Source organism: Mycobacterium sp. IEC1808, from assembly GCF_002101935.1.
Lineage (GTDB): Bacteria > Actinomycetota > Actinomycetes > Mycobacteriales > Mycobacteriaceae > Mycobacterium.
The window spans coordinates 1-115,064 of record NZ_LQPV01000033.1 but is presented as its reverse complement, the minus strand read 5'-3'; the positions used below and the strand labels follow the sequence as shown (position 1 = coordinate 115,064).

General features: G+C 68.2%; 105 protein-coding genes, 1 tRNA gene and 2 pseudogenes (1 of these 108 running past the window's edge). 60 read left to right on the top strand and 48 right to left on the bottom strand.

From position 1 onward, the window contains the following. Positions 1–742, top strand: partial view of a sensor histidine kinase KdpD gene (locus AWB92_RS19515; RefSeq protein ID WP_085188576.1) — the 3' end only. It extends 1,826 nt beyond the left edge of the window; 742 of the gene's 2,568 nt are visible here — the last part of the coding sequence; its start codon lies beyond the left edge, outside the window; its stop codon occupies positions 740–742. 73 nt (positions 743–815) lie between these two features. After that, positions 816–1,496 carry a response regulator gene (locus AWB92_RS19510; RefSeq protein WP_085188574.1) on the top strand — a complete coding sequence of 227 codons (681 nt, stop codon included), beginning with the start codon at positions 816–818 and terminating at the stop codon, positions 1,494–1,496. A 105-nt stretch (positions 1,497–1,601) separates the two neighbouring features. Here AWB92_RS19510 and AWB92_RS30635 read toward each other — a convergent pair whose 3' ends face one another. From AWB92_RS30635 to mfd, 8 genes are all read right to left on the bottom strand, one after another. Continuing rightward, positions 1,602–1,940 carry a hypothetical protein gene (locus tag AWB92_RS30635; protein ID WP_085188572.1) on the bottom strand — a complete coding sequence of 113 codons (339 nt, stop codon included), beginning with the start codon at positions 1,938–1,940 and terminating at the stop codon, positions 1,602–1,604. A gap of 179 nt (positions 1,941–2,119) precedes the next feature. Next, complete coding sequence (locus AWB92_RS19500) at positions 2,120–3,082, bottom strand: Ppx/GppA phosphatase family protein (RefSeq protein WP_142282184.1); 963 nt, start codon at positions 3,080–3,082, stop codon at positions 2,120–2,122. Next, on the bottom strand, positions 3,076–3,564 hold the full coding sequence (locus AWB92_RS19495; protein ID WP_085188569.1) for a DUF501 domain-containing protein: 489 nt from the start codon (positions 3,562–3,564) through the stop codon (positions 3,076–3,078). Before AWB92_RS19495 ends, AWB92_RS19500 begins: the two co-directional genes overlap by 7 nt. Continuing rightward, a complete protein-coding gene (locus AWB92_RS19490) occupies positions 3,557–4,177 on the bottom strand; it encodes a septum formation initiator family protein (protein WP_085188567.1) in 621 nt (206 codons plus the stop codon). Before AWB92_RS19490 ends, AWB92_RS19495 begins: the two co-directional genes overlap by 8 nt. A gap of 11 nt (positions 4,178–4,188) precedes the next feature. Next, complete coding sequence (gene eno, locus AWB92_RS19485) at positions 4,189–5,478, bottom strand: phosphopyruvate hydratase (protein ID WP_085188565.1); 1,290 nt, start codon at positions 5,476–5,478, stop codon at positions 4,189–4,191. 44 nt (positions 5,479–5,522) lie between these two features. After that, positions 5,523–6,251 carry a lytic transglycosylase domain-containing protein gene (locus tag AWB92_RS19480; protein WP_142282192.1) on the bottom strand — a complete coding sequence of 243 codons (729 nt, stop codon included), beginning with the start codon at positions 6,249–6,251 and terminating at the stop codon, positions 5,523–5,525. Between the two features lie 184 nt (positions 6,252–6,435). Further along, complete coding sequence (locus AWB92_RS19475; RefSeq protein WP_085188563.1) at positions 6,436–7,482, bottom strand: nucleoside triphosphate pyrophosphohydrolase; 1,047 nt, start codon at positions 7,480–7,482, stop codon at positions 6,436–6,438. Continuing rightward, a complete protein-coding gene (mfd, locus tag AWB92_RS19470) occupies positions 7,479–11,141 on the bottom strand; it encodes a transcription-repair coupling factor (RefSeq protein ID WP_085188561.1) in 3,663 nt (1,220 codons plus the stop codon). Before mfd ends, AWB92_RS19475 begins: the two co-directional genes overlap by 4 nt. A 107-nt stretch (positions 11,142–11,248) precedes the next feature. On the opposite strand from mfd, the gene lysA reads away from it, so the two are divergent. Then, the gene (gene lysA, locus AWB92_RS19465) at positions 11,249–12,589 is read left to right on the top strand and encodes a diaminopimelate decarboxylase (protein WP_085188559.1); all 1,341 of its coding nucleotides are present in this window, start codon (positions 11,249–11,251) and stop codon (positions 12,587–12,589) included. A 6-nt stretch (positions 12,590–12,595) separates the two neighbouring features. On the opposite strand, the gene AWB92_RS19460 is transcribed toward lysA, so the two are convergent. Together AWB92_RS19460 and AWB92_RS19455 are read right to left on the bottom strand one after the other, a co-directional pair. Next, on the bottom strand, positions 12,596–13,756 hold the full coding sequence (locus AWB92_RS19460; RefSeq protein ID WP_085188557.1) for a hypothetical protein: 1,161 nt from the start codon (positions 13,754–13,756) through the stop codon (positions 12,596–12,598). Then, a complete protein-coding gene (locus AWB92_RS19455; RefSeq protein WP_085188555.1) occupies positions 13,753–15,006 on the bottom strand; it encodes a sulfotransferase in 1,254 nt (417 codons plus the stop codon). Before AWB92_RS19455 ends, AWB92_RS19460 begins: the two co-directional genes overlap by 4 nt. A gap of 46 nt (positions 15,007–15,052) precedes the next feature. Between AWB92_RS19455 and AWB92_RS19450 the strand changes: the two genes are divergently transcribed. Genes AWB92_RS19450 through AWB92_RS19440 form a run of 3 tightly spaced genes read left to right on the top strand, consistent with a single transcriptional unit; the run spans position 15,053 to position 17,663 of the window. Further along, positions 15,053–15,712, top strand: coding sequence for a TetR/AcrR family transcriptional regulator (locus tag AWB92_RS19450; RefSeq protein ID WP_241523520.1), 660 nt, complete (start codon positions 15,053–15,055; stop codon positions 15,710–15,712). A gap of 14 nt (positions 15,713–15,726) precedes the next feature. Next, positions 15,727–16,767 (top strand): TIGR03617 family F420-dependent LLM class oxidoreductase, encoded by a 1,041-nt coding sequence (locus AWB92_RS19445; RefSeq protein WP_085188553.1) that lies wholly within the window; start codon positions 15,727–15,729, stop codon positions 16,765–16,767. A gap of 2 nt (positions 16,768–16,769) precedes the next feature. Continuing rightward, positions 16,770–17,663 carry an SDR family NAD(P)-dependent oxidoreductase gene (locus AWB92_RS19440; protein ID WP_158090390.1) on the top strand — a complete coding sequence of 298 codons (894 nt, stop codon included), beginning with the start codon at positions 16,770–16,772 and terminating at the stop codon, positions 17,661–17,663. Between the two features lie 6 nt (positions 17,664–17,669). On the opposite strand, the gene AWB92_RS19435 is transcribed toward AWB92_RS19440, so the two are convergent. Further along, on the bottom strand, positions 17,670–18,263 hold the full coding sequence (locus AWB92_RS19435; protein WP_142282191.1) for a TetR/AcrR family transcriptional regulator: 594 nt from the start codon (positions 18,261–18,263) through the stop codon (positions 17,670–17,672). A gap of 144 nt (positions 18,264–18,407) precedes the next feature. Between AWB92_RS19435 and AWB92_RS19430 the strand changes: the two genes are divergently transcribed. From AWB92_RS19430 to pth, 8 genes are all read left to right on the top strand, one after another. Beyond that, positions 18,408–18,479: transfer RNA gene (locus AWB92_RS19430), tRNA-Gln, on the top strand. Between the two features lie 101 nt (positions 18,480–18,580). Then, complete coding sequence (glmU, locus tag AWB92_RS19425) at positions 18,581–20,059, top strand: bifunctional UDP-N-acetylglucosamine diphosphorylase/glucosamine-1-phosphate N-acetyltransferase GlmU (RefSeq protein WP_085188549.1); 1,479 nt, start codon at positions 18,581–18,583, stop codon at positions 20,057–20,059. A gap of 97 nt (positions 20,060–20,156) precedes the next feature. Beyond that, positions 20,157–21,137 (top strand): ribose-phosphate diphosphokinase, encoded by a 981-nt coding sequence (locus tag AWB92_RS19420; RefSeq protein WP_085188547.1) that lies wholly within the window; start codon positions 20,157–20,159, stop codon positions 21,135–21,137. Further along, entirely contained in the window at positions 21,138–21,482 is a 345-nt protein-coding gene (arsC, locus tag AWB92_RS19415; RefSeq protein WP_085188545.1) for an arsenate reductase (glutaredoxin), read from the top strand. A gap of 75 nt (positions 21,483–21,557) precedes the next feature. Continuing rightward, positions 21,558–22,169: an LpqN/LpqT family lipoprotein gene (locus tag AWB92_RS19410; protein ID WP_085188604.1), complete on the top strand. Its 612-nt coding sequence runs from the start codon at positions 21,558–21,560 to the stop codon at positions 22,167–22,169. A gap of 28 nt (positions 22,170–22,197) precedes the next feature. Continuing rightward, the gene (locus tag AWB92_RS19405; RefSeq protein ID WP_085188543.1) at positions 22,198–23,079 is read left to right on the top strand and encodes an oxidoreductase; all 882 of its coding nucleotides are present in this window, start codon (positions 22,198–22,200) and stop codon (positions 23,077–23,079) included. 412 nt (positions 23,080–23,491) lie between these two features. Further along, a complete protein-coding gene (locus AWB92_RS19400) occupies positions 23,492–24,151 on the top strand; it encodes a 50S ribosomal protein L25/general stress protein Ctc (RefSeq protein ID WP_068188268.1) in 660 nt (219 codons plus the stop codon). 12 nt (positions 24,152–24,163) lie between these two features. Continuing rightward, a complete protein-coding gene (gene pth, locus AWB92_RS19395; RefSeq protein ID WP_068100102.1) occupies positions 24,164–24,739 on the top strand; it encodes an aminoacyl-tRNA hydrolase in 576 nt (191 codons plus the stop codon). 19 nt (positions 24,740–24,758) lie between these two features. Here the strand turns inward: pth and AWB92_RS19390 are convergent, their stop codons facing one another. The 3 genes from AWB92_RS19390 to AWB92_RS19380 are packed head-to-tail and all read right to left on the bottom strand — an operon-like array spanning position 24,759 to position 27,558. Next, a complete protein-coding gene (locus tag AWB92_RS19390) occupies positions 24,759–25,670 on the bottom strand; it encodes an SDR family NAD(P)-dependent oxidoreductase (protein ID WP_158090389.1) in 912 nt (303 codons plus the stop codon). Then, positions 25,667–25,996, bottom strand: a complete 330-nt coding sequence (fdxA, locus tag AWB92_RS19385) for a ferredoxin (protein WP_085188539.1) — start codon at positions 25,994–25,996, stop codon at positions 25,667–25,669. Before fdxA ends, AWB92_RS19390 begins: the two co-directional genes overlap by 4 nt. Next, positions 25,993–27,558: an NAD(P)/FAD-dependent oxidoreductase gene (locus AWB92_RS19380; RefSeq protein ID WP_085188537.1), complete on the bottom strand. Its 1,566-nt coding sequence runs from the start codon at positions 27,556–27,558 to the stop codon at positions 25,993–25,995. Before AWB92_RS19380 ends, fdxA begins: the two co-directional genes overlap by 4 nt. A 140-nt stretch (positions 27,559–27,698) precedes the next feature. Between AWB92_RS19380 and AWB92_RS19375 the strand changes: the two genes are divergently transcribed. After that, a complete protein-coding gene (locus tag AWB92_RS19375) occupies positions 27,699–28,298 on the top strand; it encodes a TetR/AcrR family transcriptional regulator (protein WP_085188535.1) in 600 nt (199 codons plus the stop codon). A 45-nt stretch (positions 28,299–28,343) separates the two neighbouring features. Beyond that, a pseudogene (locus tag AWB92_RS19370) lies at positions 28,344–28,596 on the top strand (IS30 family transposase); the annotation flags it as partial. A 72-nt stretch (positions 28,597–28,668) separates the two neighbouring features. Here the strand turns inward: AWB92_RS19370 and AWB92_RS19365 are convergent. The 5 genes from AWB92_RS19365 to AWB92_RS19340 form a co-directional block, all read right to left on the bottom strand. Then, positions 28,669–30,303: a fatty acyl-AMP ligase gene (locus tag AWB92_RS19365; protein ID WP_068188247.1), complete on the bottom strand. Its 1,635-nt coding sequence runs from the start codon at positions 30,301–30,303 to the stop codon at positions 28,669–28,671. A gap of 256 nt (positions 30,304–30,559) precedes the next feature. Next, positions 30,560–31,510 carry a 4-(cytidine 5'-diphospho)-2-C-methyl-D-erythritol kinase gene (locus AWB92_RS19355; RefSeq protein ID WP_068188244.1) on the bottom strand — a complete coding sequence of 317 codons (951 nt, stop codon included), beginning with the start codon at positions 31,508–31,510 and terminating at the stop codon, positions 30,560–30,562. A 60-nt stretch (positions 31,511–31,570) separates the two neighbouring features. Then, positions 31,571–32,515, bottom strand: a complete 945-nt coding sequence (gene rsmA / locus AWB92_RS19350; protein ID WP_085188533.1) for a 16S rRNA (adenine(1518)-N(6)/adenine(1519)-N(6))-dimethyltransferase RsmA — start codon at positions 32,513–32,515, stop codon at positions 31,571–31,573. Then, positions 32,479–33,606, bottom strand: coding sequence for a resuscitation-promoting factor (locus AWB92_RS19345; RefSeq protein WP_206601303.1), 1,128 nt, complete (start codon positions 33,604–33,606; stop codon positions 32,479–32,481). Before AWB92_RS19345 ends, rsmA begins: the two co-directional genes overlap by 37 nt. 169 nt (positions 33,607–33,775) lie before the next feature. Then, the gene (locus tag AWB92_RS19340; RefSeq protein ID WP_085188529.1) at positions 33,776–34,639 is read right to left on the bottom strand and encodes a TatD family hydrolase; all 864 of its coding nucleotides are present in this window, start codon (positions 34,637–34,639) and stop codon (positions 33,776–33,778) included. Between the two features lie 18 nt (positions 34,640–34,657). Here AWB92_RS19340 and metG point away from each other — a divergent pair, with 18 nt between their 5' ends. Together metG and AWB92_RS19330 are read left to right on the top strand one after the other, a co-directional pair. Next, entirely contained in the window at positions 34,658–36,199 is a 1,542-nt protein-coding gene (gene metG, locus AWB92_RS19335) for a methionine--tRNA ligase (protein WP_085188527.1), read from the top strand. 227 nt (positions 36,200–36,426) lie between these two features. Then, entirely contained in the window at positions 36,427–36,789 is a 363-nt protein-coding gene (locus tag AWB92_RS19330; RefSeq protein WP_068100125.1) for a PAS domain-containing protein, read from the top strand. A gap of 88 nt (positions 36,790–36,877) precedes the next feature. Here the strand turns inward: AWB92_RS19330 and AWB92_RS19325 are convergent, their stop codons facing one another. Together AWB92_RS19325 and AWB92_RS19320 are read right to left on the bottom strand one after the other, a co-directional pair. Further along, a complete protein-coding gene (locus AWB92_RS19325; protein ID WP_068188230.1) occupies positions 36,878–37,606 on the bottom strand; it encodes a TetR/AcrR family transcriptional regulator in 729 nt (242 codons plus the stop codon). Between the two features lie 132 nt (positions 37,607–37,738). Next, a complete protein-coding gene (locus AWB92_RS19320) occupies positions 37,739–38,416 on the bottom strand; it encodes a TetR/AcrR family transcriptional regulator (protein WP_068188229.1) in 678 nt (225 codons plus the stop codon). A gap of 524 nt (positions 38,417–38,940) precedes the next feature. On the opposite strand from AWB92_RS19320, the gene AWB92_RS19315 reads away from it, so the two are divergent. From AWB92_RS19315 to AWB92_RS19240, 16 genes are all read left to right on the top strand, one after another. Next, the gene (locus AWB92_RS19315) at positions 38,941–40,170 is read left to right on the top strand and encodes a PPE family protein (RefSeq protein WP_085188525.1); all 1,230 of its coding nucleotides are present in this window, start codon (positions 38,941–38,943) and stop codon (positions 40,168–40,170) included. Positions 40,171–40,255: 85 nt separating this feature from the next. After that, positions 40,256–41,050 carry a glucose-1-phosphate cytidylyltransferase gene (locus AWB92_RS19310; RefSeq protein ID WP_085188602.1) on the top strand — a complete coding sequence of 265 codons (795 nt, stop codon included), beginning with the start codon at positions 40,256–40,258 and terminating at the stop codon, positions 41,048–41,050. Next, positions 41,047–41,709 (top strand): PIG-L family deacetylase, encoded by a 663-nt coding sequence (locus tag AWB92_RS19305; protein ID WP_085188523.1) that lies wholly within the window; start codon positions 41,047–41,049, stop codon positions 41,707–41,709. Before AWB92_RS19310 ends, AWB92_RS19305 begins: the two co-directional genes overlap by 4 nt. A gap of 24 nt (positions 41,710–41,733) precedes the next feature. Then, the gene (locus AWB92_RS19300; protein WP_085188521.1) at positions 41,734–42,780 is read left to right on the top strand and encodes an SDR family oxidoreductase; all 1,047 of its coding nucleotides are present in this window, start codon (positions 41,734–41,736) and stop codon (positions 42,778–42,780) included. Next, positions 42,777–43,334 carry a dTDP-4-dehydrorhamnose 3,5-epimerase gene (gene rfbC / locus AWB92_RS19295; protein WP_085188518.1) on the top strand — a complete coding sequence of 186 codons (558 nt, stop codon included), beginning with the start codon at positions 42,777–42,779 and terminating at the stop codon, positions 43,332–43,334. The genes AWB92_RS19300 and rfbC overlap by 4 nt, the downstream gene beginning before the upstream one ends. A 42-nt stretch (positions 43,335–43,376) precedes the next feature. Then, positions 43,377–44,249 (top strand): WecB/TagA/CpsF family glycosyltransferase, encoded by an 873-nt coding sequence (locus AWB92_RS19290; RefSeq protein ID WP_085188516.1) that lies wholly within the window; start codon positions 43,377–43,379, stop codon positions 44,247–44,249. Positions 44,250–44,266: 17 nt separating this feature from the next. Then, complete coding sequence (locus tag AWB92_RS19285) at positions 44,267–45,772, top strand: sugar transferase (RefSeq protein ID WP_085188514.1); 1,506 nt, start codon at positions 44,267–44,269, stop codon at positions 45,770–45,772. Then, positions 45,772–47,238, top strand: a complete 1,467-nt coding sequence (locus AWB92_RS19280) for a flippase (RefSeq protein WP_085188512.1) — start codon at positions 45,772–45,774, stop codon at positions 47,236–47,238. Before AWB92_RS19285 ends, AWB92_RS19280 begins: the two co-directional genes overlap by 1 nt. Continuing rightward, entirely contained in the window at positions 47,235–49,253 is a 2,019-nt protein-coding gene (locus AWB92_RS19275; protein WP_085188510.1) for a glycosyltransferase, read from the top strand. Before AWB92_RS19280 ends, AWB92_RS19275 begins: the two co-directional genes overlap by 4 nt. Then, complete coding sequence (locus AWB92_RS19270) at positions 49,250–50,701, top strand: hypothetical protein (RefSeq protein ID WP_085188508.1); 1,452 nt, start codon at positions 49,250–49,252, stop codon at positions 50,699–50,701. Before AWB92_RS19275 ends, AWB92_RS19270 begins: the two co-directional genes overlap by 4 nt. Further along, on the top strand, positions 50,682–51,923 hold the full coding sequence (locus AWB92_RS19265; protein WP_085188506.1) for a class I SAM-dependent methyltransferase: 1,242 nt from the start codon (positions 50,682–50,684) through the stop codon (positions 51,921–51,923). Before AWB92_RS19270 ends, AWB92_RS19265 begins: the two co-directional genes overlap by 20 nt. Continuing rightward, complete coding sequence (locus tag AWB92_RS19260; RefSeq protein ID WP_085188504.1) at positions 51,920–53,017, top strand: class I SAM-dependent methyltransferase; 1,098 nt, start codon at positions 51,920–51,922, stop codon at positions 53,015–53,017. The genes AWB92_RS19265 and AWB92_RS19260 overlap by 4 nt, the downstream gene beginning before the upstream one ends. Further along, a complete protein-coding gene (locus tag AWB92_RS19255) occupies positions 53,014–54,129 on the top strand; it encodes a glycosyltransferase family 4 protein (protein WP_085188502.1) in 1,116 nt (371 codons plus the stop codon). The genes AWB92_RS19260 and AWB92_RS19255 overlap by 4 nt, the downstream gene beginning before the upstream one ends. A 3-nt stretch (positions 54,130–54,132) precedes the next feature. Further along, a complete protein-coding gene (locus AWB92_RS19250) occupies positions 54,133–55,680 on the top strand; it encodes a polysaccharide biosynthesis tyrosine autokinase (RefSeq protein ID WP_085188500.1) in 1,548 nt (515 codons plus the stop codon). Further along, a complete protein-coding gene (locus AWB92_RS19245) occupies positions 55,677–57,155 on the top strand; it encodes an O-antigen ligase family protein (RefSeq protein WP_085188498.1) in 1,479 nt (492 codons plus the stop codon). The genes AWB92_RS19250 and AWB92_RS19245 overlap by 4 nt, the downstream gene beginning before the upstream one ends. Then, on the top strand, positions 57,152–58,264 hold the full coding sequence (locus tag AWB92_RS19240; RefSeq protein ID WP_241523519.1) for a glycosyltransferase family 4 protein: 1,113 nt from the start codon (positions 57,152–57,154) through the stop codon (positions 58,262–58,264). The genes AWB92_RS19245 and AWB92_RS19240 overlap by 4 nt, the downstream gene beginning before the upstream one ends. On the opposite strand, the gene AWB92_RS19235 is transcribed toward AWB92_RS19240, so the two are convergent. After that, positions 58,247–59,923 carry a hypothetical protein gene (locus AWB92_RS19235; protein WP_085188600.1) on the bottom strand — a complete coding sequence of 559 codons (1,677 nt, stop codon included), beginning with the start codon at positions 59,921–59,923 and terminating at the stop codon, positions 58,247–58,249. The two genes, AWB92_RS19240 and AWB92_RS19235, sit on opposite strands and share 18 nt — an antisense overlap. Positions 59,924–59,935: 12 nt before the next feature. After that, complete coding sequence (locus tag AWB92_RS19230; protein WP_085188497.1) at positions 59,936–61,801, bottom strand: EAL domain-containing protein; 1,866 nt, start codon at positions 61,799–61,801, stop codon at positions 59,936–59,938. 252 nt (positions 61,802–62,053) lie between these two features. Between AWB92_RS19230 and AWB92_RS19225 the strand changes: the two genes are divergently transcribed. The 5 genes from AWB92_RS19225 (at position 62,054) to AWB92_RS29485 (ending at position 67,308) form a co-directional block, all read left to right on the top strand. Next, positions 62,054–62,848 (top strand): FkbM family methyltransferase, encoded by a 795-nt coding sequence (locus tag AWB92_RS19225; protein WP_085188495.1) that lies wholly within the window; start codon positions 62,054–62,056, stop codon positions 62,846–62,848. Positions 62,849–62,935: 87 nt separating this feature from the next. Further along, positions 62,936–64,123 (top strand): FAD-dependent oxidoreductase, encoded by a 1,188-nt coding sequence (locus AWB92_RS19220; RefSeq protein ID WP_085188493.1) that lies wholly within the window; start codon positions 62,936–62,938, stop codon positions 64,121–64,123. Next, entirely contained in the window at positions 64,120–65,022 is a 903-nt protein-coding gene (locus AWB92_RS19215) for an RNA polymerase sigma-70 factor (RefSeq protein ID WP_085188491.1), read from the top strand. Before AWB92_RS19220 ends, AWB92_RS19215 begins: the two co-directional genes overlap by 4 nt. A 16-nt stretch (positions 65,023–65,038) precedes the next feature. Further along, entirely contained in the window at positions 65,039–66,292 is a 1,254-nt protein-coding gene (locus AWB92_RS19210; protein ID WP_085188489.1) for an aminodeoxychorismate synthase component I, read from the top strand. Between the two features lie 131 nt (positions 66,293–66,423). After that, entirely contained in the window at positions 66,424–67,308 is an 885-nt protein-coding gene (locus AWB92_RS29485) for a hypothetical protein (protein ID WP_142282182.1), read from the top strand. A gap of 5 nt (positions 67,309–67,313) precedes the next feature. Here the strand turns inward: AWB92_RS29485 and rsmI are convergent, their stop codons facing one another. Continuing rightward, positions 67,314–68,150, bottom strand: a complete 837-nt coding sequence (rsmI, locus tag AWB92_RS19200; protein WP_085188485.1) for a 16S rRNA (cytidine(1402)-2'-O)-methyltransferase — start codon at positions 68,148–68,150, stop codon at positions 67,314–67,316. Between the two features lie 24 nt (positions 68,151–68,174). On the opposite strand from rsmI, the gene AWB92_RS19195 reads away from it, so the two are divergent. Next, positions 68,175–69,731, top strand: a complete 1,557-nt coding sequence (locus AWB92_RS19195; RefSeq protein WP_068137794.1) for a dolichyl-phosphate-mannose--protein mannosyltransferase — start codon at positions 68,175–68,177, stop codon at positions 69,729–69,731. Positions 69,732–69,813: 82 nt separating this feature from the next. Here AWB92_RS19195 and arcA read toward each other — a convergent pair whose 3' ends face one another. Continuing rightward, positions 69,814–71,025 (bottom strand): arginine deiminase, encoded by a 1,212-nt coding sequence (arcA, locus tag AWB92_RS19190; RefSeq protein WP_085188483.1) that lies wholly within the window; start codon positions 71,023–71,025, stop codon positions 69,814–69,816. Between the two features lie 70 nt (positions 71,026–71,095). Between arcA and AWB92_RS19185 the strand changes: the two genes are divergently transcribed. After that, positions 71,096–71,692: an alpha-ketoglutarate-dependent dioxygenase AlkB gene (locus AWB92_RS19185; RefSeq protein ID WP_193791412.1), complete on the top strand. Its 597-nt coding sequence runs from the start codon at positions 71,096–71,098 to the stop codon at positions 71,690–71,692. A gap of 70 nt (positions 71,693–71,762) precedes the next feature. Here the strand turns inward: AWB92_RS19185 and AWB92_RS19180 are convergent, their stop codons facing one another. The 4 genes from AWB92_RS19180 to AWB92_RS19165 are packed head-to-tail and all read right to left on the bottom strand — an operon-like array spanning position 71,763 to position 74,807. Then, positions 71,763–72,419: a DUF5642 family protein gene (locus AWB92_RS19180; RefSeq protein WP_085188479.1), complete on the bottom strand. Its 657-nt coding sequence runs from the start codon at positions 72,417–72,419 to the stop codon at positions 71,763–71,765. 27 nt (positions 72,420–72,446) lie between these two features. Continuing rightward, positions 72,447–73,121, bottom strand: a complete 675-nt coding sequence (locus AWB92_RS19175) for a DUF5642 family protein (RefSeq protein ID WP_085188477.1) — start codon at positions 73,119–73,121, stop codon at positions 72,447–72,449. 6 nt (positions 73,122–73,127) lie between these two features. Next, positions 73,128–74,123, bottom strand: a complete 996-nt coding sequence (locus tag AWB92_RS19170) for a GNAT family N-acetyltransferase (protein WP_142282188.1) — start codon at positions 74,121–74,123, stop codon at positions 73,128–73,130. A gap of 60 nt (positions 74,124–74,183) precedes the next feature. Further along, the gene (locus AWB92_RS19165) at positions 74,184–74,807 is read right to left on the bottom strand and encodes a hypothetical protein (RefSeq protein ID WP_142282181.1); all 624 of its coding nucleotides are present in this window, start codon (positions 74,805–74,807) and stop codon (positions 74,184–74,186) included. A 137-nt stretch (positions 74,808–74,944) separates the two neighbouring features. On the opposite strand from AWB92_RS19165, the gene eccE reads away from it, so the two are divergent. Further along, complete coding sequence (gene eccE, locus AWB92_RS19160) at positions 74,945–76,150, top strand: type VII secretion protein EccE (protein ID WP_085188473.1); 1,206 nt, start codon at positions 74,945–74,947, stop codon at positions 76,148–76,150. 12 nt (positions 76,151–76,162) lie between these two features. On the opposite strand, the gene AWB92_RS19155 is transcribed toward eccE, so the two are convergent. Then, positions 76,163–77,059, bottom strand: a complete 897-nt coding sequence (locus AWB92_RS19155) for an NAD-dependent epimerase/dehydratase family protein (protein WP_158090388.1) — start codon at positions 77,057–77,059, stop codon at positions 76,163–76,165. Between the two features lie 11 nt (positions 77,060–77,070). After that, positions 77,071–78,666 (bottom strand): GMC oxidoreductase, encoded by a 1,596-nt coding sequence (locus AWB92_RS19150; RefSeq protein ID WP_085188469.1) that lies wholly within the window; start codon positions 78,664–78,666, stop codon positions 77,071–77,073. Positions 78,667–78,894: 228 nt separating this feature from the next. On the opposite strand from AWB92_RS19150, the gene AWB92_RS19145 reads away from it, so the two are divergent. From AWB92_RS19145 to AWB92_RS19135, 3 genes are all read left to right on the top strand, one after another. Next, positions 78,895–79,854 (top strand): FkbM family methyltransferase, encoded by a 960-nt coding sequence (locus AWB92_RS19145; RefSeq protein WP_085188467.1) that lies wholly within the window; start codon positions 78,895–78,897, stop codon positions 79,852–79,854. Positions 79,855–79,955: 101 nt separating this feature from the next. After that, positions 79,956–80,930 carry an SGNH hydrolase domain-containing protein gene (locus AWB92_RS19140; protein WP_085188464.1) on the top strand — a complete coding sequence of 325 codons (975 nt, stop codon included), beginning with the start codon at positions 79,956–79,958 and terminating at the stop codon, positions 80,928–80,930. Between the two features lie 9 nt (positions 80,931–80,939). Next, the gene (locus AWB92_RS19135; RefSeq protein WP_085188463.1) at positions 80,940–81,995 is read left to right on the top strand and encodes a glycosyltransferase family A protein; all 1,056 of its coding nucleotides are present in this window, start codon (positions 80,940–80,942) and stop codon (positions 81,993–81,995) included. On the opposite strand, the gene AWB92_RS19130 is transcribed toward AWB92_RS19135, so the two are convergent. Genes AWB92_RS19130 through AWB92_RS19115 form a run of 4 tightly spaced genes read right to left on the bottom strand, consistent with a single transcriptional unit; the run spans position 81,996 to position 85,619 of the window. Then, positions 81,996–82,607, bottom strand: a complete 612-nt coding sequence (locus AWB92_RS19130) for an HAD-IIIA family hydrolase (protein WP_085188460.1) — start codon at positions 82,605–82,607, stop codon at positions 81,996–81,998. A 35-nt stretch (positions 82,608–82,642) separates the two neighbouring features. Continuing rightward, positions 82,643–83,890: a glycosyltransferase family 4 protein gene (locus AWB92_RS19125; RefSeq protein ID WP_142282180.1), complete on the bottom strand. Its 1,248-nt coding sequence runs from the start codon at positions 83,888–83,890 to the stop codon at positions 82,643–82,645. Then, on the bottom strand, positions 83,887–84,525 hold the full coding sequence (locus tag AWB92_RS19120) for an SIS domain-containing protein (RefSeq protein WP_239645728.1): 639 nt from the start codon (positions 84,523–84,525) through the stop codon (positions 83,887–83,889). The genes AWB92_RS19125 and AWB92_RS19120 overlap by 4 nt, the downstream gene beginning before the upstream one ends. Next, positions 84,510–85,619 carry a hypothetical protein gene (locus AWB92_RS19115; RefSeq protein ID WP_085188456.1) on the bottom strand — a complete coding sequence of 370 codons (1,110 nt, stop codon included), beginning with the start codon at positions 85,617–85,619 and terminating at the stop codon, positions 84,510–84,512. The genes AWB92_RS19120 and AWB92_RS19115 overlap by 16 nt, the downstream gene beginning before the upstream one ends. Before the next feature lie 288 nt (positions 85,620–85,907). On the opposite strand from AWB92_RS19115, the gene AWB92_RS19110 reads away from it, so the two are divergent. The 6 genes from AWB92_RS19110 to AWB92_RS19085 all read left to right on the top strand — a co-directional run bounded on the left by AWB92_RS19110 (position 85,908) and on the right by AWB92_RS19085 (position 93,515). Next, a complete protein-coding gene (locus AWB92_RS19110; protein WP_085188454.1) occupies positions 85,908–86,864 on the top strand; it encodes an SGNH hydrolase domain-containing protein in 957 nt (318 codons plus the stop codon). 42 nt (positions 86,865–86,906) lie between these two features. Continuing rightward, a complete protein-coding gene (locus tag AWB92_RS19105; protein ID WP_085188452.1) occupies positions 86,907–87,932 on the top strand; it encodes a cellulase family glycosylhydrolase in 1,026 nt (341 codons plus the stop codon). Positions 87,933–88,100: 168 nt separating this feature from the next. Then, complete coding sequence (locus AWB92_RS19100) at positions 88,101–88,790, top strand: DUF1361 domain-containing protein (protein WP_085188450.1); 690 nt, start codon at positions 88,101–88,103, stop codon at positions 88,788–88,790. A 339-nt stretch (positions 88,791–89,129) separates the two neighbouring features. Then, positions 89,130–91,298, top strand: coding sequence for an acyltransferase family protein (locus AWB92_RS19095; RefSeq protein WP_085188448.1), 2,169 nt, complete (start codon positions 89,130–89,132; stop codon positions 91,296–91,298). Positions 91,299–91,319: 21 nt separating this feature from the next. Further along, a complete protein-coding gene (locus AWB92_RS19090; protein WP_085188446.1) occupies positions 91,320–92,594 on the top strand; it encodes a glycosyltransferase family 4 protein in 1,275 nt (424 codons plus the stop codon). Between the two features lie 69 nt (positions 92,595–92,663). Then, positions 92,664–93,515 carry a methyltransferase domain-containing protein gene (locus AWB92_RS19085; RefSeq protein WP_085188444.1) on the top strand — a complete coding sequence of 284 codons (852 nt, stop codon included), beginning with the start codon at positions 92,664–92,666 and terminating at the stop codon, positions 93,513–93,515. Between the two features lie 27 nt (positions 93,516–93,542). On the opposite strand, the gene AWB92_RS19080 is transcribed toward AWB92_RS19085, so the two are convergent. Genes AWB92_RS19080 through AWB92_RS19070 form a run of 3 tightly spaced genes read right to left on the bottom strand, consistent with a single transcriptional unit; the run spans position 93,543 to position 97,722 of the window. Continuing rightward, positions 93,543–94,148 carry a DUF1616 domain-containing protein gene (locus tag AWB92_RS19080; RefSeq protein WP_085188442.1) on the bottom strand — a complete coding sequence of 202 codons (606 nt, stop codon included), beginning with the start codon at positions 94,146–94,148 and terminating at the stop codon, positions 93,543–93,545. Further along, positions 94,145–96,304, bottom strand: coding sequence for a hypothetical protein (locus AWB92_RS19075; protein WP_085188440.1), 2,160 nt, complete (start codon positions 96,302–96,304; stop codon positions 94,145–94,147). The genes AWB92_RS19080 and AWB92_RS19075 overlap by 4 nt, the downstream gene beginning before the upstream one ends. Then, positions 96,301–97,722 (bottom strand): hypothetical protein, encoded by a 1,422-nt coding sequence (locus tag AWB92_RS19070; RefSeq protein ID WP_142282177.1) that lies wholly within the window; start codon positions 97,720–97,722, stop codon positions 96,301–96,303. Before AWB92_RS19070 ends, AWB92_RS19075 begins: the two co-directional genes overlap by 4 nt. Before the next feature lie 189 nt (positions 97,723–97,911). On the opposite strand from AWB92_RS19070, the gene AWB92_RS19065 reads away from it, so the two are divergent. Genes AWB92_RS19065 through AWB92_RS19050 form a run of 4 tightly spaced genes read left to right on the top strand, consistent with a single transcriptional unit; the run spans position 97,912 to position 101,957 of the window. Then, positions 97,912–99,135, top strand: coding sequence for a molybdopterin-dependent oxidoreductase (locus AWB92_RS19065; protein ID WP_085188436.1), 1,224 nt, complete (start codon positions 97,912–97,914; stop codon positions 99,133–99,135). A 1-nt stretch (position 99,136) separates the two neighbouring features. Beyond that, entirely contained in the window at positions 99,137–99,652 is a 516-nt protein-coding gene (locus tag AWB92_RS19060) for a hypothetical protein (RefSeq protein WP_085188434.1), read from the top strand. A 27-nt stretch (positions 99,653–99,679) separates the two neighbouring features. Continuing rightward, positions 99,680–101,515, top strand: coding sequence for a hypothetical protein (locus AWB92_RS19055; RefSeq protein WP_142282176.1), 1,836 nt, complete (start codon positions 99,680–99,682; stop codon positions 101,513–101,515). Between the two features lie 25 nt (positions 101,516–101,540). Further along, positions 101,541–101,957: a hypothetical protein gene (locus AWB92_RS19050; RefSeq protein WP_085188430.1), complete on the top strand. Its 417-nt coding sequence runs from the start codon at positions 101,541–101,543 to the stop codon at positions 101,955–101,957. 40 nt (positions 101,958–101,997) lie between these two features. Here AWB92_RS19050 and AWB92_RS19045 read toward each other — a convergent pair whose 3' ends face one another. Both AWB92_RS19045 and AWB92_RS19040 read right to left on the bottom strand, forming a co-directional pair. Further along, a complete protein-coding gene (locus AWB92_RS19045; RefSeq protein ID WP_085188428.1) occupies positions 101,998–102,414 on the bottom strand; it encodes a holo-ACP synthase in 417 nt (138 codons plus the stop codon). Positions 102,415–102,426: 12 nt separating this feature from the next. After that, a complete protein-coding gene (locus AWB92_RS19040; RefSeq protein WP_068110477.1) occupies positions 102,427–102,672 on the bottom strand; it encodes an acyl carrier protein in 246 nt (81 codons plus the stop codon). 221 nt (positions 102,673–102,893) lie between these two features. Here AWB92_RS19040 and AWB92_RS30630 point away from each other — a divergent pair, with 221 nt between their 5' ends. Genes AWB92_RS30630 through AWB92_RS19030 form a run of 3 tightly spaced genes read left to right on the top strand, consistent with a single transcriptional unit; the run spans position 102,894 to position 104,296 of the window. Then, on the top strand, positions 102,894–103,268 hold the full coding sequence (locus AWB92_RS30630) for an FMN-binding negative transcriptional regulator (RefSeq protein WP_241523517.1): 375 nt from the start codon (positions 102,894–102,896) through the stop codon (positions 103,266–103,268). After that, positions 103,256–103,513: an FMN-binding negative transcriptional regulator gene (locus AWB92_RS30625; protein ID WP_241523516.1), complete on the top strand. Its 258-nt coding sequence runs from the start codon at positions 103,256–103,258 to the stop codon at positions 103,511–103,513. The genes AWB92_RS30630 and AWB92_RS30625 overlap by 13 nt, the downstream gene beginning before the upstream one ends. 27 nt (positions 103,514–103,540) lie before the next feature. Further along, positions 103,541–104,296 carry a GNAT family N-acetyltransferase gene (locus AWB92_RS19030; protein ID WP_085188426.1) on the top strand — a complete coding sequence of 252 codons (756 nt, stop codon included), beginning with the start codon at positions 103,541–103,543 and terminating at the stop codon, positions 104,294–104,296. A gap of 16 nt (positions 104,297–104,312) precedes the next feature. On the opposite strand, the gene AWB92_RS19025 is transcribed toward AWB92_RS19030, so the two are convergent. After that, positions 104,313–104,993, bottom strand: a complete 681-nt coding sequence (locus tag AWB92_RS19025) for a cutinase family protein (protein ID WP_193791411.1) — start codon at positions 104,991–104,993, stop codon at positions 104,313–104,315. Between the two features lie 107 nt (positions 104,994–105,100). Between AWB92_RS19025 and AWB92_RS19020 the strand changes: the two genes are divergently transcribed. Next, a complete protein-coding gene (locus AWB92_RS19020) occupies positions 105,101–106,645 on the top strand; it encodes an amino acid adenylation domain-containing protein (protein WP_158090387.1) in 1,545 nt (514 codons plus the stop codon). A gap of 77 nt (positions 106,646–106,722) precedes the next feature. Further along, on the top strand, positions 106,723–108,114 hold the full coding sequence (locus AWB92_RS19015) for a phenylacetate--CoA ligase family protein (RefSeq protein WP_085188422.1): 1,392 nt from the start codon (positions 106,723–106,725) through the stop codon (positions 108,112–108,114). Here the strand turns inward: AWB92_RS19015 and AWB92_RS19010 are convergent. The 7 genes and pseudogenes from AWB92_RS19010 to AWB92_RS18980 all read right to left on the bottom strand — a co-directional run. After that, positions 108,111–109,388 carry an O-acetylhomoserine aminocarboxypropyltransferase/cysteine synthase family protein gene (locus tag AWB92_RS19010; RefSeq protein ID WP_085188420.1) on the bottom strand — a complete coding sequence of 426 codons (1,278 nt, stop codon included), beginning with the start codon at positions 109,386–109,388 and terminating at the stop codon, positions 108,111–108,113. The genes AWB92_RS19015 and AWB92_RS19010 overlap by 4 nt on opposite strands. Positions 109,389–109,407: 19 nt before the next feature. Then, a complete protein-coding gene (locus AWB92_RS19005; protein WP_085188418.1) occupies positions 109,408–110,355 on the bottom strand; it encodes a homoserine O-succinyltransferase in 948 nt (315 codons plus the stop codon). 5 nt (positions 110,356–110,360) lie between these two features. After that, positions 110,361–111,635, bottom strand: coding sequence for a hypothetical protein (locus tag AWB92_RS19000; RefSeq protein WP_085188416.1), 1,275 nt, complete (start codon positions 111,633–111,635; stop codon positions 110,361–110,363). Between the two features lie 4 nt (positions 111,636–111,639). Then, positions 111,640–113,457, bottom strand: a complete 1,818-nt coding sequence (locus AWB92_RS18995) for an FAD/NAD(P)-binding protein (RefSeq protein ID WP_085188414.1) — start codon at positions 113,455–113,457, stop codon at positions 111,640–111,642. Further along, positions 113,454–114,587 carry a beta-eliminating lyase-related protein gene (locus AWB92_RS18990; RefSeq protein WP_085188412.1) on the bottom strand — a complete coding sequence of 378 codons (1,134 nt, stop codon included), beginning with the start codon at positions 114,585–114,587 and terminating at the stop codon, positions 113,454–113,456. The genes AWB92_RS18995 and AWB92_RS18990 overlap by 4 nt, the downstream gene beginning before the upstream one ends. A gap of 46 nt (positions 114,588–114,633) precedes the next feature. Next, a complete protein-coding gene (locus AWB92_RS18985; protein WP_085188591.1) occupies positions 114,634–114,918 on the bottom strand; it encodes a WXG100 family type VII secretion target in 285 nt (94 codons plus the stop codon). 47 nt (positions 114,919–114,965) lie between these two features. Then, positions 114,966–115,064 (bottom strand): annotated as a pseudogene (locus AWB92_RS18980) (WXG100 family type VII secretion target); the annotation flags it as partial.

Below are 115,064 nucleotides of genomic sequence, written 5' to 3'. Positions count from 1 at the left end.
GGCCGAGGAAGCGAGCCAGACGGAGGCGATCGTGCGGGCCGACGAGCTGCGGCGCTCCCTGCTGTCGGCTGTCAGCCACGACCTGCGCACGCCGCTGGCGGCGGCCAAGGTCGCCGTGTCCAGCCTGCGCGCCGAGGACGTCGCCTTCTCCCCCGAAGACACGGCGGAATTGCTGGCCACCATCGAGGAGTCCATAGACCAACTGACCGCGTTGGTGGGAAACCTGCTCGATTCCTCGCGTCTGGCCGCCGGGGTAATCCACCCGGACCTACGCCGGGTGTATCTGGAGGAAGCGGTGCAACGCGCGCTGGTCAGTATCGGCAAGGGCGCCACCGGGTTTTACCGATCGGCGATCGATCGCGTCAAGGTCGACGTGGGCGATGCCGTGGTGATGGCCGACGCCGGGCTGCTGGAACGGGTGCTTGCGAACCTGATCGACAACGCGTTGCGCTATGCGCCCAACTGCGTGGTTCGGGTCAACGCTGGCCGAGTCGGTGATCGCGTCCTGATCAACGTCATCGACGAAGGCCCCGGAATCCCGAAGGGCACCGAGGACCAAATCTTCGAAGCCTTCCAGCGGCTGGGTGATCACGACAACACCACCGGCGTCGGACTCGGAATGTCGGTGGCCCGCGGCTTCGTGGAGGCGATGGGCGGCACGATCTCGGCCGGTGATACCCCGGGCGGGGGGCTCACCGTCGTGGTGGATCTGGCTGCGCCGCAGGATTTCGGTGCGCTATGACCCGCGCCAGCGACGATGCAGAGCGAAGCGATGAGGCGGGGGCACCTCCCGCTTGCGGGGGAGAGCGGCGCCGATGACCCGGGTGTTGGTGATCGACGACGAGCCGCAGATCCTGCGTGCGTTGCGCATCAACCTGTCCGTGCGGGGTTACGAGGTGATCACCGCGTCGACCGGCGCCGGGGCGCTGCGCGCGGCCGCCGAGCACAAACCCGATGTCGTGATTTTGGACCTCGGCCTGCCCGACATCTCCGGCATCGAGGTGCTGGGGGGCCTGCGCGGCTGGCTCTCGGCGCCGGTGATCGTGTTGTCGGCGCGCACCGATTCGTCGGACAAGGTCGAGGCCCTCGACGCCGGCGCCGACGACTACGTGACGAAACCCTTTGGGATGGATGAGTTCCTGGCGCGGTTGCGCGCCGCGGTCCGTCGCAACGCGGCGGCGTCGGAGACCGACGAGCCCGTCATCGAAACCGACGCGTTCACCGTCGATCTGGCCGCCAAGAAGGTCACCAAGGACGGCGCCGAGGTGCATCTCACGCCGACCGAATGGGGCATGCTCGAGGTGCTGGTGCGCAATCGCGGCAAGCTGGTGGGCCGCGAGGAGTTGCTGAAGGAGGTGTGGGGCCCGGCGTATGCCACCGAGACCCATTACCTGCGCGTGTATCTGGCGCAGCTACGGCGCAAACTCGAGGACGACCCGTCGCATCCCAAGCACCTGCTGACCGAATCGGGAATGGGCTACCGTTTCGAGGCGTGAGTGTGCAGCCACGGCGTCGCGTGTGTATCGGTGGCGGAAATTTCGCGATTTCGCCGCCCTGCGCGCACACCGAAAGCCCTCAAGTCACAACGATTCCCGGCTAGGTCACATACGCCACACTGGCATCTGGTCGGGGGCGGCACCCTTTGTGCCCGCCTCAGAGCGACACTTGGCCGCCGCACGCAACGCGAGCACCCGTTGATGTATTCGGTGTTCGGTCGAGCGCGGGATATAACCCGGCCCGTACAACCCGCGCCGAAGCCGGCGCACCCTGTCCCGCTCCGTCTCCCAACGCAGAGCATCCGAAATGACTTTCGATGCCCTCCCGGGGACGCAAAAGCCTTGCGCTTCAAGCGCATGGAGCATTTCGGCGACCGTTGCCCGCCCATTATGAGCGAGATGCATCGCGAGCACGTAGCGCAGTTCGATTCCTCGAAGGTTCATTGCCCCAGGGTCGCATACCCGTACGACAACGGCTCAAGTTGTCGCTTTGAGGCGGGCACAAAGGGTGCCCCCTCCGCGCGGGTACTAATGGGGCGGATGTGACTCACCCGGCGATCGATCGCGACGGCAGAATTTGTCGCTATGAGGCGGGCACAAAGGGTGCCGCCTCCGCGCGGGTACTAATGGGGCCCATGTGACTCAGCGGCGATCGACAGCACGATGCCGTCCAGGATGTCGTGTTCGCTCACGATCAACTCGTCGATGCCGGCGCGGGCGCGCAGCTCGCGCGCCAACTCCTCTACCACGATCGCACCGCCGCCGATCACATCGGCCCTACCCTCGTGCATCGGCGGCAGCGCGGCGCGCTGGGAGCGCGTCATCCCGATCAGCCGCTCGCACACCGCCAGCAGATCACTGCCCGGCACGCGTGAAAGATGAATGGCCGCAGAGTCATACGCCGTCATGTTGTGCGCCAACGCGGACAGCGTCGTCATCGTGCCGGCCAGCCCGACCCACGTCCGCGCCCCTTCGACATCCACCACGCCCAACGCGACGTCCAGCCGCTCGCGCACCACCTCTCGGGCGGTCGCTACCTCGTCGGACGTGGGCGGGTCGGAGTGCAGGCAGCGCTCGGTCAGCCGGACGCATCCGATGTCGGCCGAGTGGGCGGCCACCACCCGCTCGCTGCCGAACACGATCTCGGTGGAGCCGCCGCCCAGGTCGACGACGACGAAAGGCGCGGCAGCGCTGTCCAATTCGCCGACAGCACCGTGGAAGGAAAGCGACGCCTCCTCCGCGCCGCTAATCACCTCGGCCACCGCGCCGGGCAACACCGCACCCAGCACCTCGGCCGTCATCGCAAAGAACACATCGCGATTGGCGACATCGCGGGCCGCCGACGTCGCCACCATCCGCACTCGCTCGACGCCGTGCGCCTTCAGTAGCGACGCATAGTCGGTCAGGGCGGCGCGGGTGCGTGCGATCGCGTCGGGGGCGAACTCCCCCGTCGCGTCGACGCCCTGCCCCAGCCGCACGATTCGCGTCTCGCGATGCACGTCGTCCAGCCGGCCGTCGCGCGCATCGGCGATCAGCAACCGGATCGAGTTGGTCCCGCAATCGATCGCGGCGAGCCGGCTCACCACTGCCCCGCTACCAAGACGCCGTCCATCGCCGGGTCGTCGGCCAGCACCGACAACGCCTCGTCCCCAAGCGGATTCACTCCGGGGCCCTTGGCCAGCGAGTGCGCGATCAGCACGTGCAGGCACTTGACCCGATCCGGCATCCCGCCGCCGGAAAACGTCGTGCCCAGCGGTTCGATCGCGTCACGCTCGGCCAGATACGATTCGTGGGCCCGCCGATACGCGGCCGCCAGCTCAGCATCGGTCCGCAACCGCTCGGTCATCTCGCGCATCAATCCCGTCGTCTCGAGTCGGCTCGCCGCCGCGGTCAGCACCGGGTGGGTCAGGTAGTACAACGTCGGAAAGGGCGTGCCGTCAGGCAGTTTCGGTGCGGTCTTCACCACGCCGGGTTCGCCGTTGGGACAACGGTAGGCGATCTCGAGCACCCCGCGCGGCTCGCGGCCGAGCTGGCGCGCCACCGCCTCCAGATCGGCACGATCAACCACCGGGAGCGATGGGGTTCGGCGGGGCCTCCGGTGGCGGCGGGGCGGCCGGCGGCAGGTGGGGCGCGTCGGCGATGGTGTGCCACAGCGAGGTGTACCACGGGTTGTTGTTCGCCGGTTTCGCCGCGTCGGCGCCGGGCTGCGGGGACGCCGCCGCCGTCGGCGGAAGCTGAACCTGGAACGGAATGTCGCCGGGCATCACGAAACCGAGGCGCTCGCGCGCCTGCGCCGCAATGTATGCCGGGTCGCCGAGCTTGACCTTCTTCTGCTCGAGGTCGGCGATCTGGCGGCGCAGCGCGGCTTCGCTCGCGGCCAGCTGATTCATCTCGGTGCGCTGCGCGAAGTAGGTGCGCACCGGGCCGGCGATGGTCAGCGTCAGCACGCAGATCACCGCGGCCAGCACCGCCGCCCGTCGAGCGGTGAACCCGAGCCGCTGCTCGGAGCGTTGTTCGACGGACTCGGCTGCCTGGCGCTTGATGGGCTCGACGACACGCTCCTGCACCGTCCTCTGCGGCGGCGCGGAGGGCTTGGCGGCTCGACGGCGCCGAACCGAATCGCCGGCCTTCCCCGGGCGCGATGCCGGGGAGCGACGTTTCGGATCGGGCTTGGGCGTCAAGCTATTTCAACCTACTTCTGCTCCAGGGCGAACCGCGGGAAGGCCAGATCACCGGCGTAGCGTGCCGCGTCGCCGAGGGCTTCCTCGATCCGCAACAGTTGATTGTATTTGGCCACGCGCTCGCTGCGGGCGGGCGCGCCGGTCTTGATCTGGCCGCTGCCGACGGCCACCGCCAGGTCGGCGATGGTGGTGTCCTCCGTTTCGCCGCTGCGGTGGCTCATCATCGTGCGGTAGCCGCTGTGGTGGGCCAGCGCGACCGCGTCGAGCGTCTCGGTGAGCGTGCCGATCTGATTCACCTTGACCAGCAACGCGTTTGCCACGCCCTTTTCGATGCCCTCTTCGAGGCGCTCGGGGTTGGTGACGAAGATGTCGTCGCCGACGATCTGCACCCGGTCCCCGATCGACGCGGTCAGGGCCGCCCAACCATCCCAATCGTCTTCGGAGAGCGGGTCTTCGATGGACACCAGCGGATAGGAGCCGAGCAGGCCGGCGTAGAACTCGGCCATCTGTTCGGCGGTGCGCGCGCTGCCCTCGAAGGTGTAGCCGGTGCCGTCGGCGTAGAACTCGGTGGCCGCCGCGTCGAGGGCCAGCGCGACGTCGGTCCCGAGTTTGAAACCTGCCGACTCGATGGCGCGGCCGATCAGATCCAGCGCCGCGGTGGTGCCCGCGACGTCGGGGGCGAACCCGCCCTCGTCGCCGAGTCCGGTGGAGAGCCCCTCCTTCTTCAACACCGACTTGAGCGAGTGGTAGACCTCGGCGCCCCATCGCAGCGCCTCCGCGAAGCTGGGCGCGCCCAGGGGCGCGACCATGAACTCCTGGATGTCGACGCCGGTGTCGGCGTGGGCGCCGCCGTTGAGGATGTTCATCATCGGCACGGGCAAAATGTGCGCGTTCGGGCCGCCGATGTAGCGGAACAGCGGCAACTCGGCGGAATCGGCGGCCGCCTTGGCGACCGCCAGCGAGACGCCCAGGATCGCGTTGCCGCCCAGCCGCGACTTGTCGGGGGTGCCGTCGAGGTCCACCAGAGCCTGGTCGACCAGCCGCTGGTCGTCGGCGGCCAGGCCGATCACGGCGGGACCGATCTCGTCAAGCACGGCCTGCACGGCCTTTCGCACGCCCTTGCCGCCGTAACGCTCACCGCCGTCACGCAACTCGACGGCCTCGTGTTCGCCGGTCGACGCGCCGGACGGCACCGCCGCGCGGGCGAACGTCCCGTCCATCAGAGCTATCTCGACCTCGACCGTCGGGTTGCCGCGGGAATCGAGGATCTCGCGGGCCCCCACCTGCTCGATAATCGGCACTGGGTTCTCCTTGTCGTCGCTGGCGCCGTCAGCGATACATCCTGCTACAGCGGGTGATGCGCCGCATAAGCGGTCGCCCAGTCCCGCACCGCCCGCGCATAGACACCGGAGTTGTTGTAGGCCCGCAGCGCGGTGATCCACCCCCGCGGTGTGGCGAGATCTTTTCCACGCCAACACAGGTAACCCGCCGCCGCGAGCGCCGCGTCGTCGATGTTGTCGGGGCTGACGACGCCGTCGTTGTGCGCGTCCACCCCGTACAGCCGCCACGTCTCCGGGATGAACTGCATCGGCCCCATGGCGCGCACCACCCCGGCCTCGCCCTCCGCGCCGTCCTCGCTGTCGACGATGCGCAGCGTGCCCCCGGTGCCGTCCAGGCGAACGCCCCGAATGGGGGGGCTCACGTCACCATTCGGCGACAGCGTCGCGCCCCGGTAGGTGCCGTGGTGGCTTTCGACCTGCCCGATGCCGGCCAGCGTGGTCCATGCGATGTGGCACTTGGGGTTCTCCACCTCGGCGACGCGCGCGGCGTACGCGTAGGCCTCCAGCGCGACGACGGGAATCTCCAACGCCGCCGACCGTTGCTCGGCCCACTGGCGCAACTGATCCGCGGGCCGCCCGCTCAGGTGAGTGTCGACCGGCGGCACCGGATCCCCCGCCGGCGGCGGCACCCCTTCCGGGATGAACAAGCTCAACTGCCAGGTGCAGCTGGAGGCGAGGATCATGGCGGTCGCACCGATCACGGCGACCGCCCGCAACCAACGCCTCGGCGACACCATGCCCCTCTGAAACTCCCCTGGACTTTCCCTACACAAACTCGACCACGACCATCGTCCCACGCGATTCGGCCGTACCCCGTCGATTACGGCCCCGCGCCCCCCGATGCGGCGTCGATCGTCAGGCAATTTGGCGTTTGCTACCAGCAACTACGGCCGGGTGACGGCGACACACGGGACCGACCTACTTCCGGCCCCGACGCTTCTTGGAGCCACCCTCCGACGTCTTCGGCCGGGCACCGTCGTCCACCTCCGGCTCGGCGACCGCCTCGCCCAACGGCTCGCCGTCGACGGCCAGCGAGGCGGACGGCCAGTGCGCACGCCACTCCTCCTCGGTCACTTCGCCCAGCGGCGCCACATCCAGCTCGACCGGCACGCTGTCGCCGCGGCGGCTGGCGACGATCGACCTCTCCACACCGCGGACGGTGTCGACGAACTCCAAAACGGCCGTGCGAAGCGCGCTTTCCGCGTCGACATCGGCCGACACGGAGACCGAGGTGATTTCGGCCGGGATCAGGTCGGCGGGCAGCCCCGCCTTCTCGGCGCGTTGAATCACCTTCTGCGCCAACGCCAATGCCGGTTGACCGGTGTGAACGTCGTCCATCACTGAATTCCGGGACTTCTCGGCGGCCTTGCGCTCCTCCCACTGCGCCAACTGCTCTTCAAGCGAAATCGACTGTCCCGCAAGCACTCCCGGGACCCGATTGCCGAGCTTGCGCATCAGGGTGACGGCGACATCGTCGATCGTGAACGGCAGCTGCGGCGCGTCCTCGGCGATGCGAGCGTGAAAGAGCACCTGCAGCAACACGTCGCCGAGTTCCTCGCGCAGCAGGTCGGCGTTGCCGCTGCCCACCGCGTCCAGCAGCTCGTAGGTCTCCTCGAGCAGGAACCTGCGCAGCGAGTCGTGAGTTTGCTCACTCTCCCAGGGCCCCGCGGTGCGCAGCTTGTCCATCATCGCGACGGCGTCGACCAGGCGCTCGCCGCGCGGCGTGTCCGGCGCCGAGATCAGGCGGGCCCCGGCGGCCAACCGGGCGACGACGGCGGGGTGGTCGGGATCGGATGACAGCAGCACCGGCGCGTCATCCCCGGAGTGCACGGGCCGCGCGGCGGGCAGCGACCAGGGCACCGCGACCGGCATCTCCTCGGTGTACTGCACCTCGCCGGCGAGGTGCTCGATTGCCTCGACCGGCACCAGCGACGGACGGCGGGGGTCGAACAAGACGACGATCATCTCGCCTGTCGCTCCTCCCCGGACACCGGTGCTGGCTGTGACCCCGTTATACCAACCTCCACCTGTGGCTTTCCCTGCAGCGCCGTCACGAGGTTGGCCACCATCTGCAGCAACTCGACGTCGCGGAGGCGGGGCGCGCCGACACCGCCGGCCCGCGGAATGGGCACCTGGACGGTGGACGTCGTGGCGCGGTAGTGCGCCGCCGGATACATCCGCTTGAGCCGCACCTGCGCCGAATCCAGCAGCGTCACCGGCGACAGCCGCACGGTCGACGCCGACGGGGCCGACACCTCGGTGATGCCGGCGGCGCGGCACAGCAGCCGCAACCGCGCGACGGCCACCAGCCGCTCGGCGGGCTCGGGCAGCGCGCCGTAGCGGTCGATGAGCTCCTCGACCACGGCGCTGACGGCGGCGTCGTCAGCAGCGGCGGCGAGCCGCCGGTAGCCCTCGAGGCGCAGCCGATCGCTGGCGATGTAGTCCGGCGGCAGGTGCGCGTCCACCGGCAGGTCGATCCGGACGTCCTTGGGCTCCTCGGGCGTGGTGACCGTTTCGCCGTCGGCGGCGGCCCGGTACGCCTCCACCGCCTCGCCGACGAGCCGCACGTACAGGTCGAAGCCGACCCCGGCGACGTGGCCGGACTGCTCGACGCCCAGGACGTTGCCGGCGCCGCGGATTTCGAGGTCCTTCAGCGCGACGGCCATACCGGCACCCAGCTCGTTGTTCTGCGCGATGGTCGCCAACCGGTCGTACGCCGTCTCGGTCAGCGGCGCGTGCGGCGGATAGAGGAAGTAGGCGTAACCGCGCTCGCGGCTGCGCCCGACCCGGCCGCGCAGCTGGTGCAGCTGGGACAGCCCGAAGGTGTCGGCACGCTCGACGATCAGCGTGTTGGCGTTGGAGATGTCCAGCCCGGTCTCCACGATCGTGGTGCACACCAGGATGTCGTATTCGCGGTTCCAGAAGCCCTGCACGGTGCGTTCCAGCCGCTCCTCGGGCATCTGCCCGTGCGCGACGACGACGCGCGCCTCGGGCACCAGCTCGCGCACGCGGGCCGCGGCCCGGTCGATGGAGCTCACCCGGTTGTGCACGTAGAACGCCTGGCCGTCGCGCAGCAGCTCGCGCCGCAGGGCGGCCGCGACCTGCTTGTCGTCCTGCGGGCCGACGTAGGTCAGCACCGGGTAGCGCTCCTCGGGCGGGGTCAGGATCGTCGACATTTCCCGGATCCCGGCCAGGCTCATCTCCAGCGTGCGCGGGATCGGGGTGGCGCTCATGGTCAGCACGTCGACGTGGGTGCGCAGCGACTTGATGTGCTCCTTGTGCTCGACGCCGAACCGCTGCTCCTCGTCGACGACGACCAGGCCCAGGTCCTTCCAGCGCACCCCGGTCTGCAGCAGCCGGTGCGTGCCGATCACGATGTCGACCGTCCCGTCGGCCAGGCCCTCGATGACGGCGCGGGACTCGGCGGCGTCGGTGAACCGGGACAGCCCCTTGACGGTCACCGGGAAGTCGGCCATCCGGTCGGTGAACGTCTGCAGGTGCTGGTCGGCGAGCAGCGTGGTGGGGACCAGCACGGCGACCTGCTTGCCGTCCTGAACCGCCTTGAACGCCGCCCGCACCGCGATCTCGGTCTTCCCGTAGCCGACGTCGCCACAGATCACCCGGTCCATCGGGATCGGCTTCTCCATGTCGGCCTTGACCTCGGTGATCGCGGTGAGCTGGTCGACGGTCTCGGTGAACCCGAACGCGTCCTCCATCTCGGCCTGCCAGGGGGTGTCCGGCCCGAACGCGTGTCCGGCGCTGGCCTGCCGTTTGGCGTAGAGGGCCACCAGCTCGCCGGCGATCTCGCGCACCGCGCGGCGCGCCTTGGTCTTGGTGTTTGCCCAGTCGCTGCCGCCGAGCCGGCTCAGCGCAGGTGCCTGCCCGCCGACGTAGCGTGACAGCTGGTCCAGCGAGTCCATCGGGACGTACAACTTGTCGGAACCACCGCCCCGCTTGCTCGACGCGTATTCGAGCACCAGGTATTCGCGCCGCGCGCCGCCGACGGTCCGCTCGACCATCTCCACGAACCGCCCGATGCCGTGCTGGTCGTGCACCACCAGGTCCCCCGCCGTCAGCGCCAGCGGGTCGACGGTGTTGCGCCGCTTGGCCGCCAGCCGCTTGCCCTCGGCGGCCGTGGCCCGGTTGCCGGTCAGGTCCGTCTCGGTGATGACGACCAGGTTGGGGGGATCGCCCGGGATTATCAGGCCGTCATGCAGCGGACCCTTGAGCACGCCGACCACACCGGCTTTGGGGGCGGCGCCCGGCTCCAGCATGGCGGCGGGGGTGTCGGACTCGGCAAGCCGCTCCACCACCCGGTGGGCGGTCCCGGTGCCGGGCGCGACCACCGCGGCGTGCCCGCCGGTGCTGACGTGGGCGCGCAGCATCGCAAAGATGCCGTCGATGTCGTGTTGGTGGCCGCGGGCCGACGGCGCCGTCCGGACGTCGAGCTCCACGGCCGACTCGTCCGAGAGTTGACTCAGCGTCCACCAGGGGTGACCCGACCGGGCCGCCGCGGCGCGCACGTCGTCCAGTTCGGTGAAGCCCGACCCGCCGAACTGCTCCAGGTCGACGGGCGCGTCCGTCCCCAGCGCCGCCACCGACCAGGACGCCTCGAGGAATTCGCTGCCCGTCTTGATCAGGTCGGCGGCCCGGGTGCGCACCTTCTCCGGGTCACACACCAGCACCGGCGTGCCCTCGGCCAGCTGGTCGGTCAGCAGCACGTGTTCGCCGGGACGCAGCACCGGCAGCAGCGCCTCCATCCCGTCGACCGTGATGCCCTCGCCCAGCTTGGCCAGCATGTCGGTGACGCTGCCGGTGATCGCGGGCTCGGCGCCGGAGTGGCGGGCGGCGAGCGCGGCGGCCCGCTCCCGCACGCCATCGGTGAGCAGCAGCTCGCGACAGGCCACCGCGATGACCGTGTCGACCTCGATCTCGGGGATCGAGCGCTGGTCGGCGACGGCGAACATCCGCATCTCGCTGACCTCGTCGCCCCAGAACTCGACGCGCACCGGATGTTCGGCGGTCGGCGGGAAGACGTCGAGGATCCCGCCGCGCACGGCGAACTCGCCGCGCCGACCGACCATGTCCACCCGGGTGTAGGCCAGCTCCACCAGCCGGGCGATGACGTCCTCGAAGGCGACCTCCAGACCGACGCTGAGCGTGACCGGCTCCACCGCGCCCAGCCGTGGCGTCATCGGCTGCAGCACCGAGCGCACCGCCGTCACCACCACCTGCAAGGGCGGCCCCAGCCGCGGGTCGGCGGGGTGAGACAGCCGGCGCAGCACCATCATTCGGGCGCCGACGGTCTCGACGCCCGGCGAGAGCCGTTCGTGCGGCAGCGTTTCCCACGACGGGAAGACCGCCACCGCGTCGCCGAGGACGCCGCGCAGTTCGGCGGTCAGGTCGTCGGCCTCCCGCCCGGTCGCGGTGACGACCAGCAGCGGCCCCAGCCGCGCCAGCGCGGTGGCGACGAATAGGCGGGCGCTGGCGGGTCCGACCAGGCTCAACTCGGCCGGGCGGCCGGCCGCGCTGTCGATCAACTGCTGGAACGTCGGCGCCGTCAGCGCCAGATCCACGAGCCCCGCGATCGGGGTTTCTGGGCGAGCAGGCCCCGGTCCGGTCATGATGAATCCATTCTAGGGGCGCATAAAGACGTCAATATTGGCCCCGGCGGCGTCAAGGGATCGTAAGAAAAGCGGCACCGGCCACCGGCCGGGCGCACGTTGAAGTCATGACATTGCTGGACATCCTGCCGTCCCTTGGAAAGGCGGCCCCCCGACGGTTCGATTCGACGATCTGGCCCGTCAACACACACTCCGACGAGGAGGGCCGGCTGTGCGTGGGCGGCGTGCCGCTCGTCGACATTGCCGACGAGTTCGGCACCCCGGCCTACGTGATCGACGAGGCGGACTTCCGCCTGCGCGCCCGCCGCTACCGCAAGGCGCTGCGCGACATCCGGGTGGTGTACGCGGGGAAATCGCTGCTGACCACCGCGGTGGCGCGATGGGCGCGCGAGGAGGGGCTCGGTGTCGACGTCTGCTCGGCCGGCGAGCTGGCCACCGCCCTGGCCGGCGGCGTGGATCCCGCACGGATAGTCATGCACGGCAACGCGAAATCGCCGGCCGAACTGCGCGAGGCGGTGCGCGTCGGCGTCGGGCGCATCGTGGTCGATTCGTGCATCGAAATCGCCTACCTCGCCGGCCTGGCGCGGCGGCGGCAGCCGGTGCTCATCCGGGTGACCCCCGACATCGACATCCACGGCGACCGCGCCGTCACCACCGGCATCAGCGACCAGAAGTTCGGGTTCACCCTCGCCGGTGACCAGGCCTCGGACGCCGCGAAGCGGGTGCTGGCACATCCCATCCTCGACCTGGTCGGCCTACACTGCCACATCGGATCGCAGGTCACCGACCCCGCCCTCTACGGCGAGGCGATTCGCCGGCTCATCGCGGCGATGGCCGACATCCGCGCGCAGCACGGGGTCGTGCTCACCGAGCTCAACATCGGCGGCGGCCACGCGATCCCCTACATTCCGGGCGACCGGGAGCTCGACCTCGACGAGCTTTCCCGGGTCGTCGAGGATGCGCTGGACGAGGCCTGCGCGGCCGAGCACTTCCCGCGGCCGAGGATCGTGGTGGAGCCCGGTCGCGCCATCAGCGGCCGGGCCGGGGTGACGCTCTACCGGGTGTGCTCGGTGAAGACGCAACCGGGCGCGCGCACCTTCGTCGCCGTCGACGGCGGGATGAGCGACAACCCGCGGGTGTCGCTGTACGGCGCGCAATACACCGTCACGCTGGCCAACCGACACCCCCTGGGTGCCAGGCTGCGCGTCACGGTCGCCGGACGGCACTGCGAGGCGGGCGACGAGATCGCCCGAGACATCGAGCTGCCGGCCGACGTGCACCCCGGCGACCTGCTGGCGGTGGCCTGCACCGGCGCCTACCACCACAGCATGGCGTCGAACTACAACCTGGTCGGCCGCCCGCCGCTGGTGGCGGTCAACGAGGGCCGGGCCCGCGCCCTGGTCCGCCGCGAAACGGTCGCCGATCTGCTCGCTCGCGACTGTGGCTAGTCCGATTCACGGCGTGTCCCGCTCGGCGAAGTGGCGTTGCCGCGCCAAGAGCGCCGCCGCCCGCTGCTCGGCGGTGACGCGCCGCGACGGGCCGAAGTAGTCGTCGACGCGGTCGACGTCGATCACGGTCGCGGTGGGCGTGGCGGGTTGCTCGGCCGCGGTGGCGCGCCAGGTGACGACCCCGCTTCGATACCCGCGCGCGTCGAGCCAGTTGTCGACGCCGACATCCTCGGTGGACAGCAACACCCGGACCCGGTCGCCGTCGGCGTGCGACTGGCCGAGATTCAGACTCGTCTGACGGGTGGCGATGTCGATCATCTCGCTCCACCGATTCGTCAGGCAAATGCCGACATACGGGCTGCCGCTGGGGATTTGGTAGTCGATCACCAAGGCCTGGCCCTCGTTCAGTTCCCAGGAGATGGGGACGAACCACGCGCCGGCCATCGCCGACGGCGGCTGCATCGGCGGGATGGCGAAATTCTTCGGCAGGGCCCCGAAGACCCGCGCGGGAATGTCCTTGACCCACATGGTGAACAGGTCCCGCGACGCGGCGAGGTGCTCGTCGAACGCTGCGACGCTCTGCGCCACCGACGCGGGCCCCGCCGGTCCGTCCGGATTGAGGCATTCGATGCGGATGGTGCCCTTGGATTGGTGTTGCCAGTCGCCGTAGGTCTGGTAGCAGCAGAACGACTCGGCCCCCGGCGGAAGCTGAAACCAGTTGGCATCGCCCGTTTTTTGCCGGGTGAAGTAGACCTCGAAGGAGCCCTCCGCCGCGATTTCCAGGTCTTCGGACTGGGTCTTGACCGCTTGGGCTTGATCGTCCTTTCCGGCGTAGACGCCGAAGGTGGTCTGTGCGACCGAGCCCAGCGTTCCGTAAACGCGGTAGTCGTGCGCGTCGTCGATGCGCGCCGACAGGTACAGGGTGTCGGGGTTGGAGTGGCCCCAGTTCCACGGCGCGTACTGGGCGTTGATCAGCGCGGGGCGGGCCGGGTCGCTGCGCAATTGCAGGCCCATGTACTGAATGTGGCCGATCAAACGCCCGAGAAGTGTACTGGCAGAAGCTTCGTCGAGGTCGCCTTGCGCCAGCGCGACGCCGAGCAGCTCGTCGTGCAGCTCGCCGAACCGTCGCCACGCCGCCCGCAGCGCATCCGTTGACTGATCGGTCATCGCTTGTCCTCGATTCCGTAGAAGTCGCGGTAGTACTGCAGTTCCGGCCAGAGCGCCGCGATGTCGAGCCCGTAATCCTCGGCGCGGTAGATGTTGGGCTTGCGGGTGGACGCGCCCCGCTTGTCCATGAACCGGCCCATCTTGCGGTGCACCTCGGGGGTGAGCTCGATGCCGAAGTGGTCGTAGATCGCCTTGACGCAGGCCATCGGGTCGCGAACCATGCGTTCCATCGGAAAGTCGATGAATTGCTCTGAGCGGTCGGCGAATTGACGCCGCAATTCGACGTTGCGGGCGAGCATTCCGCCGGTGCGCCAGCGCATGTAGCGGCCGTGGTCGTGCCAGTCGACCCCGTCCTGCACCATCGCGAAGACGGTGCCGGACAACTTACAGCTGGAGGCGATGACCTCGGTGGGTTCGCGGTAGGTGGTGACGAAGCGGGCGTCGGGGAAGACGTCGAGGATCTTGTCGATGTTGGCCATGTGCGGCGGGGTCTTCAGCAGCCAGCTCTCGCGCGGGCGCAGTCCCCCGCTTTGCATGTACTGCAGGAGCAGCTTCTCCTCCTGGTAGACCCAGGCGCGGTCCTGATCGGCCAACCACCGGTCATAGCCCTGGCAGTTGAACATGACGAGGAACGTCTCGCTGTGGAAGGCGTAGGCGTGCAGCAGCGCGCATTCCTGGGCCTCCCACGCGCCGAGCGGGTGCGCGGCGTCGAGATCGGGGGCCAGCGACAGGGTTCGGCGGATCTGCTTCTCGCTGCGCGCGATTCGCGGGTCGGTGCGCATGGTGCCCGGATCCAGCGGGGGGTGCAGCTCGTCGCACTCCCAGGTGAGCGGGAAGCGGAACCGGTCGTCCTGACTGAGCAGGTGATGGGTGATCGTGGTACCCGTGCGCGGCGCGCCGACGAGGAAGACCGGTTTGACGATGACCTCGTCGCGGATCGACGGATTCCGGCGGATGTGCTCCACGACCAGCAAGCGCTGGCGCAGCAGGTTGGTGATGTGCGTCGCGGCCAGGATCCGGCCGAAGCCGTTGAGCTTGTCTTCGGAATTGATCGAGTCGATGAGCCGGTCCAGTCCCGCTTCGAAGCGGGGATCACCGAAGTCGGTCAGGCCGCCCGCGCGCCGGCTGGCCCGGTCCATGAGCGCGTACTTGCGCAGCGGCACGGGATGGGCGCCGACGCGTCGGGCGGCGCGATAGGCGCCGTTGAGGATGCGAAACGGCAGCGGTCTGGGTGGCGTCTCGATGGCCATGACGGGCGTTCCTCACCGTTGAGGGGATAAGAATCGATGCGTCCCGGTGGTCAAGCGGACCGTTGTGCTCGATCCTGCAAAACATTACGATCTGAACGTAATGAAATCAACATCTTCCGCGCGCGATAATCGCGAGGCGAAGTCGCAGGGGCGGCCCCGCGATGCGCGCATCGACGATGCGGTACTGCAAGCCACCAACGAGCTGCTGGAAGAGATCGGCTATGCGCGGCTGAGCATTCCGTTGGTGGCAGCGCGGGCCGGCGCGACGCCGCCGGCGGTGTACCGGCGCTTCCCCACCAAGATCGAGCTCGTCTTCGCCGCGGTGTTTCCCCCGACGCCGCGCGCGGAGTTGCCTTTGACCGGCGACCTGCGGACGGTCGTGCGCAGCCTGCTCGAGGGATCCATCCACCTGTTCAGCCGGCCGGCGGTGCACAGCGCGGTATCGGGCCTGACGGCCGAACTGCCCTCCGAGCCGGGCTTGTCGGCGCGGCTGCTGGACCGGCTGCAGGGCGGCACCTACGAACGCCTGCAGCGCTACCTCGACCACGCCGCCGCCAACGGAGTGGCGGTCGACGGCATCGACGCGCGTCTGCTGATGGACATGATCGGCGGCACGGTGATGATGTCGATGGCCACCGAACGCACGCTCGACGACGGCTGGCTCGAGCACAACACCGCGCTGATCGTCCGGGGGCTGAGCCGATGACCGCCGGGCGGCCCATGGAAGTCGTCGCCTCCGCACCGGCCCAGCTGGGCCTGGGCGAAATCGGTCCGTGGGCCGCGCGCATGGAGCGCATCGGCTTCGGGGTCGTCCACGTGTCCGAGACCATCCACGATGTATTCACAATCGCGGCAATGGCATTGGCGCAAACGACGCGGCTGATCGTGCGAACGAGCATGGCGCTGGCGTTTCCGCGCAGCCCGATGATCACCGCCTATGCGGCCTGGGACCTCGCCCGCTACTCCGACGGTCGCTTCCAGCTCGGCCTGGCCTCCCAGGTGCGCGGGAACATCGTCGGACGATTCTCGGTCCCGTGGTCGCAACCGGCGCTGCGGATGCGGGAGTACATCGAATCGGTGCTGTCGATCTTCCACTCCTTCCAGACCGGTGAGCCCCTCGACTACAACGGGCGGTTCTACCGATTCGACCGCCTGCAGCCGTATTTCAACCCCGGCCCGAATCGGTGCGGACCCCCGCAGATCTGGACCGGCGGGGTCAATAGAAAGATGTGCGTGCTGGCCGGTGAGCTCTCCGACGGCTTCGTCTGCCACCCGACCAACTCGCATCCTTCGATCCTCGCGACGCAGACGCTGCCGGCCCTCGCCGAAGGCGCCGCGAAGGGTCGCCGCGGCCGAACTCCGCTCGCGGTGGTGGCCAATCCGCAACCCTTGATGGCCGCCACCGGTGACGAGCTGGCGCGGCTGCGCGAACACCGCCGCTCGGAGCTGGCCTTCCTCTACAGCACCCCCGCCTACCGCCGGCAGCTCGAATTCTTCGGTTTCGAGGACGTCGGCGAAGCGCTCAGCGCCATGGCGCGCCGGAACGAATGGACCGACCTGCCCGAGCACCTGACCGATGAGGTGATGGATCGGGTTGTGCCGCAAGGCACCTACGACGAAATTCCCGCCGTGCTCGCGCGTTGGTACTCCGGGGTGTGCACCGGCCTGAGCCTGCCGATCGGCGACGACATCCCCGACGACGTTCTCACGACGCTCATCGATCGCCTCAAGGCCATTCCGATCCTCACCGAAGGAAGATAATGATGAAAACACCACGATCGCCCCTGGCGCTGAAATCCCTTGTGGCCCAGCAATGGCGCGCGCACAGCCCACTGGCCCGGCGGCCACCGAAGAACTTCGCCGGGCAATACGGGCCGTGGGCACTCGTCTCCGGCGCCAGCGAGGGCATCGGCGGCGCCTGGGCGGATTACGCTGCGTCCCAAGGCTTGTCGGTCTCGATCGTCGCGCGTGACCCCGACAAGCTCGAGAAGAAACGGCAAGAACTGGTGTCGAGGTTCGGCGTCGACGTGCTTGCCATCTCCCAGGACCTCGGGGCGACCGACGCGGTGGAAAACATCGTCGCCGCCGTCGGCGACCGCGAAATCGGTCTGCTGGTGTCCAACGCCGCGCTGGCCACGGTCGGCGGATTCTGGGCCGATAACCTCGAATTCGAGCGGAAGCGGATAAACATCAACTGCTGCAGCCCGTTTGGGCTGACCTACCACTACGGGGCCCTCATGAAGGCGCGCCGTCGTGGCGGCATCGTCCTCATGAGTAGCGGCACGGGGCTGATCGGCAGCCCGTACTACACGCACTACGGCGCGACGAGGGCGTACAACATCATTCTCGCCGAAGGGCTCTGGTACGAACTGAAACCCGACAACGTGCACGTGTTGGCGTGCATGGCCGGGCTGACGAGTTCGCCGGGGGCCGCCGAGGCGCTCGAGGTCGCGCGGGCCAGGGGCAGCCTCATCAACACTCCCGAGGAGAACGTCGAGGAGGCTTTGCTGTATCTCGGCAAGCGGCCCAGCATGCAGGTGGGAGCGCCGAACCGGCGCATGATGTTCGTCGTCACCCGCCTGCTTCCGCGCCCCCTGGGCATCCGCGAGATCGGCAAACACGCCTTGAACAACTTCCTCGACGGGGTGCGGCCCTAGGAGGCGTTACTCGTCCTGAAGCTTGGGGTCCGCTTCCAGGTGGGTGAGGCCGTTCCACATCAGGTTGACCAGGTGCGCGGCCACCACTTCTTTTTTCGGCTCCCGGGTGTCGAGCCACCATTGCGCCGTCATCGACACCGAGCCCACCAGCGCCTGGGCGTACAGCGGCGCCAGGTCCGCGTCCAGCCCCCGGCGCGCGAAGTCGCCGGCCAGGATCGAGCTGACCTGGCTGACCGCGTCGTTGAGCAGGCTGGAGTAGGTGCCCGAGCTGATCGCGGCCGGCGAGTCGCGGATCATGATCCGGAAGCCGTCGGTGCGCTCCTCGACGTAGGTGAGCAGCGCCAGGGCGACCCGCTCCACCCGCACCCGGGACCGGTTGTTGGTCAGCGACGAGGTGATCATGTCCAGCAGCGCCGACATCTCGCGGTCGACGACGACCGCGTACAGCCCCTCCTTGCCGCCGAAGTGTTCGTAGACGACGGGCTTGGACACGTTGGCGCGCAGGGCGATCTCCTCGATCGAGGTGCCCTCGTAACCGCGCTCGGCGAACAGCGAGCGGGCGATGCCGATGAGTTGTTGCCGGCGATCGCTGCCCGTCATGCGGGCGCGCGCCGGCCGCGCTTCCTTGTCGGGCTCTTTATCGAGAACGGCCACGTCAGTCAGCGTATCGGGTCGGCACAACCGCACCGCCGGGCCGCGCACCGTCTAAAGTCTCTTGGTGGCGCGGGCCTATGGGGCTTGCAGTCCGTCGTGGTGTAATCGGCAGCACATCAGATTTTGGTTCTGAGAGTTCAGGTTCGAGTCCTGGCGACGGAGCAGCGTGGCTCTTTGCGGCGAGCGTGCAGGAAATGCAACGCTTGAGGGCGTGTCGGCGTACCAACACGCACGCCCGCGCGAAGGGTCCAATAGGAGAGTTCATGTCGTTTCGTGGTGACACCGCGGTCCTGGTCCTCGCGGCCGGACCGGGCACCCGGATGCGGTCCGACACCCCGAAGGTGCTGCACACGATCGCCGGCCGCAGCATGCTGTCGCATTCCCTGCACGCAATCGCCAAGGTCGCGCCCCAGCACCTGGTCGTGGTCCTGGGCCACGACCACGAGCGCGTCGCGCCGCTGGTCGGTGAGCTTGCCGAGACGCTGGGCCGCTCGATCGACGTGGCGTTGCAGGAACGGCCGCTGGGCACCGGCCACGCCGTCCTGTGCGGGCTGTCCGCCCTGCCCGACGACTACGCCGGCATCGTCGTCGTCACCTCGGGGGATACCCCGCTGCTCGACTCCGACACCGTGGCCGGCCTGATCGCCGCCCACACCGCCGAGTCGGCCGCGGTCACGGTGCTCACCACGACGCTCGACGACCCGGTCGGCTACGGCCGCATCCTGCGCACGCAGGACAACGAGGTGATGGCGATCGTCGAGCACACCGACGCGACGCCCTCGCAGCGCCAGATCCGTGAGGTCAACGCCGGCGTCTACGCCTTCGACGTCGCGGCGCTGCGGTCGGCGCTGAGCCGGCTGAGCTCGAACAACGCCCAGCGGGAGCTGTATCTGACCGACGCCGTCGCGATCCTGCGTGGCGACGGCCGGGCCGTGCGCGCCCAGCACGTCGCCGACAGCGCGCTGGTGGCCGGAGTCAACAACCGCGTCCAGCTGGCCGAGCTCGGCGCCGAGCTGAACCGCCGGATCGTCGCCGCCCACCAGATGTCCGGCGTGACCGTCGTCGATCCGGGCACCACCTGGATCGACGTCGACGTGACAATCGGTCGCGACACCGTCATCCACCCCGGCACCCAGCTGCTGGGCCGCACCCGGGTGGGCGGCCACTGCGTCGTCGGCCCCGACACCACCCTGACCGACGTCAGCGTCGGCGACGGCGCGTCGGTGGTGCGCACCCACGGCTCGTCCTCGTCGATCGGGGACGGCGCCACCGTCGGCCCGTTCACCTACCTGCGACCGGGGACCGTGCTGGGGGCCGACGGCAAGCTCGGCGCATTCGTCGAGGCCAAGAACTCCGTCATCGGGACGGGCACCAAGGTCCCACACCTGACCTACGTCGGCGACGCCGACATCGGCGAGCACAGCAACATCGGCGCGTCCAGCGTGTTCGTCAACTACGACGGCGAAACCAAGCGGCGCACCACCATCGGATCGCACGTGCGGACCGGGTCGGACACCATGTTCGTAGCCCCGGTGACCGTCGGCGACGGGGCCTACACCGGTGCCGGGACGGTGGTGCGCGACGACGTCCCGCCGGGGGCGCTGGCGGTGTCCGCGGGACCGCAACGCAACATCGAGGGCTGGGTGCAGCGCAAGCGGCCGGGCAGCGCGGCGGCCGAAGCGGCGGACAAGGCGGCCGCCAAGTCCGCCGAAGAAAATCCCGAGAATTCAGGACCCGAATAGACACCGTGAGTTTGGTCCCTGGCAACCCGGCCACATTTCCGTACCATTCGCTACGTACGATGGGGCTTCCATTTCGATCCCGAGGCAGGGCAGTGCGTTGAGCCACGACTGGACCGATAATCGCAAAAATTTGATGCTTTTCTCGGGCCGCGCGCATCCCGAGCTGGCCGAACAGGTCGCCAAGGAACTCGACGTCCACGTCACCGCCCAGACAGCGCGGGAATTCGCCAACGGCGAGATCTTCGTTCGGTTCCACGAGTCGGTGCGGGGCTGCGACGCCTTCGTCCTGCAATCCAACCCCGCGCCGGTCAACAACTGGCTGGTGGAACAGCTGATCATGATCGACGCGCTCAAGCGGGGCAGCGCCAAGCGGATCACCGCGGTCATGCCCTTCTACCCCTACGCGCGGCAGGACAAGAAGCACCGCGGGCGCGAACCCATCTCCGCGCGGCTGGTCGCCGACCTGCTCAAGACCGCCGGTGCCGACCGGATCGTGACCGTCGACCTGCACACCGACCAGATCCAGGGTTTCTTCGACGGGCCCGTCGACCACATGCGCGCGCAGAACCTGCTGACCGGTTACATCAAGGACAACTACCCGGACGGCAACATGGTGGTGGTCTCCCCCGACTCCGGCCGGGTCCGCATCGCCGAGAAATGGGCCGACGCGCTGGGCGGGGTTCCGCTGGCCTTCATCCACAAGACCCGCGACCCGCGGGTGCCCAACCAGGTGGTCTCCAACCGCGTCGTCGGTGAAGTCGAAGGCCGCACCTGCGTCCTGATCGACGACATGATCGACACCGGCGGCACCATCGCCGGCGCGGTGAACCTGCTGCGCGAAGACGGCGCCAGCGACGTGGTGATCGCGGCGACCCACGGCGTGCTCTCCGACCCGGCCGCCGAGCGGCTGGCGGCGTGCGGCGCGCGGGAGGTCATCGTCACCAACACGCTGCCGATCGGCGAGGAGAAGCGTTTCCCGCAGCTCACGGTGTTGTCCATCGCGCCGCTGCTGGCCAGCACCATCCGCGCGGTCTTCGAAAACGGCTCCGTCACAGGCCTTTTCGACGGTGACGCCTAGATGGCCGACACCGTCATCTACCACAACCCCAAGTGCAGCACCTCCCGAAAGACGCTGGATCTGTTGCGCGACAACGGGATTGAGCCCACGATCGTCCAGTACCTGAAAACCCCGCCGTCCCGCGCTGAGCTGGCGCGCATGATCCGCGATGCCGGCATCGACGTGCGCACCGCGGTGCGCAAGCGCGAACCGCTCTATGCCGAACTCGGTCTCGCCGACGCGTCCGACGACGAGTTGCTCGACGCCATGGCCGAACACCCGATCCTGATCGAACGGCCGTTCGTGGTCACGCCGAAGGGCACCCGGCTGGCGCGCCCGATCGACGCCGTGCGCGAGATTCTGTGAGGTTGGCCCGTGAGAAGGAGGCGGGCAATTAGGCCTGCGGCGATCAACGCCGGTGTCGTGGCGGTCGCGCTGAGCATGCCCGTGGCGGCATGTTCGCCACCGAAAGCCCCTGACTACCAGTCGATCCTGACGCGGAGTTCGACGACCAGCACCGCCGCCACGATGACGGATAAGCCAGTTCCGCTGTCGCAGTACCTGCAGGACATCGGCGTCAGCGGCCAACAGGTGGCGCCGGGATCGTTGCCCGATCTGAACGTTTCGATACCGACGCCGACGGGCTGGTCGCAGGCGAACAACCCGAACATCGCCAAGGAGACCCTGATGATCTCGCACGGCGGCAAGTATCCGACCGCGCGGCTGGTGGTCTTCAAATTGCACGGGGACTTCGACCCGGCGCAGGTCGTCAAGCACGGCAACGACGACGCCCGGCTGTTCGAGAACTTCAAGCAGCTGGACGCCTCCACCGACAACTACAACGGCTTTCCCTCGTCGATGATCCAGGGCAGCTACGACGTCGACGGCCAGCGCCTGCACAGCTGGAATCGGATCGTGATCCCCACCGGGTCGCCGCCCGCCAACCAGCGTTACCTGGTCCAGTTGACCATCACCACCCTGGCCAACCAGGCGGCCGCCGAGGCGACCGACATCGAGGGGATCATCCACGGGTTCGTCGTCGCCGCCAAGTAATCGGCGGCCTTCACTAAGCTCATCAGCCATGACGAACTGGACCGCCGCAGACCTGCCGTCGTTCGCCGGGCGCACCGTGATCATCACCGGCGCCAATAGCGGGCTGGGCGCGGTGACGGCCCGCGAGCTGGCCGGCAAGGGCGCCAAGATCGTCATGGCCGTGCGCAACGCGGGCAAGGGCGAGGCCGCCGCGAAGCAGATCACCGGCTCCCAAACCGGCCAAGTCGAGGTGCGCCCCCTCGACCTGCAGGACCTGTCGTCGGTGCGCCGGTTCGCCGACGGGGTGGGTGGGGCCGACGTGCTGATCAACAACGCCGGCATCATGGCCGCCCCCTACGCGCTGACCGCCGACGGGTTCGAGAGCCAGATCGGCACCAACCACCTCGGTCATTTCGCGCTGACCAACCTGTTGCTGCCCAAGCTGACCGACCGCGTCGTCACGGTGTCGTCGATGGCACACTGGCCGGGGCGCATCGACTTCGACGACCTGAACTGGAAGAACCGCCGCTACTCGCCCTGGCTGGCCTACAGCCAGTCGAAGCTCGCCAACCTGCTGTTCACCAGCGAGCTGCAGCGACGCCTCGACTCGGCCGGTTCGCCGCTGCGCGCGCTGGCGGTCCATCCCGGCTACTCGCACACCAACCTGCAGGGCGCGTCCGGCCGCAAGGTGGGCGACGCGCTGATGTCGGCCGCCACCCGGGTGGTGGCCACCGACGCCGATTTCGGCGCCCGGCAAACGCTGTACGCCGCGTCGCAAGATTTGCCGGGCGACACGTTCATCGGCCCGCGGTTCGGCTGGATCGGCCGAACGCAGCCGGTTGCCCGCAGCCGGCGCGCGCAGGACGCGGCCGCCGCCGCCCGGCTGTGGGAGCTGTCCGAGCAGCTCACGGGCACCAAATTCCCGTTGTAGGGCGTTGAGTGTGAGCTGAGGGCTTTCAGTGTGTGCTGAGGGCGCGATTTCCGACGATTTTCAACCCTGGCGCACCACGCAAAGCCGCCAATGCACAGTCAACGACCGCCCCGGAACATAGCGACCCGCCGAATGAGCGGCGGACGCGTTGAGTGTGAGCTGAGGGCTTTCAGTGTGTGCTGAGGGCGCGATTTCCGACGATTTTCAACCTTGGCGCAACACGCAAAGCCCTGCGTACACACTCGCCGATTTCCGCGCAATTTCCGCTCCGGGGCGCAGATGCGCTAACCTGACCGGGCGTCACGGCGAGGGTGGCTGGCAAGCCAGCACCGTTATCGACGGAGACCGACTTCAAATGTCGCGACCTTTGCCGTGCTCCCGATCCTGGTATTGAGCACATAGGAGCGACACGATGGCCAAGTCCGCAGTCAACCAACTCAAGGTGGCGGTGCGAGCCGAGACCGGCAAGGGCGCGTCCCGCCGGGCCCGCCGCGAGGGAAAGATTCCCGCGGTCCTCTACGGTCACGGGGCCGCCCCGCAGCACCTGGAACTTCCCGGGCACGACTATGCCGCGGTGCTGCGGCACTCCGGCACCAACGCGGTGCTGACCCTCGACATCGCCGGCAAGGAGCAGCTGGCGCTGACCAAGGCGCTCGACATCCACCCGATCCGCCGCACCATTCAGCATGCCGACCTGGTGGTCGTGCGCCGCGGCGAGAAGGTCCACGTGGAGGTCAACGTCGTCATCGAGGGCGAGGCTGGGCCCGACACCCTGGTCACCCAGGAGACCAACACGATCGAGATCGAGGCCGAGGCCATGTCGATTCCCGAGCAGTTGACCGTGTCCGTCGAGGACGCGCCCGCGGGCACCCAGTTCACCGCCGGACAGATCACGCTGCCCAGCGGCGTCAGCCTGGTGTCCGACCCCGACATGCTGGTGGTCAACGTGGTGAACGCCCCGACGGCCGCCGACCTCGCGGAAGAAGGCGCCGGCGAGGCGGCCGAGGGCGAGGCGGCTCCCGCGGCCGAAGAGGGCGGCGAGGCCGAGGCCTCCGCCGACGAGTCCGAGTAGGCGGCCCGCGACGTGGCCGAACCGCTATTGGTGGTCGGCCTGGGCAACCCCGGAGACAACTACGCGCGCACCCGGCACAACCTCGGGTTCATGGTCGCCGACTTGCTCGCCGCGCGGCTGGGTTCGAAGTTCAAGGCGCACAAGCGTTCCGGCGCCGAAGTTGTCAGCGGCCGGTTGGCCGGGCACTCGGTGCTGGTGGCCAAGCCGCGCTGCTTCATGAACGAGTCGGGCCGCCAGGTCGGGCCGCTGGCGAAGTTCTACTCGGTGGCCCCGGCCGACATGATCGTCATCCACGACGACCTCGACCTGGAGTTCGGTCGTATCCGGCTCAAAATCGGCGGCGGCGAAGGTGGTCACAACGGCCTGCGCTCGGTCGTTGCGGCGCTGGGCACCAAGGACTTTCAGCGGGTGCGCATCGGGATCGGGCGTCCGCCCGGACGCAAGGATCCGGCGGCGTTCGTGCTGGAGAACTTCACCGCGGCCGAGCGCGCCGAGGTGCCCACCATTTGCGAGCAGGCCGCCGACGCCACCGAGGCGCTCATCGAGCTCGGGCTCGAGCCCGCGCAGAACCGCGTGCACGCCTGGTAAGCGGACACGTGCTGAGTCGTCAGACCGGTTCTGCCGGCGAAGGTTCGGCGAAGCCGCGGCCGAACCGCTCCACCATCTGCCAGTACTCCGGCACGTTGCCGTCGCCCAGGTAGTCGACTAGCAGCCGCACCTCGGGCGGCAGATGTCCGTCGACGTCGGTGAAGCCGTACTCGCGGGCAAGGCGGGACGCGAAGAACGATCGGCCGGTGCGGGCCATCCGCTCGGGATCGGTGAACAGCGCGACGACCGCGCGCCCCGGGAACCGCGGGGACTCGCAGATATCGAGGTCGAGCCCGAACAGCTGGCGCGATCCCGACGGGCCCTCGGTCGCGAAGGCGAGGATGCGTTCGGTGAGCACCAGTCCCGGCCACAGCCCGACCACGGCGACATTGTGCTCGCGCAGTTCGAGCGCGGTGTCGTGGGTGATCTTCTCGATGGCTGCCTTCGCCGCCCCGTAGGGCGTGGAAAGGAGGTAGTCCTCGCAGCCGTGGGAGGAGATGTTGACGATCAGCCCGCCGCCCTGTTCGATCATCATCGGCGCGGCGAGCGCCGAGGTCACGAAGTTCGCGCGCGGCCCGACGACGAGGCTGTCGGTGATCGCCTGGAAGGGCAGCGTCCAAAACGGTTGGCCCACCATCGATGTGAAGTCCGGTGACGCCACGTTGACCACGATGTCGAGCCGGCCCGCCTCGCGCCGCAACTCGTCGAACACGGCCTCCACCTGCGCATCGTCGGCGTGATCGCAGGGCCGGGCCACCGCGGCGCCGCCGAGCGCCCGGATCTGATCGGCGGTCTGCTCAAGGCCGGTACCGTTGCGGGCGGTGAGCCAGACGGTGGCGCCCTGGTTGCCGAGCTCGATCGCGATGCCCTGGCCGATTCCCTGGCTCGCGCCGGTGACGAGGGCCACCGCGCCGTCGAGGCTTCGTGTCACTGACACTGCCCTCCAGTCGGCTCGAGCCCCTTGATCGGCTGCGGATCATGTTCGCACACACCGACTTTGGCCGCGCCGCCCGGCGAGCCCAGCCGCTCGAAGAAGTCGGCGTTGATCTGCGTGTAGCCGCTCCACTCGTCAGGCACGTCGTCCTCGTAGTAGATGGCCTCGACCGGGCAGACCGGCTCACAGGCACCGCAATCGACGCATTCGTCGGGCTGGATGTAGAGCATCCGGATGCCTTCGTAGATGCAGTCGACGGGACATTCCTCGATGCAGGCCTTGTCCTTGAGGTCGACGCAGGGCTCGGCGATCACGTAGGTCATCGCGAGATGTCTTCGAGCGCCTGGTGCGCCGCGTTGTAACCGGGGGTGAACGTAATGCCAGGGCCCCCATGGCATCCCGCGCCGCCCAGGTACAGCCCCTCGATCGGAATCGGCATGTCGATGAAGCCCTTCGGCCCGGGCCGGTTGGGCCCCATCAGGTCCGGATGCAGCATGCCGTGGCAGAAGTCGCCGGCGGGAGCCGCGAACATCGTCTGCATGTGGTAGGGGGCGAACGTGATATGCCGGATCTGGATCTCGCGGAAGTTGGGCGCGAAGCGGGTGATCTTGTCGATGACCTTCTCCGCCATCACGTTCTTGAGGTGGCCGTGCATTTCGCGGGGCGTTTCGACGGGGAACGCATAGGCGAACGCGCTCGCCGCGTGCTTCCCCGGGGGCGCCATGCTGGGGTCGTGCACCGACGGTATCTGCATGCCCATCGACGGATTGTCAGGAATGATGCCCCGCTTGCACTCCTCCCACTGGCGTTGTTGCTCTTCTGGCGAGCCGAATATGCCGATGGACGACGGCATGCCGGGTTCGTTGAGGAAGTCGTACGGCGGGGCGAATTCCGGCAGGCCGTCGAGCGCGAAATGGATCTGGACGAAGGGCGCGCGGTGGTCGCGACCGCTGAGCCGGGTGACGAGGTCGGCCGGTAGGTGCTCGGCCCCGACCATGTCGATCAGGGTCAGGTCGGGCGACAGGTTGGACACGACGACCGGCGCGCTGATCTCGGAACCGTCCTTCAGGCGCACCCCCGTCACCCGATCATTCTCGACGAGAATCTTTTCCACCTTGGCGCGGTATCTGATCTCGCCTCCGTAGGAGACGAACAGATCGTGCAGGTGCTGGCCGAGCGAGCCGATCCCGCCCTCGAGCTTGGTCATCATCGCCGCACCCTCGTTCGGAACGGCGAGCGCGAACGCCAAACATGTTGCGCTGCCCGGGGTGTAAGGGCCGCGGTAGGTGGAGTTGATGGCGAGGAAGGCGAGCATTCCGCGCAACACCGCGTGCTTGTCCCTGTCGGGCAGGAAGCGGTCGATGGCATCCATCGCAGACCCGAACAGCACTTCGTGGATGGCCCTGCGCTCGGATTCGTTTGCGGCGCAGGCGTACATCTCGTCGATCGTCTTGGGCGGCGTGCGCACCTCGAAGCGGCCGAGCGCCTTCGCCGGGCCCTGGCTCCAGCCGATCATCTCGGCCATCCCCGTGACGGCCTCGGTCCCGAGCTTTTCGGCGAGGTGGGTCATCAGCTGCATCGGATCGCGGTAGAAGATCATGGGTTCTTCGCCGTTGTCGCCGAGGTTGACCGACTGGACTTCGGCATCGACAGTGGGCAGCGTGTCCAGCCCGAGTTCCTTGGTGATTGCGGGGGCGGTGGGAAACTGCACCGAACCCGCTATCTCGTAACGGAATCCGTCGATCAACTCGACCGTGGCCGCCATTCCGCCGCTGTAGGTGTTGGCCTCCAGGCAGAGGGTGCGCAGGCCCGCGCGCTGCAGGACGGCCGCCGCGGTCAGCCCGTTATGGCCGGCGCCGACCACGATCGCGTCATAATCCGTCATCGCTGATGCTCCTTGTTCGAAACGGTCTTCGAGGCCACCTGGCGACACACCCATGGCGAGAGGACCCAATATATGTCAGTACTGACTTAATTGGAAGACGTCGGCGCCAGCCAGGATCGGGATGTGATGTGATGCCAGGCATGGGCGAGCCGACCAATTTGCACAAGCTGCGCCGCAGCAGGACCCATGAGGCGCTGCGGCAGGTGGCGTTGAAGAGGTTCGCGAGCGAGGGATTCGGCAACGTGACGGTGCAGCAGCTGGCACAGGAGGCCGGCGTCACCGAGCGCACGTTCTTCCGGCACTTCCCCACCAAGGAAGCCGTGCTGTTCCAGGACTACGACACGCACGTGGAATGGCTGGCCGAGGCGCTTACGCAACGCCCGCAATCCGAGTCGGTGTTCGACGCCGTGCTGGCCAGCATGGCCAGCTACCCGCACGACATAGAGGTGGTTCGGCAGGCGGCGCTCGCCCGCGCCGAACTGATCACCGGCGAGCAGATCGCCAGCCACCTGCGGGTGGTGCAGTCGTCGTTCGCCGCGGTCATCACCGACTTCGTCAAGCAGCGCTATCCCGACGTGGAGAACATCGAGCTGGTCGCCAACGTCGCGGGCGCCACGCTGGCCGCGGCCATGGTGATCGGGGTGGAGGCGTGGGGGCGCAACGGTTGCGTCGACGACTTGGCGGCCATCTCCGCCACCTGCCTGGACCTGGTCAGGTCGGGGCTTTCGCCGCTGACCTGAGCCCGCGCCGATGGCGAGTGTCCGTGTCTGTACGGCGCCGCCAAGGCCACCGATCTAGATATCTACTTCTGCGATCCGCACTCGCCGTGGCAGCGTGGCACCAACGAGAACACCAAACGGGCTGCTGCGTCAGTACTTTGCCAAAGGCACTGACCTGTCGGTGTTTCCGGCCGACTACCTCGACTACGTCGCGGCCAAACTCAACACCCGGCCCCGCCAGACTCTCGGCTGGAAAACCCCGGCCGAGGCCCTCGATGAACTACTCTGCAACCCATTCAAACCAACAGCTATTGCATAGAGTCCTGGAAACGGCCACGCAATCCATGGCAATTTGAGGACGCTCGCCGCAACGGGCGAGGCCGAACGAAAGCTAGCTGACCAGCGTGACCGAATTTGACCGGCGCAGCTTGCCCGACGGCGTCTTCGGGATGGTGCCGGGGCCCAGCACCACGACGTTGCGGGGACGCACGTCGACCTCGGCCACCACTTCGTGGGCGACCTGGTGCTCGATGCGGCGCACCTCGGCCGGGTCCTGCCAGGCGTTGGACTCGACCGCGACGGCGAACGTCTCGCGGGAGTGGCCGGCGTCGAGGCGCACCGCGACGGCGCAGCCGGGCCGGACCCCCTCGACGCGGCAGGCGGCCCGCTCGATGTCAGTCGGGTAGATGTTGCGGCCCGCCATGATGATGACGTCCTTGACGCGGCCGCACACCACGACGTGGCCCTCCTCGGTCAGGTAGCCGAGGTCGCCCGTGTCGTACCAGCCGTGCTCGTCCTGCGCCGGGATGAAGCCGCCCATCGTGAGGTAGCCGGGCGTCAGGGACTCGCCGCGCAGCTCGATGACCCCGACGCCGCGCGCGGGCATCACGTTGCCGCTTTCGTCGATGATGCGGGCCTCGAGGTCCTTCAGCAGGGGGCCCAGCGTGGCCAGCCTGCGGGTGTTGCCCTTGGTGGCCGGGACGGCGCGGCGCAGCGCGGCCAGCAGGTCGGCGTCGACCTCGTCGACGACGAGCCCGGCGTTGCACTCGGAGAACGACACCGCCAGCGTCGTCTCGGCCATGCCGTAGGCCGGCAGGATCGCCGAGGGCCGCAACCCGAACGGCTTGCCTGCGTCGAGCAGGTCCTCGACGTCGGCGGGCTCGACCGGCTCGGCGCCGGACAGCGCGAAGCGCAGGGTCGACAGGTCGAAGTCGCCGGGCTTGGCGTTGCGGCGCAGCCGCTTGGCCAGCAGCGCGTAGGCGAAGTTGGGCGCCGCGGTCATGGTGCCCTTGTACTTGTCGATGAGCTTGGCCCACAGCAGCGTGTCGCGCAGGAAGTCCATCGGCGTGACCTTGACCAGCTCCGCGCCGAAGTACATCGGGATGGTCAGGAAGCCGACCATGCCCATGTCATGGAAGCAGGGCAGCCAGCTGACCATGACGTCCTTCTCGACGTCGTACTGGGCGCCGATGAACATGGCCTCGGCGTTCGAGTAGATGTTGCGGTGGGTGATCTGGACGGCCTTCGGGGAGCCGGTGGACCCGGACGTCAGCTGCATGAGCGCCAGGTCGTCCTCGCCCACCTCGACGGGGTCGATCGGCTCCGATGCGAGCAGGTCGGCGACGGTGAGGACCTTGACGCCCTTCTCCTCCAGCACGGGGATGGCCACCAGGAAGGGCTCCGACACGATGACGGCCTTGGCCTCGATCATGCCGATGACGGTCATGGTGTCCTCGGCCCACACGACCAGGTCGGTGCGCGGTGTCGGCTGGTGCAGCATGGTCAGGCTGGCGCCGCGCATCCACAGGCCCTGCGCCGTGGGCGCGATCTCCACCGGGAAGCCGGCAAGGACGCCGACGGCGTCACCGAGGCCGATCCCCGCGGCGGCCAGGCCGCCCGCGATGCGACGGGCGCGCTCGTGGACCTCGCCCCAGGTGTGCCGGACGGGTTCGTGGGGTTCACCGGTGACCATGCCCGTCGTCGCGGTGCGGGCGTTGCGGAACATCTTGTCGGTAAACCTGCTCACAAAAACCTCCTCGGTTCCGGCAGTTGCCCCAAGGCCCGGAATCTCATGTTCCGCTTGCTGGGTGCCAGTTTGTAGCAGCCACGCGAGCACGATTGCGCAGCGGTTAGGTCTCGGACACGTGATGAGCCAACGAGCCCACCGGTAATTCCGGTGGGCGAAGGAATCGAGTGGTCTTGCTTACCGCTGCTCGTCACCGCCAGTTATCTTAAACTCCTCTTAAGTAACTGCCAAACTGTGGCGCGCCTTGAGTGCGAATTCACACTTCAGTGGGGGCGGGCACCACACGGGCTCCGGGCACCGGGCCGGTGGCGACCCGAACGGTGCGACACACGCCCGCCCCGGACAGCTGGGTCCCGACATCCACCGCCGACGCCGCCGATGTGCACAGGAAGGCACACGTCGGGCCGGAGCCGGACACGATGCCGGCCAGGGCGCCGGCCTCGACGCCGGCGCGCAGCGCCTTTCGCAGGCCGGGGTTCATGCTCACCGCGGCTGCTTGCATCTCGTTGCCGAGCAGCGGCGCCAGTTGCTCCGGGTCGCCCGCCGCCAGCGCCGCCAGCACCGGCCCGGGTTCGGCGAGCCGCGGCGGTTTTCCGGCCTTCCTGAGCCGGTCCAGCTCCTTGAACACCGCCGGGGTGAGCAGCTCGCCGTCGGCGAACGCCAGCACCCAGTGGAAGCTGTTGCGGGACAGCACGGTGGCCAGCTCTTCGCCGCGACCGGTTCCCAGCGCCGTCCCGCCGTGCAGCGCGAACGGCACGTCACTGCCGAGCTTCGCGGCGAGGATGCGCAGGTCGCGGCGCGGCACGTTGAGTTCCCACAGCGAGTTGATCGCGACCAGCACCGCCGCCGCGTCGGCGCTGCCGCCCGCCATGCCGCCGGCCACCGGAATGGATTTGTCGATCATGATCGAGACGTCGGGCGCCCGGCCGACGTGTTCGGCCATCAGCTCGGCCGCCTGCCACGCCAGGTTGCGCTCGTCGGTGGGCAGCTTGTCGGCGCCCTCGCCGACAAGCTCGAGCGACAGCACGTCGGCGTTGCGGACCGTCACCTCGTCCAGCAGCGAGACGGCCTGAAAGACCGTCGTCAGCTCGTGATACCCGTCCTTGCGGCGGTCCCCCACCGCCAGGTACAGGTTGACTTTTCCGGGCACCCGTACGGTGACCGACCCGGTGGGCACCCACTGCGCGGCGGTGTTGCCGTCAGACATTGTTGACCACCGCAGCAGACTAACGCCGCGCCGGGCGAACCACACGCCACGGCGCTCCGGTCAGCTCGCCGAGGCGTGCCCCGAAACGCTCGGCAACGTGTCGTCCGGATCGCCGGTGCGGCGCAACAGCCGCACGAAGTCGTCGATGGACAGCGTCTCGCCGCGGCGGGCCGGATCGATGCTGGCCGCGAGCAGCCGATTCGCCGACTCGTTGCCCGAGCCGGCCCACTCGGCGAACGCATTGCGGGATGTCTTGCGCCGCTGGGCGAAAGCGATGTCGACGAGTTCGAACACCCGCCGCCGGAATGCGTCGTCGGTCGGCCACGGCGCGGTCGCGTACCGGTCGATGCGCACCAGCCCCGAATAGACCCGCGGGATCGGCCAGAAGACGGTCGGCGACACCATGCCGCAGCGGCGCACCCGCCCAAAGAAGCGGACCTTCACGCTGGGCACGCCGTAGTCCTTGCCGCCCGGCTCGGCGGCCAGCCGTTCGGCGACCTCGGCCTGCACCATCACCGTCACGGCCCGAATGGACGGGAATTCGGCGAGCAGGTGCAACAGCGCCGGGACCGCGACGTTGTAGGGCAGGTTGGCGACGACGGCGGTGGGTCCGTCAGGCCCGGGCACCTCGTCCCGGCGCAGCGTCAGCACGTCACGGTTCAGCACAGACAGCCGGTGTATCTCGCTGTGCGAGTGTTCGGCGATGGTCTGGGGCAGCCGGCCGGCCAGCGCCGGGTCGATCTCGACGGCGGTGACGGTGGCGCCGCGGTCAAGCAGCGCCAGCGTGAGCGAACCGAGGCCCGGACCGACCTCCAGGACGTGGTCGGACCGGCCGACGCCGGAGGTCGCGACCACCCGTCGCACGGTGTTCGCGTCGTGGACGAAGTTCTGCCCCAAAGACTTTCGTGGCCGAAATTCTAGCTCTTTGGCCAGCCGCCTGATCTCGGTGCGCCCGAGTAGCCGGATGGTCAGCTTGCACCAGCTCTTCCGCTGCACACGGGCCAGGCGCCCCAGCCCTGGCGCTGCCGGGTCACCTCGGCGATGGCGATCTGCTCCTCGCGGGTGGCGAGGTCGGCGCGGGGCGCGAAGCGCAACCCGCCGTTGCGCTCCCAGGTCCCTTGGTCGAACTGCACACCGCCGTAATACCCGTTTCCGGTGTTGATCGCCCAGTTGCCGCCGGCCTCGCAGCCGGCAATCGCGTCCCAGATCGACCCGTTGCTCACCGGCGGCACGTCGGTGCCGGGCTTGGTGCCCACGCGCACCACGGCCTCACGGGCCGGGGTGATCACGGTGTTGGCGATGGGCAGCCTGCCGGTCTCGACGCCGTTGACCGTGGCCACCGCGAACGTCACGTCCTGCGTGCCCGGGCTGCCCGCGTCCTCGACGACCTGGCGGCTGACATTCATCTCCGGGTCCTCGATCCGGCGCGCGGGCGGCTGCAGCGGGACCCGCTCGGTGACCCGCTGGATCCGGTTGCGGGTGACCTCGATCTGCATCCCGTCCACGATCGGGGCCGCCGCCCCGGGGGTCACCTGATCGCTTTCCAGCAGCGGCGCGCCGGCGGCGTTCAACAGCCCGGCGACGTTGGCCGCGGCGAGGTGGACGGTGCGCACCGCGCCGCCGTCGTTGATCTGGACCGTCTTGGCGCTCACGACCGGCAGCGCCATCCCGGCCAGCGGAACGCGACTGCCGCGGGAGGCGGCGGCCGGGGCGGTGTCGGTCATCGCGAGTTGCGCCAGCGCCTCGTCCACGGTCGACGCGGTCGTCCACACCTGCTTGGAGTCCTGGCCGTCCAACGAGATCTGCAGCGGCCGGCTGCGCCGCAGCACGATGTTGGCGGCGTCGCGCACCTCCACGTCGGCGGCCGGGTAGAGGTCGTCGCGCTCGTCGACCCTGAAGCCGTTCTCCTGGACGATGTCGATCACCCGCGACTTCATCGTCGACACCCGCATCGCGATTCCGTCCACCGTCAGGGTCACCGTCTTGGACGCGGAAACCGCGAGCCCGCCGGCGAAGCCCAGTACTAACAGCAGGCCCGCGACAACGAGCCGCAACATCGGTGATGAATTGTGATGAAGTTTTGTCAATACAGTCAACGCGCGTTACTCCGCCTCAGCAACCAGTTACGAACCACTCAGCAAGAAAATGACTACAAACGACAGCGGGGCCCAAAGGCCCCACCGTTCGATCACAAGACGGTAACGAACCGGCCAATGTTCAGCAACTCCGACGCGTCGCTGTCGGGAAAATCACCGGCCCGCGCGGCTACCCGGCGGCCAGCCCGTAGACCCGGCGGGCATTGCTGGTCGTGACCTGCGCCAAGTCTTCGGGACGGCGATCCAGCAGTTCAGCGATCGCCCGCACAGTATAAGGAAGGCAATAGGGCTCATTCGCTGCGCCCCGATAGGGGTGCGGGGTCAAAAAAGGCGCATCGGTTTCCACCAATAGCTGCTCCGGTGGGATCAGCGCGACGGCCTCCCGCAGGGCGCGCGCATTGCGGAAACTGACCGTCCCGGACAGGCTGAGCAACCACCCACTAGCCACGCAGCGGCGGGCCATCGCGCTGTCCGATGAAAAGCAATGAAAGATCACCGCGTCGGGTGCGCCCTCGGCGGCCAGCACGTCGAGCACCTCGGTGTCGGCCTCCCGGTTGTGGATCATCAGCGGTTTCCGGAGGCGCTTGGCCAGGTCGATATGCCAGGCGAAGGCCTCCCGCTGCGCGGACGGCTCCGCGCAGCCCTCCAGCCGGCCCGGCCAATACATGTCCATCCCGGTCTCCCCGACCGCCACCACCCGGGGGCGGGCGGCAAGCCGCTGGATCTCGGCGCGGGCCGCGTCGTCCAGGGCGTTCGCGCGGGTCGGGTGCAGCGCCACGGCGGCGTAGACGCGCGAATCCCAGTCGGCGGCGCGCGTCACCCAGCGCGCGGAATCGAGATCGTCGGCGACGGTGACCACCGCTTGCACACCGACCGCGGCGGCGCGGTCGACGATGGCCCGCACCTCCTCGGCCCCCATATCCGGCCCGGCGCCGCACGCGTCGAGGTGGGTGTGCGCGTCGATCAAAGGCGCCAGCGGCTCGGGTGCGGGCGGCGCTTGTCGTTCACCGGAGCGGTTGGAACTCACCGCCACACAATAGGGTGAGTCTCGATGAGGCCCTACTACATCACCACCGCGATCACGTACCCCAACGCCGCGCCGCATTTGGGGCACGCGTACGAGTACATCGCCACCGACGCCATCGCGCGGTTCAGGCGGCTGGACGGGTACGACGTGCGCTTCCTGACGGGAACCGACGAGCACGGGCTCAAGGTCGCCCAGGCCGCCGCGGCCGAGGGCCTGCCCACGGCCGAGCTGGCCCGGCGCAACTCGGATGTCTTCCAGCGCCTGCAGGAGCGGCTGAACATCTCCTTCGACCGGTTCATCCGCACCACCGACGCCGACCACCACGAGGCGTCGAAGGAGATCTGGCGGCGGATGGCCGCGGCGGGCGACATCTACCTGGACACCTACTCGGGCTGGTATTCGGTGCGCGACGAGCGATTCTTCGTCGAGTCGGAGACCGAAGTCGTAGACGGGACCAGGATCGCGGTCGAGACCGGCACCCCGGTGACCTGGACCGAGGAGCGCACCTACTTCTTCCGGCTGTCGGCGTATGCAGACAAGCTGCTGGCGCACTACGAGGCGAACCCCGACTTCATCGCGCCCGAGGTGCGGCGTAACGAGGTGGTCAGCTTCGTCTCCGGCGGCCTGCGCGACCTGTCCATCTCGCGGACGTCGTTCGACTGGGGGGTGAAGGTCCCGGATCACCCCGACCACGTCATGTACGTCTGGGTCGACGCCCTGACCAACTACCTGACCGGCGTCGGCTTCCCCGACACCCGCTCGGAGTTGTTCCGGCACTATTGGCCCGCCGATCTGCACATGATCGGCAAGGACATCATCCGGTTCCACACCGTCTACTGGCCGGCGTTCCTGATGTCGGCCGGAATCGAATTGCCCCGCAGGGTTTTCGCGCACGGATTTCTGCTCAACCGCGGCGAGAAGATGAGCAAATCCGTGGGCAACATCGTCGACCCGGTTTCGCTGGTCGACACCTTCGGCCTCGACCAGGTGCGCTACTTCCTGCTGCGGGAGGTGCCGTTCGGCCAGGACGGCAGCTTCAGCGAAGAGGCCATCGTCACCAGGATTAACGCCGACCTGGCCAACGAGCTCGGCAACCTCGCCCAACGCTCGCTGTCGATGGTGGCCAAGAACCTGGACGGGGTGGTGCCCGAGCCGGGCGAGTTCACCGCGGCGGACACCGAGCTGCTGGCGACGGCCGACGGCCTGCTGGAGCGGGTGCGGGCCAATTTCGACGGGCAGGCAATGCACTTGGCCCTCGAGGCAATCTGGCTGATGCTCGGGGAGGCCAACAAATACTTTTCGGCCCAGGAGCCGTGGGTCCTGCGCAAGAGCGAGTCCGAGGCGGATCAGGCCAGGTTCCGCACCGTCCTCTATGTCACGTGCGAGGCCGTCCGAATCGCGGCGCTGCTCGTCCAGCCCGTCATGCCCGAGTCGGCCGGCAAGCTGCTGGACCTGCTCGGCCAGGGCGCGGACCGGCGGGCTTTCGACGCGGTCGGCGCTCGGCTGGCCCCCGGCACCGCCCTGCCGCCGCCGACGGGTGTGTTCCCGCGTTATCAGGCGGAGTGAGCCGAAGCAGACCAACGGTACGCAGCGTCCGGCGACGCAACCGGGGTGGGCTCCCGGCGCGGTCGCGTCGCCGCGACACACCCGGGAAAGTTTCGTTTTTCGGGGCCGTACAAACCCATTCGCAGGAATCTTGCGCGCCATGGGGAAAAGCGTCGGAACTGCGTCATGCCATAGGCCATAATCGGCATGTGGAGCGACGACGAAGCCGGCAACAAAACCAATCGCCGATGACTACCTTGAAGGAGTTGCCCGCGTTGGTCGTCCTGGAAAGAATTCCGATTCCGGTGCTCGCCATCGGGAACGACGGCAGCATCTTGTTCACCAACACCGCCTTCGCGGAGATGGTGGGCTTCGATCCCGAAGAGGTTCTCTCCCTGCGGTTTCACGAGATCTTCCACGAGGCTCCGGAGTCGGACTCCCTACTTTCGGTCGTGCACGCACTCGCGAACATGGTCGTCGAATTGGCCCATAAGGACGGTTCGGTGGTTCGGGCTCTGATGAGCAAGTCGGCGCTCCTGCGCGCGGACGACCAGTTCGCGCTCGCGGCGTTCCAAGACCTCACCGAGCAATTGTGGGTCGAGGAACGCTAGGCGCCGATCTTTAAACCTTTAGGAATCCGCACGGCGCAATGAGATACCCGTAGTACGAAACGTGCGCCGGACAGGCGGTCGTAACCGCCTAGCCGGCGTCGGGGACCGCGGCACCCTGGCCCTGTGCCGGTCCGGCCGGCGGTCCGTGGCGCAGCGCCTCCCGGGATAGGAATTCGCGGAAGTAAGGTAGCGACGCCTCGGTGACGATGCCCGCGAGCATGAGTTCCCAGAATTGATTCGTGTGGGGAGCCAGACCCGCGTCGACCGCCGGACCCGCATCGCGCCCCGCCACGCCCTTGGCCGCCATCGCGTTGTACAGCAAACGCGTTCCGAACATGGCGCCGACAATCGACTCGCTGATCACCACCGGGTCGAGATCCTCTCGGACGTCACCTTCGGCGGCCGCCCGCTGGGCCTGTGCCGCCATCAGCTCAACCATGTTGGCGCAGAACCGCATGGCGGCTTCGTTGAATCCGGTCAGAGCGGCCGTCAATTGCTCGGCGGCGCGGGCGGTCTTGTCGGAGCTGAGCACGTTGGCGATGGTGAAGGTGCCGTGGATCATGTTCTCGAGCGCGGGCGACGACGACCCGCACACGTTGCGGAACGCGACGAGTATCGTCTCGGAACCTTCTTCGATGATCGCGGAAGCCAGCGATTCCTTCGAGTCGAAGTGGTGGTAGAGGGCCCCCTTGGTCATGCCGGTCCGCTCGATGATCGTGTTCCAGCCGGCCGCGGCGTACCCGACCTCGCCGAAAACGTCTATCGCGGCGTCGAGGATCTTCCGCCGAGTGGCTTCCGATCGAACCTGGCGCGCCATCGCGTCTACACCTCCGGAGTTCCGTCGATGTCCCCAGACGCGGATCTCGACAACTTCACCAACCTTCCGGCCGGAGCGGTAAGCGTAACAGCCGCCCACACGCGGGCCCGATCGCGCGACCTGCCCATGGCGCTATCCAGAATCCGTGCCCGCCGAGGTGGAGTTGATCGCCAGTGCCGCGCGGCGCCTGAGGAATTGGCGGAAGTAATCGATGCGCTCCGGTTGCAGGATTCCGGTCAACATCAGGAGCCAGCACTTCTCCAGGTCGTGCAAGAACCGCTCCGGTTCCTCCAGGTTGCTGGTTTGGCGCAGCCCCATGTGCAGGGACACCACCAGGCGTCCCACGTCTTGCGGATCACAATGCTGGCCGATGTCGCCCTCCGCGATGGCCTGCTCGACGACCCCCGCGAGCGCCTTGGCCCACTCTTCTAACAGCTTCTTCTGCAGCCCTTCCGACCGGCCGACCGACTCGAGCAGGTTCAGCCCCGCCCTGACCCCGTCGGTTCGGATATCGCCGGAAGCGATCAGATACGAAAAGTCGATCAGGGTCTCCAGGCCGGAAAGCCCACGAGTGAGGAGTTCCTCCACCGCGACGGCTCCGGCGGCTGTCTGCTTCTCGATGATCGCCACGGCCAGCGCGTGCTTGGAACGGAAGTGGAAATACATCGCCCCCTTGGTCAGCTCCGCTTCCGCGAGGATGTCGTCCAGGCCGACGTCGTGGTAGGCCCGGCGAGCGAACTGATGCGAAGCGGCCCGCAAAATCTGTCGCCGCGTCGCGTCCGCGCGTCCGTCGGTCGAATGGGCGGTCATCGGAACCGAGAACTCAACTGTCCGGTTCGGGTCGACCACGCCGGTGCATAAGCAAGGCGGGTGATCATTCCGGGGCCGGTGCCATGGCCCGAATCGATCGCTTCCACGTTCTCGATGCCTTCCTCGAGCAGGGCACACACCTCGTTCTCAGGGCCAGCACTCGGCGGTGTGCCTCGGGCGGCATATGGGCCGTCTTTGAGGTTAGCAGTCAGGGGTCGTTCCACGGCATTCAACGCAGCGGGTCGCGTTAACAAACTCACAAATACTGTTGGTAAGACAACATGGTGTATGCCGAACCAAAAGTATGTATAATCGCTTTCTATGTGGCTCTCAGTTTCTTCGCCTGATCAGCGCCCCTTTTGCGGACCGCGGGCGTGCGGTGCTGTTCGATCGCCGCGCCGACCACTGCGCCGGGCACCCCGCGCCGACCTCGGACGACGTGTGTCGTTCGTCACGTCAGGGGCGTCCGTCTCTGCCGGCGCCAACGCGGCCGGCGGCGCGTCGACGGACGGGGATCATTCGAAATGATCGACTTTGGCGCTCTTCCGCCGGAGATCAACTCGGCGAGGATGTACGCCGGCCCCGGCGCGGGGTCGCTGACGGCGGCCGCGGTGGCCTGGGACAACCTGGCCACCGAACTGCATTCCGCCGCGGCCGCGTATCGGTCGATCATCTCGGGCTTGACGGTCGGGCGGTGGCTGGGCCCCGCGTCGCTGAGCATGGCATCTGCGTTCGGACCGTACGTCGCGTGGACGGCCGGGGCCGCCGCCCGGTCAGCGGAGGCCGCCGGCCAGGCCAGGCTTGCGGCGGAAATATATGACGCGGCCTGGGCCGCGACCGTGCCGCCGCAGGCGGTCATCGCCAATCGGGTTCAACTCGCGTCGTTGATCGCCACCAACTTCTTCGGTCAGAACTTGCCGGCGATCGCGGCCAACGAGGCGCAATACGCCGAGATGTGGGCTCAAGACGCCGTGGCGATGTACGAATACGCGGCTAATTCGGCGCTGGCCGCGGAGCTCACAACGTTCACGCCTGCGCCGGAGGTCGCCGACCCCGCCGCCGCGGCGGGCCAGGCCACCGCGGTTTCCCAGGCCGCGGCCGGGGCGGGCACCCAGCAGGTCTCACTGGCCGGCCTGATGTCCACGGTGTCCTCGATGTTGCAGACCCTGGCGACACCCGCCGCGGCGAGCGCCGGCGCGGAAACGCCCTGGGGGACGCTGGTGGGCGGGCTCACCTCCGGGACCGGCGGCCTGTCGATGTCGAGCTTCATGAGCAACCTCGAAAGCAACCTGCCGGCCCTGCTGCCGGGCTACCTGATGGTGGCCGCGACCCCGCTGTACGGCCTGTCCAGCGTGCTGGGCATGGCGCAGACCCTGCAGGGGATGGCGGCCACCGCGTCGACGGCGGCCGCGAGCGCGGCCGACGTCGCCGGGCAGGCGGCGGCCGAGGCCGCGGGCGCGGCCGAAGCCGCAGGTGCGGGCGTGGTGGGAGGCCTGGGCCAGGCCGCCGCGCTCGGCCCGCTCTCGGTGCCCGCCAGCTGGACCAGCGTCATCCCGACCGCGCAGCTGACCAGCGCGGGCGCGATATTGCCCAACGCCGGCGTTCCCAACGGCATCGGCGCCGTGCCGCCGAGCATGCTGGGCGGCCTGCCGAGTGGCGCCGCGGGGCGCCAGGCGCCCGGTCCGCGGTACGGGCAGATTCCGACGGTCATGGCACAGCCGCCGTCTGGCGGCTACGGGGCGGCGATCGTATGACCGGCCCAAATCGCGAAATACCAAAAGTATCGTTTTTGGCCACCGTGCGGGAATTCGGTCTCGATTCATCGAAGGGATGGATGTCATGAAAGTCGTGCTCTTCTGTGGCGGTTACGGCATGCGAATGCGGACCGCCGAGGGCGACCAGGTTCCCAAGCCGCTGCAGATGGTCGGACCCCGACCGCTGCTGTGGCATGTCATGCGCTACTACGCCCACTTCGGGCACAAGGAGTTCATCCTGTGCCTGGGCTACGGCCAGGCCATGGTCAAGGACTTCTTCCTCAACTACCGCGAGATGGAGTCCAACGACTTCGTCATGCGCGCCGGTCAGATCGAGCTGCTCGATTCCGACATGTCCGACTGGAGCATCACCTTCGTCGACACCGGGCTGGAGTCGCCGATCGGCGAGCGGCTGCGGCGGGTGCGCAAGTACCTCGGGAACGACGAATACTTCCTGGCCAACTACGCCGACGTGCTGACCGACGCGCCGCTCGACACCATGATCGACCGGCTCAAGACGAGCGGCGCGGCCGCCTCCATGTTGATCGTGCCGCCCCAGTCGTCCTTCCACTGCGTCGATGTCACCACGGGCGGTGACATCAAGGAGATCGCTCCGATCGCGAAGTTCCCGATCTGGGTCAACGGGGGCTACTTCGTCTTGACCCAGGAGGTCTTCGACCTCATTCCGGAGAACGGCGACCTCGTCGGCGATGCCTGCATGGCGCTCGCCGGGACCGGCCGGCTCCTCGGCTACCAGCACGACGGCTTCTGGAAACCGGCCGACACGTTCAAGGAACGCGCCGAACTCGACGCCGACTACAACACCGGAAACCGCCCCTGGATGGTGTGGGAGCAGGCTCCTGCGAGACGTTCGGCATGATCCAGCTGAACACCGGCGCAATCGACTCGATTGCCGTCATTGGCGCGCACTGTGACGACATCGTCATCGGTGCGGGCGCGACGCTGTTGCAGATCGCCCGCCACAATCCGGGTGTCGTCGTGCACGCCCTGGTGCTCACCGGCGCCGGCACCGAACGCGAGATAGAGGAAAAGAACGCCTTCGCGGCGCTGTTCCCGCGCTCGGAGGTGCGGTTGACGGTGGCCGACCTCCCCGACGGTCAGCTGCCGGGGCACTGGGGCGCGGTGAAGCGCCAGCTTGCGCAGTTCCGCCGCGAATGCCAGCCCGATCTGGTGATCGGTCCGCACCGCCACGACTACCACCAGGACCATCGCTTGGTCGCCGAGCTCATCCCGACCGAGTTCCGTGCGCAGCTGGTGCTGGGCTACGAGATTCTCAAATGGGAGTCCGACTTGCCGAATCCCATTCTCTACGTGGGCATCCCGACGGAGATAGCCCACCAGAAGGCTCAGCTGCTCGCGCAGTCGTACCCGTCGCAATCGGGCCGCGACTGGTTCGACGACGAGGCGTTCCTCGGCCTGATGCGGGTCCGGGGCGTCCAGTGCCGGGCGCGCTACGCCGAAGCCTTTGTGGGCGAGAAAGCGGTCATCAGCCCCTTCGACGCTCATTTCGACAACTGATCTTTCGACGGGAGGGATGACACCATGCGAGTCCTGATCACCGGCACGGAGGGCTATCTCGGTTGCCTCCTGGCGCCAGTGCTCCTCGAGGACGGTCACGACGTCGTCGGTTTGGACACCGGCTACTACCGAGCCGGTTGGCTGTGCCCCGGCCCGCTCACCGGCAGTGCCCACCCGGTGGCGCCGCTGACCCTCATCAAGGACATTCGCGACGTGACCGTCGCGGACCTGCGCGGGTTCGACGCGATCGTGCACATGGCTGAGCTGAGCAACGATCCGATCGGCGACCTGATCGGCGACGTCACGTACGAGGTAAACCACCGCGGCAGCGTGCATTTGGCAGAGTGCGCCAAGCGCGCCGGCGTCGGCCGATTTGTCTATATGTCGTCGTGCAGTGTGTACGGGATCGCCGACGGGACGGTCGACGAGACCAGCCCCATCAACCCGCTGACCCCGTACGCCAAGTGCAAGGCCCTGGTCGAACGGGACCTCACCGCGATGGCCGACGACGACTTCTCGCCGGCATTCCTGCGCAACGCAACGGCATTCGGCGCCTCCCCCCGCATGCGCTTCGACATCGTGCTGAACAACCTGGCGGGTTATGCCTGGACCGAACATCGCATCGCGATGACCAGCGACGGCACCCCGTGGCGGCCGCTGGTGCATGCCCTCGACATCGCTCAGGCCATCCGGTGCGCGCTGCGCGCCGACCGGCAGACCGTGCACAACCTCGTGGTCAACGTCGGCAGCGACGAAAACAACCGCACGGTGCGCGAAATCGCGGAGACCGTCAGCGCCGAGTTCCCCGGCTGCGAACTCACTTTCGGCCCGCCCAACGCGGACAACCGCAGCTACCGGGTGGCGTTCGGCAAGATCGGCGAGGTCTTCCCCGACTTCCGCGCCGAGTGGGACGTCGCGGCCGGGGCAGCACAACTGCATCGCGTCTTCCGAACCATCGCAATGGATCCCGAGACATTCCACGGCCGTGGGCACACCCGACTGAAGCAGATCGAATACCTGCTCAAGACCGAGCAGATCGACCAGCGACTGTTCTGGAAGGAGACGCAGTGAAGTACACGCCCACGAGTGTCGCCGGGGTGACGATCATCGACATCGAACCCCATCGCGACCATCGCGGCTTCTTCTCTCGATCCTTCTGCGCCGACGAATTCCAGACCTACGGGCTCATTTCCGAAGTGGCACAAACGAGTCTTTGCTTCAACTACACCCGGGGGACGGTGCGCGGCCTGCACCGGCAGGCGCCGCCGCACGCCGAGGCGAAACTCGTGCGTTGCGTGCGCGGCGCGATCGCCGACGTCGCCGTGGACATCCGGCCCGAATCGCAGACCTACGGCAAGCACGTGATGGTCGAGTTGACGGCGGAGAACCGCCGCGCGCTGTTCCTGCCGCCCTACGTCCTGCACGGCTTCCAGACGCTGACCGACGACACCGAGGTCATGTACCAGATCAGCGGACCCTATGTGCCCGAAAGCGAAGAGGGATTCCGCTGGGACGAAACCGAATTCGCCATCAAATGGCCGCTGCCGGTGACCGTCATGTCGGAGAAGGACGCCAGCTGGCCCTTTATGGATGAGCCGGCGGCGGCAGAGAGCGAGGCGTCATGACCTCGTACCGCCCGGTCCGAGAGCGCCTGGGATAGGTTTGCCATGGACCACGAATCCTCAGCAGCCCCGGTGCGCATGGTCGTCAGCGGTAGCGTCGTCGAACGCTGCGACACCGACCAGGTGCTGTCCATCATCTCGGCTCGCCTGCGCTCGCGGGCGGGCGGGCTGGCGGTGGGCTCGGTGAACCTGGATCACCTCCACCACTTCCGCTCCCTCGGCGCGACGCCCGCGAGCCGGCTGGAATGGCTGTTGCTGGCCGACGGCATGCCCATCGCGTGGCGGGGGCAGCTGCTGACCGCAAAGCCGTGGCCGCGCGTGACCGGCGCCGACTTGCTGCCCGCCGTGTTGGCGTTGGCCGAGTCGGCGGGTCAGCGGGTCGGCTTCTTCGGCGGCAGCGCCCAGACCCATCGGCTGTTGGCGCAGCGCCTGCGGACGCACTATCCCGCGCTGGTGGTCTCAGGCATGTGGGCGCCCGACCCGGCCGACATCGAATCGGGCTCCGACGCCCTGGCCGCCGATATCCGCGCTGCGGGCACCGACATCCTGGTGGTCAGCCTCGGCAAGCCACGCCAGGAGCAGTGGGTGGACCGGCACGGATTCGCCACGGGCGCAAAGGTTTTCCTGCCGTGCGGTGGCGCCATCGACTTCCTGGCCGGCATGACCAGCCGGGCCCCGAACTGGATGCAGCGAGCCGGCTTGGAATGGTTCTACCGGTTGACCCGCGAGCCCCAGCGGCTGGCCCGCCGGTATCTGCTGCAGGGTCCGCTGGCCTTGCTGCGCGCATCGCGCGCCCAGCTGATCTGTTATCCCGGCGTGTACTACGCGGGGATGCCGGCCTCCGAAAGCACCGAAACGATTGAAAGCACCGAAACCACCGAAACCCTAGTCGCCGCGGCGCAATCGGCGACGGCGTAACCGAGAGAACGGCCATCATGACGACCACGCTTCCAGCCGACACCGGCCCGGCACCGCTTGCGGTGCTGCCCGCGCCGGGGGTCGGCGCCAAGGCCGTTTCCCGTTGGCAGCGGCGGTACTCGGCTCGCCTGCGCGTCACCGACTCGATGATCGTCTGCGCCGCGGTCGCGCTCGCCCAGTTTGTCCGGTTCGGGGACTCGCCGAACACGTCGGGGTACCCCGGGCCCATCATGACGCTGTTCTCGGTTCTCTTTGCCGCGCTGTGGCTTTCGTCGATGTCGATGTTCCAAACCCGGTCCACCCGGATCATCGGCGCGGGAATCGACGAATACCGGCGCATCGCCAGCGCCTCGTTCTGGACGTTCGGGTTCATCGCCATCGTCACGCTGCTGGCCAAGATCGAACTGGCCCGCGGCTATCTGGCGGTCGCGCTTCCCGTGGGCACCCTCGGGTTGCTGGCGAGCCGCAACCTGTGGCGCAAGCACGTCTGGCGCAAACGGGCGCAAGGGCAATACCAGTCGCTGGTATTGGCGATCGGGGATCGCCCGGGCGTTTCGCACCTCGCCCACGAGCTGATCCGCAACCCGAACGACGGCTATCTGGTGGTCGGCGTCTGCATCGCGGGCTACGGCCCGCCGCGCGGCGAGATGCTGACGGTCCAGGGCCGCAAGATCGCGATCCTCGGCGACGAAACCACCGCGGTATCCGCGATCGCCGGCTGTGGCGCCGACACGGTCGCGGTGACGCGCACCGAACACTTCGGCGTGCACGGGATCCGGGACCTGATGTGGCGGTTGGAGACGATGGACGTCGACCTGGTGGTGGCGCCCGGGGTGGTGGACGTCGCCGGGGCGCGGCTGACCCTCAAGCCGATCGCGGGATTCCCCCTGCTACATGTCGACAAGCCGCAATACGAAGGGACCCAACGGTTTCAGAAACGCGCCTTCGATTTCTGCTTCGCCCTGGCCGCGCTCGTCGCGACCTCCCCGCTGCTCGTCGCCGCCGCCGTCGGCATCAAGGCGACGAGCAGGGGGCCGGTCTTCTACCGGGCGGAGCGCATCGGCCTGGACGGCAAGCCCTTCACGATGTTCAAGTTCCGCACCATGGTGGACGGCGCCGACACCCAGGTCGAACGGCTGATGCCGCTCAACGAGGGCGCCGGCGGCATGCTCTTCAAGATCCGCCAGGACCCGCGCGTGACGCGCATCGGAAAGGTGCTGCGCCGGTTCAGCATCGACGAGTTGCCACAGTTCATCAACGTGCTCAAGCAGGACATGAGCGTCGTCGGACCGCGCCCGCCGCTGCGGCGCGAGGTCGAGAACTACGACGGCCAGGTCAAGCGCCGCCTGCTCGTCAAGCCGGGCGTGACCGGGCTGTGGCAAGTCAGCGGCCGGTCGGACCTCTCGTGGGAGGACTCGGTGCGGCTCGACCTGTCGTATGTCGACAACTGGTCGATGACGGGCGACCTGCTGATCATCGCGCGGACGCTCAAGGCCGTGCTGAGTAGCGACGGGGCGTACTGATGGCGCACGACACCACGATCGAGCCGGCCCCGGCAGCGTCGGTGCCGCGGTCGCGGATCGCGCACGCGTTCTCCGTCCAGCTCGTCTGCCGGGCGCTGGGGATGCTGGCCTCGGTCGTCTCGGTCGCGATGACGGCCCACTACCTCGGGCCCGGGCGCTACGGCCAGCTCACCATCGCGGTCGCCTTCGTCGGAATGTGGGCCAGCCTGGCCGATCTCGGCATCGGCACCGTCATCGTGCGCCGGGTGACCTCCGGGACGGGCGACCTGGAGCGGCTCGTCCGCATCAACAGCGGACTATCGCTGATGTACTGCCTGCCGCTCGCGGCACTGGCGGCGGGTTCGGGTCTGCTGCTCTACCGTGACGCCGACGTGCGGGTGATGCTCGTGGTGTTGTCGGGCCAGCTGCTGATGCTGACGATGACGACGCGGTTCGAGCCGGTGTTCCTGTCCACCGTCCGTTTCTCGGCCGTGGCGATGTCCGACGTGCTGGGCCGGCTGGGCACGCTGGCGATGGTCAGCTACCTGGTGGCCGTACGGGCCGACGTCGTCTGGTTCGCGGTCGCGCAGCTGATACCGCCGGCGTTGCAGCTGCTGATCCAGGGCACCGCGGCGGCCCGGCACATCTCGTTGCGGCCGATCTTCGCGCCACGAGAGATCGCGGACCTGTTGCGGGAGAGCGCATTTCCGATCGGTGTCGCCGTCGTCGGCGTGCTGTACTGGCGCACCGACGGCGTCATCCTGTCGAAGGTGAGCACGCATTCGGAGGTCGGCGTCTACGGGTTGGCCTACACCGTGGCGTTCAACACGCTGATCGTGTCGATGTTCTTCCTCAAGGCGACGCTGTCGACGGCCACCGAACTGTTTTCCCGCGACGTCGCCGCGTTCGCCAAGTTCCTGCGCCGCTGCGTCGAGCTGATGTACTTCGTGGGGGTCCCGGTCGCCGTCATCGGCACGTTGCTGGCCCGGCCCCTGATCGAATTGTTCGGCGACCGCGAATTCGTCGAGCGCGGCGCGCCGACGCTGGCGACGCTATTCGTCGCGGTGGCTTTGCGTTTCGTCACCGGCACCCTGGGCCAGGGGCTGTTCGCCTGCCATCAGCAGAAGTTCCTGTTCCGGTTGTCGATAGCGACGCTGGCGTTCAACGTCGTGCTGAACGTGGTCCTGGACACGCCGTTCGGCGCGGTGGGCGCCGGCCTGGCGTTGGTGGGCACCGAGCTGTTCGGCATGGTGCTGGCCACCTGGTGGCTGCGCCGCGAGTGCGACTACCGCACGCCGGTGGCGTTCCTGCTCCGCCTGCTGGTCCCCACGGCGGCCAGTGTCGCGGTGGCACTGCTGCTTTCGGGCCATCACGTCGCCCTGACCGTGACCGCCGCTGCCGCCGCGTACCTGGCCACCAGCGCGGCGGTCGGGCCGTTCGGGTGGTCGTCACTGGCCGCGCTGCGCCACAGGTCGGTGGTCGCATGAGCCGCGAACTGGACCGCGCGTACCTCAAGCCCCCGGTCGGCACGCTTACCAGGTCCGGCCGGCCGATGGTGGTCATGATCGTGACCTACAAGAGCCACGACCTGGTGGAGCAGTGCCTGGCCGGCGTCGCCGAACACCTGCCCGAGCTGCCGGTGTACGTCTACGAGAACAGCGGCGACACCTATCCCGGCCGCGAGGAGCTGGCGGCCCGACACCCGCAGGTGCACTGGGTGTTGGGTCCGGTGAATCTCGGCTTCGCCGCGGCGTTTAACGCCCTGGTCGAGCACACGCCGCCGGACGCTGACCTGCTGCTGCTGAACGCCGACGCCCGCTTGCAGGGGCCGCTCGCGCGGACCCGGGAGCTGCTTCGCCAGGAGAAGGTCGCCGCCGTGGCGCCCATGGTGCACGACGACGGCGCCCCCGGCCCGGAGCGGTGGGACATCGCGACGCGCCGCCGGACCCTGAGCCGGGCGCTGGTCGCGGCCGCCGGCTATTCGGATCTGCTGCGCGGCACGCCGATTTCGCACCTGTATAACCGCCAGCCCGGCGAGTCGGAAAGCATCGACGGCTATGTGGGCGGCGCCTGCCTGGCCATCAACCGTGCGGCTTGGAACGAAGTCGGCGGCTTCGACGAGGAGTTCTTCCTCTACGGAGAAGAAACCGATTGGCAGGCCCGCGCCAGCGCGGCGGGCTGGCGCATTCTGCTGGCCAACGAAATCGACGTCGACCACGGCAATCCGGCGACCGCCGGCCGGTTGGAGGAGCCCGATGCCGCGCACGGCGCGGAGGTCTCGACGCCGGAACGTCGCCGCAATCGGGACCTGTTGCGCGCCAACATCGCACTGTTGCTCGAACACCAGGACGGCGTTCATCACGCTGACATGTACCTGGCCGGCACCACCCTGTTGGAGCGGCTGCAGCGCTCGAAGCGCGACGCACGGCGGCGCGCCTTGAACCACATGGCAACCGGTCGCACCGGCAAGCCAGCGATCGTGATCACCACCAACCGCCTGGTCTACGGCGGGGCTGAGCGCCAAAAAGCTTTGCTGGCAGCCGAATTGGATCGGCGCGGCTACCCGGTCACCATCGTCTGCATGCAGCGGTTCGGCCCGCTGATCAAGGAGGTCCCGCACAGCGTGCGGGTGGTGCGCCAACCCTGGTGGGCACCGGCCGTCGACATTCCGCCCGGCCCGGCGGTGCTGATCAGCGGCGACACCAACACCGAGACCGGGTTCGCCACGCTGTGGCGCGCGGGCGGCAGCTACCGGCGCTGGCTGGTCGCGCCGCACGTACCCCCGGAACCCGACCGCCCCATCTACTCGCGGCCACTGGCGGCGGCCATGCGCCGCGCCGACGGCTTCGTCGTCCTCGCCCAACGCCATTGGGACATGCTGACCGCGCAGCACCGGCTCGGCGGGCGCCGGTTCGTCGCGCCCAACGGGGTGGCGGTGGCGGGTGAGCCGCAGCCCCGCGTTCGGGCCGCCGGTGACCCGGTGCAGTTGGTGATGCTCTCGCGCATCGTCGAGCACAAGAACCCGCACCTGCTGATCGATGCGCTCGGTGGCCTGACCGACATGCCTTGGGAGCTCTCCATATTCGGCGATGGACCCGACCGGGATCGGCTGCAGGCCCGCACCCCCGCGGCGCTGCGCGACCGGGTGCACTGGCGCGGCTGGTCGGCCGGGCCGGGTCCCGCGCTGGCCGAGGCCGACCTGTTGTGCGTGCCCAGTCGCTCCGAGGCGTTCCCGCTGGCCATCCTGGAGGCGATGGCGCGCGCGGTTCCCGTTGCCGCGTCGGGGATTTGCGCCGTTCCGGAGATGCTGGACTTCGGCAAGGCCGGTTTCGTCGTCGAGCCCGTCACGGTGGCGGCGTGGCGTGAATGCCTCGCCCAGATCTTGGCCGACCCCGCCGCGCTGCCATCGGTGGGACGGCGTGGCCACGAGCGCATGCGCCTGCATTACACGGTCGAGGCGATGGCCGATGAGTACCTCGAAGCCATCGAGGCCGTGCTGTGAGCGCGTTGATGCTGAACTGGAAATCGGGCCGCCGCAACAAGCGTCGCGAACGGAGGGCCGTCATCGAACCGACTCCGTGGTACGAAACGGCGATCCTGGGCGGTGGGCCGGCCGGGACTGGAGCGCTGGTCTGGGCGGCACGTCACGGTCGGCTGGGCGCGTGGCTGGACGGCGGCGTCGCGTTGGTGGAGCAGGCCGACGAGCTGGGCGGGACGCTCGGCCGATACGCCCTTAACGCCGACTCGCGCGGCACCTCCTTCCTGGAATGCCTGGACGGCCCGGATTGCTCCCCGTTGCTGGCCGACGTCAGGGCCGATCCGGTTGCGCAAGAACTGGAACGCTTCCGAGCCACGCATCCCACGCTGGAGCTGGTCGATCGCTTCGAGCGGCGCCTCGGTACCGCCATTCTGGCCGAGTTCGACCGGCATCCGAACAGCCGCGCCTTCACCGGAACACGCGCCGAGGCGATCCGACTGCAGGACGACGGCTCGGTCGCGGTGTTCACCGTCGACGCCGGCGGGCGGCGCACGCTGGTCCGCGCCGGCAGCGCGGTCGTCGCGATCGGCGGGCGGCCGAACGCGTCCTGGTCCGAGATCGAGGTCACGCCCGGTGTCCACCTCGGGGACTGGCGCGAGAAGATCGTGTCCAGCCACCGGCTCCTCAGCCGAGGCGGCGCGCAGGAGGTGGCGAGACGGCTGGCCCGCGTGCACGGCAGCCCGCGCGTGGTCATCCTGGGCGGGGCGCACAGCGCATTTTCGGCGGCATGGATGCTGCTGGAACAGATTCCGGGGCTGAGCTTCGGTCCCCGCGGCATCCAAATCCTGCATCGCAGCGAACCCCGGCCCACTTATACGTCGCGTGCCGCGGCCCACGTCGACTTCTACGAATTCTCCGAGTCCGACGTGTGCGCGGCCACCGGGCGCGTGCATCGGCTGGGTGGGTTGCAGGGCGACGGACGCGAAGTGTGGCGCCGTATGCATCGCAAGCCCGGGGCCGAGCCGGACGACCGCGCGGTGGCCATGCCGATCGGCGGCCTGTCCCGCGCGGACCTGCTCGGCCTGCTGACCAACTGCGATCTGATCATTCCGGCCCTGGGGTACCGCCTTGCGGCACCGCCCATTTACAACGCGCGCGGGACGCGAGTCCCGTTGGCGCACAAGGGCCCGGCGGTCGACACACATGCGCGGCTGTTGGACCGGTACGGCACGCCGATCGCGGGGGTCTTCGGGGTGGGGCTGGGCAGCGGGTTTTTGCCCTGGGGTGCGATGGCCGGCGAAGAGTCCTTCTCCGGCCAGCAGAACAGCCTCTGGCTCTACCAGAACGGCCTGGGCAAGCTCATTCACGACAGCACCCGCCGGCGGGCGCAACGCCTCGCCCCGAACATCGAACCCGCCCAAACATCCAGCCGCACAGAGAATTGGGAGCCATATGCTTTGCCGGTTGTGTGACTCGGAGCGCCTGCTCAGCGTCGTGGACCTGGGCGCCACTCCACCGTGCGAGAAATTCCTCACCGCCGAGGAACTCGACCTCGCGGAGCAGACCTTCCCGCTACACCTGCGGTTGTGCGAGGACTGCCTGCTGCTGCAGATACCGGCGCTGATCACGCCCGAGGACACCTTCACCGAATACGCCTACTTCGCTTCGTATTCGGACAGCTGGGTGCAGCACGCCAAGCGCTTCGTCGACGAAGCCGTCCAGCGGCTCGGCCTTGGCCCGGATTCGCGAGTGGTCGAAGTCGCCAGCAATGACGGCTACCTGCTGCAGCACGTCGTCGCGGCGGGCGTGCCATGCCTGGGAATCGAGCCGTCCGAGAACGTCGGCGTCGCCGCCCGCGCGCGCAACATCCCCACGCTGACAGCTTTTCTGGACGAGAACACGGCGACCCAGGTTCGTGAGGAACACGGGCCCGCCGACCTCGTCGTCGCCAACAACGTCTACGCGCACATCCCCGATCTGCGCGGCTTCACCCGCTCGCTGCGCAAGCTGATGGACGACGACGGCTGGCTGAGCATCGAGGTACACCACGCGCTGAACCTGGTGCGGCTGGGGCAGTTTGACACGATTTACCACGAGCATTTCCAGTACTACACCCTGTTCTCGGCGATCTGCGCGCTGGCCACCTCCGGGCTCGCCGTGGTCGACGTCGAGCTGCTGCCCACCCACGGCGGGTCGATGCGCATCTGGGCCCGCTCGGCGGATATCGCCTCGCGGCCGACCGAACGGGTGGAGAGGGTGATGCGCGCCGAGGAGGCCGCGGGTCTGCACCGTGCCGACGGCTATTTGCAGCTGCGTCCCCGCGCGGAGGCGATCCGGCACGACCTGTTGCGGTTCCTGCTGGATTGCCGCGCCGACGGCAAGCGCGTCGTCGGCTACGGCGCGCCGGGCAAGGGCAACACCCTGCTCAACTATTGCGGGATCCGAACCGACCTCCTCGAATACACCGTCGACCGCAACCCCTACAAGCATGGGCGCTTCACCCCGGGGACCCGGATCCCGATCTACGAACCCGAGCGCATCGCCGAGGACCGCCCGGATGTGGTGCTGGTGTTGCCGTGGAACCTCGAGGCGGAGCTGACCGAGCAGCTTCAGTACGTCGCCGAGTGGGGCGGCCAGCTTGTCTTTCCGCTTCCGACCCTGCACGCCGCGGAAATTGGTAGCGTGCGCCGATGAGCACCTGCCGGGGGTGCGGCGGCACCGATCTTCGACGGGTCCTCGACCTGGGTACCGTGCCGGCCGGCGACGATTTCCCGCCGGTCACCGAACCCGTGCGCCCCGAGGAATCGTCGCATCCGCTCGCGATGGAACTCTGCGGCCGCTGCGGCCTGGCCCAACTCGCCGACGATGACACCGCCGCCGCCGAGCCGCGCGGCATCGAGCCGCAGGCCCTGCGCGACCAGGCGGCCGAGGCCATCCGGCGGGTCGCCGACGCGGGCTGGCTACGCGGCGCCACCGCACGGGAATTCGGCAGCCCGCATGGCGGAACGTGGTTGCCGCTGCTGGCGGAGCGCGGTTTCGCCGAGGCGGAACTGGCCGACGTCGTGCTCGACTCGTTCGGCATCATGCACGAGCCGGACCAACGGCAGGCCTTCCGACTCCGCGCGGAGGCCACCTCGCCCGACGGCGTGCTGCTGCTGCAATTCCACTCGCTGTTGACGATCGTGACCCATGGGCAATGGGATGCGCTGCGCCACAGCCATTACGCCTACTATTCGCTGACGGCATTGACCGGTCTGCTCGCCGCGGTCGGCATGAGTGTGGCGTCGGCGTGGGAGTTCGATCTCTACGGCGGCACCGTGCTGGTTGCCGCGGTGCACGGCCAGGTCGACCCCGACGAACGCACCGGGGAAATCCTGCGGCGCGAGCAGAGCGCCGGCATCACCGACGCCGCGGTCGTCGGCGGTCTGCAGCGCGATGCCGAGCGCCACGCCACCCAGTTGCGCGACTGGCTGCGGGAGCAGGCGAGCGACCGGCGCACGGTGTACGGGTACGGCGCCGGGTCGCGCGTCACCGCGTTGTTCAACATCGCCGGCGTCGAGCGGCAACTGTTGCGTGCCGTCGCCGACGCGTCACCGGCCAAGCAGGGGCGCCGGATTCCCGGCACCGACGTCGGCATCATCTCGCCCGAACAGCTCATCGCGGCCGACCCCGATCGCGTAATGCTGACATTGCCGGATCTGTACGACGAGGTGCGGCGGGCCTACCCGCAACTGGAGGGGCGCTGGTCGATCGACCCCGGCGCGGTCAAGGACCGGGCGTTGACATGAATTCCATTCGGGTGCTTTGGCTTTCGCCGTGGATGCGGCCCCTCGCGCGCGTTCAGGTCGAGGCGCTGCGGCGGCGCGGAGCCGACGTGTTGCTGGTGACGTCCGACCAGCACCCCGAGTCGGACGGCGCCCGCGACTACGAGCTGGTGCTCGACCCGCGGTTCCGCGCGGCCGGAACCTGGCCGTCCAGTCTCGCCGCCTGGCGGCGCATCCGCGACTACCGGCCGCAGGTGGTGATCACCGAGCTGGTCCGTGATCCACGCTGGATGGCATTGGCCGGCAGTGCGCCCCGGGTGCAGCTGGTCCACGACGACAGCCCGCACGACGCCGGCGAAGCGCGGCCGGCCTACGAGCGTGCGGTGTTCGACCGCTGGGGCGCCCGCTCGGCGGCCACGGTCACCTACAGCGACTACGTCGCGGAAGCCATCAGCACCCGGCGAGACGTCGCCCGGACGCCCGTGCACACGTTGCCGCTCACCAGCGACCTCGACGTCGACCTGGTGCCGGCGCCAGTCCACGCCGAGGGGCGCCGCGATTTCGTGATGGTGGGCCGGCTCAACCCGTACAAGAACATCGACGTGGTGCTGCGGGCCTGGCAACGGCACGTGACGGGCGACGGCTGGCGCGGCGACGACCTGGTGCTGATCGGCGACGGGCCGATCGCCCTGCGAAGCGCGCGGCTGCCGCAACACGCGCGGTGGTGCTCCGGCACGTACCGCTACGCCGACGTCGTCGAGACGCTTTCGGCCGCAAAGGGTTCGGTCGCCCACTACCGGCGCGCCTCGCAGAGCGGGGTGCAGGTGCTGTCGATGCAGCTGGGCGTGATGCCGATCGTCTCCACCATTGGCGGGCTGCCCGAATACCAGCCGTCGGGCGGCCCGACGGTCGATGTCGACGACGTCGCGGGGCTGGCCGCAGCGTTCGACAGGCTGGCGGACCCGGCCACCGCCGCGCGCCTCGGCGCCGAGGCGGCGCACCACTACGCGGAGCGCTTCAGCGTCGACCGGGTCGCCGACCGCATGCTGGATATTCTCACAGAGGTCTTGGTCACGCACCCGCCGCACGGCGCGCGTGAGCTCGAGAGCGCCGGCAGGCGCCGGGAAAGGTTGTAGCCGATGGATTTTCGCACGTTTGTCCGAACCTTGGCGGCCCACTGGAAGCTGTTCGTCGGGGCGCTGCTGGCCTGCCTCGCCGGGGCCGCGGCCGTCACCGCGTTCCAGACGAAGAGTTATCAGTCGTCGGCCACCGTCCTCATCTCGTTCTCGGGCGAGACCGACCTGGCGCAGGTGTATCAGGGCACGCAGGCCGCGCAGGAGCGGCTGTCGTCGTACGCCGCGATCGCCGGCGGCCACGCGGTCGCGGAGCGCGCGGTCAAGCAGTTTCACCTGCCCATCGGCGCGGACGCCCTGGCGAGCGCGACCCACGTGGAGTACACGCCGAAGTCGACCCTGTTCACCATCTCGGTCACCGACACCGACCCGAATCGTGCCGCGACACTGGCGAAGGCGATGGCGGACACGTTCACCGGGCTCGTCGGCACCCTCGGTGTGAACCCGAAGGACCCGGTGGCGCTGGTGAACAGCTCACCGCCGCTGGCGCCGCCGGCGCAGACGCCCCCGCCGTCGGCGCCAGCGGCGCAGGACACCGAAGGCCAGCCTGCGGCGCAATCCGGCGCCGAGGCCACACCGTCGGCCGAACCCTCGGTCGTCCCGCAGCCGGCGCAGCCCGCGGCGACGCCGCCCCAGCCCCTTGCCCCGAACATGCCGATCGCCCGGGCCACCATCGTCGAGCAGCCCGGCGTGCCGGACAGCCCCATCAAGCCGGTGCCGGTGCGCAACATGGCGATGGGCCTTGCCGCCGGCTTGCTGCTGGGCACCGGCGCGGCGTTGACCCGCGAGGCGGCCGACCGCACGGTGCGTGACCGAGCCAAACTGGAACGCCTCTCCAATTTGCCGACCCTGGCCGAACTACCCGGAAAGCGCGGCAGCGCACCGCGGTTCGGAACCGACATCTCCTTCGACGACGCGGTCCGCGGCCTGCGGGCGCGCCTGCTGCGTGCGCTCGAACCGGGAGCGCGCCGGGTGCTGCTGACGGCGCCGTTCGGCGGGGAGGGAACCACGACGACGGCGGTGAACCTGGCCCGGGCATTCGCCGAATCCGGCGAAGAGGCGCTGCTCGTCGAGGGCGACACCCGCCGACCGGTGATCGCCGGCCTGCTGAAGGTCGACTCCGGGGAGGGGCTGGGCAACGCGCTGTCCGACCCCGACATCGCGGCCGAAGCCGTTAAGCCGACGTCGATTCCGCGGCTTTTCATCCTGGCTGCGCGGGCCGTCCGCCGGGACACGCTGCCCAGCAGCGCGTACCTGCCGGAGGTGCTCGACAAGGTGCTGGCCGATGTGTCGGCCACCTTCGACCGAACGGTGATCGACGGCCCACCGGTGCTGGCGACGGCCGACTCCGGCCTGCTGGCCGGCGCGGCGCAGGCCACGGTCCTGGTCGTCCGAGCGGGGCGCACCACCGAGGACGAACTCACCGACGCGCTCACCGCGTTGCGCGCCGCCGGCGCCGACGTCGTCGGCACCGTGCTGACCGACGCGCGGATACCGCGGCACGCCCGGGCCGCGGCCCGGACCTACCGGACCAAGGTGGGCCGCCCGGGGTGATCCTGTATCTGCGCAATCGGCACCGGTTGGCGATGTCCGGGGCCGTGCTGACGGCATTCGCGCTGGGGTGCTTCATGTTTGGCGTGCTGTCCGTGCGCAACACCACCGAGGGCGTGATGCTGATCGGCCTGTCGTTCTGCCTGGTGATCTACTGGACGAGACCCGCGACGATGATCGGCGTCGCCCTGTTCCTGGCGTTCGCGGCGCTGCCCCAGGGCCTGCACGTCGCCAAAGTGATTGGGCCCGTGTCGATCAACGCCTATCACGTGGCGCTGGTGCTGGCCATCTGCTTCGTGCTGCCGGCCGTGCGGCTGCGCTTCTCCGAATACCTGCTGCCCGGGATGTTTGTGCTGACGGTTGCCTACTTCGCCGCGGTCGGCTTCGCGATGGGCCACCCCGCCCCAATCGTGGTGCGGGAGGCCACCTTCCTGCTCGAGGTCGTCGGCGGTTTCGTCCTGGCGCTGGTGATCGTGTACGGCGACTACGTCAAGCTGTCGGTCCACGCGATGGTCCTCACCCTGTGGTTCTCCGCCGGCATGGCCGTCGCCAGCTCCTCGGGCGGGCTGCGGCTGGCGGGGCGGTTGGAGAGCCTGCAAACCGACACCGGCGACACAGCCAACCGCGTCATCACCGCCACCCTGACACCGGCGATCGCCGTGCTGGCCGCGCTGGTGGCCGCCCAGATCGTCGGCCGCCTCAAGCCCGTCTGGTATCTCGCGCTGGGCCTGCCAGCGCTGACCATCTCGGTGCTGGCCTTCTCCCGCAACACGCTGATCGCCCTCGGGGTGGCGGCGGTGGTGGCGTTCTTCGCCACCCTGGGCTGGTCGTCACTGCGCCGGGCGGCCAGGCTGGCCATCGCCGGCGCGGGGATCCTGGCCGTTGCGGTGCCCGGCGCGCTGTTCCTGCTGCAGCACTCGACAGCCGGGGACTGGCTGGGCGATCAGATCACCGGGTTCAGCCACCGCGTGTTGGGCGGAGTGTCGAGCAATGCGCTGGCGGTGGACTCCTCGACGCTGGCCAGGCTGGCCGAAGACGCCAACCTCAACCGCGCCATCGCCAAGGCGCCGGTATTCGGCCACGGCCTCGGCTACGCCTATCAGGAGCCGTTCGGCAACGACCCGGACGAATTCACCAACACGTTGGGCACCACCTATTCGCACAACTTCTACCTGTGGTGGCTGGCGAAATCCGGCGCGGTGGGCATGGCCGCCTTCGCGGTGTTCGCACTGACGCCGCTGATCCGGGCGCTGCGCAGCGCATCGGCGCACGCGAAGGCCAGCGCCGCCGTCAGCGCCGGCCTGCTGGTGATGAGCGTCGTCGACCCGCTGCCCGAGGACCCGGCCAACGCCATGACGCTGGGCATGGCGCTGGGCGCGGCGCTGGCGTTCGCCCGCCTGTGCCAGCGGTCCCGGGTGTCCGGCGAGGACGTCGACGCCACTACCGAGCCGCTGATTCCGGCCGGGGCGACGCGGTGAGCGGGCCGGTGCGGGTGCTGGTGGTGGGGCCGGCGCCCGCGGACGCCATCAGCCGCGGCGGCATGGCGACGGTCGCCGCCCTGATGGCCGCGCATCCCGACGAGCGGATCCGCGTCAGCGTCGTGCCCACCTACGTGGACCGGTCGCGATGGGTGCGACTGCTGGTGGGCGTGCGCGGAATGCTCTGGGCCAGTTGGCTGCTCATTCGCCGCCGCGCCGACGTGCTGCACGTGAACATGGCCCACGGCGGCAGCGTCGTCCGTAAGGCGGTGCCGTTGTGGGCGGCGCGGCTGGCGGGCGTGCCGGCGGTGGTACACGGTCACAGCTTCGACTTCGGCGGCTGGTTCGACCGGCTGCCGGCACCGGCGCGGGCGGCGGTGCGCCGCGCCCTCCTCGCCGATCACTGGGTGGTGCTGGGACGGCGTCACGTCGACGAGTACGCGGACCGGTTGGGGCTGTCCGGCGATCGAATCAGCGTGCTGCACAATGCCGTTCGCATCCCGGAGACACCCGCGGCCCAAACGGGCGCCAGCCGGGTACACGCCGTGGCGCTGGGCCGGATGGGGATGCGCAAGGGCAGCTACGACATCGTCTCGGCCGTGGCCGCGCTCGACGCGCCGGTCCGCGAGCGGCTGCGGGTCACACTGGCCGGCGACGGCGACGTCGACGGGGTCCGCGCCGCGGTGGCGGCGGCGGGGGTGGGCGACACGGTTCGCGTGGCCGGCTGGCTGGAACCCCCGGCCCGCGACGAACTGCTCTGCGCCGCAAACATTTTCCTGCTCCCCAGCCGCGACGAGGGCCTGCCGATGGCGCTGCTGGAGGCCATGGCGCACGGCCTGGCGCCGGTGACCACCACCGTCGGCAGTATCGGCGAGGCGGTGAGCGACGGCGTCACCGGTATCGTCGTGCAGCCGGGTTCGCCCGCCGAGATCGCCGACGCGCTCGGCGCGCTCGTCACCGACGACGGCCTGCGCGCGCGGCTGGGCGCCGCCGCGCGCGCCCGCGCCGTCGACTTCGGCCTGCCGCGCTGGCACGAGTCACTGGCCCAATTGTGGACCGGCCTGGCGGCCAATGCCCGCGGTGGGACCAGGTCACTGCGCGTTGGCTGAGGTGGTCGAGTCGCGCGGAATGTCCAGCGTCGCAATCGGATACAACCCCGCGCCGTCGCGCCCGTCGCGCGCCAACGACATCGGCGCGTAGTTCACCACGTGCGAGGCGCCCGGCTTGTGCTGCTGCCAGTCCACCGAGGCGCGCAGCGTGTAGTGGCCCGGCGCCAGGCCCCCCAGGTCGACGCGCACCGACTCCGTCGTCGTCGCCGGGACCGCCTCCTCGCGTGAGGAGCTGGTGTCGTCGCTGACCAGCGCCTTGAGGTTGACCGTCGCCGGCAGGCTCTTGACCACCGCTCCCGTGAAATCCACCAGCTTGTAGCCCGGCGTCCACTGCTCGGTGGCCGCGGCCGAGCCGTAGTTGGTCCAGGCGACGGATATGCTCGCCGTCTTGCCTTGAATCGACTGCGAGCCCGGCCGCGCCTCGACCGAATACCGGTAGCCCGCAGAGATATTCGCCTTGGCCCACAGCAAAAACAGGCTGGGGTCCATCGCCGAGCGGGAGTCGCGGTCCGCGAAGTTGGCGCTCGACGTCATCGACACGTGGTACCTGACCACGTCGTGCAGGGCCTTCTCGTAGTAGGACCGCGGATCGGTCCCGTTGGGCAACTGGCACCACTCGGTGATCACCGGCGCCGAGGCCAGCCGCTGCTTGATCGCGTTGACGACGGCGTCGTTCGACCGCACGTATTGCGAGTCGTTGGATTCGGCCCAGGCGGGCAACGGCGCCTGGACGCCGAGGCAATCCGAGCGGATGCCGACCGGCGCCGATAGCTTTTTGGTGACGTCGTCGGCCAGCAGCTCGCGCACGATCTCGGGATTCTGCGGGGTGACCACCAATTGCGTGTGGGGGAAGGCGTTGACGTTCGCCGCCACCAGCTGCTGAATCGATGCCTTGGTGATGCTTTGATCCCGGAACTGGCTGTAATAGCCCAGCATTCCGACGCTTTCGTCGGGCCCGGGGCCGGGGGCGCCCAACACGTCACGCAGGTACGCGATGTGGTTCTCGCTGAAATCCCCGTAGCCGGAGAACTCGAAAACGCTGAGCCGCTCGTCGCCGTCGTAGCGGCGGCCCAGCGCGGCCAGCAGCTGCCCGAACGCGCCCAGGTAGGCCGGGTCGTTCCAGCTCGGCACCACTTGTGTCACCCCGGGCGTGGGGCTGTTCGGCGGGGCCGGATAGCTGGTGGACGACGACCGCATCCAGTCGGGAATCGCGAGGTTGGTGTTGTCGGGATACGAGTCGTTGCAACAGGAGTTGTAGGCGTACACGCGAAGCGTCATCCGCATGTTGCGGTTGGCCAGCTTCGTCAGCGCGTCGTCGATGACGCTGAAGTCGAACCGGCGATCATCGGGGGCGTCGGGCGGCAGCGTGTGCGGGTCGACGGGCTGCAGCTGCCGCCACGAGACGCGCAGGCTGGCGTCGTAGGACGCGGGCCACGCCGGGTATCGCTGCTGGGCCGGATTGCCTTGCGGGAACAGCGGAACCAGCAAGTCCTCGTACTGGCCGCGCAGCGGGTTTGCGATCTCCTGAACCGTCGGCGGGATGGCCGGAAAGACCATCGCGGACAGCGGTCCCGGGTTCGGGTGACCGCCGCAGCCGTTCAGCAGCAGCGCCGCGCACGCGATAACGGCGGCAGCACTCTTTTTGAATGAACGAAGCATCGTCACCGGGGTTTAGATCGCGCCTAACGACAGCGCCTCGCGGTCGGCGAGGAACGGCATTGGCATCCAGCGCGCGGACAGCAACGCTTCCATCGCGTTGCCCGGCACCGGCCGGGAGAGCAGGAAGCCCTGCGCCCGGTGGCACCCGTGTTGCATCAAAGTCAGTGCGGCAGCAGGGGTTTCGACTCCCTCGGCGACCAGTTGCAGGCCGAACGCCTCGGCCAGGCCGATGATCGCCCGGACGATGGCCAGATCGCCGGCGTTGGTGCCCAGGTCGCGGACGAACCCGGTATCGATCTTGAGCATGTCGACCGGGAGGGACTTCAGGTGCGACAGGACCGCATAGCCGGTGCCGAAGTCGTCGATGGCGATCTGGACCCCGACCTCCTTGAGCTCGTGCAGGGTCTTGCGGGTGGTCTCGATGTCGTGCACCACGGCCCGCTCCGTGATCTCCAGGCAGACCGATCCGCCGTCGATGCCGAACTCGTCGATGGTGTCGGCGACGCTGCGCACGAAGCCGCGGGTGATCAGTTGGACGGGCGACACGTTGATGCGCAGGCTCGCGCTCTGCCCTACGCCGTTGGCGCGCCACCGGCTGAATTCGGCGCACGCGCTTCGCATCACCCACCGGCCGAGTTCACCGGCCAGGTTGGTCGATTCGGCCACCCCGATGAACGAGTCCGGCAGCAGTAGTCCCCAGATCGGGTGCCGCCACCGGACCAGTGCCTCCGCCGCCACGATGGCGCCGGTCCACAGGTCGACCTCGGGCAGGTAGTGCAGCAGCAGCGCCTCGCTGTCGATGTCGCCCTGCAGGTGCAGCTCGATGTCGTTGCGGAAGGCACTCTTCAGCGACATGTCGTCGGTGGACAGCGCCACCTGGTTGCCGCCGGCGCGCTTGGCGGTCAGGACCGCCTCGTCGGCCCGGCGCAGCAGGTCGGTGCTGTTGTCGCGCCCCGGCATGCCCACCGCGAGCCCGATGCTGACGGTGCGGGTGATCATGTGTCCGCCGATGGCCAGCCGCTCGCGCAGCATCGCCCCCAGCCGGCGGGCGAACGACTCCGCCGTCCCCGTTGACATCGGCTGGTCCGGGATCACGACGAATTCGTCGCCGCCGAGCCGGGCGATCATGCTCTGGTTGCCCGCGCACACCCGGATCCGTTGCGCGAACACCCGGATGAACCAGTCGCCCGCGGTGTGCCCGAGGTAGTCGTTGATCGGCTTGAGCCGGTCCAGGTCGAGGTACAAGACGGCGACCGGCCCGGGGCTTCCCGGCGCGAGCCGTTCGGACAGGTGCGCGACCAGCGCCCGCCGGTTGTACAGGCCGGTCAGGTCGTCATGCTCGGCCAGGTAGCGAAGCTTCTCTTCGGCGGCGATCCGCGCCTGCAGCTGCGCGAACAGCGCGGCGATGGCCTCGAGCGTGTTGATCTCTTCTTGCTTCCACTTGCGGGAGCCGTTCTTGACGAAGCCGAGCACGCCCGTGGTGGCCTCGCCCGAGACCAGGGGCGCGGCGGCCACCGAGGGCGACGTTGGCTGCTTGGAGCCGCCCAGCCGCCGGGGAAACCCGCGGTTGTTCTGCTCCGGCCGGATCACGACCGGCTTGCGCCCGTGCTCGCACTGGGCCAGCACCGGGTCGGCGCTGGTGAAGTGGACGACGGCCAGCGGATCCGGGTCCGGAACGTCGGTGCGCGGCGGCCACTCCGCCACCAGCACCGAGGCGCGGATGTCGTGGTCGTGGTGGCGCAGGAAGCAGGCGTCGAGATCGAATTGCTCGACGAGCTGCGCGAGCACCTTCTCGCTGACCTGGGTCGCGGTTGATCCCGTCGCCTCCATCAGCTGGGTTGCCACGGAGGTGACGACGAGATCCAGGCTTCGCGGCAAGGACTCCTCCGATGGGCATGTCCCAGCTGGGCTTGGCCGGTTCGGGGGCCCAATCAGGGGATGTTCGTCTTCCAGTTTGCACTCCCCCGATGCACGCCGATGCGCATTGGGGAGCCCCATACTTTCGCGGTGGCTGCATTCGGCCCGGGGCAGGTCACGAATAGATGCGAAGCGTATCATTTCCGACCCGGCGCGGGGCCCGCTTGAGACCGGCTCCCCAAAGCCCCCAAAAAGGATGGGAGACCACCGCAGATGCCCGTCGGACGCACGGCCAAACGTTGGCTCGCGCCGGCGGCAAAGACGTTGGCGCCGCGGCTGTTCTGGCGCCGCAAGTACGGCATCCTGCAACGCCTCGGCGAGGCGCGCCCGGACGTGCGGCTGGTCGCGTCGCTGTGCGATCCCAACCGCGTCTCGCTGGACATCGGGGCCGATGTCGGCGAGTTCACGATCGCGATGCTCGCATCGTCGCGCTCGGTGATCGCGTTCGAACCCCGGCCGGCGCAAGCGCGCGAGTTGGCGTCGATGTTCGACGCGGTCGGCGCGCCGGTCCGGGTGGAAGCCATCGCGCTCTCCGACACGCCCGGCGTCACCACGATGCGGGTGGTGGAATCCGACCCGGGCCGCAGCACGATCGATGCCGACAACGCCCTGGGCGACGCCGGCGGTGACGCGGTGCAGAGCATCGAGGTGCCGGTCAAGCGGCTCGACGACCTGAGCCTCGGCGACGTCGGCCTGGTCAAGATCGACGTCGAGGGCCACGAACTGGCCGTGCTGCGTGGCGCGACGGAGACGCTCGCGCGCAACCGGCCCGCCGTCCTGGTGGAGGCCGAGGAACGCCATCACCGCGGCGCCGTTGCCGCGATCACCGAGCTGCTGACGGGACTCGGGTACGAGGGCTACTTCGACACCGGTGACGGGCGGCGGCCGATCGAGGAGTTCGACGCGGCCCGGCACCAGGACCCGGCCAACATCGGCGGGCGGGAAGACGGCTGGGCGGCCCACGGCGTCTACGTCAACAACTTCGTCTTCCTCCCCAAGGGCGTGTGAAACAGCTCACAGCTCTGCCCGGACTGTCACGGTCGGCCGGTCCGCGGTGTCTCAAGGGCACGAGTTCCGTGAGAGAAGGAGACAGAAATGACCCAGCCGGCCGCCCCAAGAACCCACGTCGTCGTCGTCGGCGGCGGATACGCCGGAACCTTGGCCGCCAATCACCTGCGCCAGCGCCCCGACGTCGACATCACCCTGGTCAACCCGCGCCCGGTGTTCGTGGAGCGGATCCGCCTGCATCAGCTGGTCGCCGACACCGGCGCGGCGATCGCCGACTACGACACGCTGCTGGGCGAGGGCATCGGGCTGGTGATCGACGCCGTCGAGCGCATCGAGGCCGCCGACCGCCGCCTGGTGCTGGCCTCCGGCGCCGAGCTGGACTACGACTACCTGATCTACGCCGTCGGCAGCACCGGCGCGATGCCGCTGACCGTGCCGGGCGCCGCCGAGTTCGCGCACTCGGTCGCCGATCTGGAAAGCGCGCAACGGCTGCGCTACGCGCTCGCCGACCTGCCGCTGGGTTCGCCCGTCACCGTCGTGGGCGGCGGGCTGACCGGCATCGAAACCGCGTCCGAGCTGGCCGAGCTGGGGCGCCCGGTGACCCTGGTGTGCGGCGGCATCCTTGGCCCCTCGCTGAGCGAGAAGGGCCGGCGGTCCGTGGCCAAGCAGCTGCGCCACCTGGGCGTCAACGTCCTCGAATCCGCTGCCGCGAGCGAGGTGCGCTGGGACGCGGTGGTCCTCACCGACGGCGCCATGCTGCCCAGTGCGGCGACGGTGTGGACGGCGGGCTTCGCCGTGCCGGACCTGGCCGCGCGCAGCGGGCTGAGCACCGACTCGCTGGGCCGGCTGCTCACCGACGAGACGCTGACCAGCATCGACGACCAGCACATCGTCGCCGCGGGTGACGCGGCCGCGCCGTCCGGGCAGCCACTGCGGATGAGCTGCCAAGCCGCCGGCCCGCTCGGGGTCCAGGCCGCCAACACGGTGCTCAGCCGCATCGCAGGAGAAGCGCCGGCGCTGCTCAACCAGGCGTTCACCGGCCAGTGCATCAGCCTCGGCCGCTCGCACGGCACCATCCAGCTCGCCCGCAAAGACGACACCCCGGTTGAGTTGTACGTCGGGGGTCGGTTCGCGGCGTCGGTGAAGGAGACCGTCTGCAAGGGCACGCTGTGGTTCATTCGCCGCGAGGCCGCCAAGCCCGGCTCCTACTTGTGGCTCAAGGGCGGCAGGCGCGTCGCGCAGTCCCCGGCGGACGAACAGGTCGCGCTGCCGTGACCCGTTCGACCGAGCACGCCGAACGATTCACGGTGCTGCGGCCGTTGCTGTTCACGATCGCCTACGAGATCCTCGGCTCGGCGACCGAGGCCGACGACGTGCTGCAGGACAGCTACCTGCGCTGGGCCGACGTCGACCTGTCGGCCGTGCGTGACACCAAGTCGTATCTGGCGCAGCTGGTCACCCGGCAGGCGCTCAACGCGCTGCGGGCCGACGCGCGCCGCCGCGAGGAGTACGTGGGGCCGTGGCTGCCCGAGCCGCTGCTGCTGGACGACCAGGACCCTTCGGCCGATGTCGTTCTGGCGGAATCGGTTTCGATGGCGATGCTGGTCCTGCTGGAGACGCTGAGCCCCGACGAACGGGCGGTGTTCGTGCTGCGCGAGGTGTTCGGCTTCGACTACGGCGAGATCGCCGAGGCGGTCGGCAAGCCGGCGCCGACCGTGCGTCAGGTCGCGCACCGCGCGCGCGAACACGTGCGGGCGCGGCGGAAGCGCTTCGACGCAACGGATGCCGAGCGCAACTCCGAAATCACCGCTCAGTTCCTGGCCACGGCGGCAAGCGGCGACGTGGAGGCGCTGATGGCGATGCTCGCCCCGGATGCCACCTGGACGGCCGACAGCGGCGGCATCGTCAGCGCCGCCCGCAGGCCCGTGGTCGGCGCCGAGCGGGTGGCCCGCGCGATCGTGGGGCTGATGCGCAAGGCCGCCGACGTTGCCGGGGTGCGCGTGGACATGGTGACCTGCAACAGCGCCCCGGCCGTGCTGCTCTACCTCGGTGAACAGCTCGAAGGCGTGATCACGCTGGAGATCGCCGGCGACAAGATCACCAACTTCTACGTGATGCGCAACCCGGAGAAGCTGGCGGCGATGGCCACCGCTCGCGACATCAGCCGCGGCTAGGCGGCAGACTAGGGCGGTGCGAACCGACCGGCTTGGCGACCTCGGCGCCGCGCCCCGGGTGCTGCGCGCCGTGGGTGATGCCGCCGGCCGCCTGGGGTTGCCACCGCCCGCCGCGCTGACCGGCGAGTGGTTCGGTTCGCTGGCGGTGATCGCGCCGAGCCTCGCGGCGCGGCCGGTCGCCGCCGCCGACGCCTTCGCGGTCCGGCTGGGCACGCCCGCGCCCGGCTCGGAGGCGGTCGGCGGCGGCTGGGTCGGCTACCTGTCCTATCCCGATCCCGCCGCCGACGGCCGGGCCAACCGGATCCCCGAGGCCGCCGGCGGCTGGACCGACTGCGTCCTGCGCCGCGACCGCGACGGGGCCTGGTGGTACGAAAGCCTGTCCGGCGCACCGATGCCGGGCTGGCTGGGGGCCGCGTTGGCGGCGAGGCCGGCGCCGCCGCGCGATTGCCGCATCGACTGGGGCGGCCCCGACCGGGCCGCGCACCGCGGCGGGGTACTGGCCTGCCTCGAGTCGATCCGCGCCGGCGACGTCTATCAGGCCTGCGTATGCACACAATTCACCGGGACGGTCAGCGGGGCTCCGCTGGACTTCTTCGTCGACGGCGTGGCGCGCACCTCACCGGCCCGGGCGGCCTACGTCGCGGGGCCGTGGGGCGCGGTGGCGTCGCTGTCCCCGGAGCTTTTCCTGCGACGACGCGGTGCGACCGCGACGTCCAGCCCCATCAAGGGCACGCTGCCGCTCGACGCCTGGCCGTCGGCGCTGCGGGCGTCGGCCAAGGACGTCGCGGAAAACATCATGATCGTGGACCTGGTCCGCAACGACCTGGGCCGGGTGGCGACCGTCGGCACGGTCACCGTGCCCGAGCTGTTGGTGGTGCGGCGCGCGCCCGGCGTGTGGCACCTGGTGTCCACGGTGTCGGCGCACGTCCCGCTCGAGCTGCCGACGTCGGCCCTGCTGGACGCCGCCTTCCCCCCGGCGTCCGTGACCGGTACCCCCAAACACCGTGCGAGGGAATTGATTTCGCAATGGGAGCACAGCCGCCGCGGCATCTACTGCGGAACAGTCGGCCTGGCCTCCCCGATCGCCGGATGCGAGCTGAACGTCGCGATTCGCACCGTCGAGTTCGACGCGGGCGGCGGCGCGGTGCTGGGCGTCGGCGGCGGGATCACCGCCGACTCCGATCCCGACGCCGAATGGGAGGAATGCCTGCACAAGGCGGCCCCGATCGTCGGGCTACCGTTGGTCGCGACACCGGCTCAAGCCGGCTAGGAGGCCGGCCGGTGAAGCACCGGAGCCTCGGCCGTGAATTTCGGCTAACACCCCACGCCACGTGCCGCTTTTGCTTAAGCTTCATGGATTGACCCGCGCCGATCGCGAGTCGACTGCCGGAGGGGGCCGTCATGAGAATCGCTGTCCTGGGCGCCGTCGCGTCCGCCCTGATGGGCGGGACGCTGGCGGTCACGCCCCTGACCTCGGTCAGCACGCCGCTGCCGGCCGCGGGACCCTGCGGCAGTGGCGGGGCCCCCTGCCAGAAGGTGGCGTCGGTCCTGATGCCCGAGACGCCGCCGTCGGCGCCGGGCACGCAGGCCGCTCCCGCAGCGAATACCGGCGGAGACGCCCCCAAGCCGGTCGCAGAGGCCACCAACCCGGCAATGCCCGGCGGATCGGCCACACCGGGCGGGTCCGCGGCACGAGCGATGCCCGGGCTGGGCGGATCGGGAGGCGGCGCGCCCGCCGCGGCGATGCCGGGCGGGTTCGACACTGGTTTGCCCGACTCCGCGGCCGCCGTCCTGCCGCAACTGCCCGGCGCCATCGACAACGCGGCCGCGATCTCCGCCGCACCCGCCGGGGCACAAACCGCCTGGTCGATCGTTCAGGGCGTCGTCGGTGTGGGAACCACCGTGGTCGGCGTGGGAACCAGCGTCGTGGCCACCGCGTCCACCGCCGCCATCGCCCTCGCCTACCTCAAGAGCACCGGCCTGCTGCCGGCCGGCTTCACCCTGGGCGTGCCGGCCATCCCGGGGCTCACCGCCGCGGCGGCGGCCGTTCCGGGGGCGGCGGCCGCCGTCCCGGGCGCGGCGGCGGCCATCCCGGCGGTACTGGCGGCCGCTCCGGGCGCCCTCCCAGCACTGCCCGCGCTGCCGGCGTTGCCCGCGGCTCCCGCGATTCCGGCGGGGCTGCCGGCCCTTCCCGCTGCCCCGCCGCTGCCCGGCCCGCCACCGCTGCCGCCGCACCCCCAAATCTGCACGCCGGGGATCGGTCCCCTCAAGGCCTGCACGCCTTAAGAGAGCTACTCGGCGCGTAACTGCAACACCGCGTCGTAGAGCTGACGCGTCCGCACGTCCGGATGCGCCGCGGCCACCTCGCTGCACGCGTCCTTGACGCGCACGCCGCCGGCAACCATCGCCTCCACCTCGGCCACCAGCAACGGCAGGTCGGCGCGCGGCGTCGCGCCGGCGAGCACCACGGTGATCTCGCCCAGCACCCCGTCGTTCGCCCACGTGGCCAGCTCCTCCAGCGAGCCGCGCACCACTTCCTCGTGCACCTTCGTCAGCTCTCGGCAGACCACCGCACGGCGGGCGCCGCCGAGTTCGTCCACGGCGTCGCGCAGGCAGGCGGCCAGCCGCCGCGGCGATTCGAAGAACACGCAGGTGCGGCGCTCGTCGGACAGCGAGGCCAGCCAGGTCCGGCGCGCCGAATTCTTGCGCGGGGCGAACCCCTCGAAGCAGAACCGCTCCGACGGCAGGCCGGACACGGCCAGCGCGGTCGTCACTGCGGACGGCCCGGGCAGACAGGTCAGCGGAACCCCGGCCTCGACGCACGCCGCGACCAGCCGGTAGCCGGGGTCGCTGATCAACGGCATGCCGGCGTCGCTGACCATCAGCACCGTCGCCCCGGCCTTCATCGCGTCGACGAGGGCGGGCACCCGAATGGCCTCCACCCGGTCGTACAGGCTGACCACCCGACCCTTGATCTCGGCTTCCAGCGCCTTGGCCAGCATCCGCACCCGCCGGGTGTCCTCGGCGGCCACCACGTCGGCGTGGGCCAGCGCGTCGACCAGGCGCGGCGAGGCATCCAACGGCTGTCCCAGGGGCGTCGCGCCCAGCAATAGGCGACCGGAGGTCATGACGGACAGCCTACGATCGACGTGATGACCGCCCCGCCCCGCGAAAGCGCCGTCGCCGAGCGCGAGCGTGTCGTACCCGTCGACAGCCCGGGCCCGCTGGTTCCGGTGGCTGACTTCGGGCCGACGGACACCATTCGCGGCTGGGTCGCGACCGGGGTGATCACGGTGCTGGCGACGGTGACCCGGTTCCTCAACCTGGGCTCGCCGACCGATGCCGGCACGCCCGTCTTCGACGAGAAGCATTACGCGCCCCAGGCGTGGCAGGTGCTGCACAACCACGGGGTGGAGGACAACCCCGGGTTCGGCCTGGTCGTGCACCCGCCGGTCGGCAAGCAGTTGATCGCCCTCGGCGAGGCGGTCTTCGGCTACAACGGGGTGGGCTGGCGCTTCACCGGCGCCCTGCTCGGGGTCGTCATGGTGGTGCTGGTGATGCGGACCGTCCGGCGGATCAGCCGCTCGACGCTGGTCGGCGCGATCGCCGGGGTGCTGGTGATCTGCGACGGCGTCAGCTTCGTCACCGCGCGGACCGCCCTGCTCGACGGCCTGTTGACCTTCTTCGTGGTCGCCGCGTTCGGCGCGCTGATCGTCGACCGCGATCAGGTGCGCTGGCGACTGCACGTCGCGCTCGTGGAGGGCCGCAGCGCCCAAACCCTATGGGGCCCAAGGCTTGGCGTGCGTTGGTGGCGCTTCCTCGCCGGGGTGATGCTCGGATTGGCTTGCGGCACAAAGTGGTCCGGCCTCTACTTCGTGCTGTTCTTCGGCGTGCTGTCGTTGGCGTTCGACGTCGCCGCGCGGCGCCAATACCAGGTGACCCGGCCGTGGCTCGGGGTCTTGCGGCGCGACCTGATTCCCACCGGCTACGCGCTGGCGCTCATCCCGTTCGCGGTCTACCTCGCCAGCTACGCGCCCTGGTTCGCGTCCGAGACCGCGATCGACCGCCACGAGGTCGGCCAGTCGATCGGCCCGCACTCCGTCGTCCCCCTGCCCGACGCCATTCGCTCGCTCTGGCACTACACCGCCAAGGCGTTTCAGTTCCACGCGGGCCTGACGAACTCCGCCGGCAACTACCACCCGTGGGAATCCAAACCGTGGAGCTGGCCGATGTCGTTGCGCCCGGTCCTCTACGCCATCGACCAGCAGAACGTCCCCGGCTGCGGCGCCCAGTCGTGCGTCAAGGCGGAGATGCTGGTGGGCACCCCGGCGATGTGGTGGCTGGCGGTGCCGGTGTTGCTCTATGCCTGTTGGCGAATGCTGGTCCGCCGGGACTGGCGCTATGCGGCCGTTTTGACTGGCTACTGCGCGGGTTGGCTGCCGTGGTTCGCCGACATCGACCGGCAGATGTACTTCTTCTACGCCGCGACGATGGCGCCGTTCCTGGCCATGGGCATCGCGCTGATCTGCGGCGACATCCTCTACGCCCGCAACCAGAACTCCGAACGGCGCACGCTCGGACTGATCGCGGTCTCCTGCTACGTGGCCTTAGTGGTGACCAACTTCGCGTGGCTGTTCCCGGTACTCACCGGCCTGCCGATTTCCCAGCAGACCTGGAACATGGAGATCTGGCTGCCCAGCTGGCGCTGAGTCGTCTTTGTCGGCGAGCAGACGCAAAAGCCCCTAAATCGCGTCAAATTAGGGCGCTTTTGTGTCTGCTCGCGGTAGAGAACTACACCGGATCGCGCGCGGCGGGGCACGACATGCACCGGGGGCCGCCGCGGCCGGTGCTCAATTCGGACCCGGCGATGGTGAGCACCTCGATGCCCGCGTCCTGCAGGCGGGCGTTGGTCTGCGCGTTGCGCTCGTAGGCGACGACGACGCCGGGCGCCAGCGCCAAGGTGTTGTTGCCGTCGTCCCACTGCTCCCGCTCGGCGACGAGGGGGTCCAGCCCGGTGTCGATCACCCGCAGCTTGTCGATCCCCATCGCCTTCGCCGCTGCCTCCAGGAACGGCGTCTCGTCGCCGATGGTGACGCCGTCGGGGGTGCGCTGGATCGTGTATGCCGACAGCGTGTCGACGATGTTCGCGTACATCACCACGGTGTCGGTGTCGACCATCGTGCACACCGTGTCCAGGTGCATCTGCGCGCGCCGCTGGGCGATCGGCACCGCGAGCACGGTGTCGGCGAGATCGTCGTCAAAAAGGCTGCGCGCCAACGCTTCCGCACCGGCGGGGGTGGTCCGTTCACCAACCCCGACCGCGATCACGCCGGGAGCGAGCAGCAGCACGTCACCGCCCTCGACGGGGGCGGTGCGCGACTCGTAGGCGCGCCGCACCCCGGTGAACCGCGGGTGATGGGCATAGATCAGGTCGGTCAGCGACGCCTCGCGAACCCGCGCCCGCAGCGCCAGGGTCGGGATCACCACCCGTGGCCCGATCCAGATCGACGAGTCGCGGGTGAACACCAGGTTCGGCAGTGGATCGATCACGAAATCCGCCCCGTGGTGCATGCGAAGCACCAGCGAGACCTCGGTGCGGGTGTCCGGCGGCAGCTCGTTGAACGTCATGCCGCCCATCAGCACGTTGGCCAGCGTCACCGGGTCGAGCCCCCGCAGGTAGGCCGAAAGCTCTTGCGCCAGTGGCATTCCGAGCCGGCGAGCGTCCACCGCCGCCGCGACACCCTGCATCCGGGCGGCCCCGCTGTGGTTGAGCGCCTCGGTCAGCAGATCCGACAGCAGCAGCACCTCGACGCCGCGGGAACGCAGCAGCTCGGCGAACTCGTCGTGCTCCTCCTGCGCCCGCGCGACCCAGGGCAGCCCGTCGAAGAGCAGCTGGTCGTTGTTGCGCGGATTGAGCCGGCACAGCTCCGCGCCGGGGCGGTGCAGGATGGCGACCCGAAGCACGCCCACCTCGGAATTGGTGCCCAGCTCAACAACACCCACCCTGAAAACGGTAGCCGGTCGCAAGGCCGGCCCACTCCTCATCGAACGGGTGTGCGATAAAATGGGCACCGTGAGCATCGCGGTACAGGGCTCGCTGTTCGAGCACACCGAGCGCAGACAGCTCGGTGACGGCGCCTTCATCGAGATCCGCGCCGCCTGGCTGGCCGAGGCCGATGAACTGTTCGCCGACCTCCTATCGACCGTTCCATGGCGGGCCGAGCGCCGCCAAATGTACGACCGGGTGGTCGACGTGCCGCGGCTGGTCAGCTTTCACGACCTGACGGTCGAGGATCCCCCACACCCGCTGCTGGGCAAGCTGCGGCGGCGGCTCAACGACATCTACGCGGGCGAGCTCGGCGAGCCCTTCACCACCGTCGGATTGTGCTGTTACCGCGACGGCTCGGACAGCGTAGCCTGGCACGGCGACACCATCGGGCGCAGCAGCTCGCTGGACACCATGGTGGCGATCGTCAGCCTGGGCGCGACGCGCACTTTCGCGATGCGGCGGCGCGGTGGCGGCCCGTCGCTGCGGCTGCCGCAGGCCCATGGCGATCTGCTGGTGATGGGCGGCTCGTGCCAGCGCACCTGGGAGCACGCGGTGCCCAAGACCTCGGCGCCGATCGGCCCGCGCGTCAGCATCCAGTTCCGTCCGCGCGACGTGCGCTAGCGGCGCTGCCGCAGACGCGGCAGCAATGTCCCAGCCGGGCGCCGTGGGTCGCCGCCATCGGCCTAGCGGCCTACGAACGGACCGCGGCGACCGCCTTGACGAGGAGGTCGCGCGCGCGTTGGGTGTCGATCTTGGCCACCGGCTGGTCCGGAATGACCAGCGGGTTGGCGATCACGATCACCTGGTAATCACCGAATTGGGCCGAGTAGTCGTACAGCTCACCGGTGCGCGCTCCCCCGCCGACCACGGCCTGCAGGACGCGGTGCACGCCCGCGGTGCGGGCCCCGTCGATGTGCGGCGCGTCGATCGCCTCGATGCCGCCCCGTACCCCGGTCCCGGCGAATGCGACCTTGGCGCAGTCCTTCCCGGGGTCGTTGAACGGCAGGGCTTTTGACGTCTCCAAGGCGATGACGACGAACCGGTTGCCGTTGCCCTCGGCGGAGACGGCGGCCATGTTGCCCTGCAAGTCGGGTGGCATGTCCGGGCCGACCGCCACTTTCGCGCAGTTCGCCGGGTCAAAAGTCAGGCCGTCGGGCAGTTTCCGGGCCGAGAGCAGCTTGGGGTCGACGCCCCGGACGGGGATGTCGGTGACCTTGTAGTCGGGCCCGAAGCTCGACTTGACGTCGACGACCTTGCCGATGTCGGCCTTGACGGGGGCGGGATCGTTGCCCGACGAGCATCCGGCGAGCACGCACACGGAGGCGGTCGCGAGCAACACCTTCAACATCGTGGCCAATCTACCCAACGGGGATGCTCAGCCGCGCAATGTGGACACCGTTTTGACGAGCAGATCGGCGGCGAATTGCGGCGGCAGCGCGGGCAGCGTCGAACCGGGGTCCGTGGTCAGGGTGGTGAACGCGTAGTACTGGCCGAGGTAGGCGGTGAAAGTGTATGCGCGCGAATCGATTTCGGTGCCCGACTCGACGGACGACTTGGTGTCGGCCACCATGCCGAGCGTCGCGGCGCCGTCGATGTGGGGGGCGTCGATGAGGCGAACGCTGGCCGTGGTGTGGCCGTCGCTCATGGTCCACCGCCCGCACGCCGCGACGACGCCCTGGTCGAGGTCCACCGGCCCCGGCAAAGCCACCACCACCGCGTCGACGATGCCGCCGGTCCCCGACCCGGAGAAGCCCTGCGCGGACTGGTCGCGTCCGTTGCCCGGGTCGGCGAGCGTCGCGCACGGCGGCGGCTTGGCGCTCGCGGCGGCCTCGAGGCTCCAGATCACCCTCGGCGACGCCCCGCTCGGGATGTTGGTGGTCACCTCGTAGTGGGGTGGCAGCTCGCCGACCACCCGCTTGATGTTGGCGGGGTTGACGGTTGCGTTGGGGGCGGTGGCCGATTTGGTGGGCGCGGCCGACGGCGCGGGCGCGTGGGCGTGCGCACACGCCGTCATCAGGACAACCGGAATCCCAATCCACAACGGCCGCATGCCCGTTCAGCCGACCGCTTCGATCACCTGACGGGCGACGCGCTTGATCTGTTCGGCCATGTGACGGCCGAAGATCAGCCGGCGGGGCACGTCGATGACGGTGGTGATGACGCCGACGTCCTCGCGCTCCCAGACCGCGCCGTAGTGGTCCATGATCGCTCGCATCGGCCCGTTGTCGGAAAGCATTCGCGCGGAGAATCTTTCGACGCCGTCGACCCTGGCGGCGATGGACAGCGCGCTGATCAGGAAGCTCCCGATTCCCCGGCCCTGGTAGGCGTCGGCCACGGTGAAAGCGATCTCGGCGGTTGTGGGATCGCTCTCGTCGCGGACGAAGCGGGCGTCGGCCACCGGGTTGTCCCCGTCGGTCACCACCCACACGAAGTGATCGACGTAGTCGACCTCGGACAGGTAGTGCAACAGCGCCGGGGTCGGCATGCGGGCCGTCATGAACCGCCGATACAGGGTCTCGCTGGAGAACTGGATGTGGCCGTGGACGGTGCGCTCGTCGTCGCCGGGCAGCACCGGGCGCAGCATCAGGCGGGTGCCGTCGCGGACCTCTATGGGGATCGGGGTGATGAATGCGGCCAGCCGCTGGCGCACCGTGCGCAGCAACCGCGGCATCACCCCCGGCAGGTGCACCATCCAGGTGAAGGCGTCGTTGTCCCCGATCCAGCCGGTCAGCGGTTCGGCCGTGGTGACCGTCGCGATGCGCGGGATACTCCGCAACAGGGCGATCTCTCCCACGATGGTGCCGGGCGTCACGTGTCCGGCGTTGACCGTGCCGTCGCTGTCGACCCGCTTGATCTCGGCGGTGCCCGTCGAGATGAGCAGGAACGAAACGGCCTGCTCGCCCTGCTGCATCAGCACTTGGCCGGCTGCCGCGCGCAGCGGCTGGAGACGGGCCGCCAGCGGCACTAGGTCCTCGGTAGTGCAGCCCTCGAAGATGTCCATTGTTGCGAGCTCTTCGGCTCGCGCGCCGGTCAGTTCGGCCACCACGACAATCCTACGGGTTGCCGGGACACGCTCCGGGTCGGCGCGCTCCGGCGCCGGGACGGTCACGCCTTACTTGCCGCAGCCTTCCGCACCGTCGGGTGGGGAACCGGCACGGTCAAGCCGGAACACCGCTTGGTTGAAGCGGTCCGAACTCGTCGCCTTCTTCCCGTCGGCCTGAATGTACTGAAGCTGAACCGTTGCCATGAAATCTCCGACGGCCCGCAGGGTCGGGCTGTTGAACGCCACTCGATAACAATGGTCGCGCATCAGATCCCAGGCGACCGTCGCGTCGGAAGGCAACTCCTGCCACACCCGCCGTAACACCTCGAACCGGTCGACCGTATGCATATTCAAGGAGTAGCCGTGGATTCTGTCGGTGCCCTGGTCGGATACGTCGCTGTAGACGGCGCCGCCACGCGCGAGGTACTCCGGCAAGCTGGGATCTCGACCGTAGGCGTTGGGAGCCGCGGCGTTTGGCGTGTGCGAGTCGTCCCAAGCGGCCCGGGTGGTTCCAATACCGGGAACCGACTCGCCTTGGACGGCTGACGCGGCCGGCACCAACGCGACGGCGGACGGAGTTGCCGGTGCGGCCGGTGTGCTCGCCGGCGATCGCGAACACCCCGCCGTGGCACTGACCAGGACGCAGCCCACCGCGATCGCGACTCGCACCGAGGGTGTTGATGAGAACGACATACGCCGCTCCTCAGCTAGGGAGGCCAGCTACAAACGGACTATTTAGTAATAGACCATATTACAATACTTTCTGTATCATCAGATGGGTGAAAACAGACCTTAAGTCTTTCGGCGACGCGGCGGGCTCCGCGGCCCCGATGAAGGCGCAGCCCCGCCTCGGGCTGGCGCTGTCGTGGCCGAAGACGACGTCGGCGTTCCTGATCGACGTCGCAGTACTCGTCGTGGTCAGAAAGCTCGCCGGCGGACCGCAAACCGCGATGTGGTGGGGCGGCGTCGCGGTCGCCGTCGTGGCGACGGCGGCCTTGCTGCTCACCTACCGCGGGATCACGGTCATCTCGGCCCTGGCCAGGTGGCTGTGGGACTGGTCGGCCCCCGACATCTGGGACTCGTCCCCCGAGCCGGCGGCGGCACTGAGCACGCCGGAGTCCGCCCCTACGCGGGGCGAGATACTGAATCCCGGCTGCACCGCGGCGATCGATCATCGGCGCCGCTTCGGCCGCCGCGTGGTCGGAGTGCGCGGATACCGGGGCCAGCTGGTCGCCGTGGTGGCCCTCGACGGGCCGGCGGACGCACCGCCCCATCACCAGACGGCCTCGTCGACTACCTTGCCGGTGCTGGCGGTGGCAACGGGACTGCACCACTTCGATGTGCGCCTGGACGCCATCGACATCGTCTCGGTACGACGGCGGCACGCCGCCGACGGTAGCCCAGCGGGTTTCGAGCACCGTACGTGGCTGGTGTTGCGGATGGATCCCCAGCGCAACGTCGGCGCGGTCGCGGCCCGCGATTCGCTGGCCTCGACTTTGGCGGCGGTCGTCGAGCGGCTCGTCGACGATCTGAACGGTCGGCGCTGCGCGGCCCGGCCCTTGACTGCCGACGAGTTCGCCGAGGTGGACGCCGCCGTGGCGGCGGGACTGCAACCGGCTTCGACTCGGTCGGGATTGCGCCACCTCAAGTGTTTCGACGGGTACGCGACCAGCTTCTGGGTGTCACCACAGGACATCACGTCGGAGACGCTGGACCGGTTGTGGCTGGACGACACCGATGTCACCGTGCTGACGATTCGGCTGAGCGCCGCTGCCGGCCGGGTCCACGCATCGGCTTGGGTCCGCTACCACAGCGCGGAACCCCTGGGCAACGATGTCTGCGTCGGGTTGAATCGGCTCGTCGCCCGCCAGCTGGCTGCGGTGCATGCGAGCCTGCCGGCCCCGGTGAAGCGCCCGCCGCTGGTCGTGCCGGGACGCCCGCTGCGCGACGACGAACGACTCGAAATAGGTTTGGGCCAAACAGAACTGGACGCTGCATCGGAGGAACACCCGATGAGCGAGGCCGCAGCGGTCTGAGTATCGCCGCAGTCAGACCGGGAGTTCGACGGCCGGCGTGTCGCGACCGGGCGGCCACACCGGCTCCCGCTGGCGGGCGGATCCGACACTTCGAAACTCGACGCCGTGCCGCACGAGACAGCCCTGGCCGGGCAATACGTCGGCGGCCTCGATCAGCCCGAGCAGCGAGTCGGAACGAAATGGGAACGGGACGCCGGCGAGCTCGAGCAGCCGTAAAACGGCCATCACGGGGCGGGCGGGCACGGGCAAGCTGGGCCGGCGTTCACGTTTGACCGAAAGGCCCGCGAAGATCGACGGCAGGTCGACCGGCTGCGGATTCGCCAGCCCGATGACCTCGCCCGACAGCTCGTCGAAGTGTTCGATCACCGTGCCGATCGCCTGCGCCACATCGTCCTCGTGTGCCAGGAAGAGCTTGGCGGATTTGAAGCGCGGCCAAAGCGGCAGACCAGAAATTTTCCGGAGCGTGCCCGCCATGCCCCCGGGCGATTCTCCGTAGACCAGACCGGGACGGACGACGACGCAACCCATGTCGAGGGCAGTGCGTTCTACTGCCAGCTTCATCAGACCGTAGGCCTGCCGTGTCCCGAAATAGGCGGACATCGACGAGACGAACACGACTTTGCCGACGCCGGCGGTCACGGCGGCTTCGATCAGCCGGCGCGAACCGATCACGTTCTCGCGCCAAAGTTGGCTCGTATCTTTCCCGCTCAGTACCCAAGCAGCGTGGACGAGCGTGTCCACGTCCTGGAAAATTGCCTTGTCCAGGGGTCGACCGAGTTCGAAGTGGCGCCACTCGGTGACTTGGAGTTCGGGTCGCCGACGCGTCAACGCGACCACCTCGTCGCCGCGATTGGAGAAATGGTCCGACAGAACCGATCCGAGGTAACCGGTCGCACCCGTGATCGCCACCCGGTCTGAAGTCATCGCGATCCCCCTAGGGCTTCGGTGGCGATTCGGTGCGCATTCGCCATGATCGTCAACGTGAACGTGGTCGCCGCCACCGTCGGAAACACCGAGGCATCCACGAGATGGACGTTGCGCCAAGGCTTTACCCGGCCGAGGGAGTCGCTGGCGAACGGGCCGAAAGGCTTCGCCTGCATGGGAAACGATCCCCCGTAGTGGTAACTCTTCGCCGGTCCGGAGAGCTTCGTTTGGCCCGGTACCGGGTGCAGGTCGAGCGCTCGACCGCAACGCCGGAGTTGTCGGAGCACCCGCTCGAGCATCGGCCGCGTCGCCTCATTGCGGCCCGACGTCACCCGGACCGGCGGTAGCGACCCGTCGGCCTCGACCCGGCCGATGCGAAGTTCGACGGGGGGCGAGGCCCACGAGGGCAGGTAGCCGAGGCCGACGGTCAGGCGCCGCAGGCCCGTTCGGGCGAGCGCGCTGAGCGACCCAGAGGTCAAGACGCCCGGCAGCGCCCCCAACATGATGTCGTTGTACGGGTAGCAATGCACGAGTGCGGCTTCTTTGCCGTCCCCGTCGAAGGTGACGAAGATGTTGAACTGGTTGAGCGTGAACTCGCCGTCCTGTGTCAGCTCGGCGACCGGCCGCATCGACAGGAACGGCGTCATGAACTGAACGGATTCCGCCAATCTGATGGAGCGATCCGTGAGTCCGAGGGAGCCCGCGACGATCCTCGTCGTGCCGATCGCTCCCGCCCCGACCAAGACGCGATCCGCACCGAAAATCCGCCGCCGCCCCGTGTCGACTTCCGTGGCGTGAACCGACACACGACCCGCCGCGTCCTCCTCGATGCGGTCCACCCGCACGCCGGACCGGTAATCCACCCGGCGCTGTGCCCTGAGCCGATCGAAAGTCTGCGACGCGGAATAGATGAGCTGGTACGGGCAGCCGGTCATGCACAGGCCGACCCGACGACATGCCGATCCCTTCAGCGCCAAACGCGCATGACCAACCGTCACCCCGTGCCGCCGGACGGCGATCCGATTCCGTTCGTAGCGCCGCAGCACCGACGACGTGCGATCGGTGACCGCGGGCAAATGCTCGGGAGCACCCATCAGCGGAAAGGTCTCCTCGAGGTCGTCGGCCTCGCCCGAATACGGGATCTGGCTGAGGATTTCGCGGTAGTGCGGTTCCAGGTCGAGGCGCGAGATCGGCCACGTTTTGAACGTCCCCGTCGAATAGGGCATCACCTGTGCCCCCCACGTGTTCGAGAACCCGCCGTAGGCCCCCGACACCACCAGAGGGTTGGCCTCACCGTCCGCGTCGATGTCGTCGAGTTGGCCCGCGTTCGCGAACACGAAGTTCGACCCGTATATCTGCTTGACCGGAAGCTGGCCCGCAACCGTGGCCTTCGGAAGCGCGGAGACCAGGTCCAAGTCGTCCGCACTCCAGCGGTCTGGCGACGTGCTTGCCATGGCCGCCCGGGCGGCCTGTCGCCCGTCCTCGAGCTGAGTGCCCAGATCCAAAACGGTGACCGTCGCCTCGCGAACACCTTCAAGCGCCAGGGCGGCCGCGGCAGCCGACGGACCAGATCCCACGATCACAATTTCCATCGGACCTCCTGGACCCGCAGCGCGATCCGGTGTAGCGCAGTCGGTGAAGGGTGCGCGCCATGCCCATTAGCGGGTCTATCGTATCTTTTGACGCATATTAAGCCTCTTACAGTCTTGCTGTCACGTGATACGCTGACTAAAAAGATGATTTAAGCCAATATCACCGACTACCAGTCATCACCCATCCCCGCCACGTTGGACCGCAACGAGACCCTTGGGAAGCACATAATGCCCGCTCTCAGCCCGACCAAGCGACGCGCGAGCCATGCCCTAGTCGGGTACATGCGCGCATGCGTCGCGAACGAACACCTGCCGATGCTCGCCAAGAAAGTCTTCGTGAACCGATGCAGCCAGCTGCTCACGGCGCTCGGCAGCGAGCCGGACGAAACGCCGGTGGAATCCATTTACGGGACCAAGTTCATCGCCGGCCTGGACAGCTCAGCCATCACGTCCTGCCTCCGCTTCCGCGGCACCTACGAACCGGTGCTGTCCGAATTCATTCTGCGGCACGTCCAGGAAGGCGATATCTGCGTCGACGCGGGCGCCAACATCGGTTACTTCACCCTTCTGTTCGCCAAGCGCGTCGGTCCGTCCGGGAAGGTCATCGCGATCGAAGCCGCGCCCGACACCGCGCGGCGGCTGCGCACCAACGTCGAGCTCAATGGGGCGGGCAGCATCGTCCACGTCGTCGAGGCGGCGTGCGCCCCGGAGAAAGGCGAGCTCACCTTCTACCTGCATCCCAGCGTTGACGCCTTCTCCCGGCTCAGCCCACCGGCCAAGGGCGATTTTGACCGCCGCTTCACGGGAAACACCTGGATTCCCACCGCCGTGGCCGCAGACACGCTCGCGTCCCTCGTGGGTGCCGACGCTCCGCGGGTCTCGTTCATCAAGGTCGACGTCGAGGGCGCGGAAACGGCCATCGCACCCCAAATCGCCGCTGAATTCACCCATCCCAACCTGGTGGTGGCACTCGAGGTGAGGACCGAAATCGAGGCCACGTTGCGGCCGTTCCAAGAGCAGGGGTTCCACGTCTACGACATGCACAACGATTATCGGTGGGTGTACGAGGACAAGGTGCCGGCGATTACCGAGGCGGCATACCGCGACTTCTCCCACCGGGGGTGGCGCGAAGCTCGAGCGCATGCCGCCGACGTTCTCCTCAGCCGCCAACCGCTGGCTCTGTCCTGAAGATCTGCGCAGCAGCACCAGGCCCGGCGATGACTCAAAACTACTGTGCAGCAAGGGCGTTCTCCACAAAGGTCCTCAGGCCCGGGTTGAAAGCATCCGTCGTGACGATCGCGGTCGCCGCCGTCGTTCTGACTGGCTGCTCGACGTCGAACGCGCCGGCTGCGCCGCAGGGCGCCCCGCCGAACCCGGCCCGGGTCTTCGCCACGACGGCTCAGGTGCTTCAGGCCGTCCAAGCGGCCCAAACCATCAACGCCCTACCCGATGCGGTTGGCTACTTTTTGACCAAAGCCGACTGGCCGATGGCCACCGGGCACTTCGACTGCCACCAGGTCGACCCGCACGAGGTCGGCCTGCCCGCGAATGTCCTCGACCCCTCCGTATCCGAGTTCGGGCAGTGCGCGGCCGGCGCCGAGCACGGCACCAAGCTCATGGTGACGTTCGGGGACTCCCGCGCCGGGATGTGGGGAGCCGCGCTGGAAAGCATCGCCGCGAAAGGCGGCTACCAGCTGCGGACCTTCCACATGGGCGACTGCGCGCCGCTGGATCTGCCCTTCTTTTCATATGAGAAGCACGTCCCGGACGGAGACTGCGCCCAATTTCGCCGGAGCGCGATCGCCGCGATCCGAAATCTGCATCCAGACCTGGTGCTGGTGACCAGCTTCAGCACCCATATGCTCGCCGACGGCAGCCAGCCCACCCCCGCTCAATGGCAAAAAGGCTGGGAGACAACGCTAAAGGAACTCGCCCAGCCGGGTACCCGGCTGGTGATGCTCGGCGACATCCCCGACTGGGAAAACGACGACGCCCACTGCCTGGCCGGCCACGTCATGGCAGTGCAGAAATGCAGTGTGCCCCGCGCCGAGGGCACGCCGTCGGGAAACCTCGAGGCCGAGCAGGCCGCCGCCGCCATCGCCCAGGCGCTCTACATCCCCACCCTGAACTGGGTATGCGCCGAGCGATGCGAGCCCGTCATCTCCGATATCCGCGTGTACCAAGACCGGTTCCACTTCACCAACACCTATACCGTCTACCTCACCGGCGCACTCGGCGAGGCACTCCAACCTGCACTCACCTAGGCGGCGTCAATGCCATCCGTCAGCATCCTCACGGCGACGTATCAACACAGTGCGTTCATCGGGACCTGCATCGAAAGTGTTCTCCGGCAGACAAATCCCGACTGGGAGATGATCGTCGTCGACGACGGTTCGCAGGACGGCACCGCCGAGATTGCCGAGTCCTTTAAAGATCCGCGAATTATCGTCATCCGCAGGCCCCACGAAGGAATCGGCGGACTGGCGCGTGGGTACGAGTTGGCACTCGCCAGCGCGAAAAGTCCGATTGTCGCGATCTTGGACGGCGACGACACCTGGCCCGATCAAAAGATCGAGCACCAGCTGCCGCTGTTCGCCGATCCTGGCGTCGTACTCAGCTACGGGACAGCGGGTCTCATGGACGAGAACGCGGTGACCTACGCGAAATACTGGCACAAGCCGCGCGGCGCCGTCGCCCGCAACGAACCGGTTGGCTCGATCCTGCCCGCCCTGGTGCGACTCAACTTCATCAACGCGTCGACGGTGATGATTCGGCGGACGGCCCTCGACGAGGTCGGGGGGTTTTGGCAACCGGAGAACACGAATTACGTCGATCTTCCCACCTGGCTCCGGCTCGCAATGACCGGTAAATTCGCCCCCTCACCCAGGCTCCTCGGCAATTGGCGCCGGCACTCGACGCAGGTGACGACGCGCAGCTGGTTCAACACCACCAACGACAGGACTCGCTTTCTCGAGACGTTCCTGTCGGACGTCAGTGACCGCCTTCCGCCGGGCATCACCGCTGACCTGGAAGAGGCGGTGCGCGTGGACAGCTCCCGGCAGAACGAGGAAGCCGAAATCGCCCGGGGGCGCATCGAATTGATCTCCGGAAACTGGGCAGCGGCCGTCGACGCATTCTCGACGGCATTTCGATCCGGAGGGACCGGGATGCGTCCGGTCGCCGCCGTCGGCATGCTGTGCGCGTTGGCCCGGACTGACATGGAAGTCTTCGTCAGGGCGAAGGGACGCCACGCGTTGCCGTCGCGACGGCACCTCGCAAGACACGGACTTGCCGGTCGTCCTGGCAGCTTCGCGGTGGACGGCGCTTGATCAGCGAACGTTCGCCACGTGCCTCATGCGCCTGCGCCGGTCCACATAGTCCTCGTGCCGCCCAAGCTTTTCGCGGACACGGCCGGCCAATTCCGTTCCGGCGGTCGGCCCGACGAGCAGCGCTCGATCCGGTGCGATCCCGGCGGCGTGGGCGGCGGCAATATCGGTGGGCTGATCGCCGATCAGCATTGAACGGGCCAGGTCCAGGTTGAGGTCGCGCGCTGCGGCAAGGATCAAGCCGGGCTTCGGTTTCCGACACTCGCAATATCTCTGCGCCGGGTCGGCGGACCGCGGATGGTGGGGGCACGTGTAGATCGCGTCGATGGCGATCCCGTGCGCGGCGAGCGCGGCGACAAGCAGGGCGTGGATGACCATGACGTGCGATTCGGTTGCCTTACGGGTGCCGATGCTTCCCTGGTTGGTGACGACGACTAGTGCGGCACCGGCCGTTTGGGCGGCGGCCGCCGCCTCGAGCGCGAGGTCTATCGGCTCGAAGTCGCTGGGCTCGATGACGTACCCGTCGACGATATGCCGGTTCAGGACCCCGTCGCGGTCCAGGAACAGCGCGGGCCGAGGCGTCGTCGTGGCTTCAGTTCGCTGGTAGCGCAGCATGAATCGGGGTCGCTGTGAGGGCCTTCGATCGCACGTCACCGCTGGGCAAGTTCGCGAAAGAAATCGGTATAGCAATCAGCGTTGGCATCCCAGCTGTGCGGATTATCAAAGCGCGTACCGACTTTCGTCATGGATCGCAGCATGGCGTCGCGCAGCCCGACCGGATCTCCCACGTCGGCGAAAACGACTCCGCCGTAATTTTCACAGGCCTCTTGAAGCGCGGTCACCTTCGTGGTGACCAGGGGCAGGCCCGCTTCCATCGCCAAGTTGACCGGTCCCGAGGCCGAGGCACGGCGATACGGGACGACTATGACGTCTGTTGTTTCGAACAAGTCTCTGACTTGGTCTTCCGGAAGAAATCCCAGGATGATCTCGTGATTCTCCGCACCCGTGTCTCGAATAGTTTGCAAGGCCTCCTCCGTGCCGCCCCATGGCTCGCCGGCCACCGTCAGATGGGCACGCACCCCGTCGCGCATCAGCATGGAAAAGGCCTCGGCGAGTTCATCGATGCCCTTGTAAGGGCGGATGACCCCAAAGAAGAGAAACCGCACTGGATCTCCCTCGCTGCGCACCCTTTTCTTGGCGGCGGATTCACCATCGCCCACGTCCTCCAGCGGTCCGGGAAATACCACCGAAAAGGGCAGTCGCCGCAGGCAGGGATAAAACTGCTGCATCACATCGATGTCGGACTTGGAATGAACGACCACCCCGGAGACCAACCGCGCCAAAAGGCGCATCACCACCCGGGCGTATGACGTGACGAAGGGAACCGCCGCCTCACCGACGTCCGTTGTTTCATGCATCTCCAACACCACCGGCGCGCCGATCAGCCTGGCCACCAACGCAACCACCAGGTAGCTGTGCGCGGTCAGCGCCGCCCACCACTGGAGCAGGACCACCTTCGGTCGCCGCCGGAGGAGGAACCGGATCGAACGAAAAATTGAGGCGCCCCAATACCAATCGAGGCCCTCACATGTCGGAATGCCCTCGAGGTGCAGGGCCTCGGGGCCATACGTTCCGACCCTGTCGCGTCCGGGGTAGAAGCGACGCGGGCACAGCTCCCTGATCAGTAGGGCGCTCACGGGATCGCCGCGACGCGCGAAGGCATTGGCTATCGCGGCGTTGTGGTATCCGACGGCCGAGAGGAAACGAGCGCCCGGGCCGACGAGCATGACGGCGTCGGATCCACCATCGATATCCGATGGCCGCATCCCGCTCGTTTGGCCGGCTGGAGTCGCCTCAACGCGCATGGGCTTTGGCGGAGAAATCTCGATCACGCTCACACGCCCGTGGTGTCGAAGAGAAACGCGTCTGCGCTTCGCTCGATCGGGAAGAGCTCCCGCTCCACCAGAGCGAAAATCATGTGGCCACACATGATGTGAAGCTCCTGTATCTTGGCCGTCTCGCTGGCAGGCACGTTCAATTGATATTCGGCGATGCCCATGTCTCTGGGCTGGTTGCCGGTGAAAGCCACGGTGACGACACCCATCGCCTTCGCGGCCTCGAGCGCCCTGACGACATTCACCGAGCGACCCGAGGTCGAGATCCCGATGAGAACGTCCCCGGCACGCCCGAGCGCTTCGACCTGCCGGGCGAAAACGAATTCGTATCCGTAATCGTTACCGATCGCGGTGAGGGCCGAAGTGTCAACGGTCAAGGCGATCCCGGCAGCAGGAGCGCGATCGTAGTTCTGGCGGCCGACCAACTCTGCGGCCAGATGCTGCGAATCTGCGGCCGATCCGCCATTTCCGCAGAACATTATCTTTCCGCCCGACCGCAAGGATTCGATGATCGCGCACGAGATATCCGCCAAAATTGTTGCGTATCGCAGATCTTGCAAGGCGTCGAGGCTGGCACGGGTTTTCGCCATCTCTCCGTCGATGAATGCAAGCATTTCGGTGTTCATCGCAGCGCCCACGCTACCGCTCCTTCCGATACAAAATGTGCCGGCTGTACCGCGCCGAAGTGCAAGTCGCCCAGAGCCCGCGTGACCGCCGGCCGCCGGACCGGGTCCGTGAGGAACAGGACGTATCCCCCGCCCCCTGCGCCCGACACCTTTCCCGCGAGGGCGCCTGCCGCAAGCGCGACATCGAAGCAGTGTTCGATGCGGGGAGTCGAAATGCCCTCGGCCAGTTTCTTTTTCATTCGCCATCCCCGCTCGAGAACTCCGGCGAGCTGGACCAGATCCCCCTTCAGCAAGGCCTCCTTCATCGCAACCGCCTCTTCCTTGAGTTCGTGGGTAGCTGCGAGTTGCGACGCGGAGCCCGCTGAAATGTAGGTGGTCTGGCGCTCGATGATTTCGGCGGACTTGCGCGAAACCCCGGTGTGGAACAGCACAATCGATGCCTCGAGCTCGCGCAGCGTTGCCTCCTTGATTCGCAACGGATTCACGATGACCCGTCCGCCGGGCCCGAACTCCATCACGTTGAAGCCACCGAACGTCGCCGCGTATTGGTCCTGACTTCCCCCGGCCTGGCCGTAGTCGTTGCGCTCGATCTCGAAGGCGAGCCGTGCCACGTCGTACTCGCCGAGCGGCAAGGCGAAGAACTCGCGAAACGCCTCCACCACCGAGACGACCAGGGCTGACGAAGAGCCCAAGCCGGATCCGGGAGGTGCGTCCGACACCGTAGTCAGACGAAGACCCGGCCGACCCAGATCGAAATCGCGAGTCAGGCGTTCATAGATGGTTTGGTGCAGGGTCAGCGGTGGCGACCCGGCCGGCTTCGGCCCGTCGGCGACGGGGTCGTTCACCTCGATATCGGGTGCGCGGAACTCGATGGCGCCGTCCGTGGTCTCTTCCAGGGTGGCGTAGCAGTATCGGTCGATGGTGGCATTCAGGACGATGCCGCCATAGGTGTCGCAATACGGCGACACGTCCGTTCCGCCTCCGGCAAGGCCGATCCGCAAGGGCGCACGGGAACGGACCCGGTGGGCCGGCCGCCGCCTGTCGCGCTCGCGGAGACCCGTGTTCGCCTGTAACCAGTAGTTGGCCGTCACAGTGTGTGCGGGCATGTTTTGTCCCTTGGCTAATTGTTGCCGGCAGCGAGAGCAGGGTGTAGAGCCGCGAAACGGCACGGCGTCCCCAGCGACAGCGCTAGTCGAGGCGCCCGGAGGTCCGTACCGGCCATACACATAAACAGGGATCATACATACTTTTCATATGATGCGAAGCGCTACGCCCAACTTCAAGTATCATGCTTTTTGGACACGAGCGGGCGGTCAGCCGCGGAGCTACGAACTGGGTCGTAACTTATGACAACTTTCGGCATTCAAAAGCGGCACGGACACCGAGCCGCCCGGTTGGTCGCGGCCGCCGCCGTCGTGGTGAGTGCGTGCTCGACGTCGAACGCGCCGGCGGGCCCCCAGGGCGCCTCGACGAACCCGGCCCGCACGGCTGCCACCGGCGCGCAGGTGCTGGAAGCCGTCCACGCGGCCCAAACCACCGACGCCCTGCCCAAATCGGTAGGTTTCCTGACCAACGATGACTGGCCGATGACCAAAGGGCACTTCGACTGCCACCAGGTCGTCGATGTTCCCGCCAATATCGCCGACCCGAAGAGGACGGAGTTCGGAGAGTGTGCGGCCGGCGATGAGCATGGCGCCAAACGCATGGTGATATTCGGAGATTCGCGTGCCCGGATGTGGGGGGCGGCGCTCGAAGGCATCGCCGCAAAGAACGGCTACCAGCTGCGAACCTTCCTGATGGCAGCCTGTTCGCCTCCCGATCTCCACTATTTTTCGTACGAGAAAGGCACGCCGGACGTCGATTGCGACCAATTCCGTCCGGCCGCGATCGCCGCGATCCGAAACCTGCATCCAGACCTCGTGCTCGTGACCAGCTTCAGCACCCATATGCTCGCCGACCGCAGCCAGCCCACCCCCGCCCAATGGCAAAAAGGCTGGGAGACAACCCTGAAGCAGCTGACCCAACCCGGAACCCGGCTGGTGATGCTCGGCGACATCCCCGACTGGGAAACGGACGACGCCCACTGCCTGGCCGGCCACGTCATGGCAGTCCAAAAATGCAGCGTCCCGGTCGCCGAGGGAATCCCATCCGGCAACCTCGGCGCCGAGCAAGCCGCCGCCACCACCGCCCAAGCGCTCTACATTCCGACCCTGCCCTGGGTATGCGCCGACCGATGCGAACCCGTCATCGCCGACACCCGCGTCTACCAAGACCGGTTCCACTTCACCAACAGCTATACGGTCTACCTCACCGGCGCGCTCGGCGAGGCACTCCAACCGGCACTCACCTAGGCGACGACCGATGACCGGCCGTCGGCTGCTAGCGACCCCTTGATGACGCGCCAGGTTTCGCGCAGGACATTTCTGCACGGGGCGAGTGGCCTCGCCGCCGTCGGTGCGCTCTCGGGATCCGTTGGGGCTGCGGCCATCCTGAACGCCCAGAGCCTGAGCGATCCCGGCATCCCTCCGGGCGCCAAGTTTCGTGGGGTCAACCTCGTCAACAGTTTCACTCAGACGACCGCCGCCGACGGCAACGACATCTGGGCGTCGCTGTGGGGTGTCTGGGATTGGCACGGCCTCATCGCGCCGCAATTGGAGGACATCGCGACGATCGCGAATGCGGTCCGCATCTTCGGCAATACGCTGGTCCTGGCGTTGGAAAGCATCACACTCACGCAGTACCTGGCCCGGTGGCAACAATTCCTCGACCACGCCCAGGCCCTTGGCCTCTTCGTCTACGCCTGCGGCGGTGACCTGGGGCATTGGGGCAGATACACCTGGGCGCAATCCACCGAGACCTATCGCCAGCTCGCGCAACTGCTGAAGAGCTACCCCAACGTCATCGGCGTCGACATCGTCAATGAGGCGTCCCAGCCGCTGGCGCCGGTGGGCTGGACATACAACCAGCCAGAACCGGTCGCCGAAATGCTGACCGAGTTGGGCGGCATCGTTCGGTCTGCCGGGCTGCCGATCACCTATTCCCGAAGCGTCACGGCGCGCACCGGATGGACGCAGGACTACTACACCGACCACCTGGGCGATTTTCTCGATTTCCACGTCTATTACCTGCCCCACGCCACGGACTCCCTCCAGGCGTACGGTCACCCGGCCAATGCCAACAAGAGGCTGATCATCGGCGAGTTCGGCATCACCAACACCTCGTCACCCGAGGAGCGAGCCGCCTACTACAGCGCCGTCCGCGCGATGATCGACAACGATCCCCGCTGTATGGGCGCCCTGGCCTGGTCCGCCTACGACTTCGGCACCACGAAAGACATGCAGACGGGCCTGTTCGACGAACAGCGGCGGCTACGTCCGGACATCGCCCGACCGTTCTCCACGTTCCCGATACGGTGGTGATTCTCCTGGTGGCCACCGCTGTGCCCGACCATTTGATCGCGAAAGTCCCAGTGCCTCAAGCGTTCTCATCGGAGGTGCTGCCCTACTCCGAGTCACGGGACTGACCGAGACGGCCGCGGCGGGCGCGCAGTCATCGAACCGCTCGCTCGTGGCTGGCAAACTGCATTCATGACGTCTGCGCGCCGGGTGGTCTTGGTGGTGTCGCTGGTGGCAACCACCGGGCTGACCCTCGTCCTGGGTGTCACCGACCCGTTTCCCCCCGCGAGCTATCCGACCCGCTTTTTCGTGTGGAACCTGGCGTTGGCGTGGATTCCGGTGTTCTGTGCGGCCGGTTTCGGCGTGGTACGCCGCCGGATCTGGTTGGTGCCGATCGGGCTGCTGTGGCTGGCGTTCCTGCCCAATGCCCCGTACCTGATGACCGACCTCGTGCACCTACGGCACGACGTCGAATTGTGGCGGCACGTCATGCAATACGGGGTCGCCGCGTGGACCGGCGTCATCCTCGGCGTGGTCTCGGTGCATCTGGTGTGCCGGCGGATCGAACGCGAGTTCGGCCCGGTGATCGGGTGGATCGCGGTGGTCGTGTCGGTCGGCCTGTGCGCTATCGGCGTGGTGATCGGGCGGTTTCAGCGGTGGAATTCTTGGGATTTGCTCACCCAGCCGGGCGCGGTGGCGGCGACGACGTTCGACTGGGTGCGTTCGCCGCTTGCCTACGTCCAGCCGACCGGTTTGGCGCTGGCGGTCGGGGCCTTGTTCGGGCTGGCATACCTGACGCTGTGGTCCCTGTGGCCGGCGCGCGCCCTGGTGCCGGCGGACGAGTGCGCGCCCGACGGCATCGAAGCCGACCCCCTGCGGTGACGGGGGCGGGCAAGCTGTCGTGACGCGTTGGGCGATAAGCCGTCGGGTGCCGGGTTATCGCTTCGCTGGTCGCGGCCGACGCGTGGGGTGCAACACCCGCTCCGGTCCGAGGAAACTATAGGTTTGCGAATCGGCCCTATTTGAGACAAAATGGATGTACTCTGCCCGTATAAGCGCATCTTCGGTATACGCTCAACCGGTCGGACTCACGGGCCGAGGTGACCTACGGACCGCTTTGGTCCCCTGCTTACGCTGGGAGGAGCAGATGCCGTTCGTGATCACGCGGCTAAGGGATGGGGCGGCGAGCCCCTCCCGAGCGAAGTCCCGTCCGCGAGCCTCATGACGCATCGGGCGACGGCACACCGCGGCACGACGGTCGCATCGCTGGATGCCGCCGTCGCCCGTCGAGCGCGGCTCGCCGATGCCGGCCCTTCGCCGGCGGCCAGGCGCGGCGATCGGTTTCGCCCAGACATCGAGGGCCTGCGCGCCGTCGCGGTCGGACTCGTGCTCTTGTTTCACGGCTACGGGAAGCCCTTCACCGGCGGGTTCGTCGGTGTGGACGTCTTTTTCGTCATCTCCGGATTTCTGATCACCGGCCTGCTCCTGCACGAGCAGATCAACGATGGCCGGATTTCCCTGTGGCGCTTCTACGCCAGGCGAGTGCGCCGCATCCTTCCGGCGGCAACCGTCACGGTGCTCGCTACGATCTTCGTGACCTACCAGCTGCTCGGCTTCATCTCCGGCAACGAAGTCGCCAACGATGCGAAATGGACGGCCGTGTTCGCGGCGAACATCCACTTTGCCGAGCAAGGGACCGACTACCTCGGGTCGCGACTGCCGCCGTCACCTCTTCAGCACATGTGGTCGCTCGGGGTCGAGGAGCAGTTCTACCTAGCCTGGCCAACCCTCTTTCTGTTGGTGGCCATCGTCGTTCGCCTGTCGAAGCGCCGCAACGTGGTCGCCGTGCTCACCACTTCGCTGCTGGTGCTCATCGGCGCTTCGCTTGCGTGGTCGGTTGTTCAGACGTCGTCGAACGCGACGTGGGCATATTTCTCTCCGCTGACCCGCGCCTGGGAACTCGCTCTGGGAGCCTTGATCGCAGTGCTCGGGCCCGCGGTTTCACGAGCGCCTCAATCGGTGCACCAGGTGAGCGCGCTGTTGGGATTGGCCGGGATCGCGGCCAGCGCACTGATTCTGACGTCATCGACGCCCTATCCCGGCTGGGCGGTGGCCATCCCAGTGGTCGGCAGCGCGATGCTGATCGCGGCCGGATGCGGCAACCCGCAGACGGTCGTCGGCCGCGTCCTCTCCGTTCGCCCGATGCAGTGGTTAGGGGCGCGGTCCTATTCGCTTTACCTGTGGCACTGGCCGATCCTCGTGATCGCCGCCCGATATGCCGGGCACCAGCTCAGCGCGTGGCAAAACTCCGGCTTGCTGTTGGTTGCCGTCGCGGCTTCGACAATCACCTTTCGAGTGATCGAGAATCCCGTGCGCCGGTCCGCCTTCTTGAGGTCTCGGACGCAATTGACTCTGGCGATCGGTGTGGCCCTGACCTTGTTGACGGTCGCGGTGGCACAGCATCAGATCGCTTCGCACGAGCGAACCTGGAACGCATGGAAGCCGCAGCCGTCATCCGTGGGGCAGGCGCAGGTGCTCGAAGCCGTCCAGGCCGCCCAAAGCCTCAACGTCCTGCCGAAGTCCGTGGCGGATTCGCTGACCAAACTGGACCTGGCCAAGGCCGCGGGACGCTTCGACTGCTACCAGATCGCGCTTCCTCCCGATTTCGTCGACTTCTCCAAGTCGGAGTTGGGACACGAGTTCGGGCAATGTGCGGCCGGCGCCGAGCACGGCACCAAGCTCATGGTTACCTTCGGAGATTCCCGCGCCTGGATGTGGGGGGCGGCGCTCGAGGGCGTGGCCGCGGCGTACGGCTATAAGTTGCGCACCTTCTACATGAACAGCTGCCCGGCTCTGAACCTCCATTTCATGTCGTATCAGACCCAGGCGCCGAACGACGAGTGCTATCAATTCCATCGGAGTGCGGTAGCCGCAATCCGGAAACTGCATCCGGATCTCGTGATCGCGACAGGTGCCGGCACGCAGCTGCTCGCCGACGGCAGCCAGCCGACCGCTGCGCAGTGGCAGGAGGGCTGGGCCTCGACCTTCCGGGAACTGGCCCAACCCCAAACCCGGTTCGCCATGCTCGGCGCCATCCCGACGTGGGAGAAAGACGACGCGCACTGCCTGGCGGCCCATGCCAGCGCGGTTCAAGAGTGCAGCGTGCCGAGATCGGAGGGCATGCCGTCGGGAAGCCCCGAAGCCGAGCAGTCCGCCGCGTCGGCGGCCGGTGCGCTGTACGTCCCGACCGTCCCGTGGGTGTGTGCGGATCGATGCGAACCCGTCATCGCCGACATCCGCGTGTACTACGAACGGTTCCACTTCAGCAAGTCGTATGCGGCCTATCTGACCGGTGCGGTCGGTGAGGCACTGCGACCGGTGCTTGCCTAGGTCGGCGACAGGAGACATGAGGTGAGGATCTTCGAGGCAACCGATTGCTACCCACCCCCGTTGGTGGGTGGGCGCGATCTCGCGGTCCAACAGCTTTCGCGTGAGCTGGCGCGCCGGGGCCACGAGGTCGAGGTGTTGACTCTGGCCGGGGCGAAGGGACCGCGCACCGAGCACGACGGCGACGTACGAGTACATCGGATGGCCGGGTGGGGGCGCCTTCTCAATTCGCTCTACGTTGACCCCGAAAAGCCCTTCCACCCAACGCTTCCCGACCCGGGCCTGGTCCGCGCGATTGCGCGGCTCATCGAGGAGCGGCAGCCGGACATCGTCCATGTGCACTCGTGGCTGTTGTACTCGCTGCTGCCTCTGCTGCCGTCGGCGAGAACCCGACTGGTCGTATGGCTGCACGATTATGGCTTCGTCTGCCCACGGGTCGGCTACGTTCATCGCGGCAGCGTCTGCACGGGCCCCGGGTACACGAAGTGCCTGTCGTGCTCGCGCGAGCAATACGGCGCGGCAAAGGGTTTCGCACTCACCACCGGACTGGCGGCGATGAAGCCGTGGCGCGGGCGTGTCGATCGCTACGTCGCGAACAGCCGATTCGTTGCCGACGCCTCGAGGCCGCTGGTCGCCGGTACCGGCCAAGGGATAGACGTGATCCCGCCGTTCGTCCCGGACGAGGCATTCCAGGCCGCACGGGCACCGCGTCCGGCCTTCGTGCCCCCCGAAGGCGACTACCTCATGTTCGCCGGCGCGCTCGGACCACACAAGGGCATCGACGTCCTGCTGGAGGCCTGGTCGGGCCTGCAAAACAGGCCGCCGTTGGTCCTGGCCGGGATCCGGCGACACGACACCCCGACCTCGTTCCCGCCCGGCGTCATCGTCTCCGACGACATCCTCCCCCGTGACGAGGTCCTGCGCGGATGGGGCAATTGCCTTGCCGCCGTGGCGCCTTCGGTGTGGCCGGAGCCGTTCGGCCTGGTCGCCGCGGAGGCGATGGCCGCGGGGAAACCGGTGGTCGCGTCAGCCGTCGGTGGGCTGGCCGAACTGGTGCAAGACGGCGTCAACGGGATTCACGTGCCACCGGGTGACGTACCGGCGTTACGCAATGCGCTCGATCGCATCGTCGCCGACGCACCCTTGCGCGCCCGATTGGGAGCGGCGGCTCGCGAGAGGGCGGTCGCGTACTCCTCGGACGTGGTCGTGGGGGCCTGGGAGCAGGTTTTCCACGACGTGCTCGAAACGCGAACCCATGGTTCGCAAATGCCAGCACACGAGCGGAGGCCGCGAGTGTGACCGACAAATGAATACGTTCCGCAGACACCAACGCCTATTTGCAGTTTCCCCCAAGGAAGGAATTAAACCGTGGACGTCCTAAGCGACAACCTTGCAACCAAACTCACACCGACGCCGTCGATCTACGCGCCACCGCGAACCGTCACGGACCCCGAATCGTGCTTTTTCTACCACACCATCGACATCCCGGGTCACGGCACGTTCGACGGGGAATGGGATTTGAGACGAGGGGTCGACCGCTACCTCGGCGGGGTCGACCTGACGGGCAAGCGAGTGCTCGAGATGGGGACCGCAAACGGGTTCCTCTGCTTCGAGATGGAGCGGCGCGGGGCCGACGTCGTCGGGGTCGACTTGTCCGAGGAACAGTCCTGGGACATCGTTCCATTCGCCAGATCTGATGCGGCAGACGATGACTCGGCCCGCAAAGCACACATGCGGAAGATCAACAACGCCTGGTGGTTGGCGCACGGAGCGTTCAACTCCCGAGCCAAAGTGGTGTACACGTCCGCCTATGCGGTCCCGGAGGAAATCGGAGCGGTGGATGTGGCGACCTTCGGCTCGATCCTCCTGCACCTTCGCGACCCGTTCCAAGCGCTCTGGAACGCGTGCCGCCTCACCCGGGAAACCGTCATTGTCACCGACATCCTTTCTCCCAGAGACGTATTCCCGCTCAAGATGCTGGATATGTTCCAGCGCCCGGCCATGCGCTTCAAGCCGAATCCCAAGACGGGAAGCCCCGACGAGACGTGGTGGACGTTGAGCCCCAAGCTGGTCAAGCGGTTCCTCGGCGTGCTGGGGTTCGAATCGTCGACCGTGACCTATCACCGGCAGCTGTCTACCCGGCATCGGGTGACCTTGCCGGTCCCGCTCTACACGGTCGTCGCACACCGGACCGCGGGGCGCGCGCTCGGCGAAGGATGATCGACGCGAAGCCCGAGACGACGACGGTCAAGCGCGCGGGCCGGCGCGCTTGCCGTCGAACGAGAAGTTGAGGACCATCACGGATCGTCCACCATCGGTCTCCGAAGGCGGCTGCGGCCTCGCGGTCGTTGTGCGGTTGTTCAACCTCAGCGCGTCACGCTGCCCGGCGGCGACGCGTTCTTCGACCAGTGAGAGCGCGTTCTTGATCCAGGCGCGGGGCTCCCAGACTATGGCGCCCGCTTTCAGGCGGTACAGCCCGCCAAGCGACAGCACGACCGTGATGCCCCCCAGCAACTGTCCAAATGGCTGCCGCGAGAAGCCCATTGGCATGGCCGCGAGCAGCACCACCGCGCACGTCGCCACGGCGATGCTGATACCCAAGCTGGCAAGCAGCCGCTCGACCCATGACTGCCAGTCGGGCAGCGCGGCGCACACGAAAGACAAACCTGGGACCACGAACACCATCAGCAGGCCCAGCACGAGCTGAATGACTTGCGGGACACGGATGGGCCCGGCGTAGCCGGTTGCCGCATTCATGCCGGCACAGCCGGCGGCGAACGACGTGTAAAACCACAGCCGGCGGGCGCGTGGGGTCATGCCGGTCTGGGAGGCTTGGGGCGAGGCGAGGCTCATGAACAGGCACCGCTTTCGATCTGGGAGGCGTCATAGATCTGGATGGGTCCCGCGTCGTAGATCAGCTTGATGCAAGGGTCGGCCGAGAACTTCTCGAGAGCTGCCGGCGGGAACGGGTGGCTTTGGTGGCCGGCCTCGGGCTCCTGGGTGTGGACGTAATGGTCGGCCAGGTTCGGAATGCTGAGCGTCATACGCCAATTGACCAGTAGGTATCGCAGCCGCAGCTCTTTGATGTTCTGCACGATCGCGCTGTTGATCGATTCGGAAAAGAAGATGGGCCAGAGCAGGCGCGAGTCGGCGAGGTCTTGATCTCCGTAGGTGGCGAGCGCCCACGAGTCCATGTCGTTGGCACCGAACATGTTGTTCGGTCCCAGATGCTGCAGAGCCCATATCGAAGCGGCGATGACGTCCGGCTGCAACGATCTCTCATAGCCGTGCGGGTTCGACCCCTCCGGGAGCCGTTCGAAGAACCGGGTGCCCACGGTCACGTTACCGACGAACACGACGGTCACGAGGGCGGCGGCGATAGCGGTCGGGACCAGCGAGTCACGCCAGGCGTTTCCAATTGCGTTGGCCAGGCGGCCCGTTCGGATCTTGCTGCCTTTCCCGGCGCGCCCGCCGCGCCCGGACAGCCGCCACTCGTACCATCTCGTCGCCGCCGCGGCGAACAACAAGCCGAATACACAGCCCAGGCCCGTGTAAACGTACTCCGAGGACCGACCCGACACCGCGACGCCGTTCGGGGCGAAACGCGGCACCAGGCTGAGCGGGAAGGCGATCGCCAGCATGGTGGCAACGGCCACGGGTGCCCGGCGACAAGACCACCGCGCGCGCAGGAGGGCGACGGGCAGGACCCCCAAGAGCACCAGAACGGCCGCATAACCCGCCATGGGCTCCCACGCCGGTGGGGCCATGGCGATGATGTGGTACAGCTTGCGCGGGGCGGTGGTCCCGCGGATGACGTTGACCGTACTCTGCAGGGCCGGAAGGAGATTGCCCGTGATCAGGTATGCCGCGGCCGGACGCGCCACGACGAAGAACCACGTGAACGTCACGCCGCAGGCAACCATCGCCAGGATTCCGACCTGGCGTCGCGCCGCTTTCGTCGCGTGGCAGCCGACACGCTCGGCGAGCCACCACGCCACGAGCAGCCCCGCCAGGATGAACCCGACCACGTGGTGGGTGAGGGTCACCGCGATTATGCCCACCACCGCGATAACCATGGGCGCGATGCCACCACGGTTGCGTGTGCGGCCGACCCACCAGACCACGAACGCCGCGAGGGGAACCGCAAGGTTCCCATAGGTGAACGTCGAGCACCAGAACAAGAACATGGGGTTGGCCATATAGACCAGGCTGGCGAGCGCCGCGCCGCGGCCCGAACGCGTGACACTCTCGAAGATGAGGTAGAAGAATGCGCACACCAGGACACGGGCAATGCCCATGATCAGCAGACCCGCGGCGAACATGCTCAGCCCGGTGAGTTCCACCACTCCGGCGGTGAGCGCGGCCAGTCCCGGGTAGTAAGCGGCCGTGTCCAGGAGCGGGTTCCAGGTGAACAGGTGACCCTTGCTGATGATCGCGTGGGTATTGCGCACATGGACGTACTCGTCGACGAAGGTGAAGTCGTAGGGCGAGCCCAACACCTTCACGAAATACAGAGCAAGCCCGAGGAAGACGATAAGGGTCAGCCGCTCCAGCGGATTGACGTCGCGTGCCAGGGCCCGCATGGCGACGGGAACGAAGATCAACAGCACGCCGAGCCAGAACATCACATACGTTGGGAGGGAAGTATTTTCGTTTCGATTGGCTTGGTCGGCCACCCAGAGGACGCCGAGCCCGGCCGCGCTGCAGAGAACGATCAGCGCCACCCACCCGTAAGAGAATCGAGCGGACCGCGGCTCCTCCGGGGTGAACCGGATCGGAAGTGGTTCCGTTGCGCCGGATGTCGCCGCCCGACCGCCGCCGATTGGTTTGACGTCGGCCGCGTCGCCCGAACGGATCAGCCTGAGGCCGTACCGACGGGGGACGGCAGCGACGCCACTGAGTGTTGTCAGGAAGCCCTGGGCCTGGCGCCATGTCGCGGCTCCGACCAACGTCCTCTCGTCCACGTCGTCGCCGTCGGTGGCCGAAACGAATTCGAGCCGGGGCCTCACCGGATCTCCTGGCCGCTGTGCACCCGAGCGCGCGAAGCCTGTCTGCGCCAATCCAGTACGACGTACGCGCATCCGCACAGCTGCATCGCCAGGAATGCCCAGCCCACCGCGCTGATGCCGATCGACGGCAGCAGAAACCACGAAATCACCACGGTGCCAACTCCGATGCCGACCAACAGCACGGCCGCGGCGACGAGCCGCGCCTCGGCGCGTAGCACACCGACGTAGACATGCACCACCGCGTCCGGGATCGAGGCCAGCACAACCAGCCTCAACAGCCCCACCGAGTGGCCGGTATAGGAATGACCGAAGGCGGACAACAACGTTCCACCCAAAACGAGGATGGCCACCAAGCCGGGCACCATGATGGCGCCCAAGGTCTTGAATGCCGACCGAGCCAGCGCGCCGATCTCCTCGGGCCGGTGCATGCCCTCGGCGAACAGGTTATTGGAGAACGCGGGGGCGATGACGAGGAAGAGCGCCGCCAACATCCATGTCGTGTAGAAGTAGGCGTTGTCGCGCGCGGAGAGTCGCACCGTCACGATGACCGGAAGCAGATACGTCAACAGCCCCGCGCCGAGCCCGATCAGTTGGTGAAGCGTGACGCGCGAGCGAAACCCCCGAGCGGTCCGCAGCAGGACCGAAAGTTCCGGCGGTCGCGCAACGCCGATACGACGGGCGAGCAGCACCGCACCAAAACCGAGGCCCACCACGGCCCCGGCTCCCCAGGCCCCGAGCAGGCGCACCGCGTCCGGCGCAAAGGCGAGTGCCATGAGCCCGAGCATCAGCACCTTGACGGCGCCGACGGCGAAGTTGCGCCTGAACGCATAGTTCGCTTTGCGTTCGGCGAGAAAGACGCAGTCGAGCGTGACGCCCACCGTGAGGGCGACGGTGCCGACGGTGAACACGGCCGCGAAGCCCACGCCGCGCAGCGCCGCCAGTTCGGGGGAGATCAGCGGGAGCACCGCGACGCTGCCCGCACATAGCGCCGCGGCAAACAGCGTCACCGTCGCCACCCCCGCCCAGAACGTGGCCGCCCACTCGGTTTCCTTCGGCTGTCGGGGAAGCGACTGGATGAGCATCCCGCCGACCCCGAGGCAGGACAACATCAGCACGATGCTGGTGGCCGATGTGGCCGCAGCCGTCAGTCCAACGGTCGAGGGGCTGTACAGGTGCGCCGCCAAGAGCCAGAAGGCGTAGCCGAACGCGGAGTTCACCACCTGAGTCGCGGTGCTGAAGACGCCGTTTCTGATCAGTGAGTCGCTGCGGGCCCGATCGATGTAGCCGCGCGCCCAATCGATGCGTGCCCTCAAGTCCGGGCGCCGGCTCAGCTCGGGCGCCCGCGACGGCAGGGCATAGCTGACGTCGGGGGCGGGCGAGTCATGCGCCGGGTCAGATGACTCACGAGCCAGACTCATGAACCCTCAACCCCAACCCCGGTTGCCTTATCCCCGGTCATTACGTCGACGCCTGGCTGCCAGGTACGCGTTATACCAACGATGCACCAGAAGCCATAGCTTACATACTATTGGACGAGAATAATACCAATTAGTCGACTTATAGTTTAGGCGTATGCCGATGCGGCCGCCTGCCCGGAGGGCTGAGTTGTGAACGGATCGCGCGCCTGGCGCAGCCCCATCCGGGGGCCCTGGATCACGTCGGTGTTCGGCCTGGTCCTGCTCATCGGAATCCCGGTCGAATTCGTCACGGGGCTTATTTCGTACGCCGCCTACAACCCCCGGTTCAGCACCAACGACCCCAACCCGGCGCGCGGCTTGTTCGGGCTCTACCTCTTCGATTGGCTGACGTCGCCGAGTTGGGTCTACCGGCTCACCGAGGGCATCCACGTGATGTTGGGTCTTGCGCTCGTCCCGGTGGTGCTCGCAAAGCTGTGGTCGGTGATTCCCCGGCTTTTCACCTGGCCGCCGTGGCGCTCGGTGGCCCGGCTCTTAGAGCGGCTGAGCCTGATCCTGGTGGTGGGCGGCGTGCTGTTCGAGATGACGACGGGAATCCTCGACATCGACTACCTCACGACGATCGATTTCTACAGCGCCCACTTCTTCGGCGCCTGGGCTTTCATCGCCGGCTTCGTCGTCCACGTCTGCGTGAAATTCGGGGAAATGTTGCGCGCGCTGCGCTCGAGGAGTCTGCGTACCGAGCTGCGGACGGGGCTCGAAGGTACTCGCCCGGAGGACATCGACCACGGGCTCGTCCCGCCCGAACCGGCCGCTCCGACGATTTCCCGCCGGGGCGCCCTCGCCCTTGTCGGCGGCACTTCGCTCGTCGTATGCGTAGTGACCGCCGGCGAGAACGTCGGCGGTTTCATGCGCCGATCCGCTCTGTTGGGGACCCACTACCGATCGAGTGGCCCCGCAGGAAACGACTTTCCGGTGAACCACACGGCGGCGGGGCGTCAGATCACCGCCGCGGAGACCGGCCCGGACTGGAGGCTGGTGCTGGTGGGGGCGCGCCGGCTTTCGGTCAGCAGGGCACAGCTGACCAGCATGCCGTTGACGACCGCGAACCTGCCGATCGCCTGCACGGAAGGCTGGTCGACGACGCAGACATGGACCGGTGTCCCCCTTGCCGCCCTGGCGCGACTCGTCGGCATCGAACGACCCGGCCGCGCGCAAATAGAATCCCTCGACTCTTTGACGGTGACGCTCTCGGGCGCACAGGTCTGCTCTGCCGGCTCGATGGTCGCTTTTCGTGTCAACGGAGCGGACCTCTCCCTCGACCACGGGTTCCCGGCCCGGGTCATGGTTCCCGCGGCGCCCGGCACCCACAACGTGAAGTGGATCGCCCGAATCGAGTTCTCGGAGGCGAGCTGAGATGGAGTGGTTCCGCCGCCGCTACGGTGCCAGGCCGCTGAATCTGTTGGGGCTGCTCATCTGCTTTGCCGTCGCCGCCTACGCGGCTACCCGGGTCCTGCACGAGGCAGGATGGGCCGGAGTCTTCCTGTGGTTCGTCTGCTGCGTCGTGGCGCACGACCTGATCGGATGGCCGATCTACGCGTGGGCCGACCGCAGGATGCAGCGCGTACAAAGCGGGCAGGCTGCGCGCCGAAGGCTGCTCGTTCCGTGGATCAACTACGTCCGGGCTCCCACCGTCGTCTCGGGCGTTCTCTTCGCGATCTCGTTCCCACTGGTCTTCCGGCTCTCCGACACCTACTACCAGGCGACCACCGGCTTCACCGAAGACGTCTACCTGTTCAACTGGGCCGGGGTCAGCGCGCTGGCCTTCGCGATCTCCGGGGTGCTCTATGCCTGCCGCCTCGTGCTGGCTCGTCGGCGCCGCGTCGGCCAGGCCCACCTCGATTCCAGACCGGACGACAGTTTTTCTGGCTAAAATACAAACCTACAGTATAATTTCGCCATGCCGGGTTCGACCGCCCACGAAACGCTAGCAACCGCTTCCGACGACATCCGTGCAGCCGCGGACCCGGCGTGGAGTCGGCGCGACACGCCTTCTACGACCGAAGTCCCGACATTCTTCGGGCCAGCTGATTCGCCGCTGTTCGGCGTGCTCCACCTGCCGGCCGACAAGCAGATCAGGGGCGGTGTACTGATCTGTGGCTCGCTCGGCAAGGACGGGATGGACAGCGTCCGCCTGCACCGGATCCTCGGCGACGGCTTGGCGCACCGCGGCTTCGCCGTGCTGCATTTCGACTACCTGGGCTCGGGAAATTCGTCCTACGCGCAGGGCCGTGACGACGCGGTGGCCAACTGGGTGGCCAGTGTGGGCCACGCGCTCGACTACCTCACGCTGATCGGCGCCGAATCCACGACGGCTGTCGGCATACGCGCCGGGTGCCTGCTCCTCGACGAATATCTTGCCGGCCAATCGCGCCCGCCCAACCGGGTGGTCTACCTCGATCCCGCCGGAACGGGCAGACGTTACCTCCGGGAACACGCGACGCTGTTCCGGCTGTCGGTGGGCGAGGACGCTGCCACGCCCGGTGAAGTGTCGATCGTCGGCGGGCGGTTGAGCGACCACGCCGCCGCAGAATTCGCCGCGTTGCAGATCCGTGCCGATCCGGTCGGCGCCCGTGGCGTCGACAACATGCTTCTGGTGGGGCGACCGGACGAGACCGACCGGCGCATCACGGCCCTCGCGTCGGCGGCGGGAGTCGATTCGGTCATCACCGCCGGCCTGCGGGAATGCGCCGGGCCGAGTCCGCGGGATTACATGTTGCCGATCCCCTTCACCGCGGTCGATGCGATCACGCAGTGGATCGACGCGAACAGTCCCACCCGCACCCATCGCGCCGCACCCCGATACCGGACAACGGCGACGGTGCCGGCCGACGGACCCGACGGGGTAGACGTCGTCGAGCGCATCGAACGAATCGAGCCGAACGGGCTATTCGCCATCCGCACGCTGCCCCGGCACCCCGATCCGTCGCCCGCAGGCACCGTGTTGTTCTTCGTGACCGGCCACGACTTGCACGTGGGACCCGCCCGGGAGTGGGTCGAGCTGTCACGTCGGATCGCGGCGACCGGGGCGCAGGCGGTGCGCTGGGACCCCGCGGGACAGGGCTTGTCGGGCGAAATCACCCGGGGCCCTTGGCGCGACATCTACTCAAAGGCCGACATCGCCGACGCGATAGCGGTGGCCAGGCATGCGCGCCAAGGCGCCGGCGAACTCAAGCTGGTCGGGATCTGCTCCGGCTCGTGGTACGCCGCCCATGCCGCCCGCAGCATCGGTGCGCAATCGGCGATTCTGGTCAACCTGGTGATGTGGAATTGGCGTGTTACCCCCGCCTTGTTCATGCAGTGGATCGGCCGCGAGAAAGCGCGCCGCGCCAACGCGGTCGTTGACACGGCCACCGGCCCGTCGGAAGCCAAGACGAAGCGCCTCAGAGGACTGCTCAACCCGGCCCGAGAGCCGGCGAAACGCCTTATGCACCAATACCTTCCGCGACACGTCTTGCGGTTTTTGAGCTGGATTGGACTGGTGTGGCTGCCGGAGCCGGTGCTGACGACGCTCGCCCGCCGGGGAACCGACGTGACGCTGATCGCCTCGCCCGAGGACGCGGAGGTGTTCGCCGCCAAAGGCGGTCGGGCAGCCCTCGAGCGGCTGCGCCGGACCTCGCGACGGACCCGGCTGATCGCGGCACCCACCGGCGATCATGTGGCCCATCACCCGGCGATCTTGACCGCGATCCGCGGCGCGGTGTTGCCGGTAGAGGCCGCTTGCCCGACTTGCTGATCAACTCGAATGGGAGAACGAAACCATGGCCACCGCACCGGTTCTCGCCGCAGCCGCTGTGTTCGGCGGCATCGCCCTCGGACCCGCTGCTCCCGCGTCGGCCGCTCCGGTGATGAACGGGCACTACGTCGTGACCGTCTCCAACACCATCACCGGCCAGACCACCACCGACGATTGGTACTTCACTCCATGCGGTGACGGCTGCGCTTCGGTTCAACCGTGGGGGCGTGCCCAGTTGGCCAACGGACAATGGACGCTGGACACCACGAATAATGCGTTGTGTCGCAACGACATTACGGTTTACCGGGCCGAAGACGCCCACTACGTGTGGGATCCGAGCACCCTCGCGGGCACGGTTCAACTCACCGGCAAGAGCACGGCCTGCGGCCGCCCGCTGGGGTACAGGTTGACCAGCAGCGTCAAATTCACGCAGGTCCCGTAACGCATTGCCCCCCACGGGGGCCCGCGCATGAGCGAAGTCCCTAGCCGGCCTCGGCCGGACCGCAGACCACGACAACGACGGCCATCGCGTGGCAATCGGCGTGCGAAAGGGACAACGACGAGCTGAGCCAGCCTTGCCGTTGCGCCCGCTCGGCGAGCGTTCCGCTCAGGCGCAGTAGCGGCAGCGGACCGTCATGCGTCACCTCGATCTCGCGCAACGGAAACGGCATCTCGGGTTGCCCGAACGCCTTGATCACCGCTTCCTTGGCCGCGAACCGGGCCGCCAGTCCGGGCACTCGATCGCGGCCCCGGCAGTCGTCGATCTCGCTCGCCGTAAAAACCTTGTGCAGGTACCGATCCCCGAACGCGGCCAGCGAGTCCCGGACATCCGCAATGGCCACGACGTCGCATCCGGTGCGCACGCGGCGCCCGTCAAGCTCGCCCGGCACATTGATCATGCAGTCAGCGCGTCAGGAAGACGAGTTGACCAGGCCGTCGACGACCCGCTCGATGCTGCTTATGGAGGCGAAGGTGGACTTCTTGAGCACTTCGTCGGGGAACTCGACGCCGAACGCGTCCTCGAGCGCGAGCATGACATTGACCGACGCGTGCGACGTCAGGCCCAGCTCGTACAGGTCGGCCTGATCGTCCACCTCACGCGGATCGACCGCCATCCGACCATGGGCAGCTAAGACGTCACGGATTCGGTCCTGCATCGCGCTGGCCCTCCAATTTCTGCCGTAATGCAACCTATTAGCCAGTGTCGTACTGTACCGCCGCAAACGTGACCGCGTTATCCGGAAAGTTCTCATATCGCATCAGAAATCCCGTCGGCCACAGACGAACTGAATGTGAATACGTCAGTCGCCCCGGTGCGGTATTTTCGCCCACGCAGCGGCGGTAGTGGCCATCACGCGCGGCCGACATACTTGACGACATGTACATCCCGGCCCATTTCGCCGCCGACGAGCAGGCCGTCGACGACCTGCTCACGCACCACGGAGCGGCGGACCTGATCACCGCAACACCGGAGGGCGTCGTCGCCACCATGCTGCCGTTCGTGTATGACCGCGGCGCGGGGACGCTTCGGGGGCATCTCGCCCGCAACAACGACCAGTGGCGGCGCCCGGCGGTCGGCGAGGCCCTGGTCATCGTGCGGGGACCCGATGCGTACATCTCCCCGGCCTGGTACGCGAGCAAGGCGGAGCACGGGCGCGTGGTGCCCACGTGGAACTACGTCACCGCGCACGTCTACGGGCGACTCACCGTCCACGACGACCCCGCTGGGTCGAACAAAATGTGCGTGAACTGACCGGGCGCCACGAGGCCGGGCGACCGCAATCATGGTCGGTCGACGACGCGCCGCGAGACTTCATCGAGGCTCAATTGCGCGCCATCGTGGGAGTGGAATTGTCGATCACCCGGATCGAGGCCAAATTCAAGCTCAGCCAAAATCGATCGGCTGCCGACATCGACGGCGTGGTCTCGGGTCTAATCACGGACGGGCGCGAAGACGTTGCCCTGGCCGTAGAGCGCGCACGCTCGCCGAGCAATTAACGGCGTGTGCCGTTAGCATCGACGGCCATGGCGCGGACTGCGATCGAATTGAGGCGGCACCTCGGCGCCGCCGCCCGCCTGTGGTCCGCGCCGGCCCATCACACCGTGGAAGCAGAATGGTGGACCGCCTTCAGCGGCGAGATCAGCGTCGACTACAACGTGGCCTGTTGCCAGTCGTCCGACAACGACGTGCTGGTCGACCACTGCCTCCAGCCGCTGCTCGACCTCAAGAAGCCCGGCATCGTCATGCTGGCCGGACCCGGCCTGGCCACCGCCCAGAAGCTGATCGACGCCGGCTGGGCCGTGGTGGAGGCCCTTCCCCTGATGCTGCTCGAGGGTGCCGACGCGCCCGACGTCGACGGGGCCGGGGTGCGTGCCCTGACCGAGGAGGAGCTACCCGAGGCCCGGGCCCTGCTGGCCGATACCTACAGCATGTCCGATGCCGCCGCCGCGGTGGCCATCCCCGTCCAGGCCGCGCAAGACCCGGACCTCGGGGCGTGGGGCATTTTTGACGGCGACCGCATGGTGTCCATGTTCACCGGGGCCACCGAGGACGGCCTGCTGGTGGTTTGGTCGATGGCCACCCGGCCACGCGACCAGGGCAAGGGCTACGGACGGCGGCTGCTGGCCGCCGTGCTGCGGTCCCAGTTCGAAGCGGGGATCAAGGGTTCGCTGCTGCAGTCGTCGCCGCCGGGCGAGCGCCTGTACCGCGGGCTTGGCTACCAGGTCGTCGAGTACTGGCAGCTTTGGTCACGGCCCCGCTGGATGATGGGCCGCGCCTGAACGGCCCACCGGTCGGCTAGATCCGCCCCGCGACGAAGTTCGCTGCCTGATTGACCATCCCGTTCTGCACATAGGCGACGTGCGCCGACGAATCCGTGCCGTCGGAGCAGATCGGATCTCCGGGGTTGCACAGGTCGATGGTCTTCGCCCCATACAGCGGGCTGATCGCGGTCAGCGGTGCCCGCAGCGATTTATCCCACGGATTCCCGAAGACGGCGACCGCGGCAACATGGCGAGCCACCTCCGGCGGCATCGGCGCGGGAACGAAGCCCGCGGGCGGCGCACCCGCCGCGGTGATGAGGTCTATCACGGCCGCGCCCAGGGAGTATCCACCGAGCACCATCCTGGTGTCCGAACAGTTCGCCGCCGTGGACTGGACGTAGGCGCTCGCATCTTTGGCGCCCGCGGACGCGGAGCTGGCCAATTCGCTGCTCTTGCTGGTCGCAGGGTAGTCGACCGCGTACACCGCGACGGATTTCCCCACCAGCTGCGGACGCAGCGAATCGACGAACGTCTGCCCGATCACGCCCAGCCCGGGTGGGTCATCGCTGCCGCGAGCAAACACCACCTCGATGTCGGGACATGGCGCCGCAGCGGCGGTCGAAGGCATGCTGATCACGGCGTTTGGCACCGCGCAGGTAGTCAGCAGCGCGGCGCCGAGGAAACGAGCGATCATGCGGACGCTCACGTCGTTCATATTGACACATTGCGGCAATCCGCGGCCGCGGAAGCCGAGCGCGGCTGGACGACAGGAGTTTTCGCGTCATGCCTCGTGACCTGCGCGGGTGCGCGAGAATAGCGAGCGTGCAGCAGCCGCGAGAAGGCGTGACAGGACGCGACGTGCTCGGTGCGGTGCTGGACCACGCCGAACGGGCCCCGGATGTGCCCGCAGTCAAGGACTTGGATCGCGCGTTGACCCGGGGCGAATTGCGCGCCGCGGCCGGGGCGGTCGCCGCCGGCTTGCTTCGGAAAGGCGTCGAGCCCGGGGATCGGGTCGCCCTGTTGATCGGTAACTCGGCGGACTTCGTGGTGGCGGCGCTGGGCTGCCTGTGGGCCGGGGTCACGTTCGTGCCGCTGGCCATCACCGACCCGGACATCCGCCGCGAGCAGATCGTCACCGACTGCCGGCCCGCGCAGGTGATCACCGCGGGCCCTGACCAGACGGCGCCCCCGGGGGGACTTCCGGCCGGCACGCCGTGGACCTCCGTTGCGGAGCTGAGCGCCGCCGACGGGCACCCGCCAGAACCGGTGATCGGCCCCGTCTCCTACATCATCTATACGTCGGGGACGACCGGCATCCCCAAGGGAGTCCAGATCCCCCCGGGGGCCTTCTACACCGCGGTCCAGGCGTGCGCCGACGCCGTGGGACTCAGCGCGGACGACCGATGCCTGTGCGTTTCGCCCGTGCACTTCGACGGGTCGTTCTCCGCCATGTTTCCCCCGCTGGTGCGGGGCGTCCCGCTCGTCATTCCCGACCGCGAGGCCCTGCTGTTCCCCCGCAGGTTCTTTTCGATCGTCGCCGACGAGGGCATCACGGCGACCAGCTTCTCCCCCAGCTACCTCCGATTGCTCCGGGCAAGCGGCCGGCTCGATCGGCTGGCCGACACCGCGCTGAGGGTGATCGCGTTGGGCGGCGAGGCGCCGTCCAGCGCCGACATCAGGGCGGTATGGGCCGCCAGTCCCAGACTGCGGGTGGTGAACCGGTACGGCCCGACCGAGACGACGATCGCCGTCGCGCATCTCGAACTGACGCCCGAGTTGCTCGACGCGGGACCGGTACCGATCGGTCATCCGCACAGCGGGAGCTCGTTTCACCTTGTTGACGAGCGCGGCGGCCTGATCGATCGCACCGGAGCGGTCGGCGAGCTGTACATCGGCGGTCTGCAGCTCATGGCCGGATACCTGAACGACCCGGCGCTGAGCGCGGCCGTGCTCCGGACGGACGTCGTCGAGGGAACCACCGTCTACCGCACCGGTGACCTCGCCTTCCGCGACGACCGGGGCAACTACATATATATGGGGCGTTCCGACCGCGTCATCAAGCGACATGGCGTGCGGTTGTCCCTGGTCGAGGTGACCGAGGCGCTCGGTGGCCTGAACGGGGTGGCATCGGCGGCGTGCACGACCTTCGACCTGCAGGGGGACCTGGGAGTCGTCGCGTTCGTGGTACCGGAGGGCGAACTCACCCCGATCGCCGTCCGTTCGGCCGCCAGCGAACGGCTCCCGGAAACGATGCTGCCCGATCAATTCGTCCTGGTGGCCAACCTGCCCCTGACGTCGTCCAGCAAGGTGGACGAGCGACGGCTGCTGAAGGAGGCCGGCCTGTCTCCGCCGAACACCGGGGCCTGAGCGGTCGTTGCAAGTCGTTTACACGGAAATGGCCTGACTACAGTATTTGAACCCGGTGCCTGGGCTACGATCGCCGCGTGGAGGCGAGGGCAACTGGCACGGCCTCGGGGGAAACCTACGAACAGCTGGTCCGGCGCCAGCGTGCCCAATTGCAAGATACGTATCTGCAGGGGGTACGCCGGCTGCGCTGGGACGCCGGGCGGCTCGCCGCAGAGCGCGAACGGCGGCTTCGAGAGCTGCTCGTGCACGCCGCCGAACATTCGCCGTTCTGGCGGGAACGACTGGCGGGGCACGATCTGGCGAATTTCACCGAGGCCGACCTGCCCTCTCTGCCGATCCTGACCAAGGCCGAAATGATGGAGGAGTTCGACCGGCTGGTCACCGTCCCCGGGTTGACACGTGCCCGGGTCCAGCAGCACCTCGACGAGCTGAGCGGGGACGGCTACCTCGACGGCCAGTACCGGGCGATCATCACGTCGGGCTATGTCCAAGCCCCGTCACTCCACGTCTACGGCTGGGACGCGTTCGTCACCTTCGTGATGCAAGGCTCGCGGTGGACCGGGCGACGCGGCGAGGACCCGGACGCGGTGCTGGCGCAGTGCTTCAGTTGCAGCCCCAAGCACGAATCCGGGATCTTCTACGCCTTCAGCACCTTTGAGAGCGGCGGACCCACCTCGCACTGCTGCGATGCCACGCTCCCCCTGGATAAGATCGTCGACCGCCTCAACAACGCCCGTCCCGCCGTGCAGGCGCTGCAAGGGTGGCCGAGCCTCATCCGCGAGCTGGCCCTGGAGGCGATGAAAGGGCGGCTCACCATCGAACCGACCTGGGTGAGCGTCGCGGGGGAGCTCTGCACGCCGCCGGTGCGGGAGGCGGTTCGGGCCGCGTGGGGGATCGAGGCCTCGGAGTTCTGGGGATGCTCGGAGGGGACCTACGCCTTTCCGTGCGGCGTCGGCGAGGGCATGCACGTCGCGGACGATCTGGTCATTCTCGAACCGGCGGATGCCGACGGCAACATCGTGCCATTCCGGCAACCTGCGGATCGGATGCTGCTGACCAACCTGTTCAACCTGGACCAACCGCTGATCCGCTACGACATGGTCGACGCCGTGACGATGACCGACGAACCCTGTCCGTGCGGCTGCGCCCACCGCCGCATCCTCTCCGTCAACGGCCGGATCAACGGAGCCTTCGAATACGAGGGCGGTGCTCGGGTGCCGCGCGCCGCCGTCGAGCAAGCCGTCGTGACCACCCCCGGTGTCGCCAACTTCTCCGTCGGCAAGGCGCAGCACGGTCTCGACGTGTCGGTGGTGACCGACGGTTCCTCCGACCTGCAGCGCCTGCAGAACGACCTGGTCGACGTGCTCCGCCGGTACGGCGGGCCGACCTCGGATGTCCGGGTGCGCGAGGTGGAATTCATCGAGCGGCTGTCGAGGGGGAAGTGCCGGCAGTTCGACCCGGGTGATTAGCCGGCCATAGCCTTGTCCAGCGCCTGATCGATGTCAGCGATGATGTCGTCGATGTGCTCGATACCGATCGACAGGCGGATCGTCTCCGGCCGGATGCCGGCCTTCGCCAGTTCCGCATCGGACAGCTGGCGGTGCGTGGTCGACGCCGGATGGATGGCCAGGGTCTTGGCGTCGCCCAGATTGAGCAGCCGCTTGATCAGCTCGAGGGCGTCGAAGAAGGCCAGTCCCGCCTCGTAGCCGCCCTCGGCCCCGAACGTGACGATGGACGGCACGCGCCCGCGAAGGTAGCGCCCGACTAGATGGTGGTGGGGATGGTCGGGGAAGCCGGCGAAGCTCACCCAGGCCACCCGGGGATCGGCGGCCAGGTAGTCGGCCACGGCCCGGGCGTTGGCTTCGTGGCGCTCGAGCCGCACGGCCATCGTCTCCAGGCCCTGCAGAAGCATGAACGCGTTGAAGGGCGACAGGGTGGCGCCGCTGTTGCGCAGCTGGATGGACCGGGCCCGCACCACGAAGGGCCGCTCGGGGAAGTCGCGGGCGAAGACCACACCGTGGAAGGCGGGCTCGGGCCGGTTGAACAGGGGGAAGCGATGGGGATGGTCGGCCCACGGGAACCGGCCGCCGTCCACGATGGCCCCGCCGAGGGTGGTGCCGTGGCCGCCCACGAACTTGGTCAGCGAGTGGACGACCACATCGGCCCCGTGCTCGAAGGGCTTGAGCACGAGCGGCGTGGCCACCGTGTTGTCCACGATGAACGGCACCCCGGCCGCGTGCGCCACCGCGGCCACGGCCTCGAGGTCCACGATGTTGCCCGCCGGGTTGCCGATGGTTTCGCAGAAGACGGCGCGGGTGTCGTCGTCGATGAGGCGGGCGATCGACTCTGCCCGGTCGTCGGCGGCGAAGCGGGCCTTGATGCCCAGGGTGGGCAGCACGTGTGCGAAGTACGTGAAGGTGGCCCCGTATAGCTGCGGGGCGACAACGATGTTCGAGCCGGCAGTGGCCACGGTCAGGATGGCGTAGCTGACGGCGGCCATGCCCGAAGCCACCACCAGGGCCGCCGTCCCCCCTTCCAGGGCGCAGATGCGCTGCTCGAGGACGTCGAGTGTCGGGTTGTTGAGCCGGTTGTAGTGGAAGCCCGGCGTCTCGAGGTCGAGCACGGCACCGGCGTGGGCGGCGCTGATGAAGTCGTGGGCCACCGTTTGGTAAATCGGGACGGCTACGGCCCGCGTCCCGTCGGCGGTGTAGCCGCCGTGGATTGCGATGGTCTCGTCGTGCATCCTCTCCGCGCTCCTCTTCTCAGATCGTCGCCAACAGGTTGGCGTACATACACAGGGCCGCGCCCCGCCACCGCCATGGGGCGCGGGCGCCGATCTCGTCGAAGGGGAAAGCAGCCACCAGGGCCGGGTCCCGTTCGCCACCTATCACCCGCTCGTGCAGCCGGCGAAGACCATCCCAGTCCGAGCCGGTCACGCAATCCCTTGGGAGGCAGGGCAATTCGTCGTGCTCGCGGGCGGCGTAGCGCCGCACGTCCCGACCGTACTCGCGCACCAGGCTCGACGGGTCGTACTCGGGATGCGCCTGAAACAGCACCACCTGGGAAATCCCCACCGTCTTGGTGACCACGCTCCAGCCCACCTCGGCCGACTGCAATGCCACCGCGTAGCCGGCGGCCGCCACCGTCTCGGCGGGCACGGCGTTGAGCCGGGAATGGGGCAGGACGAGGGGACCGTCCAAGCCGGCTGCCAGGGGGTGGGACCGGTCAGCCTCCTGGGCGAAGACGCCTGTGCACTTGACCGGCAGGGTGGTCCGTTCGATGCCGTCGAAGACTGCCAGGGCGGCATGGGCCGACAGGCAGGACAGCACCATGGCGGGCACGTTCTCGCTCCCCCACTTCAGCAGGCCGTGCAGATCGGACCAGTAGGGCTCGTCCTCGATACGGGACTCGATCGGGTTGGAGCCGGTCACGATCAGCAGGTCGGGAGGGTTCGAAATGATGTCCTCGAGGGGTCGGTAATCGGCGGCGATGCGGGCGCTGATCCGCTCCCCCCGCGGCACCCCGACCATGGTGTGACGGGTGACGGCGACCGTGTCAGACCCGGACCCGGCGCCCAGCAGCCCCATGAATTGTCGCTCGGTAGCGCCGAACGCGGCATCCGGCATGTTGTTGACCAGGGCGCACGTCCAGCGCGCCGGTCCCTCGATCCGGTCGGTCGGATCGAGGTCCCCTGCCAGTTGAACGCCCATCGCCGTCAATGCCTGACATCGGTGTAGGTGACGGTGACCTCCTGGTGGAGGAGCCGGTAGGCCGCCTGCAACTGCTCCTCGTCGTCGGCCGAGCCGACCACCGCGACGATGTGGTTGCCGGAGCCGTCCCGCCAGTCGAGGTAGGCGCCCGGGCGCTGGTGGACGCTCACCGTGTCCACTCCGGCTTGGTCGCTGAAGTCGTTGATGCCCTCGATGGACGTCACCGTGGCCGAGACGGTCGGCGGCTGGAGGAAGAAGCGGTAGCCGATGCGGTCGGTGGCCACCGGGCCCTCGACGCGGACCGGCTCGCCCAGGGCCACCCGCAGGGTGAGGTCGAGCAGGCTGATGCCGGCGGCGCGCTTGAGCATCTCGGGCACACCGCCGCCCAGCCGCCCGTTGACCTCGATGATGCGGGGGCCGTCGGGGGTGAACTTGACCTCGGTGTGCAGGCAGCCGGTGCGTACCCCGAGGGCGTCGATGGCGCGGGTGGCGAGGTCCAGGACGGCCGAACGACTCTCCGCGTCGAGCGCGGCGGGGATGAAGAACCCCGTCTCGCGGAAGTTCTCGGCCGGCGGGAAGCGGCCGGTCAGGGCCAGGTGGCTGACGACGCCGTCGGCCACCACGCTCTCGACCGAGACGTAGCCGGCGTACGGGCCGCCGGCCCGGGCCGGATCGTCGGCCAGATAACCCTCGAGCACCATGTCGCGGCGGCCCGGGCCGAGCGCATTCAGCAGCTTCTCGAGTTCGGCGCCGTCGCGGGCCAGGAAGGTGCAGCGGCTGCCCTGAGCCGAGCGGGGTTTGAGGACGGCGGGCCACCCCACCTGGGCCTCGACGGCCCGCAGCTCGCGCTCGGACTGGTCAGGGCGGATGAGGTGGCACGGGGGGATTTCGACGCCGGCGTCGGCCAGGGCCCGGCGCTGGCGGGCCTTGTCGGTGAGGGCGGCGGCGGTGGCCGGGCTGTGGAAGGGGAGGCCGAGTCCCTCGGCCACATGGGCCAGTTCGACCATGCCGGCGTCGAGGTAGGTGGTGATGCCGTCGGGCTCCCAGTCGCCCAGAATCTTGACCGCCTGCTCCGCGCTCATGCCCTCCAGGTCAACGACGGGGCCGAATCGGTTGAGCAGATCGACCATCTCGCCCATCCCCGGCACTGCCGTGTCGATCAGCCACAGCAGGTCGCACAGGCGGGCGGCCGCTTCGGCCAGCTGCATCACGGGGACGCAACGCGGCCCGTAGCCGACCGCCACCAGCGGCCGCGGTCGTCCGGTCGGGGAATCCGTCATGGGCTCAGCCGATCACGGCCTCGACGCAGTCCTGCGCGTCGTACACGGCCCGGAGGCGGCTGCGGGGTGAGGGCAGGTAGTGGGTGAAGTAGCGCACCCCCTCGGTGAGCACGCCCAGCAAGGAGAGGGTGGGCTGGAGCCGGCCCTCCGTGTCGTAGGGGTGGAAGTCCTCGTTGATGGCCACGCTGCCCACTGGCGTGTCACCGTAGGTGAGCTGGGTCAGCCTGCCCTTGGCGTACAGACGGTTCAGCAGGGGCGAGCCCGACCGGGCCAGCGAGGGCATGTCGAGGTAGCCCCGAACCACCCCGTCGGCCGTCAAGGCCGTCGGCTCGTCGAGGGCCGTGGAGCTCAGGCGCACGCCGTCGCCGCACGCGGCCAGCTCCGGGCTGGGCCCGAGCGGGATCCGCACCACTCCGGCGTCGAGCAGGGCCAGCAACTGCTGCGACCGCATGGGTGGCACGCCCGCCTCCAGCCGGTTGATGCGACCCCGCACGTTGGACTGAAATTCGACGTAGGAGTCCAGCGAGAGGCCGCCGAACTCGATGACCGAACGCAGCTTGTCGCGCAGGATGCGCAGCACCTCCTGGGCCGCCTTGACGGGGCTGCCCCCGGGTAGCAGGGCCTCGGTGAGGTCGTCGTCGATCATGTCGTAGACCTGGCTCTGGTAGTCGCCGGCCGAGGTGTAGTGGCGGTCCGAACCGGCGAAGAGGTGAGTGGCCGGATCGAAGCGGCCGTAGCGTGGCTCGAGACCGTCGACGACCTTTTCGTAGTGTCCGTCCAGCCAGCCTTGCCGAAGGACGGAGCGGACCTCGGTGGACTCGACGTCGCCCCCGGCCCGCGAGGCGGCCTGGATGTAGTAGCGCGCCTGCATCTCGGCGAAGATCAGCGGGAGAAGCTCGGCCCGGAAGTCCACGTGCCGGCGCACCGGCGATCCGCCCGGATTGGTCAGCGCCGCAAACTCCTCGGTGGTGCACACCACCGGCTGGTACTGGCCGTACGGGTCGACCCCCGTGGCCGACTTGGCGCAGTAGGGCGCGCCCGAGCGCGAGTAAAGCGTGATGGTCGGCTCGCTGCCCGAGGGCACATACCGCATGCGGTCACCCCGGTCGCACCGGTCCACGAAGGTCCCGCCTCGTCCGACCGTGAGCGCGGTCAGGACATCGAAGCAGACCAGGCCCATGCCCGCCACGGCCACCGAGGATCCCGCCGGAGCGCTGCGGTCGAGGCACTCGATCGGGTAGGGCTGCAGGTAGCGCACGCCCCCGTCGGCCCCGCGCTCGTGGTTCCAGGTGTGCCCCGACGTCAGCACCACGTGGTCGACGGTGAGGGTGGTGCCGTTGTCGAGCAGCACCTCCTCGTGCCCGTGGAGGGCCGGCGAGATGTCGACGGCCGCCGCGTAGTGCCGGACGATTTCGAGGTTGGGCGGGGCGTAGGACACCAGCGTGTCGTAGAACCAGACCAGGTACTCGCCCATCAACCGCCGCGGCAGATAGTCGGTGGGCAGGATGGGGTCACCCCCGGCGCCGATGCGGCATTCGTAACCCATCCAGCGGTAGCCGCGGACCACGGCCCACGGATGCAGTCCCACCGCGTAGGGCGGCAGCGGGTCCCCGTCGGGGGCGACGTACAGGGAGAGCTGGCCGCAGGCGTTGTTGAGCACCAGGAAGTCGGGCTGCTCGGCGGAGTAAACGCCGCCCCCGAGTTGAGCGGGCTCAATCACGTGCACCCGCACCGGCGTGTTTACCCGCCGGGCCCGGCTCACCGTGCGCTCGAGGACGCAAAGACCCCATGCGCCGAGCCCGACGATGGCCATCTCGATCATCGGACACTTCCCATACACGCCACCTCAGCTCGGCGGCCGCTGGCTGATCTCTGCGTTCGAGACCGGTTCGGCCGGTTTTCCTGGATTGCGGCCGCGGTGAGTCGGCGGACCGCGTCGACGAGTTCGTCGACCACGTGGGTCGGGGTGGCGAAAGAGGTGACGAAACGGACGACACCCGGTTCCCACCGGCCGTGGTAGAAGTCGTAGCCCTGCTCGAGCAGTCCGTCGATGACCTGCAGGGGCAGGCGGCAGAAGAGGATGTTCGCCTCCGGCGTGCCCGCAACGCGAGCGCCGGCAATGGAATTCAGACCCCCGTAGAGCCGCGCGGTCATGGCATTGGCGTGCAAGGCATTTCGCAGCCACAGGTCGTCGGCCAGGTAGGCGTCGAGTTGGGCTGCGGCGAAACGCATCTTGGCCGCGAGTTGTCCGGCGCGCTTGGCCCGGAAACTCAGCTCGGTGGTCAGGGAGCGGTCGAACACGACGATCGCATCGGCGGTGATGCTCCCATTCTTGATGGCGCCGAAGGACAACACGTCCACGCCGGCGCGCCAGGTCAGTTCGGCGGGGCTGCAGCCCAACGCGGCGACGGCGTTGGCCAGGCGGGCCCCATCCAGGTGGACGCGCAGGCCCGCACGCTTCGCGATGGAGGCCAGGCGTCCGATCTCGGCGGGGGTGTATACCGCGCCGGTCTCGGTTGACTGGGTGAGGCTCAGCACGGCGGGTTGCACGCTGTGCATGTCCCCGACCTTGCGGTGCACCGCGGCCTGCAGCTCGTCGGCGTCGATCTTGGCGTTATCCCCGCCCAGGGCAATGAGTTTGGCGCCCCCTGTGAAGAATTCCGGGGCGCCGCACTCGTCGTTGTTGATGTGGCTGTCGCGGTGGCACAGCACGGCGCCCCATGGTGGGGTCAGCGCGGCCAAGCTCAACGCGTTCGCCGCCGAGCCGGTGGAAACGGGAAGCAGATCGACGTCGCAGCCGAAGACCTCGCTGAAGCGGCGCCGGGCGCTGGACGTCCAACTGTCGGTGCCATAGGGCGGTGCCTGCCCGGCTGCCGCCGCAGCAATGGCCGCGATGATCTCGGGTGCACCCCCCGCGGTGTTGTCGCTGACGAGGGAGCGGCATGGCCTCATGGCGATCACGGTCCCGTGTCGTCCGCGCGTAACCGGAGCTTCGGTATCAGGCCCAGCTGGACCCGACGGCGCTGTCCGTGCTGGACATGTTGCTGCCCGCCGTCTGCACCTTCTGGCCGTGCGCGTTGGCCTGCTCGTAGATCACCTGGAAGTTACGACCCAACTGGGTGATGAACTCCTGGCAGGCCACCGAACCGGCGCCACCCCAGAAGTCACCAGCAGCCAGCACATCGCGAACGATGGACTGGTGCTCGGCCTCCAACGACGCGGCCTGGGCGCGAATCGTCGCACCATGGGCATCCACATCGCCAAACTGGTAATTGATGGTCATGTTCATGTCTCCTTGGTTGAAAAGTTTTGGGGCAGAAGGTCTTCGGGCTAGCTGCCGAGGATCTGCTGGGAAGCCTGCTCTTGCTGCTCGTAGTTGTTCGCGTCGCGGATCAGCCCGTCGCGCACACCGTGCAGCATGTTCACGAT

Bases quoted from the DNA above. Each gene is read 5' to 3' on its own strand.
- AWB92_RS19280 (WP_085188512.1), top strand. From the start codon at position 45,772: ATGGCGCACGACACCACGATCGAGCCGGCCCCGGCAGCGTCGGTGCCG.
- AWB92_RS30630 (WP_241523517.1), top strand. From the start codon at position 102,894: ATGTACATCCCGGCCCATTTCGCCGCCGACGAGCAGGCCGTCGACGAC.
- AWB92_RS19405 (WP_085188543.1), top strand. From the start codon at position 22,198: ATGACGAACTGGACCGCCGCAGACCTGCCGTCGTTCGCCGGGCGCACC.
- AWB92_RS30635 (WP_085188572.1), bottom strand. From the start codon at position 1,940: ATGAACCTTCGAGGAATCGAACTGCGCTACGTGCTCGCGATGCATCTC.
- AWB92_RS19100 (WP_085188450.1), top strand. From the start codon at position 88,101: ATGACGTCTGCGCGCCGGGTGGTCTTGGTGGTGTCGCTGGTGGCAACC.
- AWB92_RS19130 (WP_085188460.1), bottom strand. From the start codon at position 82,607: ATGCTGCGCTACCAGCGAACTGAAGCCACGACGACGCCTCGGCCCGCG.
- AWB92_RS18990 (WP_085188412.1), bottom strand. From the start codon at position 114,587: ATGAGGCCATGCCGCTCCCTCGTCAGCGACAACACCGCGGGGGGTGCA.
- metG (WP_085188527.1), top strand. From the start codon at position 34,658: ATGAGGCCCTACTACATCACCACCGCGATCACGTACCCCAACGCCGCG.
- AWB92_RS19355 (WP_068188244.1), bottom strand. From the start codon at position 31,510: ATGTCTGACGGCAACACCGCCGCGCAGTGGGTGCCCACCGGGTCGGTC.
- AWB92_RS19105 (WP_085188452.1), top strand. From the start codon at position 86,907: ATGACGCGCCAGGTTTCGCGCAGGACATTTCTGCACGGGGCGAGTGGC.
- rsmI (WP_085188485.1), bottom strand. From the start codon at position 68,150: ATGACCTCCGGTCGCCTATTGCTGGGCGCGACGCCCCTGGGACAGCCG.
- AWB92_RS19040 (WP_068110477.1), bottom strand. From the start codon at position 102,672: ATGCAGGACCGAATCCGTGACGTCTTAGCTGCCCATGGTCGGATGGCG.
- AWB92_RS19045 (WP_085188428.1), bottom strand. From the start codon at position 102,414: ATGATCAATGTGCCGGGCGAGCTTGACGGGCGCCGCGTGCGCACCGGA.
- AWB92_RS19025 (WP_193791411.1), bottom strand. From the start codon at position 104,993: ATGAACGACGTGAGCGTCCGCATGATCGCTCGTTTCCTCGGCGCCGCG.
- mfd (WP_085188561.1), bottom strand. From the start codon at position 11,141: ATGACCGGACCGGGGCCTGCTCGCCCAGAAACCCCGATCGCGGGGCTC.
- AWB92_RS19275 (WP_085188510.1), top strand. From the start codon at position 47,235: ATGAGCCGCGAACTGGACCGCGCGTACCTCAAGCCCCCGGTCGGCACG.
- AWB92_RS19290 (WP_085188516.1), top strand. From the start codon at position 43,377: ATGGACCACGAATCCTCAGCAGCCCCGGTGCGCATGGTCGTCAGCGGT.
- AWB92_RS19000 (WP_085188416.1), bottom strand. From the start codon at position 111,635: ATGACGGATTCCCCGACCGGACGACCGCGGCCGCTGGTGGCGGTCGGC.
- AWB92_RS19310 (WP_085188602.1), top strand. From the start codon at position 40,256: ATGAAAGTCGTGCTCTTCTGTGGCGGTTACGGCATGCGAATGCGGACC.
- AWB92_RS19115 (WP_085188456.1), bottom strand. From the start codon at position 85,619: ATGCCCGCACACACTGTGACGGCCAACTACTGGTTACAGGCGAACACG.
- glmU (WP_085188549.1), top strand. From the start codon at position 18,581: ATGTCGTTTCGTGGTGACACCGCGGTCCTGGTCCTCGCGGCCGGACCG.
- eccE (WP_085188473.1), top strand. From the start codon at position 74,945: ATGAAGGCGCAGCCCCGCCTCGGGCTGGCGCTGTCGTGGCCGAAGACG.
- AWB92_RS19220 (WP_085188493.1), top strand. From the start codon at position 62,936: ATGACCCAGCCGGCCGCCCCAAGAACCCACGTCGTCGTCGTCGGCGGC.
- AWB92_RS19320 (WP_068188229.1), bottom strand. From the start codon at position 38,416: ATGACCGCCCATTCGACCGACGGACGCGCGGACGCGACGCGGCGACAG.
- AWB92_RS19005 (WP_085188418.1), bottom strand. From the start codon at position 110,355: ATGGGCGTTCAACTGGCAGGGGACCTCGATCCGACCGACCGGATCGAG.
- AWB92_RS19460 (WP_085188557.1), bottom strand. From the start codon at position 13,756: ATGACCGATCAGTCAACGGATGCGCTGCGGGCGGCGTGGCGACGGTTC.
- AWB92_RS19165 (WP_142282181.1), bottom strand. From the start codon at position 74,807: ATGTCGTTCTCATCAACACCCTCGGTGCGAGTCGCGATCGCGGTGGGC.
- AWB92_RS19150 (WP_085188469.1), bottom strand. From the start codon at position 78,666: ATGGAAATTGTGATCGTGGGATCTGGTCCGTCGGCTGCCGCGGCCGCC.
- AWB92_RS19060 (WP_085188434.1), top strand. From the start codon at position 99,137: ATGGAGTGGTTCCGCCGCCGCTACGGTGCCAGGCCGCTGAATCTGTTG.
- AWB92_RS19010 (WP_085188420.1), bottom strand. From the start codon at position 109,388: ATGCACGACGAGACCATCGCAATCCACGGCGGCTACACCGCCGACGGG.
- AWB92_RS19305 (WP_085188523.1), top strand. From the start codon at position 41,047: ATGATCCAGCTGAACACCGGCGCAATCGACTCGATTGCCGTCATTGGC.
- AWB92_RS19325 (WP_068188230.1), bottom strand. From the start codon at position 37,606: ATGGCGCGCCAGGTTCGATCGGAAGCCACTCGGCGGAAGATCCTCGAC.
- AWB92_RS19435 (WP_142282191.1), bottom strand. From the start codon at position 18,263: ATGACGGGCAGCGATCGCCGGCAACAACTCATCGGCATCGCCCGCTCG.
- AWB92_RS19145 (WP_085188467.1), top strand. From the start codon at position 78,895: ATGCCCGCTCTCAGCCCGACCAAGCGACGCGCGAGCCATGCCCTAGTC.
- AWB92_RS19135 (WP_085188463.1), top strand. From the start codon at position 80,940: ATGCCATCCGTCAGCATCCTCACGGCGACGTATCAACACAGTGCGTTC.
- AWB92_RS29485 (WP_142282182.1), top strand. From the start codon at position 66,424: ATGAGAATCGCTGTCCTGGGCGCCGTCGCGTCCGCCCTGATGGGCGGG.
- lysA (WP_085188559.1), top strand. From the start codon at position 11,249: ATGACATTGCTGGACATCCTGCCGTCCCTTGGAAAGGCGGCCCCCCGA.
- AWB92_RS19330 (WP_068100125.1), top strand. From the start codon at position 36,427: ATGACTACCTTGAAGGAGTTGCCCGCGTTGGTCGTCCTGGAAAGAATT.
- AWB92_RS19255 (WP_085188502.1), top strand. From the start codon at position 53,014: ATGAATTCCATTCGGGTGCTTTGGCTTTCGCCGTGGATGCGGCCCCTC.
- AWB92_RS19265 (WP_085188506.1), top strand. From the start codon at position 50,682: ATGCTTTGCCGGTTGTGTGACTCGGAGCGCCTGCTCAGCGTCGTGGAC.
- AWB92_RS19050 (WP_085188430.1), top strand. From the start codon at position 101,541: ATGGCCACCGCACCGGTTCTCGCCGCAGCCGCTGTGTTCGGCGGCATC.
- AWB92_RS19080 (WP_085188442.1), bottom strand. From the start codon at position 94,148: ATGAGCCTCGCCTCGCCCCAAGCCTCCCAGACCGGCATGACCCCACGC.
- AWB92_RS19055 (WP_142282176.1), top strand. From the start codon at position 99,680: ATGCCGGGTTCGACCGCCCACGAAACGCTAGCAACCGCTTCCGACGAC.
- AWB92_RS19375 (WP_085188535.1), top strand. From the start codon at position 27,699: ATGGGCGAGCCGACCAATTTGCACAAGCTGCGCCGCAGCAGGACCCAT.
- AWB92_RS19315 (WP_085188525.1), top strand. From the start codon at position 38,941: ATGATCGACTTTGGCGCTCTTCCGCCGGAGATCAACTCGGCGAGGATG.
- AWB92_RS18995 (WP_085188414.1), bottom strand. From the start codon at position 113,457: ATGATCGAGATGGCCATCGTCGGGCTCGGCGCATGGGGTCTTTGCGTC.
- AWB92_RS19445 (WP_085188553.1), top strand. From the start codon at position 15,727: ATGGAAGTCGTCGCCTCCGCACCGGCCCAGCTGGGCCTGGGCGAAATC.
- AWB92_RS19030 (WP_085188426.1), top strand. From the start codon at position 103,541: ATGGCGCGGACTGCGATCGAATTGAGGCGGCACCTCGGCGCCGCCGCC.
- arsC (WP_085188545.1), top strand. From the start codon at position 21,138: ATGGCCGACACCGTCATCTACCACAACCCCAAGTGCAGCACCTCCCGA.
- AWB92_RS19455 (WP_085188555.1), bottom strand. From the start codon at position 15,006: ATGGCCATCGAGACGCCACCCAGACCGCTGCCGTTTCGCATCCTCAAC.
- AWB92_RS19410 (WP_085188604.1), top strand. From the start codon at position 21,558: ATGCCCGTGGCGGCATGTTCGCCACCGAAAGCCCCTGACTACCAGTCG.
- AWB92_RS19225 (WP_085188495.1), top strand. From the start codon at position 62,054: ATGCCCGTCGGACGCACGGCCAAACGTTGGCTCGCGCCGGCGGCAAAG.
- AWB92_RS19400 (WP_068188268.1), top strand. From the start codon at position 23,492: ATGGCCAAGTCCGCAGTCAACCAACTCAAGGTGGCGGTGCGAGCCGAG.
- AWB92_RS19235 (WP_085188600.1), bottom strand. From the start codon at position 59,923: ATGCTTCGTTCATTCAAAAAGAGTGCTGCCGCCGTTATCGCGTGCGCG.
- AWB92_RS18985 (WP_085188591.1), bottom strand. From the start codon at position 114,918: ATGACCATCAATTACCAGTTTGGCGATGTGGATGCCCATGGTGCGACG.
- fdxA (WP_085188539.1), bottom strand. From the start codon at position 25,996: ATGACCTACGTGATCGCCGAGCCCTGCGTCGACCTCAAGGACAAGGCC.
- AWB92_RS19300 (WP_085188521.1), top strand. From the start codon at position 41,734: ATGCGAGTCCTGATCACCGGCACGGAGGGCTATCTCGGTTGCCTCCTG.
- AWB92_RS19095 (WP_085188448.1), top strand. From the start codon at position 89,130: ATGACGCATCGGGCGACGGCACACCGCGGCACGACGGTCGCATCGCTG.
- AWB92_RS19510 (WP_085188574.1), top strand. From the start codon at position 816: ATGACCCGGGTGTTGGTGATCGACGACGAGCCGCAGATCCTGCGTGCG.
- AWB92_RS19195 (WP_068137794.1), top strand. From the start codon at position 68,175: ATGACCGCCCCGCCCCGCGAAAGCGCCGTCGCCGAGCGCGAGCGTGTC.
- AWB92_RS19260 (WP_085188504.1), top strand. From the start codon at position 51,920: ATGAGCACCTGCCGGGGGTGCGGCGGCACCGATCTTCGACGGGTCCTC.
- AWB92_RS19175 (WP_085188477.1), bottom strand. From the start codon at position 73,121: ATGCGGCCGTTGTGGATTGGGATTCCGGTTGTCCTGATGACGGCGTGT.
- AWB92_RS19070 (WP_142282177.1), bottom strand. From the start codon at position 97,722: ATGAGTCTGGCTCGTGAGTCATCTGACCCGGCGCATGACTCGCCCGCC.
- AWB92_RS19180 (WP_085188479.1), bottom strand. From the start codon at position 72,419: ATGTTGAAGGTGTTGCTCGCGACCGCCTCCGTGTGCGTGCTCGCCGGA.
- AWB92_RS19380 (WP_085188537.1), bottom strand. From the start codon at position 27,558: ATGACGGATTATGACGCGATCGTGGTCGGCGCCGGCCATAACGGGCTG.
- AWB92_RS19250 (WP_085188500.1), top strand. From the start codon at position 54,133: ATGGATTTTCGCACGTTTGTCCGAACCTTGGCGGCCCACTGGAAGCTG.
- AWB92_RS19285 (WP_085188514.1), top strand. From the start codon at position 44,267: ATGACGACCACGCTTCCAGCCGACACCGGCCCGGCACCGCTTGCGGTG.
- AWB92_RS19440 (WP_158090390.1), top strand. From the start codon at position 16,770: ATGAAAACACCACGATCGCCCCTGGCGCTGAAATCCCTTGTGGCCCAG.
- AWB92_RS19475 (WP_085188563.1), bottom strand. From the start codon at position 7,482: ATGATCGTCGTCTTGTTCGACCCCCGCCGTCCGTCGCTGGTGCCGGTC.